General features: G+C 48.6%; 106 protein-coding genes, 3 tRNA genes, 3 rRNA genes, 2 pseudogenes and 2 riboswitches (2 of these 116 running past the window's edge). Of the genes and pseudogenes, 58 read left to right on the top strand and 56 right to left on the bottom strand.

The features are described 5' to 3' along the window. The 4 genes in view from ubiB to rmuC are tightly spaced (at most 44 nt apart) and all read right to left on the bottom strand, a layout consistent with a single transcriptional unit that may run on beyond the window. Positions 1-1,138 carry the 5' portion of a ubiquinone biosynthesis regulatory protein kinase UbiB gene (gene ubiB / locus CEQ48_RS19160; protein ID WP_000801146.1) on the bottom strand. 497 nt of this gene lie to the left of the window's left edge, so only the first 1,138 of its 1,635 coding nucleotides appear in the window; its start codon is at positions 1,136-1,138; the stop codon falls past the left edge of the window. After that, on the bottom strand, positions 1,135-1,740 hold the full coding sequence (locus CEQ48_RS19155) for a ubiquinone biosynthesis accessory factor UbiJ (protein ID WP_198301308.1): 606 nt from the start codon (positions 1,738-1,740) through the stop codon (positions 1,135-1,137). Before CEQ48_RS19155 ends, ubiB begins: the two co-directional genes overlap by 4 nt. A 26-nt stretch (positions 1,741-1,766) precedes the next feature. Beyond that, entirely contained in the window at positions 1,767-2,549 is a 783-nt protein-coding gene (gene ubiE, locus CEQ48_RS19150; RefSeq protein WP_000132703.1) for a bifunctional demethylmenaquinone methyltransferase/2-methoxy-6-polyprenyl-1,4-benzoquinol methylase UbiE, read from the bottom strand. Positions 2,550-2,593: 44 nt separating this feature from the next. Beyond that, entirely contained in the window at positions 2,594-4,126 is a 1,533-nt protein-coding gene (gene rmuC, locus CEQ48_RS19145; protein ID WP_089072283.1) for a DNA recombination protein RmuC, read from the bottom strand. A gap of 121 nt (positions 4,127-4,247) precedes the next feature. On the opposite strand from rmuC, the gene CEQ48_RS19140 reads away from it, so the two are divergent. The 3 genes from CEQ48_RS19140 (at position 4,248) to CEQ48_RS19130 (ending at position 7,262) form a co-directional block, all read left to right on the top strand. Then, positions 4,248-5,162 (top strand): DMT family transporter, encoded by a 915-nt coding sequence (locus tag CEQ48_RS19140; RefSeq protein WP_089072282.1) that lies wholly within the window; start codon positions 4,248-4,250, stop codon positions 5,160-5,162. 63 nt (positions 5,163-5,225) lie between these two features. Then, entirely contained in the window at positions 5,226-6,764 is a 1,539-nt protein-coding gene (locus CEQ48_RS19135) for a methyl-accepting chemotaxis protein (protein WP_089072281.1), read from the top strand. Between the two features lie 279 nt (positions 6,765-7,043). Continuing rightward, positions 7,044-7,262, top strand: a complete 219-nt coding sequence (locus CEQ48_RS19130; RefSeq protein ID WP_232477877.1) for a hypothetical protein — start codon at positions 7,044-7,046, stop codon at positions 7,260-7,262. 207 nt (positions 7,263-7,469) lie between these two features. Here CEQ48_RS19130 and CEQ48_RS19125 read toward each other — a convergent pair whose 3' ends face one another. The 6 genes from CEQ48_RS19125 to CEQ48_RS19100 all read right to left on the bottom strand — a co-directional run bounded on the left by CEQ48_RS19125 (position 7,470) and on the right by CEQ48_RS19100 (position 14,208). Beyond that, the gene (locus CEQ48_RS19125; protein WP_089072280.1) at positions 7,470-7,799 is read right to left on the bottom strand and encodes a hypothetical protein; all 330 of its coding nucleotides are present in this window, start codon (positions 7,797-7,799) and stop codon (positions 7,470-7,472) included. A 4-nt stretch (positions 7,800-7,803) separates the two neighbouring features. After that, complete coding sequence (locus CEQ48_RS19120; protein ID WP_232477875.1) at positions 7,804-8,718, bottom strand: hypothetical protein; 915 nt, start codon at positions 8,716-8,718, stop codon at positions 7,804-7,806. A gap of 62 nt (positions 8,719-8,780) precedes the next feature. Further along, positions 8,781-9,851: a DUF6765 family protein gene (locus CEQ48_RS19115; RefSeq protein WP_089072398.1), complete on the bottom strand. Its 1,071-nt coding sequence runs from the start codon at positions 9,849-9,851 to the stop codon at positions 8,781-8,783. A 667-nt stretch (positions 9,852-10,518) separates the two neighbouring features. Continuing rightward, a complete protein-coding gene (locus CEQ48_RS20125) occupies positions 10,519-10,887 on the bottom strand; it encodes a hypothetical protein (RefSeq protein ID WP_198301212.1) in 369 nt (122 codons plus the stop codon). A gap of 18 nt (positions 10,888-10,905) precedes the next feature. Then, positions 10,906-12,083, bottom strand: a protein-coding gene (locus tag CEQ48_RS19105; RefSeq protein ID WP_089071069.1) for an IS3-like element ISVch4 family transposase whose coding sequence is annotated in 2 segments (ribosomal slippage) — positions 10,906-11,825 and positions 11,825-12,083 — 1,179 coding nt in all. Because the reading frame shifts where the segments join, the coding sequence is not laid out codon by codon here. A gap of 67 nt (positions 12,084-12,150) precedes the next feature. After that, positions 12,151-14,208, bottom strand: coding sequence for a TnsB C-terminal domain-containing protein (locus tag CEQ48_RS19100; protein ID WP_232477874.1), 2,058 nt, complete (start codon positions 14,206-14,208; stop codon positions 12,151-12,153). 355 nt (positions 14,209-14,563) lie between these two features. On the opposite strand from CEQ48_RS19100, the gene CEQ48_RS19090 reads away from it, so the two are divergent. Continuing rightward, a protein-coding gene (locus tag CEQ48_RS19090) for an IS3-like element ISVch4 family transposase (RefSeq protein ID WP_089071069.1) occupies positions 14,564-15,741 on the top strand; the annotation gives its coding sequence in 2 pieces (ribosomal slippage) (positions 14,564-14,822 and positions 14,822-15,741; 1,179 coding nt in all). On the opposite strand, the gene CEQ48_RS19085 is transcribed toward CEQ48_RS19090, so the two are convergent. From CEQ48_RS19085 to ftnA, 4 genes are all read right to left on the bottom strand, one after another. Further along, a complete protein-coding gene (locus CEQ48_RS19085; protein ID WP_232477908.1) occupies positions 15,660-16,115 on the bottom strand; it encodes a TnsA endonuclease N-terminal domain-containing protein in 456 nt (151 codons plus the stop codon). The genes CEQ48_RS19090 and CEQ48_RS19085 overlap by 82 nt on opposite strands. A gap of 303 nt (positions 16,116-16,418) precedes the next feature. Beyond that, on the bottom strand, positions 16,419-17,606 hold the full coding sequence (locus CEQ48_RS19080) for a BaiN/RdsA family NAD(P)/FAD-dependent oxidoreductase (protein ID WP_198301211.1): 1,188 nt from the start codon (positions 17,604-17,606) through the stop codon (positions 16,419-16,421). A 142-nt stretch (positions 17,607-17,748) separates the two neighbouring features. Continuing rightward, positions 17,749-18,072, bottom strand: coding sequence for a universal stress protein UspB (uspB, locus tag CEQ48_RS19075; protein ID WP_089072278.1), 324 nt, complete (start codon positions 18,070-18,072; stop codon positions 17,749-17,751). A gap of 75 nt (positions 18,073-18,147) precedes the next feature. Then, positions 18,148-18,675, bottom strand: coding sequence for a non-heme ferritin (gene ftnA, locus CEQ48_RS19070; RefSeq protein WP_089072277.1), 528 nt, complete (start codon positions 18,673-18,675; stop codon positions 18,148-18,150). Between the two features lie 164 nt (positions 18,676-18,839). Here ftnA and uspA point away from each other — a divergent pair, with 164 nt between their 5' ends. Beyond that, positions 18,840-19,265, top strand: a complete 426-nt coding sequence (gene uspA, locus CEQ48_RS19060; protein WP_089072275.1) for a universal stress protein UspA — start codon at positions 18,840-18,842, stop codon at positions 19,263-19,265. Between the two features lie 56 nt (positions 19,266-19,321). After that, positions 19,322-20,209 (top strand): carboxylate/amino acid/amine transporter, encoded by an 888-nt coding sequence (locus CEQ48_RS19055; protein ID WP_089072274.1) that lies wholly within the window; start codon positions 19,322-19,324, stop codon positions 20,207-20,209. A 96-nt stretch (positions 20,210-20,305) separates the two neighbouring features. Here CEQ48_RS19055 and CEQ48_RS19050 read toward each other — a convergent pair whose 3' ends face one another. From CEQ48_RS19050 to CEQ48_RS19040, 3 genes are all read right to left on the bottom strand, one after another. Then, the gene (locus tag CEQ48_RS19050) at positions 20,306-20,689 is read right to left on the bottom strand and encodes a hypothetical protein (RefSeq protein ID WP_181713381.1); all 384 of its coding nucleotides are present in this window, start codon (positions 20,687-20,689) and stop codon (positions 20,306-20,308) included. 129 nt (positions 20,690-20,818) lie between these two features. Next, the gene (locus CEQ48_RS19045; protein WP_089072272.1) at positions 20,819-21,604 is read right to left on the bottom strand and encodes a class I SAM-dependent methyltransferase; all 786 of its coding nucleotides are present in this window, start codon (positions 21,602-21,604) and stop codon (positions 20,819-20,821) included. A 59-nt stretch (positions 21,605-21,663) separates the two neighbouring features. Further along, on the bottom strand, positions 21,664-23,958 hold the full coding sequence (locus CEQ48_RS19040) for a sensor domain-containing protein (protein ID WP_198301210.1): 2,295 nt from the start codon (positions 23,956-23,958) through the stop codon (positions 21,664-21,666). A gap of 86 nt (positions 23,959-24,044) precedes the next feature. Between CEQ48_RS19040 and asnC the strand changes: the two genes are divergently transcribed. Next, entirely contained in the window at positions 24,045-24,506 is a 462-nt protein-coding gene (gene asnC, locus CEQ48_RS19035; protein WP_001195187.1) for a transcriptional regulator AsnC, read from the top strand. 89 nt (positions 24,507-24,595) lie between these two features. Here asnC and tsrA read toward each other — a convergent pair whose 3' ends face one another. Together tsrA and CEQ48_RS19025 are read right to left on the bottom strand one after the other, a co-directional pair. Further along, on the bottom strand, positions 24,596-24,880 hold the full coding sequence (tsrA, locus tag CEQ48_RS19030; protein ID WP_089072397.1) for an H-NS-like global regulator TsrA: 285 nt from the start codon (positions 24,878-24,880) through the stop codon (positions 24,596-24,598). A 104-nt stretch (positions 24,881-24,984) separates the two neighbouring features. Next, entirely contained in the window at positions 24,985-26,175 is a 1,191-nt protein-coding gene (locus CEQ48_RS19025; RefSeq protein ID WP_181712656.1) for a multidrug effflux MFS transporter, read from the bottom strand. Positions 26,176-26,290: 115 nt separating this feature from the next. Between CEQ48_RS19025 and CEQ48_RS19020 the strand changes: the two genes are divergently transcribed. Beyond that, positions 26,291-27,232, top strand: coding sequence for a LysR substrate-binding domain-containing protein (locus tag CEQ48_RS19020; protein ID WP_001165357.1), 942 nt, complete (start codon positions 26,291-26,293; stop codon positions 27,230-27,232). A gap of 132 nt (positions 27,233-27,364) precedes the next feature. After that, complete coding sequence (locus CEQ48_RS19015) at positions 27,365-29,158, top strand: aminopeptidase P family protein (RefSeq protein WP_089072268.1); 1,794 nt, start codon at positions 27,365-27,367, stop codon at positions 29,156-29,158. 118 nt (positions 29,159-29,276) lie between these two features. Here CEQ48_RS19015 and thiH read toward each other — a convergent pair whose 3' ends face one another. The 13 genes from thiH to CEQ48_RS18950 form a co-directional block, all read right to left on the bottom strand. Then, the gene (gene thiH / locus CEQ48_RS19010) at positions 29,277-30,389 is read right to left on the bottom strand and encodes a 2-iminoacetate synthase ThiH (RefSeq protein ID WP_089072267.1); all 1,113 of its coding nucleotides are present in this window, start codon (positions 30,387-30,389) and stop codon (positions 29,277-29,279) included. Further along, positions 30,386-31,156, bottom strand: a complete 771-nt coding sequence (locus tag CEQ48_RS19005; protein ID WP_089072266.1) for a thiazole synthase — start codon at positions 31,154-31,156, stop codon at positions 30,386-30,388. Before CEQ48_RS19005 ends, thiH begins: the two co-directional genes overlap by 4 nt. A gap of 5 nt (positions 31,157-31,161) precedes the next feature. Beyond that, a complete protein-coding gene (gene thiS, locus CEQ48_RS19000; RefSeq protein WP_000158355.1) occupies positions 31,162-31,362 on the bottom strand; it encodes a sulfur carrier protein ThiS in 201 nt (66 codons plus the stop codon). Beyond that, positions 31,359-32,138, bottom strand: coding sequence for a thiazole biosynthesis adenylyltransferase ThiF (gene thiF / locus CEQ48_RS18995; protein WP_089072265.1), 780 nt, complete (start codon positions 32,136-32,138; stop codon positions 31,359-31,361). The genes thiS and thiF overlap by 4 nt, the downstream gene beginning before the upstream one ends. Then, positions 32,125-33,447, bottom strand: coding sequence for a thiamine phosphate synthase (locus CEQ48_RS18990; protein ID WP_089072264.1), 1,323 nt, complete (start codon positions 33,445-33,447; stop codon positions 32,125-32,127). The genes thiF and CEQ48_RS18990 overlap by 14 nt, the downstream gene beginning before the upstream one ends. A 3-nt stretch (positions 33,448-33,450) precedes the next feature. Beyond that, positions 33,451-35,388: a phosphomethylpyrimidine synthase ThiC gene (gene thiC / locus CEQ48_RS18985; protein WP_089072263.1), complete on the bottom strand. Its 1,938-nt coding sequence runs from the start codon at positions 35,386-35,388 to the stop codon at positions 33,451-33,453. Positions 35,389-35,485: 97 nt separating this feature from the next. Further along, positions 35,486-35,584: riboswitch (TPP riboswitch) on the bottom strand. A 52-nt stretch (positions 35,585-35,636) separates the two neighbouring features. Continuing rightward, positions 35,637-36,017 (bottom strand): fluoride efflux transporter CrcB, encoded by a 381-nt coding sequence (gene crcB / locus CEQ48_RS18980; RefSeq protein WP_089072262.1) that lies wholly within the window; start codon positions 36,015-36,017, stop codon positions 35,637-35,639. Between the two features lie 230 nt (positions 36,018-36,247). After that, positions 36,248-36,324: transfer RNA gene (locus CEQ48_RS18975), tRNA-Trp, on the bottom strand. Positions 36,325-36,352: 28 nt separating this feature from the next. Further along, positions 36,353-36,429, bottom strand: a tRNA-Asp gene (locus tag CEQ48_RS18970). A 75-nt stretch (positions 36,430-36,504) separates the two neighbouring features. Beyond that, a 5S ribosomal RNA gene (gene rrf / locus CEQ48_RS18965) occupies positions 36,505-36,620 on the bottom strand. A gap of 131 nt (positions 36,621-36,751) precedes the next feature. After that, positions 36,752-39,638 (bottom strand): 23S ribosomal RNA (locus CEQ48_RS18960). 288 nt (positions 39,639-39,926) lie between these two features. Then, positions 39,927-40,002: transfer RNA gene (locus CEQ48_RS18955), tRNA-Ala, on the bottom strand. A 62-nt stretch (positions 40,003-40,064) separates the two neighbouring features. Next, positions 40,065-41,607 (bottom strand): 16S ribosomal RNA (locus CEQ48_RS18950). The 16S, 23S and 5S rRNA genes sit together here with 3 tRNA genes alongside, the layout of an rRNA operon. A 508-nt stretch (positions 41,608-42,115) precedes the next feature. On the opposite strand from CEQ48_RS18950, the gene CEQ48_RS18935 reads away from it, so the two are divergent. Beyond that, positions 42,116-42,667, top strand: coding sequence for a gamma carbonic anhydrase family protein (locus tag CEQ48_RS18935; RefSeq protein ID WP_198301307.1), 552 nt, complete (start codon positions 42,116-42,118; stop codon positions 42,665-42,667). On the opposite strand, the gene CEQ48_RS18930 is transcribed toward CEQ48_RS18935, so the two are convergent. The 4 genes from CEQ48_RS18930 to tsaC all read right to left on the bottom strand — a co-directional run bounded on the left by CEQ48_RS18930 (position 42,648) and on the right by tsaC (position 45,311). Then, on the bottom strand, positions 42,648-42,923 hold the full coding sequence (locus tag CEQ48_RS18930) for a DUF1488 family protein (RefSeq protein ID WP_001076442.1): 276 nt from the start codon (positions 42,921-42,923) through the stop codon (positions 42,648-42,650). The genes CEQ48_RS18935 and CEQ48_RS18930 overlap by 20 nt on opposite strands. After that, the gene (aroE, locus tag CEQ48_RS18925) at positions 42,920-43,756 is read right to left on the bottom strand and encodes a shikimate dehydrogenase (protein ID WP_089072260.1); all 837 of its coding nucleotides are present in this window, start codon (positions 43,754-43,756) and stop codon (positions 42,920-42,922) included. The genes CEQ48_RS18930 and aroE overlap by 4 nt, the downstream gene beginning before the upstream one ends. A gap of 61 nt (positions 43,757-43,817) precedes the next feature. After that, positions 43,818-44,735 (bottom strand): oxygen-dependent coproporphyrinogen oxidase, encoded by a 918-nt coding sequence (gene hemF, locus CEQ48_RS18920; protein ID WP_000443983.1) that lies wholly within the window; start codon positions 44,733-44,735, stop codon positions 43,818-43,820. A gap of 18 nt (positions 44,736-44,753) precedes the next feature. Next, the gene (gene tsaC / locus CEQ48_RS18915; RefSeq protein ID WP_198301209.1) at positions 44,754-45,311 is read right to left on the bottom strand and encodes an L-threonylcarbamoyladenylate synthase type 1 TsaC; all 558 of its coding nucleotides are present in this window, start codon (positions 45,309-45,311) and stop codon (positions 44,754-44,756) included. Between the two features lie 166 nt (positions 45,312-45,477). Here tsaC and purE point away from each other — a divergent pair, with 166 nt between their 5' ends. Together purE and CEQ48_RS18905 are read left to right on the top strand one after the other, a co-directional pair. Continuing rightward, positions 45,478-45,963 (top strand): 5-(carboxyamino)imidazole ribonucleotide mutase, encoded by a 486-nt coding sequence (gene purE / locus CEQ48_RS18910; protein ID WP_000215765.1) that lies wholly within the window; start codon positions 45,478-45,480, stop codon positions 45,961-45,963. Between the two features lie 3 nt (positions 45,964-45,966). Then, a complete protein-coding gene (locus CEQ48_RS18905; protein ID WP_089072258.1) occupies positions 45,967-47,100 on the top strand; it encodes a 5-(carboxyamino)imidazole ribonucleotide synthase in 1,134 nt (377 codons plus the stop codon). Between the two features lie 72 nt (positions 47,101-47,172). Here CEQ48_RS18905 and CEQ48_RS18900 read toward each other — a convergent pair whose 3' ends face one another. From CEQ48_RS18900 to CEQ48_RS18885, 4 genes are read right to left on the bottom strand one after another with little or no spacing between them, the layout of a single operon-like run. Continuing rightward, positions 47,173-47,739, bottom strand: a complete 567-nt coding sequence (locus CEQ48_RS18900; protein ID WP_181714887.1) for a DNA topoisomerase family protein — start codon at positions 47,737-47,739, stop codon at positions 47,173-47,175. A gap of 15 nt (positions 47,740-47,754) precedes the next feature. Next, positions 47,755-48,231 carry a DUF494 family protein gene (locus CEQ48_RS18895; protein ID WP_089072256.1) on the bottom strand — a complete coding sequence of 159 codons (477 nt, stop codon included), beginning with the start codon at positions 48,229-48,231 and terminating at the stop codon, positions 47,755-47,757. Between the two features lie 2 nt (positions 48,232-48,233). After that, complete coding sequence (gene dprA / locus CEQ48_RS18890) at positions 48,234-49,349, bottom strand: DNA-processing protein DprA (protein WP_089072255.1); 1,116 nt, start codon at positions 49,347-49,349, stop codon at positions 48,234-48,236. Next, positions 49,349-50,476 carry a LysM peptidoglycan-binding domain-containing protein gene (locus tag CEQ48_RS18885; protein WP_198301208.1) on the bottom strand — a complete coding sequence of 376 codons (1,128 nt, stop codon included), beginning with the start codon at positions 50,474-50,476 and terminating at the stop codon, positions 49,349-49,351. Before CEQ48_RS18885 ends, dprA begins: the two co-directional genes overlap by 1 nt. Positions 50,477-50,615: 139 nt before the next feature. On the opposite strand from CEQ48_RS18885, the gene def reads away from it, so the two are divergent. The 6 genes from def to CEQ48_RS18855 all read left to right on the top strand — a co-directional run bounded on the left by def (position 50,616) and on the right by CEQ48_RS18855 (position 56,890). Then, positions 50,616-51,125 carry a peptide deformylase gene (gene def / locus CEQ48_RS18880; protein WP_089072253.1) on the top strand — a complete coding sequence of 170 codons (510 nt, stop codon included), beginning with the start codon at positions 50,616-50,618 and terminating at the stop codon, positions 51,123-51,125. A 17-nt stretch (positions 51,126-51,142) separates the two neighbouring features. Then, the gene (gene fmt / locus CEQ48_RS18875) at positions 51,143-52,090 is read left to right on the top strand and encodes a methionyl-tRNA formyltransferase (RefSeq protein ID WP_089072252.1); all 948 of its coding nucleotides are present in this window, start codon (positions 51,143-51,145) and stop codon (positions 52,088-52,090) included. Positions 52,091-52,145: 55 nt separating this feature from the next. Continuing rightward, entirely contained in the window at positions 52,146-53,426 is a 1,281-nt protein-coding gene (gene rsmB / locus CEQ48_RS18870) for a 16S rRNA (cytosine(967)-C(5))-methyltransferase RsmB (protein WP_089072251.1), read from the top strand. A 61-nt stretch (positions 53,427-53,487) separates the two neighbouring features. Then, positions 53,488-54,864: a Trk system potassium transporter TrkA gene (gene trkA / locus CEQ48_RS18865; RefSeq protein WP_000691366.1), complete on the top strand. Its 1,377-nt coding sequence runs from the start codon at positions 53,488-53,490 to the stop codon at positions 54,862-54,864. A gap of 11 nt (positions 54,865-54,875) precedes the next feature. Continuing rightward, positions 54,876-56,321 (top strand): TrkH family potassium uptake protein, encoded by a 1,446-nt coding sequence (locus CEQ48_RS18860; protein ID WP_089072250.1) that lies wholly within the window; start codon positions 54,876-54,878, stop codon positions 56,319-56,321. An 11-nt stretch (positions 56,322-56,332) separates the two neighbouring features. Continuing rightward, complete coding sequence (locus CEQ48_RS18855) at positions 56,333-56,890, top strand: DUF3157 family protein (protein ID WP_198301207.1); 558 nt, start codon at positions 56,333-56,335, stop codon at positions 56,888-56,890. Between the two features lie 38 nt (positions 56,891-56,928). Here the strand turns inward: CEQ48_RS18855 and trhA are convergent, their stop codons facing one another. Both trhA and CEQ48_RS18845 read right to left on the bottom strand, forming a co-directional pair. Next, the gene (trhA, locus tag CEQ48_RS18850; RefSeq protein ID WP_000072082.1) at positions 56,929-57,570 is read right to left on the bottom strand and encodes a PAQR family membrane homeostasis protein TrhA; all 642 of its coding nucleotides are present in this window, start codon (positions 57,568-57,570) and stop codon (positions 56,929-56,931) included. 83 nt (positions 57,571-57,653) lie between these two features. Next, complete coding sequence (locus CEQ48_RS18845) at positions 57,654-58,445, bottom strand: sporulation protein (protein WP_198301206.1); 792 nt, start codon at positions 58,443-58,445, stop codon at positions 57,654-57,656. Between the two features lie 699 nt (positions 58,446-59,144). On the opposite strand from CEQ48_RS18845, the gene CEQ48_RS18835 reads away from it, so the two are divergent. The 4 genes from CEQ48_RS18835 to CEQ48_RS18820 all read left to right on the top strand — a co-directional run bounded on the left by CEQ48_RS18835 (position 59,145) and on the right by CEQ48_RS18820 (position 62,902). After that, on the top strand, positions 59,145-59,411 hold the full coding sequence (locus tag CEQ48_RS18835) for a YihD family protein (protein ID WP_000649654.1): 267 nt from the start codon (positions 59,145-59,147) through the stop codon (positions 59,409-59,411). A gap of 399 nt (positions 59,412-59,810) precedes the next feature. Continuing rightward, on the top strand, positions 59,811-61,235 hold the full coding sequence (gene ccoG, locus CEQ48_RS18830) for a cytochrome c oxidase accessory protein CcoG (protein WP_089072247.1): 1,425 nt from the start codon (positions 59,811-59,813) through the stop codon (positions 61,233-61,235). Between the two features lie 47 nt (positions 61,236-61,282). Then, positions 61,283-62,269, top strand: coding sequence for a serine/threonine protein kinase (locus CEQ48_RS18825; RefSeq protein WP_089072246.1), 987 nt, complete (start codon positions 61,283-61,285; stop codon positions 62,267-62,269). Between the two features lie 30 nt (positions 62,270-62,299). Then, complete coding sequence (locus CEQ48_RS18820) at positions 62,300-62,902, top strand: thiol:disulfide interchange protein DsbA/DsbL (RefSeq protein ID WP_033933026.1); 603 nt, start codon at positions 62,300-62,302, stop codon at positions 62,900-62,902. A gap of 76 nt (positions 62,903-62,978) precedes the next feature. Here the strand turns inward: CEQ48_RS18820 and yihG are convergent, their stop codons facing one another. Together yihG and CEQ48_RS18810 are read right to left on the bottom strand one after the other, a co-directional pair. Further along, complete coding sequence (yihG, locus tag CEQ48_RS18815) at positions 62,979-63,863, bottom strand: 1-acylglycerol-3-phosphate O-acyltransferase, YihG family (RefSeq protein WP_089072245.1); 885 nt, start codon at positions 63,861-63,863, stop codon at positions 62,979-62,981. Positions 63,864-63,952: 89 nt separating this feature from the next. Beyond that, positions 63,953-65,476 carry a YifB family Mg chelatase-like AAA ATPase gene (locus CEQ48_RS18810; RefSeq protein ID WP_000521796.1) on the bottom strand — a complete coding sequence of 508 codons (1,524 nt, stop codon included), beginning with the start codon at positions 65,474-65,476 and terminating at the stop codon, positions 63,953-63,955. Positions 65,477-66,009: 533 nt separating this feature from the next. On the opposite strand from CEQ48_RS18810, the gene ilvG reads away from it, so the two are divergent. The 6 genes from ilvG (at position 66,010) to acuI (ending at position 73,518) form a co-directional block, all read left to right on the top strand. Next, complete coding sequence (ilvG, locus tag CEQ48_RS18805; RefSeq protein ID WP_089072244.1) at positions 66,010-67,656, top strand: acetolactate synthase 2 catalytic subunit; 1,647 nt, start codon at positions 66,010-66,012, stop codon at positions 67,654-67,656. Positions 67,657-67,667: 11 nt separating this feature from the next. Next, a complete protein-coding gene (gene ilvM / locus CEQ48_RS18800; protein ID WP_001190201.1) occupies positions 67,668-67,952 on the top strand; it encodes an acetolactate synthase 2 small subunit in 285 nt (94 codons plus the stop codon). An 11-nt stretch (positions 67,953-67,963) separates the two neighbouring features. After that, positions 67,964-68,902 carry a branched-chain-amino-acid transaminase gene (gene ilvE / locus CEQ48_RS18795; RefSeq protein WP_000201999.1) on the top strand — a complete coding sequence of 313 codons (939 nt, stop codon included), beginning with the start codon at positions 67,964-67,966 and terminating at the stop codon, positions 68,900-68,902. 9 nt (positions 68,903-68,911) lie between these two features. Next, positions 68,912-70,753, top strand: a complete 1,842-nt coding sequence (gene ilvD / locus CEQ48_RS18790) for a dihydroxy-acid dehydratase (RefSeq protein WP_089072243.1) — start codon at positions 68,912-68,914, stop codon at positions 70,751-70,753. 3 nt (positions 70,754-70,756) lie between these two features. Next, complete coding sequence (gene ilvA, locus CEQ48_RS18785; RefSeq protein ID WP_000524705.1) at positions 70,757-72,289, top strand: threonine ammonia-lyase, biosynthetic; 1,533 nt, start codon at positions 70,757-70,759, stop codon at positions 72,287-72,289. Positions 72,290-72,537: 248 nt separating this feature from the next. Continuing rightward, positions 72,538-73,518, top strand: coding sequence for an acrylyl-CoA reductase (NADPH) (acuI, locus tag CEQ48_RS18775; protein WP_089072242.1), 981 nt, complete (start codon positions 72,538-72,540; stop codon positions 73,516-73,518). 170 nt (positions 73,519-73,688) lie between these two features. On the opposite strand, the gene CEQ48_RS18770 is transcribed toward acuI, so the two are convergent. After that, complete coding sequence (locus CEQ48_RS18770; protein ID WP_000958278.1) at positions 73,689-73,874, bottom strand: hypothetical protein; 186 nt, start codon at positions 73,872-73,874, stop codon at positions 73,689-73,691. A gap of 135 nt (positions 73,875-74,009) precedes the next feature. On the opposite strand from CEQ48_RS18770, the gene tusA reads away from it, so the two are divergent. Continuing rightward, positions 74,010-74,258, top strand: coding sequence for a sulfurtransferase TusA (tusA, locus tag CEQ48_RS18765; RefSeq protein WP_000143765.1), 249 nt, complete (start codon positions 74,010-74,012; stop codon positions 74,256-74,258). Between the two features lie 86 nt (positions 74,259-74,344). On the opposite strand, the gene CEQ48_RS18760 is transcribed toward tusA, so the two are convergent. Together CEQ48_RS18760 and CEQ48_RS18755 are read right to left on the bottom strand one after the other, a co-directional pair. Further along, positions 74,345-74,602: a hypothetical protein gene (locus CEQ48_RS18760; protein ID WP_000958001.1), complete on the bottom strand. Its 258-nt coding sequence runs from the start codon at positions 74,600-74,602 to the stop codon at positions 74,345-74,347. A gap of 105 nt (positions 74,603-74,707) precedes the next feature. Continuing rightward, positions 74,708-75,262: a TMEM165/GDT1 family protein gene (locus CEQ48_RS18755; RefSeq protein WP_089072241.1), complete on the bottom strand. Its 555-nt coding sequence runs from the start codon at positions 75,260-75,262 to the stop codon at positions 74,708-74,710. Between the two features lie 91 nt (positions 75,263-75,353). Then, a riboswitch (yybP-ykoY riboswitch) is annotated at positions 75,354-75,464 on the bottom strand. A gap of 213 nt (positions 75,465-75,677) precedes the next feature. On the opposite strand from CEQ48_RS18755, the gene glyQ reads away from it, so the two are divergent. The 3 genes from glyQ to CEQ48_RS18740 all read left to right on the top strand — a co-directional run bounded on the left by glyQ (position 75,678) and on the right by CEQ48_RS18740 (position 80,301). Further along, positions 75,678-76,595, top strand: coding sequence for a glycine--tRNA ligase subunit alpha (gene glyQ, locus CEQ48_RS18750; RefSeq protein ID WP_001174901.1), 918 nt, complete (start codon positions 75,678-75,680; stop codon positions 76,593-76,595). Positions 76,596-76,609: 14 nt separating this feature from the next. Beyond that, complete coding sequence (glyS, locus tag CEQ48_RS18745) at positions 76,610-78,676, top strand: glycine--tRNA ligase subunit beta (RefSeq protein WP_089072240.1); 2,067 nt, start codon at positions 76,610-76,612, stop codon at positions 78,674-78,676. Between the two features lie 368 nt (positions 78,677-79,044). Further along, on the top strand, positions 79,045-80,301 hold the full coding sequence (locus tag CEQ48_RS18740) for a valine--pyruvate transaminase (RefSeq protein ID WP_089072239.1): 1,257 nt from the start codon (positions 79,045-79,047) through the stop codon (positions 80,299-80,301). An 87-nt stretch (positions 80,302-80,388) separates the two neighbouring features. Here CEQ48_RS18740 and CEQ48_RS18735 read toward each other — a convergent pair whose 3' ends face one another. The 6 genes and pseudogenes from CEQ48_RS18735 to dnaA all read right to left on the bottom strand — a co-directional run bounded on the left by CEQ48_RS18735 (position 80,389) and on the right by dnaA (position 88,176). Beyond that, entirely contained in the window at positions 80,389-80,826 is a 438-nt protein-coding gene (locus tag CEQ48_RS18735; protein ID WP_001261062.1) for an Hsp20 family protein, read from the bottom strand. A 400-nt stretch (positions 80,827-81,226) separates the two neighbouring features. Continuing rightward, positions 81,227-81,650: pseudogene (locus CEQ48_RS18725) on the bottom strand (GreA/GreB family elongation factor). A 417-nt stretch (positions 81,651-82,067) separates the two neighbouring features. Then, positions 82,068-84,485, bottom strand: coding sequence for a DNA topoisomerase (ATP-hydrolyzing) subunit B (gyrB, locus tag CEQ48_RS18720; RefSeq protein WP_089072238.1), 2,418 nt, complete (start codon positions 84,483-84,485; stop codon positions 82,068-82,070). Positions 84,486-84,505: 20 nt separating this feature from the next. Next, on the bottom strand, positions 84,506-85,597 hold the full coding sequence (recF, locus tag CEQ48_RS18715; protein ID WP_001884355.1) for a DNA replication/repair protein RecF: 1,092 nt from the start codon (positions 85,595-85,597) through the stop codon (positions 84,506-84,508). Between the two features lie 17 nt (positions 85,598-85,614). After that, a complete protein-coding gene (gene dnaN, locus CEQ48_RS18710) occupies positions 85,615-86,715 on the bottom strand; it encodes a DNA polymerase III subunit beta (RefSeq protein WP_089072237.1) in 1,101 nt (366 codons plus the stop codon). 57 nt (positions 86,716-86,772) lie between these two features. Next, positions 86,773-88,176, bottom strand: coding sequence for a chromosomal replication initiator protein DnaA (gene dnaA, locus CEQ48_RS18705; protein WP_089072236.1), 1,404 nt, complete (start codon positions 88,174-88,176; stop codon positions 86,773-86,775). Positions 88,177-88,487: 311 nt separating this feature from the next. Here dnaA and CEQ48_RS18700 point away from each other — a divergent pair, with 311 nt between their 5' ends. The 23 genes from CEQ48_RS18700 to glmU all read left to right on the top strand — a co-directional run bounded on the left by CEQ48_RS18700 (position 88,488) and on the right by glmU (position 108,655). Further along, a complete protein-coding gene (locus tag CEQ48_RS18700) occupies positions 88,488-89,234 on the top strand; it encodes an amino acid ABC transporter substrate-binding protein (RefSeq protein WP_089072235.1) in 747 nt (248 codons plus the stop codon). Between the two features lie 72 nt (positions 89,235-89,306). After that, positions 89,307-89,978 (top strand): amino acid ABC transporter permease, encoded by a 672-nt coding sequence (locus CEQ48_RS18695; protein WP_089072234.1) that lies wholly within the window; start codon positions 89,307-89,309, stop codon positions 89,976-89,978. Continuing rightward, positions 89,975-90,712, top strand: coding sequence for an amino acid ABC transporter ATP-binding protein (locus CEQ48_RS18690; protein WP_089072233.1), 738 nt, complete (start codon positions 89,975-89,977; stop codon positions 90,710-90,712). Before CEQ48_RS18695 ends, CEQ48_RS18690 begins: the two co-directional genes overlap by 4 nt. A 241-nt stretch (positions 90,713-90,953) precedes the next feature. After that, positions 90,954-91,091, top strand: coding sequence for a 50S ribosomal protein L34 (gene rpmH / locus CEQ48_RS18685; RefSeq protein WP_000044781.1), 138 nt, complete (start codon positions 90,954-90,956; stop codon positions 91,089-91,091). Between the two features lie 45 nt (positions 91,092-91,136). Next, positions 91,137-91,460, top strand: coding sequence for a ribonuclease P protein component (gene rnpA, locus CEQ48_RS18680; protein ID WP_232477872.1), 324 nt, complete (start codon positions 91,137-91,139; stop codon positions 91,458-91,460). Beyond that, the gene (yidD, locus tag CEQ48_RS18675; RefSeq protein ID WP_089072231.1) at positions 91,427-91,681 is read left to right on the top strand and encodes a membrane protein insertion efficiency factor YidD; all 255 of its coding nucleotides are present in this window, start codon (positions 91,427-91,429) and stop codon (positions 91,679-91,681) included. The genes rnpA and yidD overlap by 34 nt, the downstream gene beginning before the upstream one ends. Before the next feature lie 5 nt (positions 91,682-91,686). Then, a complete protein-coding gene (yidC, locus tag CEQ48_RS18670; protein ID WP_089072230.1) occupies positions 91,687-93,312 on the top strand; it encodes a membrane protein insertase YidC in 1,626 nt (541 codons plus the stop codon). Positions 93,313-93,405: 93 nt separating this feature from the next. Then, on the top strand, positions 93,406-94,767 hold the full coding sequence (gene mnmE / locus CEQ48_RS18665) for a tRNA uridine-5-carboxymethylaminomethyl(34) synthesis GTPase MnmE (RefSeq protein WP_089072229.1): 1,362 nt from the start codon (positions 93,406-93,408) through the stop codon (positions 94,765-94,767). A 9-nt stretch (positions 94,768-94,776) separates the two neighbouring features. Beyond that, a complete protein-coding gene (mioC, locus tag CEQ48_RS18660) occupies positions 94,777-95,211 on the top strand; it encodes an FMN-binding protein MioC (protein ID WP_089072228.1) in 435 nt (144 codons plus the stop codon). Between the two features lie 474 nt (positions 95,212-95,685). Then, positions 95,686-97,581 (top strand): tRNA uridine-5-carboxymethylaminomethyl(34) synthesis enzyme MnmG, encoded by a 1,896-nt coding sequence (mnmG, locus tag CEQ48_RS18650; protein WP_000965610.1) that lies wholly within the window; start codon positions 95,686-95,688, stop codon positions 97,579-97,581. Further along, positions 97,581-98,213: a 16S rRNA (guanine(527)-N(7))-methyltransferase RsmG gene (gene rsmG / locus CEQ48_RS18645; RefSeq protein WP_089072226.1), complete on the top strand. Its 633-nt coding sequence runs from the start codon at positions 97,581-97,583 to the stop codon at positions 98,211-98,213. The genes mnmG and rsmG overlap by 1 nt, the downstream gene beginning before the upstream one ends. Before the next feature lie 14 nt (positions 98,214-98,227). Beyond that, positions 98,228-99,001 (top strand): ParA family protein, encoded by a 774-nt coding sequence (locus CEQ48_RS18640; RefSeq protein ID WP_000516546.1) that lies wholly within the window; start codon positions 98,228-98,230, stop codon positions 98,999-99,001. Between the two features lie 26 nt (positions 99,002-99,027). After that, complete coding sequence (locus tag CEQ48_RS18635; RefSeq protein WP_000166627.1) at positions 99,028-99,909, top strand: ParB/RepB/Spo0J family partition protein; 882 nt, start codon at positions 99,028-99,030, stop codon at positions 99,907-99,909. Between the two features lie 189 nt (positions 99,910-100,098). Further along, positions 100,099-100,488: a F0F1 ATP synthase subunit I gene (locus tag CEQ48_RS18630; RefSeq protein WP_089072225.1), complete on the top strand. Its 390-nt coding sequence runs from the start codon at positions 100,099-100,101 to the stop codon at positions 100,486-100,488. Between the two features lie 8 nt (positions 100,489-100,496). Continuing rightward, complete coding sequence (gene atpB / locus CEQ48_RS18625; RefSeq protein WP_089072224.1) at positions 100,497-101,309, top strand: F0F1 ATP synthase subunit A; 813 nt, start codon at positions 100,497-100,499, stop codon at positions 101,307-101,309. A 43-nt stretch (positions 101,310-101,352) separates the two neighbouring features. After that, on the top strand, positions 101,353-101,610 hold the full coding sequence (atpE, locus tag CEQ48_RS18620; protein ID WP_000450922.1) for a F0F1 ATP synthase subunit C: 258 nt from the start codon (positions 101,353-101,355) through the stop codon (positions 101,608-101,610). Between the two features lie 73 nt (positions 101,611-101,683). Then, complete coding sequence (gene atpF, locus CEQ48_RS18615; protein ID WP_001886316.1) at positions 101,684-102,154, top strand: F0F1 ATP synthase subunit B; 471 nt, start codon at positions 101,684-101,686, stop codon at positions 102,152-102,154. A gap of 14 nt (positions 102,155-102,168) precedes the next feature. Further along, on the top strand, positions 102,169-102,702 hold the full coding sequence (gene atpH / locus CEQ48_RS18610) for a F0F1 ATP synthase subunit delta (protein WP_089072223.1): 534 nt from the start codon (positions 102,169-102,171) through the stop codon (positions 102,700-102,702). Positions 102,703-102,715: 13 nt separating this feature from the next. Continuing rightward, positions 102,716-104,257, top strand: coding sequence for a F0F1 ATP synthase subunit alpha (gene atpA / locus CEQ48_RS18605; protein ID WP_001176737.1), 1,542 nt, complete (start codon positions 102,716-102,718; stop codon positions 104,255-104,257). Positions 104,258-104,301: 44 nt separating this feature from the next. After that, positions 104,302-105,168, top strand: coding sequence for a F0F1 ATP synthase subunit gamma (gene atpG, locus CEQ48_RS18600; RefSeq protein WP_000896518.1), 867 nt, complete (start codon positions 104,302-104,304; stop codon positions 105,166-105,168). Between the two features lie 34 nt (positions 105,169-105,202). Continuing rightward, positions 105,203-106,606, top strand: a complete 1,404-nt coding sequence (gene atpD / locus CEQ48_RS18595; protein ID WP_000190492.1) for a F0F1 ATP synthase subunit beta — start codon at positions 105,203-105,205, stop codon at positions 106,604-106,606. A gap of 18 nt (positions 106,607-106,624) precedes the next feature. Beyond that, a complete protein-coding gene (locus tag CEQ48_RS18590) occupies positions 106,625-107,047 on the top strand; it encodes a F0F1 ATP synthase subunit epsilon (RefSeq protein WP_000719050.1) in 423 nt (140 codons plus the stop codon). A 246-nt stretch (positions 107,048-107,293) separates the two neighbouring features. Beyond that, positions 107,294-108,655 carry a bifunctional UDP-N-acetylglucosamine diphosphorylase/glucosamine-1-phosphate N-acetyltransferase GlmU gene (gene glmU, locus CEQ48_RS18585; RefSeq protein WP_089072222.1) on the top strand — a complete coding sequence of 454 codons (1,362 nt, stop codon included), beginning with the start codon at positions 107,294-107,296 and terminating at the stop codon, positions 108,653-108,655. Between the two features lie 58 nt (positions 108,656-108,713). Here glmU and punC read toward each other — a convergent pair whose 3' ends face one another. Next, a complete protein-coding gene (gene punC / locus CEQ48_RS18580) occupies positions 108,714-109,916 on the bottom strand; it encodes a purine nucleoside transporter PunC (protein ID WP_089072221.1) in 1,203 nt (400 codons plus the stop codon). A gap of 158 nt (positions 109,917-110,074) precedes the next feature. Between punC and punR the strand changes: the two genes are divergently transcribed. Beyond that, positions 110,075-110,980 carry a DNA-binding transcriptional activator PunR gene (gene punR, locus CEQ48_RS18575; protein WP_198301306.1) on the top strand — a complete coding sequence of 302 codons (906 nt, stop codon included), beginning with the start codon at positions 110,075-110,077 and terminating at the stop codon, positions 110,978-110,980. A gap of 66 nt (positions 110,981-111,046) precedes the next feature. On the opposite strand, the gene fadA is transcribed toward punR, so the two are convergent. Next, entirely contained in the window at positions 111,047-112,210 is a 1,164-nt protein-coding gene (gene fadA, locus CEQ48_RS18570) for an acetyl-CoA C-acyltransferase FadA (protein WP_089072219.1), read from the bottom strand. A 25-nt stretch (positions 112,211-112,235) separates the two neighbouring features. Then, on the bottom strand, positions 112,236-114,407 hold the full coding sequence (gene fadB, locus CEQ48_RS18565; RefSeq protein ID WP_089072218.1) for a fatty acid oxidation complex subunit alpha FadB: 2,172 nt from the start codon (positions 114,405-114,407) through the stop codon (positions 112,236-112,238). A gap of 210 nt (positions 114,408-114,617) precedes the next feature. Here fadB and CEQ48_RS18560 point away from each other — a divergent pair. After that, positions 114,618-115,251, top strand: a pseudogene (locus CEQ48_RS18560) (YigZ family protein). Positions 115,252-115,270: 19 nt separating this feature from the next. Next, on the top strand, positions 115,271-115,343 hold the start of the coding sequence (locus CEQ48_RS18555; protein ID WP_089072217.1) for a TrkH family potassium uptake protein. 1,385 nt of this gene lie beyond the right edge of the window; 73 of the gene's 1,458 nt are visible here — the first part of the coding sequence; it begins with the start codon at positions 115,271-115,273; its stop codon lies off the right edge, out of view.

Here is a 115,343-nt window from a genome sequence, read left to right as displayed (position 1 = left end):
CAAATGAAATCTCACACAGCGGTTTGGCGAAAATCGGCTCACACACCATGCGGATCGCCACTTCAAACTCATCGACATTGGTATCCAGTGGTACCCAACCGGAATCGACGTGCAGTTGCGCTACACGGCGATAGTCACGATTGAAGAAGGCGAGGAAGTTTTCGGCCAGATAGCGCTTATCTTCGCTATTCAGTGTCCCGACTATGCCGCAGTCCAAACCAATCCATTGCGGGTTTTCAGGATGGTTAGGATTGACGAACACATTACCCGGATGCATATCCGCATGGAAGAAACTGTCGCGAAACACTTGGGTGAAAAAAACACTCACGCCACGTTCAGCCAGTAACTTCATATTGGTGCCGTTGGCATGAAGTCCTGCCAAGTCAGAAACTTGGATGCCGTATATTCGCTCAGAAACCATGACAGTTTCATTACAGAAATCAGTTAACACCTCAGGGACATACAACTCTTCGCTGTTTTCGAAGTTGCGGCGCAGCTGAATCGCATTGGCCGCTTCACGGCGCAAGTCCAACTCATCGAGCAAGGTTTTCTCGTATTCGCGTACCACTTCCACCGGTTTTAAGCGGCGTGCTTCCGGCAGCGCTTTAGCCACAATGCGTGCCACGCGATACATCAGCTTAATGTCAGCATCAATCTGCGGACGAATATCCGGACGAATCACTTTCAGCACCACATCGCGACCATTACTCTTGAGCTTGGCGGTGTGTACTTGGGCAATCGAAGCGGAAGCTAACGGTTTGATATCGAAATCATCGAACCAAGTTTCCAGCGGTGCGCCGAGTTCTTTTTCAATCAATTGCTTGGCTTGTAGGCCATCAAACGGCGCAACTTTATCTTGCAACATGGCCAAAGGATCGGCGATGTGCGGCGGAAATAGGTCACGGCGAGTCGACATCATCTGCCCAAACTTGATCCACACCGGGCCAAGTTCTTGCAGTGCCAAACGTAAACGATCACCTAACGCTTTATCGGCGTGTTGATTGCGCAGCCAAAAAAGAGATTTACGCGCCAGTAGCGGCGCTCGGGTCAGATGATGCTCTGGCAACAGCTCATCTAAGCCATATTCGAGTTGAACTTTAACTATCCGGTATAAACGTTTCAGCTCTGCAGGTTTCATGCTTTTTCCAGTAACTGGTTCAAACGCGCTTCTAAACGCGCAGCGTGACTTTTCACCTCATCCACTTGATCGCAAAAATAGGCAATTTCCAACGGTGGCGGCGCAATCCGCCACTCTTCAGTGAGCACCTGTGCCAAGTGGTTTTGATGCTTATGCGCTTGCTGTTTTAGCGCGCCGGCGATGCTTTTCACACCATGCACGACACTGTGTGCCACCACATCACCCGTGATGCGCGATAACCACTCTTCCACATCCGGTTTGCAATCGGTCATCAGCTCGGAAAACTTCTGCGCCAGTTGGATATCGCCTTCCAGCTCTAGCTTATCTTGCTTGATCAACTGGGTAATATTGGCTTGCTCACGCAACTGAGGAAGAATCGAGAGGTTTAATGCCAGATAGCAATCCGGCTGGCCTTCAAAGCCGGTCATCACATCGATGCGCTGACTGAACACAAAGGTCAGGGATTGATTTAACTCTCGCAGATGCAGCGAAATCACTTTGCCTTTCAGGCGCAGCAGTTTGCGGCCTAACGCCGGATCATCATTGATGAGCGTGTTGAGCGTGGTTTCAATCACTGCGGTCAGCAAAGGAGACAGTGGCATGGTTGCAAGCAATGACATAGCAGCCCTTAAAATTTGTAACCACGATGCAGCGCCACAATGCCGCCGGTCAGGTTGTAATAGGTGGTTTGTTCAAAACCCGCCTCTTCCATCATGCCTTTTAGAGTCTCTTGGTCCGGATGCATGCGGATCGACTCAGCGAGATAGCGATAGCTGTCTGCATCATTGGCGATCAGCTGCCCCATCTTAGGCAAAATATGGAACGAGTAAGTGTCATAAAGCTTAGACAGCGGCTCAAGGATCGGCTTAGAAAACTCCAGCACCAACAGGCGGCCGCCGGGTTTCAATACACGGAACATCGAACGCAGCGCTTTATCTTTGTCGGTCACGTTACGCAGACAGAAACTGATGGTAATGCAGTCAAAATAGTTGTCTGGGAAAGGCAGTTCTTCGGCGTTGGCTTGCACGTAATGCACATTGCCTACCACGCCGCTGTCGCGCAGTTTATCGCGGCCAACATTGAGCATAGAGTTATTGATATCGGCCAAAATGACATGACCTTTCTCGCCCACAATACGCGAGAATTTCGCGGTTAAATCACCTGTACCGCCGCCCAAATCGAGAATGCGTTGTCCCGGACGTGCGCCTGAACAATCGATGGTAAAGCGCTTCCATAAACGGTGGATACCGCCCGACATCAGGTCATTCATGATGTCGTATTTGGCCGCAACCGAGTGAAACACTTGCGCGACTTTATGTACTTTTTCATCTTTACGTACGGTTTCAAACCCGAAGTGGGTCGTTTCCTGATTGTCTGTTGCAGAGTTTGCTAGCACGTTGGTGTCCGTCATTATTTTTCCTCTTTGGCCGTCATGACTGCGGCGACTGCGGGCGATTAGTTTACTTTATCCTCAATCGGATGTCTTTCTACTAAAGGGGCATTTTCCTGATCCGGCGCTTGTTGTGCGCGTTCAATCAATGGCTGAGGGATAGAACGTTTGATTTCTACCCCAAGCTGTTTGAAGCTTTCCGCCTGACGAATGGCGTTACCACGCCCAGTCACCAGCTTATTCATCGCCCCTTGGTAGCTCTGATTGGCTTTATCCAGCGCGCCGCCTAGCCCTTCCATATCTTCTACGAACAAACGCAGCTTATCGTACAACTTGCTAGCACGTTCGGCGATCAGCTGCGCATTTTGATTCTGCCGCTCGTTGCGCCATAAGTTATCTATGGTGCGCAGCGCCACCAGCAAAGTGGTGGCGCTCACCAAAATAATGTTCTGCTCCATCGCGTCTTTGACCAAGCTTGGGTCGGCTTGAATCGCGACTTGAAACGCGGGTTCAACCGGAATAAACATCAGCACGTAATCGAGGCTCTGAATGCCTTTGAGTTGATGGTAATCTTTCTGCCCTAGCCCACGAATATGGTTACGCAGCGCAAGTAAGTGCTCACGTAATGCGCTATCTCGCTCACTATCGGTTTCCGCATGGAAGTAACGCTCATACGCGACCAAAGCCATTTTCGAGTCGATCACTACCTGTTTGTTTTGCGGCAAATGGACAATCACATCTGGCTGATAACGCTTACCCGCTTCGTTTTGTAAGCTGACTTGAGTTTGGTATTCATGCCCTTCGCGCAGCCCAGATTCCGCCAGCACACGCGCCAACACCACTTCTCCCCAGTTGCCTTGCTGTTTGTTATCCCCTTTCAGTGCTTGGGTCAGGTTGACCGCTTCTTTGGCCATCTGCTCATTAAGGCGCTGCAAGTTACGCAGTTCATGTACTAAGGTGTGACGCTCTTTGGCTTCGTGGTTAAAGCTATCATTGACCTGCTTTTTAAAACCTTCGAGCTGCTCTTTAAGTGGTGTGAGCAAACCTTCCAAACTCTGGCGGTTTTGCACATCGACCGTGGCGGTTTTGTGCTCAAACACTTGATTGGCTAAATGCTCAAATTGCTGTTTCAGACGCTCTTCGGCTCGTTCAAGCAGCTGCAATTTTTCTTGGCTCGCCACCAACTGCTGCTGATGACGCGCTTCTTGCTCACGCAATTGGCTTTCTAACTCGGCTTTCGCGGCGCGCACTTGGTTTAGCTCATCGGCATACTGCTGGCGCTCTTGTTTCACCGCCTCAAAGTAACGCAGCTTTTCCAGCACTGCCATTAACTTGCCGTGTGATTGCTTGAGTTCAAATTCGTTTTTGTCACGTAACGCATCCAGCTCATCCAACTCTTGTTGCGCGGTGGTGAGCTGCTCATTAAGTTGCTGAATTTGCTGCGCATGCCAGTGGCTCTGCTGCTCAAGTTGTTGCTCAAGCAATTGGGTTTTCAGTTGGTAGCGCTGCTTGACCCACCAGCCAATCGCCACCCCAGTGGCGCCTGCGCTCACTAACGCCGACCACAATGCGCTTTGATTTTCAAAAATCCATTGCATGTTGAACACTTACTGTGATTTATCTCGATCAAAATGGTATTTCGGCACTGGATAAATGTCCAGTTTGTTGCGCGTTTATTCTCCCCTAGACTAGCGAAAACAAGGATAAGAGAGTTTCAGGATGAATGAAAAACGCGCGTTAGGTTTGGGCTTGGCTTCGGTGCTGTTGTGGTCAACGGTCGCGACTGCCTTTAAATTAACGCTGGCTGAGTTAAACCCGCTGCAAATGGTGACCATGGCGAGCATTGTCTCTGCACTCGCGTTACTGGTGATTTGCGCCGCAATGGGCAAGCTTAAGCTGATCGTCCCCACTTTACTGGCAAATCCGTTTTACTACTTGTTGCTTGGGCTGATTAACCCACTCGCCTATTACCTGATTTTGTTTAAAGCCTATTCGCTGCTGCCCGCGTCACAAGCACAAGCCATCAACTACAGTTGGGCGATCACCCTCACATTGATGGCGGCGCTGTTTCTCGGCCAACGCATTCGTAAACAAGATTGGATCGCTTGTGTCATGAGTTACCTTGGTGTGGTGGTGATTGCCACAAAAGGCGATCTGCTCGGTTTGCAATTTGAAAGCCCACTCGGGGTTGGGCTCGCACTACTGTCGACTCTGCTGTGGGCAGGATATTGGATTCTCAATACCAAAAATAAAGCTGACCCGATCGTTGGGGTGTTACTCGGCTTTCTGCTCGCCATCCCGTTTGCACTGGCGCTGTGTTGGTACGAAAACCTCAATTGGCAGGGCATCACCACCCAAGGTTGGTTAGCGGTTACTTACGTGGGACTGTTTGAAATGGGCATCACGTTTGTACTTTGGCTCAGCGCGCTGAAAAATACCCAGAACACCGCACGCATCAGTAACCTGATTTTTGCTTCGCCTTTTATTTCGTTGTTTCTGCTCGCGACCATCATTGGTGAAGCGATCCACCCAACCACCTTGATCGGTTTAGTGCTGATTATTGCCGGTTTGATCGTGCAGCAATGGAAAGGTAAAGCCAACGGTGCATCTGCCACACAAACCGAATCACTGTAAAACCTGCAGAACAATCAAAATTGATTACACTTTAAGCACAAGGCTAGTGTTTAGGAGGTGATGATGAATCGCCGTAATCAATCCGTGATCAACGAAGAAGTGACGTTTCCCAACGATGTCGAACTGGTCTCCACCACCGACACTCGTGGGATTATCACCTACGCCAATGAAGCATTCTGTCAGGTAGCGGGGTATACCGCTGAAGAGCTACAGCATAAAAATCACAACATTATTCGTCATCCTGATATGCCCAAGGCAGCCTTTCAAGATTTGTGGGATCACCTGAAACTCAAACACGCTTGGCGCGGCGCGGTGAAAAACCGCTGTAAAGATGGACGTTACTATTGGGTTGATGCGTTTGTTACACCAATCTATGAAAAAGGTCAGCTGATTGGCTACCAATCTGTACGTCGTCAATTAGACCCCAAGGTGCGAGAGCGTGCCGAAAAAGCTTATCGCGCGATTCAACATGGCCAACGCATTACGCCAAGGCTGCAATTCTCGGCAACCCATAAGCTACTTATTTCATTACTGGTTACTGGGGCTCTCGCGCTGGCTTCCATTTTCTATTCCCCATACTGGTGTTTATTGCTTCCCGCGTTTTACTTTCTGCTTTTTTATGGTGAGGTGATTAACCTACCTCATTTTAATGATCGACTGCGCCAACAATACGATAGTGTGTCACGTTGGGTTTATTGCAATACGCCCAGCAACCAAGCGGAGTTTCATCTGTTAATGGATGAAGGGCGCAACCGCACGATTTTAGGTCGAGTGCTGGATGCCAGCCGTGCACTGCGCGATAAAGTGAAAGAGCTAGAACAGATCTCACACAGCTCAAGCCAAAGTGTCGAAGTGCAAAATGGAGAACTTGAAACCATCTCCACCGCGGTGGAAGAAATGGTCGCCACCATCGCCGAAGTCGCACGCAACAGCAGCCACTCCTCAGAGCAAGTGCACCAAGCGACTCAGCTTTGCCACCATGCTGCCAAACAAATCGATAATACCGAACAGCAAGTGGCTCATTTGGTAAAAGAGGTTGAGACTTCCTCAGCCAATACTGAAGTGATGGCTGAGAAAATTGCCGCTATTGGGCAAGTGATGAACGAAATTCTGGGCGTTGCCGACCAAACCAACCTGTTGGCGCTCAACGCCGCAATTGAGGCCGCTCGCGCGGGAGAACAAGGCAGAGGGTTTGCCGTGGTCGCCGATGAAGTGCGCGCCTTAAGCCAGCGCACTCACAAAGCGACAGAAGGGATCCAAGTCTCGATGCAAGAAATTCTGGATGCGCTGCAACAACTCAAAAACACGATGAACAGCGGCACACAACTCGCTAATGCCTGCATTCATACTACGCAGGAAACCCGTTCAGAAATCCAAGCCCTGAATCAGGCGATCAGCAGCATTGATGATGCAGCAACCCAAATCTCCACCGCCGCAGAACAGCAAAGTATTGTCGCCAAAGAGATCAATCAGAACCTGCTCAACATTAAAGATGCTTCGATTCGTACACTGCAAGACGCTCAATCCGTTGCGGATTTGGCATTGGATGTGAAAAGTAAAGCCGATGCCATGTCAGCGCTCGGCTTGTCATTTAAATCTTAGGATTTGTGATGAGACAATAAAGTTTGCCCGTAAGCGCTGAATGTGACAATAAAGATTGTCCTATTTATAAATATCAAAATATAGATTATCGCGTGGAAGAATTGAAGATGGTACTGGTATACGGTCATCCCGAGTAAAAACAAATTAAATCAATAAGGTAATGGGCGATTTTAAAAATGATCCATTTAGCTCTAACATTTTTAAGATATTGTCTTTACTTAAACTTTTGTGATGCGATAAACCTAAAATATTCTTTAAATTGGTATGAGTGAACATGTAATGCGAGTAAAAATAAAACAAAATGAAAATGGTGAGCACTACTTCATAATTCCTGATGAGTTTCAAAAGGATTTGTCTTGGAATGAAGGAGATCTAATAGAATGGATTGATAATGGTGATAGCTGTTGGACTTTAAAGAAACTCTGTCAGCAGGATGCATTAGAACCTAAAGCAATTGAAAATTCTGGGTTGAAATCTGACTATAAGCAATCAGATTAAAAGATGATTATGAGTTTGCTCAATAGTCACAAACAAGACACTCTTCAATACTGCATATTACATACATGAGCAATGTGTAACCATTCACATTTTTCAGTGGAGGTTTACAATTAATGTCTCTTCCATCTGACTCCAAACTCAAAAAGTAACTAACCGAATATACGATAAATGACTGGCTCTTTGAACGAGATCCAGCCAACATAATCACTAAACAAACTTTCCTACTTTTTTCAATATCTTATCGACAACTTCAGCTAATTTGGCCAGATTCTTAACATGTCCTTCAGCTTCCTTCAGAACTTCTTTTGCTTCATTTGCATTACTAATTAGCTCCTCAAGTTCCTTTTGTGATGCCTTAAGCTTGCTGGAGTTAGACTCAATAATTGCGGTGTGATACTCATGAAGTTTATCACCAAGCTCTTCAAAGCTACGTAATAGCGACTCATCTTCAGGCCCAAGCATTGAGCGGTCCAGATACCCCTTGATTTGATCATATGAACTTTTCAGTTCTCTGTAAGTAGCATTGTTGTCGGCCATGTTGCTATTCTCCTAAGGTATCGCGAAAGTCTTTGATTGCGTCGATCTGAACTTTAGTAGACTGAAGTGCTTTTTTGGCAGCATTTTTAGTTAAGTCATCATCGCTTTTCAGGGACATAACAATAGACTGATTTAGATCCTGAATTGAACTCAATGCACGTTCTAATTTTGCGTATTGAGAATCTAAGTTATTTAAGCGAATTTTTATTTCATACGTCTTTTTATAGGCATCCACTCGTTCTTCTAATGAGTGATTGAAGGTTACGCAACGCTTATCTTCAATCACTTCACAGCGATTGGGGTTGTTGAGCAGATACAAGCGGATTTGTAGCTCTTTCTCTAAACTGATCTTAGTTACATGTTTCCATGAATCTAACTCGCTCTTTAAAGAGTCGAACGAACGTTGAATAATTGTTTCGGAATCGATCAAAATAGTCTTTAGGAGGTCGTAGCGTTTTTTCTCTGTATAAGTGCGAGCAATGGCGTTGATACTTACTGATAGTAGCTTTATATCATTGGCGTCAGTCGACCCAACTTGTGGTAACTCAGACAAAGACTCGATAGATGCGTTTAGCTTCTTAGAGTAATTATCTAGCTCTTCAGTTCGATCATCCGTTGCCAGTACGTAGATACTCTGAGAAAACGTCTTCAGATTATGTAACAGACGCTCTTGGCCAGAGCTGTCGATAGTTACTATATCTAATCCATTTACGGTGACCCCATCTCTCGTAGCTTTAACCAATTCCGCATTTACTCGAGCCTCATCAGCGGATTTATACACATCCATTAGGGTCTCTTGAACTTTTGTAGTTTGGTCTGCGTATTCGCTAACCAGCGTTATTGATTCATTTGATGCACACCCAACCAAGGCGAACACCGCAAATAAAGCAACAACATTAAGATGAACTTTGGGCAACATTATGTTCAACGTTCTTTGTATCATATATTTTTAAGCCTTCTACCCTTGTTTTATTTAGACAACTAAGCAACACAGATACCGTATCGAGGTAAGACATCTCGAATTACTTCTAGTCGGTACGTTTTCAGGGCATCATGAAACTGTTTCCAGTCTGACTGTAGAAAGGCAGTTGTGTAATGGTAAACAACTTTATCGTTTTGGCTCGAACTTGGCCCTCTTGCCAACTCTTTCCAACTTTCGCTACCGTCTTTGTTGAACGGTAAATCAACGGGAGCAAAACCAAAGAGTCCTTCCCGTAGTTTCTGAACCCACTTAGCGTGCCGAGCATCACCATCATCATCAACAATTTCTCTCAGAGTCTGTTCAATCATTGAGTATTGCTGAGTACTCAGTCCGGGCTTCGAATCAATGTTCATTAAAGAGTCAGAATCTTTCCAACATTGAAGCGCTTTGCACATAGCATTCGCAGCATCGAGGTAGATTGCCGTGTTATCTCTCTCAACGAAAGTTCCCTCTCCGTTAATATATGACCATTTAGCGTAGGGACGATCAGGGAAAGACAACACTGCTCCGTGGCCTAGTGGTGATGAACCCGATATACCCTGACTTAACAGCTTATATTTGATGCTTTCTAAAGCCGAAGTGGAAGAAGAATCAAGCCCGCTTACCCTGTTGTAATCATGGATTACACCTGCAAAGCCTTGATGAGCAAAGGTATCTGCATACACATGCATCGCAATTCCCATGAGATGAGCCGCAAATGGCTTGTCCCAATGTGTTGCTACCATTCTCAACATGTCTCTAGCCACATGACTGTCGGGTTTACAGATTAACCGATGGATGAATGAACCATCCGGCTCACAGCCTGAAGGAAGTCCTTGGTTACCAGGGAGAAAATGAAAAGGAATCCACACCAAATGATTCGCCAATTCTTGCATATTCCTATAATCTAGCATTTTGTGTGCCGAAGCTATACGGTCAAACATTGCGCCATTGTCGAAATAGATTGGCTTGTTATTTGTTGCTTCATCTACATATTGAGCTGAATATGCTACTTTTTCAGCATCAGTATGTGAAATACCTGCGAAGCGAGCTACTACATAGGTAAGGGTGTGGTGTCCATCTATTTGCATCAGTACCTCCAGCTCGTCAACGAACTGCTTGTTACACATCACTGCCAAAGGAAGACGCTTTTAAGTTGTTGATATGAAGTTTCTTAGCCCGACAGCGCATTGCTTACCTCACAACTGTACTGATTACTCAGTTGTGGATAATTTAAATATATCAATAAGTAAGATAGGCGGATAGTAAGGAGATACAGCCAAGATAAAGCAGTCACAGAAATATCTGAAATCATTTCTGTGCGTACTGAATAAAGTAGTAGTTGATCAAGCTAAATTATTGCCGTCGAGTAAAAAGGTGTAAACGCGCATGATAAGCAGCCTTGTTGCGTAAAAGCATTATTAACCACTCCTCATCTCTATCAACCAAATATAAGGCTGCTCCACTATTATCTGATAGTTTGAAACATTACATGGTGAAGAGGATAGTACTTGTTTGATAGCACAACTAAAACAGGTCACATTCACTATTTCGCAACAAAGACTAATTACTCAAGTAAAGCCTCACGAAGACGGTTAGTTAATACAACGTTGCTGCGAGTCTCACATCCAAATGCGAGACCACTTTCAGCATCACTACCAAAAATTTCATCCCAGCAAGTCGCCATCTCCGTATCACAATCAAGGCTCTCAAATATCACAATAGCTGGTTATTCAACTAAACCATCTTCTGTATATGTCATTCAATATCCTTTAAATGTCCTGATAAGTCTGAATGCTCAAAGTAATGTAGTAGGGCATGATTATTTAGCACCCCTCGATAAAAAATAGCTTCCCATCTGTTGTCCGATTGCTTTCTAGCCTTTGTTAAGAACCTACCTATAGTTTTCTGTACTGGCTCACGATTTTCATCTTTTTGATCTTCAGCAAGAGTGGAGAGTAAGTCTGAATACTCATTACAACAGAACTCTTCAAAGCGATTAACAAAGTCAATCTCTCTAATGTGCCGATTAGTCAAAGACTTCAACGGTTCCGGTGTAGCGCTAGGAACATGAGCTATGAATGCAGACGGATTTTCATATGGAGGTCTTATCTCCAGCTCTATCAACACCTGTTCTTGTAGTGGTCAACTAAAATTGGCCACGGTTTTAGAGTTTTCCCAATATAATCGTTCTGATTCATTGGGAGTTAGACCACCGTTATACTGATGTGGCCTGAGTTGGCAGTAATATCCGATAATGTAGCGGGTGATCTCTTGTTGAGCCTCAGCGAAGCTACGATAGCCCACAGTTGGCACCCATTCCGTCTTCAGACTTCTAAAGAAGCGCTCTATCGGCGCATTATCCCAACAGTTTCCTCGGCGAGATAAACTCTGTTTTATTTGAAAGCGCCACAGTAATTGACGGTATTTACGGCTAGTATAATGACTGCCTTGATCGCTATGGAACATGACACCTTTTGGCTTTCCGCGAGATTCATAGGCCATAGACAGCGCTTTACCTGTCAACCGACTATCAGGCGACAAAGACATTGACCAACCGATCACTTTTCGGGCAAAAAGATCGATAACGACCGCTAAATACATCCACCGATTACCTGTCCAAATATACGTAACATCGCCAGCCCAGACTTCATTTGGAGCCGTAACAGCAAATTGACGACTTAAGTGATTTGGAACGTCAATATGTTCTTGTGAAGCCTTTCTGTAACGATGCTTTGGTTCTTGGCAGCTCACTAAACCAAGAGTTCTCATTAGCTTTGTTGCTCGGTATCGGCTCAGCTTTACACCCTGATTTGTGACTATATCTGCAATGGTTCTCGCTCCCGCAGAGCCATTGCTTGCGGCGTGAGCCTCGCTAATCAAGCTGCGCAGTTTTATTGTTTCCGCATTAATTAACGCTGGGCGTTTAAGCCAATAGTTATAACTGCTTCGATGAACATTGAAGATTTCGCATAATATTTTTACGCTGTGGCTCTGCTTGAGTTTCTTGATTATCAAAAATTGTTCAGTGAGTCCGACATCAAGAGAGCCGTGGCTTTTTTTAGTATTTCATTATGCTCTTCAAGGCGAGCCAGCTTCTTTTTCAATTCCCTAATTTCTATTTGCTCAGGGGTCATAGGTGAAGCTTTCGGTGTTTTCCCTTGGCGTTCTTCTCTAAGCTGGCGAACCCATTTATCCATCGTGGACTTGCCCACATTCATGGCTTGGGCTGCTTCCGTCACTGAGTAATTTTGGTCTAAGACTAGCTGCGCTGCTTCTAACTTAAATTCTGCGCTAAATAGTCGTCTTGTACGTTTTGTCATAATGTCACCTGTTAACTTATGAGGTGATGATATCACCTCTAACTAAGTGACCAAATTCACTATGTCACTACAAACTTGACAATGGGCTAGAATACTCTTCAGATATAATATTCGTAGTAGCATAAAGCTCATCTCTACGACGTTGACGTACATTCCTCGTTCTTTCTATGAAAGTTGATTTGTTTGAGTTTTTACTGCGCTTTTTAGCTTCGATAGTAAGTCGGTTTTGAGCCTTGTGATCTTCAATAGAAGCAATACTTGTTGGAGATGTTTCTTTTTTAGAATCTAGCCAATCTTGGACAAAATCAGCCTCTACCATAAATTTATTAGCAAACATTCTACTTCTGGGTAAAAGTTCACATCTGGTAAACCCTTTATTCTTATCTAGTCTGACGTATATATAGTTTGTCGTATTTTCATCAACTCTAACTTCAAGACGCCACTGTCCTGACGTTCTTGCGATTGAAGCTAGATTCCTTTCTTCAACCTCAGGACAAGAATAATATAATCCATTGTAAAATATACCACTACGAGTCATGCTTGCTTCGGAAGGAGGCAGTAAACGCGCAATAATCTCATCGTGATTAGCTGTTCTTAAATCGTGCCGATGCTTAGTAATATGAATTTTCCAGTAGTTTAGAGGAGTCGGTGGAAGATCATGATTGATTAATAATGGGCTAGAAAATGCGAGATTACTCAATATAGTACGATTGTGAGCTAATACGGTTTTTATGATCTCAATTGTGACTTCTTTCAAAGTATAGATTGCATCTTTTCTCGGGTCTCTATGCCCCCGAACTACTTGCCCACCTTTAGTCGTACCCAATAAATTGTGTAAAACTTCATTATTAAGAATATTAAATCGTTGCTCGACAACACCTTTACAGTCAGGTCGATATGGCGGGGTAAAAGATAATTGTGTCATAGGAGATAAAGCCTCATTAGGTTTGATCCCTATCATTTCGCCATTATCACAAACTAATTCTTTAGGTATATGGGCACAAGGCCATTCTGAATCATCAATATCAATACCAAACTCTTTACAGTAATCAGATTTAGGCAGGAAACTATTAGTTAACGCTTGTCGCGCCGCTCTCCACGATGCATGGTAAAGAGAAACATGCATTCCTACGATCATGCGACTGGCTCGATCAACAACAATGTAAATCGTAGGTCGACCAAGCACAAATTGAGAACCCAATTCAGATACAATATGAATATCAGCTACTGTGGCATCAATTTCAAAGTAAGTACCGGGTAAGAAGCTATCTTGGGTAACCCCTTTAAGAGTTTGGCGCTTGTTTCTAAGATAATCGCCTTCTGAAGACCTTCTTCTAACAATCTCATCCTCAGTAAGCAATTTTTTACTCCAATACGAAAACTGCTTTTTTGACGGTAATATCGGTGCTCTAGCATTTGCTTCTGCCAAACGAATCTCATATTCATAACTATCTTTTAATAGATTTTTGTAAGTTTTTACTAAGGATATCCCAGACTCCTTAAGATAGTATTTTTTTAGTGCTTTCATGAAATTGCATTTATCAATGTCAGAAACAATAAATTTCTCAGCTCTTCCAAGAGCTAATGTTCTTGTTCTTTTTGGAGCTCCTAACGGCTTATCTGACGGTATACGATCAACTCCCAATCCACCACTATGCGCGAATGCAGGAAGAAGAGCCATTTTAGTTTGACCATAACGCCAGTATCGGGTCAGTAGACGCGCAATAGTTTTTCTATCAACATCAACCTTGTTAGCATATTCGGACAATTGAGGGACCCGCTTCTTCGTTGAATAATCGAATAGAAAAAGTTTATCGGAGATAAGTCCACTAACTAATTGATAATTTTTGTCTCGACGTACCGCATGCTCTTCTGAAACCGCATCTTCTGCTATCAGTAAGTAATCTGGTAACTGAAATCTCGAGGGTTTTAGCTTGTTTGCTTTAACTAGCTCTATAAAATTGTCTATTGATATCGCTAAAGGGCGAACAGTTGAAGAGTTGTTATCCAGAGTGAAAAGAATTACTGTCTCAGCATTAAGCAGCACATCTAAAATTCGATAGGCGCCAGCTAGTAGAGCTTCGCATCCTGCAGACTCCCATACACTGTTTCTAGGAAGCTCCATTTACTATACCTCGTTGTTGGGTTAGTTGGATTTCCTCAATCCCGAGTATCCCTGATTCAGCAATGTTGTAAGATAAATCAACTTCAATATATTTCTCAGCAATCAAAAAACGTATCAGCAGTGATGAATCATCGTGAGATGCAATGCCTGTAGCAATAAAGCTATTACAGACATCATCGATGAAACACTGGCCTCGTTTTAGTATTGAAAGCGCATATTGAATTTGCTCATTTGAGAAATGGTAAGAGATTTCCCTAAATGGTGCCGTAGCCCACGAGATGTTTGTAGTGACATAGTGAATTTGGTCACTTAGTTAGAGGTGATATCATCACCTCATAAGTTAACAGGTGACATTATGACAAAACGTACAAGACGACTATTTAGCGCAGAATTTAAGTTAGAAGCAGCGCAGCTAGTCTTAGACCAAAATTACTCAGTGACGGAAGCAGCCCAAGCCATGAATGTGGGCAAGTCCACGATGGATAAATGGGTTCGCCAGCTTAGAGAAGAACGCCAAGGGAAAACACCGAAAGCTTCACCTATGACCCCTGAGCAAATAGAAATTAGGGAATTGAAAAAGAAGCTGGCTCGCCTTGAAGAGCATAATGAAATACTAAAAAAAGCCACGGCTCTCTTGATGTCGGACTCACTGAACAATTTTTGATAATCAAGAAACTCAAGCAGAGCCACAGCGTAAAAATATTATGCGAAATCTTCAATGTTCATCGAAGCAGTTATAACTATTGGCTTAAACGCCCAGCGTTAATTAATGCGGAAACAATAAAACTGCGCAGCTTGATTAGCGAGGCTCACGCCGCAAGCAATGGCTCTGCGGGAGCGAGAACCATTGCAGATATAGTCACAAATCAGGGTGTAAAGCTGAGCCGATACCGAGCAACAAAGCTAATGAGAACTCTTGGTTTAGTGAGCTGCCAAGAACCAAAGCATCGTTACAGAAAGGCTTCACAAGAACATATTGACGTTCCAAATCACTTAAGTCGTCAATTTGCTGTTACGGCTCCAAATGAAGTCTGGGCTGGCGATGTTACGTATATTTGGACAGGTAATCGGTGGATGTATTTAGCGGTCGTTATCGATCTTTTTGCCCGAAAAGTGATCGGTTGGTCAATGTCTTTGTCGCCTGATAGTCGGTTGACAGGTAAAGCGCTGTCTATGGCCTATGAATCTCGCGGAAAGCCAAAAGGTGTCATGTTCCATAGCGATCAAGGCAGTCATTATACTAGCCGTAAATACCGTCAATTACTGTGGCGCTTTCAAATAAAACAGAGTTTATCTCGCCGAGGAAACTGTTGGGATAATGCGCCGATAGAGCGCTTCTTTAGAAGTCTGAAGACGGAATGGGTGCCAACTGTGGGCTATCGTAGCTTCGCTGAGGCTCAACAAGAGATCACCCGCTACATTATCGGATATTACTGCCAACTCAGGCCACATCAGTATAACGGTGGTCTAACTCCCAATGAATCAGAACGATTATATTGGGAAAACTCTAAAACCGTGGCCAATTTTAGTTGACCACTACAGTTACGACTCTGAGTTCGAGTTAAGTCATTGCCTACATAATAGCTAAATTTGACCCCCAATAATTCCCAACAAACTCTTTCGATATCTATTTTTTCTAAGACTCGTTGTTTGTCGGATTCGCTCTCCGGTTTGACAGATACAGCGTGATATGACAGGTTTTCTCGATTTTTAATTGTCAGTAACTGATCTGTCGTTATGATGATGGGCTCTCTTGATACTGGATGCGTAGGATGCTTTACACCAAGGGTTTTAGCTACTTTTTGTGTATAACCTAGAGGAAGGATAGGAAATTGTTCTCTTATGTCTGTTACTGAATCTGTAAACTCTGCTAAATAGAAAAAATCACTCTCAATAGAAGACAACATGTGGTGAATGCGTTGTGTTTTTATGCCTTGGATTAATGACCGAGTACCATTTGATTTGACGTCCTGAATCCTAAGCCAAGGCTTGTAGTCCCTCCCTGAACCAAGACCATATTTATTTTTAAGAGCACGTTGGTAATCTTGTAAAGAATCCAGCTTTCGTCCTCGCGCCATAGCATATCCAAGTAATTCATTATGAATATAACGTATCGTTGAAATGCCATATGGGCAAACTTTATTGTCTCAAAATTTCCTTACGGGCAATCTTTATTGCTTGTGGGCAAACTTTTTTGTCTCTGCACAGGATTAAACCCACTGGCCGGCGACGTAGCCACTCGACCAAGCCCATTGGAAGTTATAGCCGCCGAGCCAGCCAGTAACATCCATCACCTCTCCGACAAAGAACAAACCTGCTACAGTTTTGCACTCCATGGTTTTGGATGAGAGGCAATCGGTATCCACTCCGCCGAGCGTCACTTCAGCAGTGCGATAGCCTTCTGTGCCGTTTGGCACAATCGACCACTGCTCTAAACTGGTTTGCACCGCGTCGAGCTCTTTGGGGGAATACTGTTTCAGCGGTTTATCGGCAAACAATTGGCGCTCAATCAGCACTTCCACCAAACGCTTGGGCAACACTTTCGATAAAGTATTTTTCAAGCTCTGATTCGGGTGCGCTTCTTTTTCGCTATTCAGCAGCTCCGCCAAATCCACGTCGGGGACTAAATTGGTGGTGATGGTTTGTCCCGGAGTCCAATAAGAGGAAATTTGTAGTACTGCAGGGCCAGATAAGCCGCGGTGAGTAAACAGCAAGGCTTCTTTAAAAGTTTTACCGCACTCTGCGCGCATCTCAACGGGAATTGCCACACCCGATAACGGCGCGAAATCTTCCTTATCTTGCACATGCAACGTAAATGGCACTAGACCTGCGGTGGTACTGATCACGGGCAAGCCAAACTGCTCTGCGATTTTGTAGCCAAACGGCGTAGCGCCCAATTTCGGCATCGACAAACCGCCGGTAGCAACCACCAGCGACGCGCACTCAATCTCACCGATGGTGGTTTGCAGGGTAAAACCTTGTTCGGTGTGGGCTATCGTGCTGATTTCAACTTGATAACGCTGCTCGATAGTGGGTTGGTTACACTCACTAAGCAGCATATCCACAATCTCTTTGGCCGAATCAAGGCAAAACAGCTGGCCATGATCACGTTCTTCATAAGCAATGCCATATTTGCTGACCAGCGAGATGAAATCCCAGTTAGTGTATTGCGACAGTGCCGATTTCACAAAGTGGGGGTTTTGGCACAAGTAGTTCGCCGCCGAGACATCGTAATTGGTGAAATTACAGCGACCACCACCGGAGATCAGAATTTTTCGCCCCGGTTTTTTAGCATGTTCGAGCAGCAATACCTGACGGCCGCGTCGCGCCGCCTGTGCTGCGCACATTAATCCCGCTGCACCTGCGCCAATTATCACTACATCGACTGTTTTGCTCATCACTGCCACCTAATCGCATAAAAAAAGGATGTGCTGAGTGCACATCCTTACTCACTTGGGCGGCTATTCTAACGGCAAATCGATACTCTGCCAACGCAATGCGCCTGTTGGCAAACCGCATTAAAAAAACCTATCCAGCTCACTAGAGCATAAACGCGACGACTGTAGTCAAAACCAGCAATGAACCCGACAAAATGAACAGCTCGCGTACCCGATCGCACTTCCCCGTAAACACAGGATCATGATGGTGGTGATACTCACGACTTTTCAAGTAATGGTATAGGCGCACCTGCTTAGTCACATTGCCATGGGTGGTGAAAAAGCCGCGCCCATCAACTTGTTGATAAAGGAGCGGGTGAGCTTCACGCATGATGTAAATAAGCGAGCGCAGCGCTGTCACATAACGTGCCACATTAATCGCAGTCACGAACATAAGCGCAAATAGAATGGTATCTCCACTGATCATCTTTTCCTCCCTACACCTTGTGTTGAGAATGCCCAGAGAAAAAGACGATCGCTTCAGTTTGTCTTTTTGCTGATCTTACTCAGCAGAGGCATCCATGACAGAAGATGAGCTTTTTTTTGCCAATGCGGCTAGATCTTTATCGATAAAGAACAACGCCTTACCATCTTCACCGACCAACTCTAGCTTATCTAAAATCCCTTTAAACAACTTCTCTTCTTCGTGCTGTTCAGCCACGTACCACTGAAGGAAGTTAAATGTTGAGTAATCTTGGGAGGTGAACGCCACATGAGCCAGTTTATTAATCTGTTGCGTGATCTTCTGTTCATGTTGGTACGTCTCACGAAACACTTCACCCAGTGAAGCAAAATCGTGGCGTGGCGCAGCGATCGCACCAAGGATTGGCAATGCACCGGTTTCGCTCACATAAGTGAACAGACGCTGCATATGCTGCATTTCTTCTACCGCGTGAGCGCGTAAAAACTCTGCAGCTCCGTCAAATCCTTTGTCTTCACACCAAGCACTCATTTGTAAGTATAGATTGGATGAAAAAAATTCGAGGTTAATTTGCTCATTGAGATGTTCTACCATCGCTTGCGACAACATAAAAAGCTCCTAATTCACTCTAACTATTTGAACGCACTATAGCATGTTCGGTGGTTATTGTAGTCATCACCTAACCCATCGCCATCAAACTGAGATCGCTGCGACAAAAAAATCGCCACTCCAGTGCTACGCTGTGTTTAGTCACCCGAATAGGAGTCAGTACAATGAGTTATCAACATCTTTTGGTTGCGGTCGACCTGTCTGAAGACAGCAAACTGCTGGTTGAAAAAGCGGTGGCTCTGGCCAAACCTCTCAATGCGGAAGTCTCATTTATTCATATCGACGTGAACTACGCCGAGCTGTACACGGGCTTGATCGATATTAATTTGGCCGAAACGCAACATCACGCAATGGAAGCGTCACAAAAGCAACTGCAGGATTTGGCGCAGCATGCCAATTATCCCATCAAGCATACCTTGGTCGGTAGCGGCGATTTAACCAATGAGCTGTGCGAAACCATCAGCGAGTTTAACGTGGATTTACTGGTGTGTGGCCATCACCAAGATTTCTGGAGCAAACTGCTCTCTTCCACACGGCAACTGATCAACAGCTCGCCAGTGGATATGTTAGTCATTCCAATCAACGACTGACGAACAGAAAATACTCAGGTAGACTGCTGATTTCCATTCACTCATTCAATAGCGTTATGGTTTATCTTTCAGCAGTCACCCTGTTATGGGCATTTTCATTTAGCCTGATCGGCGTCTATCTCGCCGGTCAGGTTGATTCTTGGTTTGCAGTTTGGATGCGAGTGGCTCTCGCGAGTTTAGTCTTCATTCCCTTTCTGCGTTTCAAAGGTGTACCGCGCGCCCTGATTGCCAAATTAATGGCGATTGGCGGCGTTCAACTTGGCTTGATGTACTGTTTCTATTATCAGTCTTTCTTGCTGCTCTCGGTTCCCGAAGTCTTACTGTTTACCGTTTTTACCCCGATTTATGTCACGCTGATTTACGATTTTCTTAAAGGGCGTTTCTCACCTTGGTATTTAGTGACCGCTTTCATCGCTGTGCTCGGTGCCGTGTTCATTAAATTCGCTGGCATTAATGAACACTTCGTGACTGGATTTCTTGTCGTGCAGGGAGCCAACCTCTGCTTTGCCATTGGCCAAGTCGGCTACAAATATGTGATGGAACAAGAATCCACCGAATTACCCCAACACACGGTATTTGGCTATTTCTATCTTGGCGCTTTGGTTGTGGCCAGTGTGGCCTTCTTGTTGCTTGGTAACCCTCAAAAACTCCCGACTACGTCACTGCAATGGGGCATCTTGCTCTATTTGGGATTGATTGCTTCTGGGCTGGGTTATTTTGCTTGGAACAAAGGTGCCTGCATGGTCAACGCAGGAGCCTTAGCCATCATGAATAACGCTTTGGTACCCGCAGGCTTAGTGGTGAATATTCTGATTTGGAACCGCGAAGTCGATTTGGTTCGTTTATCGCTAGGTGGTGCGATTATTCTTGCCTCGCTGTGGATCAATGAAACTTGGATTAAACGCCGAGTAGAACGCGACTATCAACGTCAAAGTTTGCTCTAACCGAGATTTGCTACCTAATCACGATACGCAAAAGCCCATCTGAGATGGGCTTTTTGGGGCCTTGCGATAGATCAAGCTTCACGGCAATGATTCGGATCAATGCATACTCTGCGCTGTCGCTCTCTCTACCACTGGTGTTGGATGCCTTGGTCCAACCTTGCCTTCCAGCAGTTGCTGCTTCTTCATTAACTTACGCTGCTTTTTAAGCACTTTTTCCAGTTTTTTGTGGAATTTGCGCTGCTTTTTAAGGCTGGTTTTGGGAAGCAGGCTGACCACACCGCTTTCATGAGCAGGAAGTGCCACCACAGTCGCTACAGGTACCGGAAGACTCATGGCTTGCGGTTTACACAAGTTTTTTTTATCCACCGACACGCGCGCACAAGCACGGCACAAAAACTGTGGCTCAGCAACCAGACGCTCAATTTCACTTAGGGAAGTCGCAATCTCATGACGACTGAGTTTGCATAGACGTTTAGCCACAACCACTCCAGCTAAAATACGAATTATTCTCAGACGCAGATATTACGTCCTTCATCCGAAAACACAAGTCAGATTATGGTTGTGATATGAACTCTTTTAATGGGTGAAGACTTTGGGTTGGCTAACACACTATTCGTCACTCATCGCGGCAATCACATAGACATCAAACCGGTTTTTCTTGGTTTCCATCGCCATGCTCGGTTTTCGATTACCCAGCCACGGCGCGTAATCAGGCCGCTTAACCACAACCCGTTTTTGCGCCAGTTGCAGCGCAGGTTCAAGCAGAGCATCGGCATCATTATCCGCCCCCACCAGAGACTGAAATACACGCATCTCTTTTTTGACCAAGGCGGTTTTTTTCTTATTTTCGGGGTGTGGATACATGGGGTCGAGGTAGACCACATCGGGCGAAGTAAAATTCGGATCGGAGGCCAATTGCTGCAGTGCATCATGACTTGAGGCGTGCAGCAGACTGATGCGCTCACTGACCCAAGCACCGATTTCATCATCTTGTTTGGCGCGCTGTAAGCCATCTTCCAATAAGGCGGCAACCACAGGATGTCGTTCTACCATCTGTACCCGACAACCCAAGGACGCCAACACAAACGCGTCACGGCCTAAACCCGCCGTTGCATCCAAAACCACTGGCGTGACGCCTTTATTTAGCCCAGCCGCTTTGGCGATCGATTGCCCTTTACCACCACCAAATTTGCGGCGGTGGGCGACCGCACCTTCTACCCAATCGACGTAAATGGCCCCCAGTTTAGGTTCATCTAATTTGCGTAGCTCAAGGCGCTCTTCGCTGAGTACCAAAGCAAATGGGCTATCATCACTGGCTTGCAGTTGCCAACGCGCAGCAATCTGCTCCAACTCTTGCGCACGGTGAGGTGCTTGGCAAATCAGTTGAATCAACAAGGGAACTCCGAAAACCGAGATAAAACGGCGCCCAGTGTAGCGGATTTTATCGGCAAACCCTACGCTTTCTCTTTGAGTTGCTCGGCAACCCAATCGGCGATCGGTTGTGGGCGGCTGAATAGATAGCCTTGCGCGTAATCCACACCAATCTGCTGCAAAGCCTCAAGTATCTGCTGGTTTTCAACAAACTCCGCCACGGTGCTTTTGCCCATCTGCTTGGTCAATTCATGGATAGAGCGGACCATCAAGCGATCCATCTCATTTTTGTCCATATCACACACAAAAATGCCATCGATTTTGACGATATCGACCGGCAGTTTCTGCAGATAACCGAACGAGGAGAGCCCCGAGCCAAAATCATCCAGAGCCAACACGCAACCTAAGCTTTTGAGCCGAGATAAAACATTGATCGCTTGGTTGAGATTGCGCATCGCAGCCGTTTCGGTGATTTCAAAACAGACTTTACTGCATGGAATGCGGCTATCGCGCAATCTTTCGAGCAGGAAGGCCACAAAATCTGGATTACCGATTGAGTTGCCCGACAGGTTAATCGAGACTCGACCCAACTTATCCAACACTTGAGGACGCGCTTCCAGCCAGTTAAAGGTCTGTTCGACAATCTGCCGATCCAGACGATGCGCTAGGTTATAACGCTCAGAGGCGGGCACAAAAATTCCCGGAGAGACATACTCGCCTGCGGCGTTTTTAATTCGCACCAAGACTTCAAAATGGAGCTGCTCATCGGGTTGGTTGAGTGGCACAATTCGTTGAACAAACAGCTCAATACGCTCATTGGCTAAAGCATCATGCACCAGATTCACGCATTCCATTTCCAATTGGCGACGGCGCAAATCTTCATCATCCTGCCTGTAGAGGTTAAAGCGATTGCGTCCTTCCTCTTTCGCTGCGTGACACGCCGTATCCGCTTGCGCATGCACCATTTGTGGCGACGTCGCAGTATGGTCGATCATGCGAATCCCGATCGAACAAGTTAGATTGAAGCGAATGTGCTCCCAGACAAACGGCACTTCACTGAGCGCATGGATGATGCTTTGCGCCACCAACACTGCATCACGTTCCGTACAATCACGCAGTAATACGGAAAACTCATCGCCCCCCATACGTGCCAACGTGGCCTTAAACGGCAACACTTCTTCAAGCATGCTGGCACAAAACTGAATTGCACCATCCCCTGCATCATGTCCCGCCGTATCGTTAAGTACTTTAAGCTGATCGAGATCGAGATACAGCATGGCGTGGGTACGAAATTGGCTCTCGGTTTCTTTCAGCGCCTTGGCCAGTTCTAGCTCAAACTGGTTACGGTTTAAGGTGTGCGTCAATAAATCATAGCGAGCTTGATACGCCAGTTGTTCGGCGAGCTGGCGGGTTTCGGTAACGTCTTCCCCAACGATTAACAGCGTGCCCGTTTCCAGCAGCGGACGAATATTCTCCCGAACCCAAACCGTTTCACCAGAATGGTGGCGATAAGACACCTCTCGCCGCCAAACAGAAGAAGCATGACGGCTCGGTAGCAGTAACATCTGCCTTGGAGTCAGAACCTCGTCATCTTGATAAAAGTCGCGGATATGGTGTCCCAGCATTGCATCGGCAGGATAGCCCAGCAACTGTTCAACAAAATGATTCACTTGTTGAATGTGGTTACGCTCATCCAGCGTTAACATCATCACTGGCTGCTGATCGTAGTAATGACGAAGGCTGGCTTCACGCTGAAAGAGCTTGTCTTCAGTGATTTTTCGCCAAGTAATATCTTGTGCTTCTAGCAAGATTTGTGACACTTCGCGAGTCGGTAACGGTTTAAACTGGCACTCCAACACAATGGCACCAAAGTCAGGATGCCAAATTTCGGCATTAAACTGGCGAGTTTGCGGCACTGACTCAGAGAAATAGTTTTGAATGTGCTCTACCGCCGAATCCTCCCAGCCTTTGTGCTGCCAAATTGGTCTCAGCAAACTTTCACCATGCCGATACAGCAACTCCTGCAACTTACCATTGCAGGAAATAATCCGGCCTTCTAAATCAAAAATACCGATGTAGTGTGTGCTTTGGTCAAAAATCGACTCCAGTAATTTTTGGTTGGTGCGCAAGCGTTGAATATAGTGGTATTGACGCACCATCATGATGATCAACACCATAATGGCGGCGAATGCCACAATCCATAGCATAGCGTTTGCCGCGAGTTCACTGTCCCATGGCGCGCGGCCCGTCCCTTGATTTTCTGGCGGGTTGACCGATAACGTTTTTTCTTGCGCGACTATATTGATCGTCCAAAAACAACCCAACCCAACAGCAAGAGATGGTGCGTATTTTTTATACAAGGTTCGCAATCGGCTCAAGACAGACTCCAAGGTTAAACAATCGTTTTAATGGTGGTAAAGTAAGCACACTTTATTTCACGTCGGCATGACTGTCAGGAAAGACAATGCAAACCACCACCAAACTCGATGAATTGGATCGCGCCATCCTGAAAATTCTAATGGACGATGCTCGCACGCCTTACGCTGAAATGGCTAAGCAGTTTAATGTTAGTCCAGCTACGATTCACGTGCGAATAGAGAAGATGAAAGCGGCCGATATTATCCAAGGCACCGAAGTGGTCGTAAACACCAAAAAGCTCGGCTATGACGTCTGTTGTTTTATTGGGATTAACTTGAATGCCGCGCGGGATTACCATTCTGCGCTAGCCAAACTGAATGCACTGGATGAAGTAGTTGAGGCTTATTACACCACCGGGGCTTATAACATTTTCGTCAAGCTGATGTGCCGCTCGATTGAAGAACTGCAGCATGTATTGATCGACAAACTGCAAGCCATCGATGAAGTGCAATCCACCGAGACACTGATTTCCCTGCAAAACCCGATCAGCCGTAACGTTAATCCTTAATGATGTAACGACTCACGGAGTATTTCTTAGCCTTGTATTACACTTATCACGGTAAGACGTACAAGGCGATATTGGAAAATGCCGTTCGGTTAGCGTTTTTGTATGTAATTCAGTAACTCTTCCGCAGAGATGCCCTGTTTCGCAAGCTCTTTAGCCATAGTTTCTACTTGCTCGCCTTTGCGTGATTCGATCACTTGCTGAAACTGGTAAACCAGATCGCGCAGTACAGTCAGTGGCACTTGCTTGGCCGCACTGCGAATACGTTCGCTGCTTTGATTGCCTAATTCATTAAGCAATTTTCCATACATCACCTTTTCTGGAGATTCATCAAGTTGTTCCAGAATGCGAGCCATTTCATAGGTGGTTAGAGACATGGTGTTTTGGATTCCAAACGGTTTAATCAGTATTGAAGAGGCAAACAATATACACAGGATACACGCTGAGTAAAATAGCCTCAGCGTGAATTTATCTTGTTCCATCAACACTCAGAGACACTGGTATGCCAACGAAAACCAAGCGGTGAGAATAAAATAAGTAATGCTGGTGCCGTTAACCACATGGTCAAACCGATCAGCAGTTGCGGTTCTGGCATAATGCGTTGCAACGTACCGACTAACAGCCCTGAACCACTCATCTGGAATAGTCCCAGCAGTGCCGCCGCCGTACCGGCTTTATCACCAAACGGAGCTAATGCCTTGCCCGCTGCCGCACCCAGTATCCATGCAAAACCAATCGACGATAAAAACACAGGCAACATGAATGCCAATGCATTTGCCTGATTACGCAGCGCCAGCATTAGGCTTCCGGCAATCATTAAAGTGGCGATACCAATGATCAAAGACCAACGAGTGCCTAATTTATCCATCACTTTGGGGGCCGTCATGCAGGCAATGATATTAATCACCGCATTAACGCCAAACCAAAAAGTGAACTCACTCATGCTGAGCTGTAAACGCTCCATTAAAATCACTGGCGCAGAGGTGACGTAAGCGAGAATTACCGCCATCGCCAGTAAACATAATGACGCATGGAAGAGGAAGGTCGGTGCTCTTAATACTGCTGCATATCGAGAGAGCTTAAAGACAGCAGGTCGGCTACCCATATGCGGATTACTTTCCTGCAGACGCAAAGCCATGGCTAACCCCACCAGCAGTGCAAATCCGGTCATAAAGCTGAAGTTTGCTCGCCAACCGAATTGCTGAGTTAACCAACTGCCCAGAATCGGCGCGAGTGCCGGAATAAAACAGATCGCTCCATTGAGGTAACTGATCATCTTACCGCTGCGTTGCGGCCCAAATAAATCGCGAACTGTTGCAAAAGCTGCTACGGAGGTCGCACACGCTCCTAAGCCTTGTAGCAACCGAGCCATCAACATCCATTCAATACTTTGAGCACTCCACGCCAATAAAGCGCTCAAGGCATAAATGCTAATGCCCCCTAATGCAACAGTTCGTCGACCATACTTATCTGCCAGAGGGCCAGCAAATAGCTGCCCGACGCCCATAGCAAACAAAAACCAAGTAATCGTATCTTGTGCTAAAGCGTGTTCCACGTGAAACGCTTGTGATATTTGAGGCAATGCTGGTAGATAAATATCGATCGCCAATGGGCTAAATAGAACGAGTAGCGTCAGTAGCACCAGTTGCTGCCTACTGACCTGAGATGGCATTGCTTGTTTCACTTCACACTCCGACTTAATTTTAAGCTCAGTGCATGATACGTGGCTTAAGATATGCTAAACAGTGGCATATGGTCATTGCTGTTATTCTATTTTGGAAAAACTAATGCAAATTGAAAAACTGGCTCGTATCGATCTCAATCTGCTGGTCTGTTTAAAAGTATTGATTGAAGAGTTAAGTGTCACACGCGCGGCTGCACGTTTATGTCTGAGCCAATCGGCCGTGAGTAAATCCTTAGCCAAGCTACGCGAGCAGTTCGACGATCCGCTGTTTGTTCGCACTTCTTATGGACTGAATGCGACCCCGAAGGCGCTCTTCTTAAAACCCAAACTGGATGTGTTGGTGAATCAGCTTGAGCTACTCACTCAGCCTGCACATTTCTCCCCCCAATCCAGCGAATATCGCTTTCAGATCGCGGCGGTCGAAAGTGTTTATCCATTGATCATGCCCTACTTTTTACCGACGATTTTTCGCCACGGCCCTCATCTGAGCATCAGCACCCATGCATGGACTGAACAAACCTTCCGTAAATTGCAAGTTGGCGAACTGGATTTCGGTCTGACTGGTAAAGATATTGATATCAATGATGCGAAGTTGACCTTATTGCCTCCTGCTGACATTTGTGAACAAGAGATCTACCGCGATAATCAGCGCTGCGTGGTGCGCCGCGGCCACCCGGTACTTCAGTATGATTGGAATTTATCCAGCTATCTCAACCTCCGTCATGTACAAGTGCGCTGTGATGGAAATGATCGCTGGCTGCTGGATTATCGATTAGCCGATCTCGGCTATGAGCGCGACATCGCGATTACCGTACCAGACTTCAATAGCGCAGCCAGTTTGTGCACCTATACGGACTTTATTTTCACCGCACCGAGCCACTTTACTCACTGGGTCGCCAAGCAGATGGATCTGGTTGAACTACCGTTACCAATGGAATTTCCGCCTATGGCATACACACTATTTTGGCATCGTGAGAGAGAGAATGATCCTGCGCTGCGCTGGTTACGTGAATTGATACAAACCAATACACTTCATTTACGCTAAAAGCCTAGTTGGATATTTGCGCAGTGTAAGTAAAAGGAGTAGCTTATTCGCTCTCGTCCACTTGCTGTATGTGGTTCGTATAATCCATACACAAGAGATAACAAGGACTGTTTAGAAAAAGGATCACTTCAGATGTCAAACCTACACTCTCAACGCCTCGCGGATTTTCGCCACTGGCTACACACCCAGCAACTTGATGCCTTCATTGTTCCTCATGAAGATGAATATCTTGGGGAATACGTTCCTGAGCATAATGAGCGCTTACACTGGTTAACTGGGTTTACAGGTTCCGCGGGAGCCGCCATCGTTACCGTCTCCGGCGCAGCGATTTTTGTTGATGGCCGCTATACCGTTCAAGTCCGCAAACAAGTGTCTAGTGAGCTATTCGAATATTGCCACTTGATCGAGCAACCTTATTTAAACTGGCTCGTCACTCAACTGCCCGCAGGAGCGAAAGTGGGTTACGATCCTCGCATGCACCGCGGTAGCTGGCTAACACAGGCACAAAAACAGCTCACAGGAAAAATTAACTTGTGTGCAGTCAGCAGTAACCCGATTGATGTGCTTTGGCAGGATCGCCCTGTTCCCGCAGCCTCTGAAATGCGCTTAATGCCTCTTGATCGTGTTGGACAAAGCAGCCTTGAAAAGCGTCAATCGATCGCCAGCACTCTGCGCGACAAAAACGCCGATTGTGTCGTGTTGACCGAACTAGATTCTATCGCATGGCTACTCAATATCCGCGGTTTAGATGTATCTCGCTTACCCGTGTTGCTTTCTCACGCCATTGTCCATAACGATAGCAGTGTGGATTTCTTTTTCGATCCGTCGCGTTTGGCAACCGATTTTACCGCGCATGTCGCGGGCACGGTTCGCGTGCATCATCCGGCTAAGCTTGAAGCTCAACTGCGCCAGCTCTCTGGTCGCCGCGTCATGCTCGACTCGGCGACCAGTAATGCGTGGTTCACACTCACATTGCAAAATGCAGGCGCAGAACTGCACAACGAAGCGGATCCGTGCCTCCTGCCGAAAGCGGCCAAAAATAGCACGGAAATTGCGGGCATGCGTGCTTGCCACATCCGCGATGGTGCGGCTATGGTGCAATTTCTCGCCTGGCTGGACGATGAAGTGGCGAATGGTCGCCTGCATAATGAGGCCGAGCTGGCGGATCGACTGGAAGCCTTCCGTCGCCAAGACCCAACTTTGGTTGACTTGAGTTTTGATACGATTTCAGCAGCTGGTACAAACGCCGCTATGTGCCACTACAACCACCAAAATCAGCCTGAGCCGGGTCAGCTTTCGCTGAACAGCCTATATTTAGTCGATTCTGGTGGCCAGTACCTTGATGGCACCACAGACATTACTCGCACGGTGGCAATTGGTCAGGTCAGCACTGAGATGAAGCAACAATTCACCTTAGTACTCAAAGGTCACATTGCACTGGCTCGCGCTCGCTTCCCCAAAGGCACTACAGGTTCACAACTTGATGTGTTGGCCAGACAGCACTTATGGGCACAAGGTTACGACTACGATCATGGCACTGGCCATGGCGTCGGCCATTTCTTGAGTGTACATGAAGGGCCACAACGTATCTCTAAAGTTCACAATGCTGTAGCGTTGCGTCCCGGAATGGTGCTTTCCAATGAGCCAGGCTACTACCGTGCCGATGCGTTTGGTATTCGCATCGAGAACTTAGAACTGGTCACCGAGTTTGCAACTCAGGGCGATTTCTCTGTACTCGGTTTTGAATCATTGACTCGTTGCCCTATCGATAAACGTGCGATTGAGGTGAACTTGCTGACTAAGCCGGAACTCCATTGGCTCAATCAGTATCATCAAAAAGTGTGGGATGAAGTGAGTCCGCTTATCAAAGAGGATCACGTCCGTGAGTGGTTGCAACAAGCCACCTCACCCTTGAGTCATGTATAAACTGGCTGGTTATCCGCATAAAATAGAAAAGAAAACCGTCGTATGGCGGTTTTCTTTTTGTTGCTGCTATTCAAATTCAGCTTTGGGTTTCACGTGAAACACTACCTCGAGTGAAACATTAGCCTGAATAGGCTCGATGCCAGTCATGCCAGACCACTTGCAAACCTTGCGCCATTAACGCACCACTCACTTCGGCGGCGGAACGTTCATCACTTACCGCAAACTGCTCTAACTCAACCTTAGGGTCTGAATACCCACCCGGTTGAGTTTTGGAAGCCGCCGACATCGAGGTTACTCCGAGCTTAGCCACTTGATCACGAAAGCTTGGTGACTCTCGAGTAGACAGAGAAAGTTCAACCTCGCTATTGAACAGACGAAATGCACAAATCAACTGTACAAGTTGTCGATCCGTCATCACTGATTTAGGCTGTAAAGCCCCTTCACACGGACGTAAACGCGGAAATGAAATCGAGTACCGCGTCTTCCAGTATTGCCGCTCAAGATACTCCAGATGTGCTGCGACAAAAAAGCAGTCCGTCCGCCAGTCCTCAAGCCCAATCAGCGCACCAATACCAATTTTATCGATACCGGCTCTTGCCAACCTGTCGGGTGTTTCGAGTCGAAACAAAAAATCGGTTTTATTGCCTCGCAAATGATGCTGCGCATAAGTCGACGGATGATAGGTTTCTTGGTAAACCATCACCGCATCCAACCCGAGCCCAATTAACTCGGCATACTCTTCTTGCTGCAATGGCTGAACTTCCATCGCAACATAATGAAATGCTTGCTTGATGATAGGCAGTGTCCGACGGAAGTAGTCGATACCCACCTTGGTTTCGTGCTCCCCTGTCACCAGCAAAACGCTATCAAAACCCATGCTTTTAATCGCTGCTATCTCCCGTTCAATCTCAACTTCATTCAGTGTTTTACGCTTGATTCGGTTATCCATTGAAAAACCGCAATAGGTACAGGAATTCGAACAGAGATTAGAGAGATAGAGCGGAATGTACATCGACATAGTATTGCCAAAACGTTGACGAGTGGCCTGATAAGCCATTTGCGCCATTGTTTCCAGATAAGGCTCTGCTGAAGGTGAAATCAGCGCTTTGAAATCGTCTAACGTCCGTTTAGGTGAAGATAAAGCGCGTTCAACATCCCGCGCTGTCTTACCATAAATCGATAGCCGACTGTCATCCCAGCCTAATTGTTGGAAGTGGGTAATGAAGCTCATGATACAAAATCCAAAAATCCAGTTAATGGACTTGATGCCGCCGCCATTTTTACTCGTGATGGCAAGCCCGACTCATAAGCCATTCGCCCTGCTTCGACCGCTAACTTAAAGGCTTTCGCCATAGCAATGGGGTCATGCGCCGCGGCAATAGCGGTATTCACTAACACGGCATCGGCGCCAAGCTCCATCGCTCGCGCAGCATCGGATGGCGACCCAATCCCCGCATCCACAATGACTGGCACCTTGGCTTGGTCAATGATGATTTCAAGAAAGGTTTTCGACGCTAAGCCTTGATTGCTACCAATCGGTGAACCGAGCGGCATAACCGCAGCGCATCCAACCTCTTCCAATCTTTTGCACAAGACAGGGTCAGCATGGCAATACGGCAAAACAATAAAACCTTGCTTCACCAATTGTTCAGCCGCGAGAAGGGTTTCGATGGGATCGGGCATTAGATATTTGGGATCAGGATGAATCTCCAACTTAAGCCAGTTCGTGGCTAAGGCTTCTCGGGCTAGCTCGGCGGCATACACCGCATCAGCGGCATTTTTGGCTCCAGAAGTGTTGGGTAAAAGATTCATCTGCATACTGAGTAGCGGCGCAAGAATGTCATCGTCGCGCTGAGCCAAATCAATCCGTTTTAACGCCATGGTCACCAACTCTGAACCTGAGGCGGCCAATGCTTCAGCCATGACATGGCGATTAGAGAATTTTCCAGTCCCAGTAAACAGTCTGGATTGAAACGTTTTATCAGCAATCTTGAGCATCTGATTTAGCCTCCTGCTATCGCTTGGAAAAGGGAAATCTCATCCCCTGAATTAAGCTTGGTGTGTTGCCATTCACTTCTTGGGACAACCTGCCCATTGAGACTGAAGACGCAACCTTGGCTAGGCAGGCTGAGCTGCGCATGTAAATGGAATAATGAGCTAGAGATATCGGTCTGGATGGCTTGCTGATTCAAGTAGATAGTCATGAGCACGGTTGCGGCTCCTTCTGTTGTACAGGTGACGATGCGCTGCAAACTGGGCAAACCTTATCTTTATGAAGTTGTAGGCTCTGCCAGTTCATAGACTTACCGTCAAAGCGCAGTAATTGGTTAGCAGGAAAATGGGCGCTCCCCACCAGAGCATGCAGTGCGATTAAGGCTTGTCCGTTACCAATCATACCGACAACAGGGCCAACAACGCCTCGGTCACTGCAGCCTTGGCGCTCTGCCATATCCGGTACGATACACTGATAACAAGGTGCAGATTGACGATAGTCAAACGCCATTAGATGCCCTTCCCATCCAATGACGGCACCGCTGACGAGTGGCCGCTGCGCTGCATAACAGGCTCGATTAATTGCGTGGCGAGTTGGAAGGTTATCACTACAATCTAACACTAAATCCACTTGGTTGATTTCTAAGTTCAGGATCAGCTCGTCCAATTCGCGAGCAATCACCCGCACTCGTACGTCAGAGTTGAGTTCACGTAAGTGCCGAGCAAGAAGCTCGGCTTTATTGTGACCAATTTGTGCCTCGTGATAGCAAATCTGACGGTGTAAGTTGTGTAACTCAAGCCTATCACCATCCGCGATATTGACTTGCCCAACACCTGCACCCACCAAATAAGGGGCAACCACACTACCAAGTCCCCCGCAGCCAACTATCAACACTCGTGAATTAAGCAGTTTTTGCTGCCCTTCCTCTCCTAATTCAGCAAGGCTAATCTGTCTTTGATAGCGGAGGAACTGTTTATCTGTGAGCATCCGCCACCTCCCTGGCCGAGCAACTGAGTGGCTCGCATGACTCGCTGGCTGGCATCAGCTTGCGCTGTGCATCTATAAAATCTGCAAAAACAGAATTCAACGTTTGTACTGCAAGGCTAGGATCCGGTGACTCGGTGATCGCTCGCACCACTGCAACCGCCGTGACGCCACAATCGAGAACATCGCGAATGTTGCTGCAATCAATACCACCAATCGCCACCGTTGGAATGCCATGTTGTCCTTGGTAAGGCATTTGATTAACCAACCGCTGATAGGCGGCCAATCGCACCAGCCCTTGTGGTTTTGATGACATCTGTTTGGTGGTCGTGGGAAAAATGTGCCCAAGGGCGATGTAGCTCGGCTGTATTCCTGCGGCTATCAGTAACTCATAATAACCATGCGTCGAAAGCCCCAATCGAATACCTGCATCTAATAGCTCGGTTAAATTCGCACTCGTCAAATCCTCTTGACCAAGGTGCACACCATAAGCCTGATGCTTAATGGCTAATTGCCAATGATCATTGATGAAAACCTGTGCATCGTATTCACGACCTAATGCGATTGCTCGGACAATCTGTGCTTCCAAATCATGCTGCTTAGGATCTTTAATTCGCAGCTGAACCGTTCTAACCCCCATCTTCAGAAGATGTTCAATCCAATTCACATCATCAACTACGGGATAGAGATTAAATTTTGCCTTATCAAGCGTTGGAAATGCTCTGCTGGTTGGAAATACCTTGGTAGATAGCGAGTGAATGTTCGATTGCACCGCTGGGAAACGCTCGAATTGCGTTGGCCATGTTTCACGTGAAACGCTATCCCCTTGAGTGATTGTCGCTCTTGCAATGCACAAACCATCTTCAATCGGAAAATCTAAGGCCAGCGTAGCCAAGAACCAAGCAAGATACTGATTTAATTTACTATTTAGTCGATGGCTCTCTGATGAATAAATAATAAGTTGCTCTGCAGTATTCCCATACTGCCACTTATCCAGCGTAAAACCATGCTCATCACCAAGTCCTACCGTCACCGTGCAGCGAGCGTTAGACATGATTGCCTCGGGTAACACTCGGGTTTCAGACACATAGTCTAGATAGTAGTCACACGGTTCAGAGGTCTCCTCTTGAGAGCACAAACTACTGCCGATTCGCAAAGATTCGTCGCTCTTCTCTAAAATAAACTGAGCCTCAGAGCCCACGTCCAAACTGATGTGCTGAATAGTGAAACCTTGCTCCTGGGCTTGCAACAGTGCATGTTGTACGTGACCGATTAGAGCTGACAGGTGAGGTGGAAAAACCAAACGTACCATGGCTTACTCCTCAACCGCCTCTTTCACCAAAGGGTGATAGAGTTCCGCCCCTGAAGCTAAAAACTCTCGAGACTTATCATGCATCCCCAGCTGTATAGATTCCGCAGGCATAACCAAATCAATGACGGTGGTGTCCGATGCCTGGTTATTGGCGTAATCCCGGACCTCTTGCGAGATCTTCATCGAGCAGAATTTAGGTCCACACATAGAGCAGAAGTGCGCCACTTTTCCCGATTCTTGCGGTAGCGTCTCATCATGAAAAGCGCGCGCTGTGACGGGATCAAGCGCCAGATTGAACTGGTCTTCCCAACGAAACTCAAAACGTGCTTTTGATAATGCATTATCACGAATTTGCGCTCCCGGATGCCCTTTCGCCAAATCAGCTGCATGAGCCGCTAACTTATAAGTAATCAATCCTGTTTTGACATCTTCTTTGTTTGGCAACCCCAAATGTTCTTTAGGTGTGACATAGCAGAGCATGGCGCAGCCAAACCAGCCAATCATGGCCGCACCGATACCTGAGGTAATGTGATCATAACCCGGAGCAATATCGGTCGTTAATGGACCAAGGGTGTAGAATGGCGCCTCATGACAATGCTTGAGCTGCTCATCCATATTGGCTTTAATTAAGTGCATAGGTACATGCCCCGGCCCTTCAATCATGACCTGCACATCATATTCCCAAGCTATTTTGGTTAGCTCACCAAGGGTACGTAACTCAGCAAATTGTGCTTCATCGTTAGCATCAGCAATCGAGCCAGGACGAAGCCCATCCCCTAGAGACAGAGCCACATCATATTGCGCACAAATCTCACAGATTTCACGAAAATGGGTATAAAGGAAATTCTCCTGATGGTGAGAAAGACACCATTTCGCAATAATCGAGCCACCACGAGAAACGATGCCCGTTACGCGCTTCGCTGTCATCGGCACATAACGCAATAACAAGCCCGCATGAATTGTAAAATAGTCCACACCTTGCTCAGCTTGCTCTAGTAAGGTATCGCGCATCACTTCCCATGTGAGGTTTTCTGCTACACCATTCACTTTTTCCAGCGCCTGATACATAGGTACAGTACCAATTGGCACGGGACTATTACGTAAGATCCACTCTCGGGTTTCATGGATATTTCGCCCTGTAGACAGATCCATCACAGTATCGGCGCCCCAGCGTGTCGCCCAAACTAACTTCTCCACCTCTTCTTCAATGGAAGAGCTAACCGATGAGTTACCGATATTGGCATTGACCTTAACCAAGAAATTACGGCCAATAATCATAGGTTCAGATTCAGGATGATTAATATTGCATGGGATGATGGCGCGCCCCTCTGCAATCTCACGACGCACAAACTCAGGAGTAATCAGATCAGGTAAATGAGCACCAAAACTGTGCCCTGCATGCTGCTGAAGCAGATTTGGATCTTGATGAGCAAGACGACGAGAGTTTTCACGGATCGCCACAAACTCCATTTCCGGCGTAATAATTCCCTGCCGTGCGTAATGTAACTGGGTGACTCGATGCTGGTCTATCGCTCGGCGAATTCGCGGTAAATGGCCATAACGCAGTTCATCCAGAGTTTCATCCGCTAAGCGTTCACGCGCGAAATGAGAGCTCATACTAGGCAGGATGTGCGTATCTCGACGCTCTTCAATCCACGTCTCTCTGAGCTTAGGAAGTCCCTGGTAGAGATCAATATCATATGTGGGGTCGGTGTAGACACCTGACGTGTCATACACACAAATAGGCTCATTGGGCTCAAAAATGGGCGCCTCTTTACTGCCACCGACCAAAGTATCGCTGAGAGTAATTTCTCTGACAGGTACCCGAATATCAGGGCGAGAGCCTAACAGGTAAGATTTTTGAGAATTTGGATAGGGTTCAACAGAAAGGGTATCAATAAAGCGCTTAGCTTCCAGTCTTGCTTGTTTACGATTCGACATAGCATTTCCTTTTTAATAAGAGGGAGAAATGCTTGACGGAAAGATGCTATGAGAGGTGAGTCGACAGATAGGTGTACTATAAAAAATAGGTTACCTAAGAGAGTCTTCTCTTGTTCCCTTCGCAGGTATTAACCTGATCAGGTTCAACGGATCCCGAATAAACGGTCTCAGCCCAATGGCACTCCGACAAGTGGAAGCATTATAGATAAAGCGTATTAGTTAACCAAGTAAAATGGCTGTTTCATTGATCAACTTTTTATTAACCAGTGAAAACCAATCCAAGCAGCTGAAATACTTAAAATGACATTCAACAGTATATTCGCCCCCATTTTAAAAAATGCGCCCTGCTGCATTAAAAGCACGTTATCCATAGAAAACGTCGAGAAGGTCGTTAATGCTCCCAAAAAACCGAGCCCAATCACTTGTTTCCATGGGTAAGGGCTTAACCACTCATTTTCAACACAAGCGATCAAAACACCCATAATCAATGACCCAACCACATTAACGGTCAGCGTTCCAATCGGGAAACCACGCCCAAATAGAGTGATACATATTTCGGACACTAAGAAACGAGCGCAAGCACCAACCGCGCCGCCTAAAGCAATAAAACTCAATATCGCGAATGACATGCCTATTCCTTTATCTACCAACTAAGAGGGTATTCTAAACACTCCTCGGGATAAAGCGCAAAACTTCAACGAAATAATATATTGAGCAAAAACAATGTGGCGGATTGTGTTAACAATCAGGAGAAAATAGAAAAGTTACATGCGTCACTTAATCACAAAAACGCTCAGGACGAGATTAATTAAATGGCAGATAAAGAAAAACCTCAGCATTCCTGCTGAGGTTCAATATATGGCAGGGGTGGAGAGATTCGAACTCCCAACACGCGGATTTGGAATCCGCTGCTCTGCCAATTGGAGCTACACCCCTGTAATTTTTGAGCTTAAGCTCGAATAAGTGGCGGAGCGGACGGGACTCGAACCCGCGACCCCCGGCGTGACAGGCCGGTATTCTAACCGACTGAACTACCGCTCCGCTGTCTGGTTAGACGTTTCGTCTACTTTTTTTGCCTTTAGATTTTTCTTAAACATCTAAAAACAACAAGTTAAAGCCTGGCGATGTTCTACTCTCACATGGGGAGACCCCACACTACCATCGACGCTGTTTCGTTTCACTTCTGAGTTCGGGATGGGATCAGGTGGGTCCAAAACGCTATGGTCGCCAAGCAAAATTCTGTTTTTGATTTCACTTTTTCTTAAAAAGTGATAACCAACAATTCTGGAAAGCTGTCTTCGTTCTCTCAACACATTCTTATGCGCTTAACTTTGAGTCCACTACAAAACCCCTTGGGTGTTGTATGGTTAAGCCTCACGGGCAATTAGTACAGGTTAGCTCAACGCCTCACAACGCTTACACACCCTGCCTATCAACGTTCTAGTCTCGAACAACCCTTTAGGACAGTTAAACTGTCAGGGAAGACTCATCTCAGGGCTCGCTTCGCGCTTAGATGCTTTCAGCGCTTATCAATTCCGAACTTAGCTACCGGGCAATGCGTCTGGCGACACAACCCGAACACCAGAGGTTCGTCCACTCCGGTCCTCTCGTACTAGGAGCAGCCCCCTTCAATCTTCCAACGCCCACGGCAGATAGGGACCGAACTGTCTCACGACGTTCTAAACCCAGCTCGCGTACCACTTTAAATGGCGAACAGCCATACCCTTGGGACCGACTTCAGCCCCAGGATGTGATGAGCCGACATCGAGGTGCCAAACACCGCCGTCGATATGAACTCTTGGGCGGTATCAGCCTGTTATCCCCGGAGTACCTTTTATCCGTTGAGCGATGGCCCTTCCATACAGAACCACCGGATCACTATGACCTGCTTTCGCACCTGCTCGAACCGTCATTCTCGCAGTTAAGCGGGCTTATGCCATTGCACTAACCTCACGATGTCCAACCGTGATTAGCCCACCTTCGTGCTCCTCCGTTACTCTTTGGGAGGAGACCGCCCCAGTCAAACTACCCACCAGGCACTGTCCTCAACCCAGATAATGGGTCTAAGTTAGAACATCAAACATACAAGGGTGGTATTTCAAGGACGGCTCCAACGCAACTGGCGTCACGTCTTCATAGCCTCCCACCTATCCTACACATGTAGGTTCAATGTTCAGTGCCAAGCTGTAGTAAAGGTTCACGGGGTCTTTCCGTCTAGCCGCGGGTACACTGCATCTTCACAGCGATTTCAATTTCACTGAGTCTCGGGTGGAGACAGCGTGGCCATCATTACGCCATTCGTGCAGGTCGGAACTTACCCGACAAGGAATTTCGCTACCTTAGGACCGTTATAGTTACGGCCGCCGTTTACCGGGGCTTCGATCAAGAGCTTCGCTTACGCTAACCCCATCAATTAACCTTCCGGCACCGGGCAGGCGTCACACCGTATACGTCATCTTGCGATTTTGCACAGTGCTGTGTTTTTAATAAACAGTTGCAGCCACCTGGTATCTGCGACTCTCGTCAGCTCCATCCGCGAGGGACTTCACCATCAAGAGCGTACCTTCTCCCGAAGTTACGGTACCATTTTGCCTAGTTCCTTCACCCGAGTTCTCTCAAGCGCCTTGGTATTCTCTACCCGACCACCTGTGTCGGTTTGGGGTACGATTCCTGACTATCTGAAGCTTAGAGGCTTTTCCTGGAAGCATGGCATCAATGACTTCACTGCCGTAGCAGCTCGACGTCGTGTCTCAGCCTTAAAGAGAGCCGGATTTACCTAACTCTCAAGCCTACGCACTTGAACCAGGACAACCGTCGCCTGGCCCACCTAGCCTTCTCCGTCCCCCCATCGCAATAGTCAGAAGTACGGGAATATTAACCCGTTTCCCATCGATTACGCCTTTCGGCCTCACCTTAGGGGTCGACTCACCCTGCCCCGATTAACGTTGGACAGGAACCCTTGGTCTTCCGGCGGGGAGGTTTTTCACCCCCCTTGTCGTTACTCATGTCAGCATTCGCACTTCTGATACCTCCAGCAAACCTTACGATTCACCTTCAACGGCTTACAGAACGCTCCCCTACCCAATATCTAAAAGATATTGCCGCAGCTTCGGTGTATTGCTTAGCCCCGTTACATCTTCCGCGCAGGCCGACTCGACTAGTGAGCTATTACGCTTTCTTTAAATGATGGCTGCTTCTAAGCCAACATCCTAGCTGTCTGAGCCTTCCCACATCGTTTCCCACTTAGCAATACTTTGGGACCTTAGCTGGCGGTCTGGGTTGTTTCCCTCTCCACGACGGACGTTAGCACCCGCCGTGTGTCTCCCGGATAGTACTTACTGGTATTCGGAGTTTGCAAAGGGTTGGTAAGTCGGGATGACCCCCTAGCCTTAACAGTGCTCTACCCCCAGTAGTATTCGTCCGAGGCGCTACCTAAATAGCTTTCGGGGAGAACCAGCTATCTCCGAGTTTGATTGGCCTTTCACCCCTAGCCACAAGTCATCCGCTAATTTTTCAACATTAGTCGGTTCGGTCCTCCAGTTGATGTTACTCAACCTTCAACCTGCCCATGGCTAGATCACCCGGTTTCGGGTCTATATCCAGAGACTGAGCGCCCAGTTAAGACTCGCTTTCGCTACGGCTCCCCTATACGGTTAACCTTGCCACTGAATATAAGTCGCTGACCCATTATACAAAAGGTACGCAGTCACACCACGAAGGTGCTCCTACTGCTTGTACGTACACGGTTTCAGGTTCTATTTCACTCCCCTCACAGGGGTTCTTTTCGCCTTTCCCTCACGGTACTGGTTCACTATCGGTCAGTCAGGAGTATTTAGCCTTGGAGGATGGTCCCCCCATATTCAGACAGGATATCACGTGTCCCGCCCTACTCGATTTCACGCTCGATGAAGCGTCGGTTACGGGGCTATCACCCTGTATCGCCAAGCTTTCCAGCTTGTTCACCTACTTCACCGAGCGCTTAAGGGCTAATCCAGGTTCGCTCGCCGCTACTACCGGAATCTCGGTTGATTTCTTCTCCTCGGGGTACTTAGATGTTTCAGTTCCCCCGGTTTGCTCTGTTAACCTATGGATTCAGTTAACAGTAACTGCTTATGCAGTTGGGTTTCCCCATTCGGAAATCGCAGACTCAAACGGCTCTTACTGCCTTATCTGCGCTTATCGCAAGTTAGTACGTCCTTCATCGCCTCTGACTGCCCAGGCATCCACCGTGTACGCTTAGTCACTTAACCATACAACCCGAAGGAGTTTCGGGTTGTTGTTTAAACAACCTAAGTTGTCTCGCGTTTAATTTACATGAGTGCGAGACAGATTTTGCCGGACTCAAATTTTGAACAAGACCGAAGTCTTATTCGATACCAAGCACACTTGAATGTGTTGTTGGTGTTTATCTTTCGATAAACATTGAGAACTTTACAAACAACAATAATTTGTTGTTTTGTCAGCTTTCCAAATTGTTAAAGAGCAAGATTTTCTGATGAAAACCATTTTTAAACATTCTCAGCGAAAACGCTTAAAGATGGTGGAGCTATGCGGGATCGAACCGCAGACCTCTTGCATGCCATGCAAGCGCTCTCCCAGCTGAGCTATAGCCCCACTTAATGCTCAAATCTAAACCGAATCAATCTGTGTGGACACTCATCACGATAACCATCGTGTAAGGAGGTGATCCAGCGCCAGGTTCCCCTAGCGCTACCTTGTTACGACTTCACCCCAGTCATGAACCACAAAGTGGCAAGCGTCCTCCCGAAGGTTAAACTACCTGCTTCTTTTGCAGCCCACTCCCATGGTGTGACGGGCGGTGTGTACAAGGCCCGGGAACGTATTCACCGCAACATTCTGATTTGCGATTACTAGCGATTCCGACTTCATGGAGTCGAGTTGCAGACTCCAATCCGGACTACGACGTACTTTGTGAGATTCGCTCCACCTCGCGGTATCGCTGCCCTCTGTATACGCCATTGTAGCACGTGTGTAGCCCTACTCGTAAGGGCCATGATGACTTGACGTCGTCCCCACCTTCCTCCGGTTTATCACCGGCAGTCTCCCTGGAGTTCCCACCATTACGTGCTGGCAAACAAGGATAAGGGTTGCGCTCGTTGCGGGACTTAACCCAACATTTCACAACACGAGCTGACGACAGCCATGCAGCACCTGTCTCAGAGCTCCCGAAGGCACTCCAGCGTCTCCGCTAGATTCTCTGGATGTCAAGAGTAGGTAAGGTTCTTCGCGTTGCATCGAATTAAACCACATGCTCCACCGCTTGTGCGGGCCCCCGTCAATTCATTTGAGTTTTAATCTTGCGACCGTACTCCCCAGGCGGTCTACTTAACGCGTTAGCTCCGAAAGCCACGACTCTAGGTCACAACCTCCAAGTAGACATCGTTTACGGCGTGGACTACCAGGGTATCTAATCCTGTTTGCTCCCCACGCTTTCGCATCTGAGTGTCAGTATCTGTCCAGGGGGCCGCCTTCGCCACCGGTATTCCTTCAGATCTCTACGCATTTCACCGCTACACCTGAAATTCTACCCCCCTCTACAGTACTCTAGCTTGTCAGTTTCAAATGCGATTCCTAGGTTGAGCCCAGGGCTTTCACATCTGACTTAACAAACCACCTGCATGCGCTTTACGCCCAGTAATTCCGATTAACGCTTGCACCCTCCGTATTACCGCGGCTGCTGGCACGGAGTTAGCCGGTGCTTCTTCTGTAGGTAACGTCAAATGATTAAGGTATTAACTTAACCACCTTCCTCCCTACTGAAAGTACTTTACAACCCGAAGGCCTTCTTCATACACGCGGCATGGCTGCATCAGGCTTGCGCCCATTGTGCAATATTCCCCACTGCTGCCTCCCGTAGGAGTCTGGACCGTGTCTCAGTTCCAGTGTGGCTGATCATCCTCTCAGACCAGCTAGGGATCGTCGCCTTGGTGAGCCCTTACCTCACCAACTAGCTAATCCCACCTGGGCATATCCGGTAGCGCAAGGCCCGAAGGTCCCCTGCTTTGCTCTTGCGAGGTTATGCGGTATTAGCCATCGTTTCCAATGGTTATCCCCCTCTACCGGGCAATTTCCCAGGCATTACTCACCCGTCCGCCGCTCGCCACCCAAGGAACAAGTTCCTCTGTGCTGCCGCTCGACTTGCATGTGTTAGGCCTGCCGCCAGCGTTCAATCTGAGCCATGATCAAACTCTTCAATTAAAAGTTTTTTTGAAGCTTTCGCTTCGGCTCAATGAATACTGATTACATTCTTTGCTTAATAAAAAGCGAAGTAATGTTGAATTGACTGTGCTGAATGATTGCTCATTCAAATGGTCACTCAGTTCATTGATAAATCTTTTTTGATTATCATCAACGAGTGCCCACACAGATTGATTGGTTTATATTGTTAAAGAGCGCTCTTCTTAGCGGTCTGCTTCAGAAGAGGCGGCCATTTTAGCGAGATAAACTGTTGTGTCAAACACTTTTTTCAGTTTATTTTCGTTGGCGATTTCGCCACCTAAAACACCGAACTGAATCACTGCTAACGCTTACTGCGTCTGCCGTGTCAGTGAGGGCGGATTATAGAGAACCTAGTTATATTGGCAAGTACTTTTTAGAAGTTTTTTAAAGTTTTCGAGCACTTGGTGATGTTTTAGGCAGAACAGGCTATTTGTTAATGATTAAGCCATCTACTATACCTACCACTTGCTTATAAAAGGGTGAAATGATGAGTTCAATTCGTAGCTACAAAGGCATAGTGCCCAAGCTTGGTGAAGGGGTTTATATAGATAGCAGTGCTGTGCTTGTGGGTGATATAGAACTGGGCGACGATGCCAGTATTTGGCCTTTAGTGGCAGCACGGGGCGATGTTAACCATATTCGGATTGGTAAACGCACCAATATTCAAGATGGTTCGGTACTGCATGTCACTCACAAAAATGCCGAAAACCCGAATGGGTATCCGTTATGCATTGGGGATGATGTGACCATTGGCCATAAGGTTATGCTACACGGCTGCACCATTCATGATCGAGTTCTCGTCGGCATGGGGTCTATCGTGTTGGATGGTGCGGTGATTGAAAATGATATCATGATCGGTGCAGGAAGTTTAGTTCCGCCCGGGAAAAGGCTCGAAAGTGGCTTTCTGTACATGGGTAGCCCGGTCAAGCAAGCACGTCCTCTCAATGATAAGGAGCGTGCTTTTCTCGTTAAATCGTCCAGTAATTATGTTCAGAGTAAGAATGACTATCTGAATGACGTTAAAACCGTTCGCGAGTGATCTCAATTTGGCCTAGAGAGTTAAACATTTCGTTTTCAATCGCCTGTTCGGCGAGTTCCTCTAGGTCAAAACGCCACTCACTGAATGCCGTCATCACGTGTTGCGATTCTGCTAAAGCTTCACCTGAGAGCTCTTGTAGAACTTGTCGCGCCACAAGACATTCGATTAATGCTCCGTTTTGCTGAGCAAAAAATACAACGGCTTGTTTTGCCTCATCCCAATGCTGTAAATCGGGAAACAAGATGGATTGGTTCATAGCGCACCTTCTAGATTTTTACGCAGTTCACGCAAAATTTGTTTCGTGCCCGGACGTAAACCACGCCATAGCATAAAACTTTCAGCCGCTTGTCCCACTAACATGCCTAAGCCATCGATCACTTGCGCGCAGCCATGTTGTCGCGCCCATTGATTAAACACGGTATAGCCTTTGCCATACATCATGTCATAGCAGACGGAGCGAGATGAAAAGATCACCGGATCAATCACGGGCAATTCACCATCGAGACTGGCAGAGGTCGAGTTGATGATCACATCATAACTTTGTTTAAGCTGTTCGAACGCTTGCGCCTTTACCTCACCATAAGCGGCCACAAGCTCAGCCAACTGCTCCGCTTTCGCAAAGGTACGATTCGTGACGGTAATAGAGGCGGGCTGCTGATCTAATAACGGCTTGAGCACGCCACGCGCCGCACCACCGGCACCAATCAACAAAATCGTCGCGCCTTTCAGTAGCACTTGCTGCGCGAGTAGATCTTGCACTAAGCCTTCACCATCGGTGTTGTCTCCGAGTATTTCGCCATCATCCAGCTTTTTTAACGTGTTTACCGCACCGGCTAAACGCGCGCGTTCCGTTAAGCGATCGGCAAAGCGGTACGCCTCCTCTTTAAATGGCACGGTAACATTACAACCTCGTCCACCTTGCGCAAAAAAATGTTTCGCCGCCTCAGTAAACCCATCCACTGGCGTGCACTGTGCGGTATAGATCATGGACTGCTGGGTTTGTCGTGCAAACAGCGTATGAATAAAGGGGGATTTACTGTGATTAATGGGGTTACCAAAAACGGCATACTGATCGATTTGAGAAGCCATATCCTTGCCTAAACAATCAAAAGGGTCACTTGCGCGACCCTATCACTCAGAACGTTGCCTGTCACCATTCACGCGGAACTAAAAACTCGCTTAGCTTGGCTTCTGGTGTTCCAGCTTGCGGTTGATATGCGTATTCCCAACGCGCTAACGGAGGCATCGACATCAAGATTGATTCGGTACGCCCACCGGTTTGCAGGCCAAACAGCGTGCCGCGATCCAACACCAAGTTAAATTCAACGTATCGACCGCGACGATAGAGTTGAAATTGGCGCTCGCGCTCTGTAAAGGGCGTGTTTTTGCGTTTTTCGACAATCGGCACATAAGCTTGGGTATAACCTTCGCCGACCGCCTGCATATAAGCGAAACATTGCTCGAATGGCCATTCATTGAGATCATCAAAAAACAATCCACCGATGCCGCGTGTTTCATTGCGGTGTGGTAAATAGAAGTAGCGATCACACCATGCTTTATGCTCGTTATAGATTTCTGCCCCAAAAGGTGCGCAGAGCTGTTTGGCGGTTTGATGCCAGTGCTGCCCATCCTCAACAAAGGGATAAAACGGCGTAAGGTCAAAACCACCACCAAACCACCAGATCGGATCTTCGCCCTCTTTTTCAGCAATAAAAAAGCGCACATTGGCATGAGAGGTCGGGACATACGGATTTTTCGGGTGCATGACCAGAGAAACTCCCATAGCTTCAAAGCGGCGACCGGCCAATTCTGGACGATGGGCCGTCGCAGAGGCGGGCATCTGCTCACCAAATACATGGGAAAAGTTCACGCCACCTTGTTCGAAAACAGCGCCCTCACGCATGACTCGCGTACGACCACCACCACCCAGTTTCTCACCCGGTTCACGCTGCCACGCATCTTCGATAAATTGCGCTTGGCCATCTGTGGCTTCCAATTGTTGGCAAATCTTATCTTGTAGCTGCAGTAAAAAGTGCTTCACTGCTTGTTTATCGACTATCGACTCCACATTCTCTCCTGCGCAGGGTTATCCCTGTCTTAACACTTGTAAGCTGCGAGCATCACGAATTTCGCTCGGTCCATGACGGCCACTGGTCTTCCCTTCTACTACAACCGCAATCTGATTGCCTAGCTGAACCATGACTTCTTGTCGAGTTACGCACGCGGGCTGGCCACTTAGATTAGCACTGGTTGAAGTCAGTGGCTTCCCAAAGGCGAGACATAACTTCTGAACGATCGGATGATCCGAAACACGCACGGCAACGGTATCAAACTGACCACGAACCCAGCTTGGCGTATCACCGCTGGCTGGCATGACCCAAGTCAGTGGCGCGGGCCATGAAGCAAGCACTTGTGTCAGTTGATCTGCGGTTAATTGCGTTTCATCGACATAAGGGCGCAACTGCGCATAGCTAGCGGCAATTAAGATCACCCCTTTTTCCACGGGGCGCTGCTTGATCGCCAATAAGCGCAGCATAGCGGTTTGGTTATCCGGATCACACCCCAAACCAAACACTCCTTCGGTTGGATAGGCAATAACGCAACCTTTGCGCAGCGCATCCACCGCCTGTTGTAGATTCTCCACCAGAGCCACTCCTCTTTCATTTGTGCTCAGTGTACAAATCGTGGAGCAATTGACCAGTTCTTCTCATCAACCAGAAAAAGCAAACGTTTGCTTGAGAAAAAAATCCCCGTATAATGCGCCGCAAGCGGGCTTGCTTGCCCAATAAATAACACTGAAGGAGTTTGAGATGACAGTCGGTATTATCATGGGTTCCAAGTCAGACTGGCCAACCATGAAACACGCAGCAGAGATGCTTGACCAGTTTGGTGTGGCTTACGAGACCAAAGTGGTTTCTGCGCACCGTACTCCTCATCTTTTGGCCGACTACGCCTCTAGCGCCAAAGAACGCGGTTTACAAGTGATCATCGCTGGAGCGGGCGGTGCTGCGCATCTTCCCGGAATGACCGCCGCATTCACTAGCTTGCCAGTGTTAGGCGTGCCCGTTCAATCTCGCGCTCTGTCAGGGCTCGACTCGTTATACTCCATTGTGCAGATGCCAAAAGGCATTGCGGTGGGTACGCTCGCCATTGGTGAAGCTGGTGCCGCGAATGCAGGATTACTTGCCGCGCAAATCATCGGCATTCACAACCCAGCAGTGATGAGTAAAGTGGAAGCTTTCCGCGCTAAGCAGACTCAATCTGTGTTGGATAACCCAAACCCGGCTGAGGAGTAACAGATGCGTGTGTTGGTTCTCGGCGCTGGTCAGCTGGCGCGCATGATGTCGCTCGCCGGAGCACCGCTCAATATTGAAACGATCGCTTTTGATGTGGGTAGCGAAAACATTGTGCACCCCTTAACGCAAACTGTGCTTGGGCATGGCTTGGAGCAAGCGATTGAACAAGTCGATGTGATCACCGCTGAGTTTGAACACATTCCTCATCCGATCCTCGATCTCTGTGCACACAGTGGCAAACTTTACCCAAGTTCTGAAGCTATCAAAGCTGGCGGCGATCGTCGCTTAGAAAAAGCCTTGCTGGATCGCGCCCAAGTGGCGAATGCACGTTATGCGATGATCCGCAGCCGAGACGACCTAACCTCAGCCATCGCCGAGATTGGATTGCCTATGGTGCTGAAAAGTGCACTCGGAGGCTACGATGGAAAAGGCCAATGGCGCTTGAAAGAACCAACGCAGATCGAATCGGTTTGGCAAGAACTTGCGCAATATCTGGCAGCCAACCCTGAACAAGCAATTGTGGCAGAAGAATTTGTCGCTTTTGATCGCGAAGTGTCACTAGTCGGTGCACGTAACCTAGTCGGCGATGTTGTGGTGTATCCTTTAGCGGAGAACGTTCATACCCAAGGTGTGTTGAGCCTTTCTACCGCCATTGATGCTCCTGCGCTGCAAACTCAAGCGGAAGCCATGTTTAAAGCGGTGGCCGAGCAGCTCAATTATGTCGGTGTATTAGCGCTGGAGTTTTTTGAAGTACAAGGCCAATTACTGGTCAATGAAATCGCACCACGCGTACACAATTCTGGTCACTGGACTCAACAAGGCGCAGAAACCTGTCAGTTTGAAAACCACTTACGCGCAGTGTGCGGCTTGCCGCTGGGTAGCACCAAACTGGTTCGTGAAACCGCGATGATCAATATTCTCGGTGAAGACCAACTGCCCGCAGAAGTATTGGCGATGGAAGGCTGCCACGTACATTGGTACGGCAAAGCCAAACGCCCAGGACGCAAAATGGGGCATATCAATGTGACCGCTGATTACAGTGGTGAGTTACAGCGCAAACTGTGCCAATTAGCGGCCGTGTTAGATGAGAAGGCTTTTCCTGCCGTACACGCAGTAGCAAAGGAAATTCTGCCTTAATCCATACCTCACTAATGCAATAAAGCCGCGTCTAACGCGGCTTTAACTCTTTATGCGATGAGCATGATGAAGCTAGCATTCCTGAATATGCCCACATTGACGATTAGCACATTGATAGCGCATGCCTGCTGCACTTTTCTTTTCCATCATCACCGTAAAGCCACACTGAGCACAAGCCTGAGCAATCGGTTTACTATTTAAAGCAAATTTACATTTAGGATACGCATCACACGCATAAAACAGTTTACCGAAGCGAGATTTGCGTTCGATAAGGTGGCCTTTACCGCATTCCGGGCAAAGGATATCTGGCGATGTTTCCTCTTGCGAAGGGAAATCCATCGACTCGATATGATGGCACTGCGGGTAGTGGCTACAGCCAATAAACATCCCGTAACGACCTTGGCGCAGCACCAGTTCATGTCCACATTCAGGGCAAGGCACACCGAGTTCTTTGATGATATGCCCATCATTTTGATGCAGAGGTTTGATGTAGTCACACTCTGGATACGCGGTGCAACCTAAAAAAGGGCCATGTTTGCCGTGGCGCAGTTGTAATGCTGCGCCACATTGCGGACAAGGGGAAGATTGCAGCGCATGCTCATGAGCGGCAAACAGTTGCGGGTCAATTTTACGACTCATAGACACATCACACGCTTAATGCAAAATGCCTTGTTCTTTGCTGTACAGCAGCTCTTCCATCAATGTGTAAGCATTTTCATTACCCGGGACATTGAACAGCACCATCAGGATGATCCATTTCAGGTCATCAAGCTCAAACTCATCGGTTTCTAATCCCATGACACGGTCAATCACCATTTCACGCGTTTCTGGGGTCAGCACATTGATGTGTTCAAGAAACAGCAGGAAACCACGCGATTCGAGATCCAGTCGTTCAATCTCTTCCGGCGCGTAAATACGCATTGAAGTGGGTGCACTTTTCGCAATGGCGGTTTGTGCATCGGTTTGTTGCAAAGCCGCCAGCTCTTCCAACCAGTGGAGGGCCTTGTAGATGTCTTTTTGGTGAAACCCAGCACGCAGCAGTTCATCTTCCAACTGGTCCTGATCCACTTGCAAATCTGCATCGCTATGGACGTAGGTTTCGAACAGATACATCAAAATATCCATCATCATAGCTAGCCTCTCCCCTTTCTAATATAGCCACCAGGTACTGCAACCACATGCCCAAGGAGCTCAAGCTCCAAGAGCTGCATCATGATATCTTGCACCGGTATCTGGGTCCGGCTTGCGAGAATATCAATAGGTGTAGCTTCTATTCCTACGTTAGCTAACAGCTCGGGAAATGGCAATTCTTCATCGCCCTGTACAGCAGAAAAAAGTGTTGCTTGATAAGGAGCTTGTTCAGAGAGTGACCAAGTCAGCGCATTTTTGAGCTCTTGATGAATTTGTTGCACACTTTGCACCAAACAAGCGCCTTGGCGAATCAATTGATTGCTACCTTGGCTGGCGGCATTAAAAATTGATCCGGGAACCACAAAGACCTCACGCCCTTGCTCAGCCGCGTAGCGTGCGGTGATGAGTGAACCGCTTTTCTCCGCCGCTTCTACCACTACAACGCCCAGCGATAAGCCGCTGATAATCCGGTTACGGCGCGGGAAATGATCAGCTTTAGGAGGCGTGTGAGGAGCAAACTCAGAAACCAAGGCCCCTTGGGCGATGATCCGCTCCGCTAACCCTTGATGCTGCTTTGGGTAAACCTTTGCCAGTCCTGAGCCTAATACTGCCACGGTTTGCCCTTGTGCTTGCAAAGCGCCATCGTGCGCATAGCCATCAATACCAAGCGCTAAACCACTGGCGACCACTAAACCCGACTGCGCGAGCTCAGAGGCAAATTGGCGAGCGATCTGCCGCCCATCAACACTGGCATTGCGGCTACCCACGATAGCTACCGCGGGGTCATGCACCGATTCCCATATTCCTTCAATAAACAGGACGGGAGGCGATGAGCTAATCTCTTTCAATAAACGGGGATAAAGCGGGCAATGAGGAGTGACGATATAGCGGTTATTGGCTGCCGAGCGCCATTGCAAACACTGCTCGGCTTGCTTAGCCGCTTGAGTGGTTAAAAACACCAGTTGTTCGGGCTTAAGCCCGTTGGCCAACCATTGCTTAGGCGTAAAACTTTGCAACTGGGCTGGCAAACGGGTCGCAAGCAGGTGAGAAATGGTTTTGCTGCCCAGCTTAGGGGTAAAACAGAGCGCCAACCATGTCGCCAAATCCTGCTCTTTCATTAACTGGCATCATCAGCCAAATCAGTTTGTTCTGCAGATTGTGCCACATCCGGCTGCTCAGCTTGACTCTCCTCTTGTGGAGACAGTGCCAGCACCTCAATACTGATCGGTGCCGAACTGTTGGTAATGAGTGCCAAACTGAAACGCTCGTAAGGGCGGATCACCATTAAAGTGCCAACTTTAGTGCTCGGTAGTTGCACATCCGCATCTGATCCTTCGGCTTGGTAAGTAAACTGACCTTGTTTACCGTTGACTTTCACGCCAGCTTGATAGAGTTCAAACATACTGCCTTGCGCAACGCCATCACTACTCCCCTGATCAATCACCACCACTTGATTCTGCCCGGCATACTGGCTGCCTTCTAGCGAACCAAGAATGTGCGCTTCACTCCCAGTAGGTGCAGGTTGAGGATAGAACGTTGTTGAAAGCTGGAGTTCTTCGAGATCCACTTCTGGTAAAGCAATATCATTGGCTAAAATCTCTTGATTTTGCTCTTGCAAGCTTAGGCCACTAAAGTTCCCCCCCGTCATCGCCAACTCGCCCACCGCCACTAAACGCAGCGCAACCATGACTTCATCATCACGTTGATATTGAGCGACTTCGCGATAAATGCCCCATTTTTTCTCAGTTTGCACTCCTGAGATATAGAGCTGCTCTTGCTTGGTGAGATATTGACGGCCATCATTGGAACCAATCACACGCACACTATCTTGTAAGGCGGTTTTGGCCATCAAACGGTCAGATTGCAAATAAGGCAACACCAAGCCTTCCTGCACCGTTGGGACGGCTTGTTTTTCTAGCACTCGTACTTGCGGGCTCAGTTTACGCATCGGTTTTAAACTGAGTACAGGTTGCCCATCACGCCAAAACAGCGTCAGCTTATCACCGGGGTAGATCAAATGTGGGTTATCAATTTCTGGGTTCACCTGCCAAAGCCTTGGCCACAGCCATGGGCTATCGAGATACAGAGCGGAAATATCCCACAAGGTATCCCCTTTCACTACGGTATAGGTGGTCGGTGCATTGGGTTTGAGAGCCAATGGAGTTTGCTCATCCGCGGTCACCTGTCCACTGAGTAAAGTGAAAGGCAATAAAGCGTAGGCAATATAATGGGTTAATCGTGCCATGACCTTGCATCCTTGGTCGAAAAAATGACTGGGGTTCGGAGAAATCACGTTCGGATGCTGTCATTTGGGTCATAAAATGTCTAGAATTGAGCCAACACGCATTAAGCTGTTTCGGCACAGTTCAACATTTCGAGTGTATATGTCTGTATTGCAAGTATTAACATTCCCAGATGATCGACTGCGTACCGTTGCGAAACCGGTCGAAAAAGTCACCCCAGAAATCCAACAAATCGTCGATGATATGTTGGAAACCATGTATGCCGAAGAAGGCATCGGTTTAGCGGCGACCCAAGTCGATATTCACCAACGCATCGTGGTGATCGATATTTCTGAAACTCGCGATCAGCCTATGGTGTTGATTAACCCAGAGATCATCGAAAAGCGCGGTGAAGATGGCATTGAAGAAGGCTGTTTGTCCGTCCCAGGTGCGCGAGCTTTAGTGCCTCGCGCCGCAGAAGTGACCGTAAAAGCGCTGGATCGCAATGGTCAAGAGTACCAGTTTGATGCAGATGACCTGCTGGCTATCTGTGTACAGCACGAACTCGATCACCTCGCGGGCAAACTGTTTGTTGACTATCTGTCACCACTCAAACGCAACCGCATCAAAGAGAAGCTAGAGAAAATCAAACGCTTCAATGAGAAAAAATAAATTACTGTGAGGTAACCTTGAGCCAATCACTACGTATTGTCTTTGCAGGTACTCCGGATTTCGCCGCCCGTCACTTGGCGGCGTTATTGTCTTCGGAGCATGAGATTATTGCGGTCTACACCCAACCGGATCGCCCAGCGGGGCGCGGCAAAAAACTCACCGCCAGCCCAGTCAAAACCCTTGCACTTGAGCACAACGTTCCGGTTTATCAGCCAGAGAACTTTAAATCAGACGAGTCTAAACAACAGCTTGCCGCACTCAACGCCGATTTAATGGTGGTCGTGGCTTACGGCTTGCTACTGCCTAAAGTAGTTTTGGATACACCTAAACTTGGCTGTATTAATGTGCACGGTTCGATTCTGCCGCGTTGGCGGGGTGCGGCGCCGATCCAGCGCTCCATTTGGGCGGGTGATAGCGAAACTGGCGTAACCATCATGCGGATGGATGTCGGCCTTGATACCGGCGATATGCTGAAAATCGCGACTCTGCCGATTGAAGCGAGCGACACCAGTGCCTCGATGTACGACAAACTGGCAGAACTTGGTCCACAAGCGCTGCTCGAGTGCTTACAAGATATCGCTCAAGGCACAGCGGTTGCGGTCAAACAAGATGATGGATTGGCGAACTACGCGCATAAACTCAGCAAAGAAGAAGCGCGTATTAACTGGAGTGATGCAGCGACACATATTGAGCGCTGTATTCGTGCCTTTAATCCATGGCCGATGAGCCATTTTGAGGTGGCGGAAAACAGCATCAAAGTCTGGCAGGCCCGAGTGGAAACCCAAGCGGTGACTGAAGCTCCGGGCACCATTGTCCAAGCCGATAAAAGCGGCATTTACGTCGCAACCGGACAAGGCGTGTTGGTGCTCGAAAGCCTACAAATTCCGGGCAAAAAAGCCTTACCGGTACAAGATATTCTCAATGCGCGCGCCGACTGGTTTAGCGTCGGCTCACAACTCAATTAACTCTAAACCCTAGCCGATGGATGGCTAGGGTTTGGCTTTTTGTTTAGGTTTTATTATGAATGTTCGCGCCGCTGCTGCGTCGGCTCTTTACCAAGTGGTTGATTTAGGGCACTCCCTGTCCAATGCTTTGCCTGCGGCTCAGCAGCAAATTCGCCCACGCGATCACGCCCTGCTGCAAGAGATCTGCTACGGCGTTTTGCGCCAATTGCCACGTTTGGAATCCATCAGCCAAGCTCTGATGGAAAAACCGTTGAAAGGCAAACAACGCGTATTCCACTTCCTGATCCTCGTCGGATTATACCAACTGAGCTTTATGCGTATTCCCGCCCATGCTGCGGTAGGGGAAACCGTTGAAGGCGCGCAAGATTTGAAAGGCCCTCGTCTGCGTGGTTTGATCAATGCGGTGCTGCGTAACTATCAGCGTGACCAAGAAGGCTTAGATGCCCAAGCCACCAGCCATGATGCTGGGCGCTACGGTCATCCTAGCTGGTTACTCAAGCTCCTAAAAGAGAGCTATCCAGAGCAGTGGCAACAAATTGTTGAAGCCAACAACAGCAAAGCGCCGATGTGGCTACGCGTCAATCATCAACACCATACTCGTGCTGAGTATCAAACCCTGCTCGAACAAGCTGGCATCGTCACTACGCCTCATGCGCAAGCCGAAGATGCGCTGTGCTTGGAAACGCCTTGTGATGTGCACCAACTGCCCGGTTTCGCCGAAGGTTGGGTTTCAGTACAAGATGCAGCTGCGCAGTTAGCACTGACTTACCTTGCACCGCAAGCAGGAGAGCTGATTTTAGATTGCTGCGCGGCCCCCGGTGGCAAAACTGCGCACATCTTGGAGCGCACACCAGCGAGCCAAGTCGTCGCGATTGATTGTGATGAAACTCGCCTCAAACGCGTGCGAGAAAACCTGCAGCGTTTACAGCTCACTGCGCAAGTGATTTGTGGCGATGCGCGTTACCCGCAACAGTGGTGGCAAGGCGAACAGTTTGACCGCATCTTGTTGGATGCGCCTTGTTCGGCGACCGGCGTGATTCGCCGCCATCCCGACATCAAATGGCTGCGCCGCGCAGACGATATCGCGGCATTAGCCGAGCTACAGCGCGAAATTTTGGATGCGATGTGGCAACAACTCAAACCCGGTGGTAGTTTGGTGTACGCAACGTGCTCGATCACACCACAAGAAAACCGCCTACAGGTCAAAGCGTTCCTTGAACGCACGCCAGATGCGCGCTTAGTGGGTTCCGATCCCGCGCAGCCCGGCCGCCAAATCCTTCCCGGAGAGGAAGCAATGGACGGTTTCTATTACGCCGTATTAAGCAAACAACACTGATTCGGTCAACCAAGGTGAGCCACAACTCACCTTGGGCGTGAGCAAACAAAGAGAACAAGTTATGAAAATCATCATTCTTGGTGCAGGACAAGTCGGCGGCACGCTCGCTGAAAACTTGGTAGGCGAAAACAACGACATTACTGTGGTCGATAAAAACGCTGACCGACTGCGCGATTTACAAGATAAATATGATTTGCGTGTAGTCAATGGCCACGCCAGCCACCCTGATGTGCTGCGCGAAGCTGGCGCACAAGATGCTGACATGCTGGTCGCGGTCACCAATACCGATGAAACCAACATGGCCGCTTGTCAGGTCGCCTTTACTCTGTTTAACACGCCCAACCGGATTGCGCGTATCCGCTCTCCGCAATATCTCGCTGAAAAAGAAGCGCTGTTTCAATCTGGCGCGGTCCCCGTCGATCACCTGATTGCACCGGAAGAACTGGTCACCAGCTATATCGAGCGCTTGATCCAGTATCCGGGCGCGCTGCAAGTGGTGAGCTTCGCCGAAGAAAAAGTCAGCTTGGTGGCCGTTAAAGCGTATTACGGTGGTCCACTGGTTGGTAACGCCCTTTCTGCCCTACGCGATCACATGCCGCACATCGATACTCGCGTGGCGGCGATTTTCCGTCAGGGACGCCCAATTCGTCCGCAAGGCACCACCATTATTGAAGCGGATGATGAAGTGTTTTTCGTCGCCGCGAGTAACCATATTCGCTCGGTGATGAGTGAGTTGCAGCGCCTTGAAAAACCGTATCGTCGGATCATGATTGTCGGCGGCGGTAACATAGGTGCCAGCCTCGCTAAACGCCTAGAGCAAACTTACAGCGTTAAGCTGATTGAACATAATTACCAACGTGCGGAACAGTTATCTGAACAGTTGGAAAATACCATCGTCTTTTGTGGAGATGCCGCGGACCAAGAGCTGCTGTCGGAAGAGAATATCGATCAGGTCGATGTGTTTATCGCCCTCACCAATGAAGATGAAACCAACATTATGTCGGCCATGCTTGCCAAACGCATGGGAGCCAAGAAAGCCATGGTGCTTATCCAACGCAGCGGCTATGTCGATTTAGTCCAAGGCGGTGTGATTGATGTAGCGATCTCCCCGCAGCAAGCGACCATTTCTGCGCTACTCACTCACGTGCGCCGCGCCGATATTGTCAACGTCTCTTCATTACGCCGTGGAGCGGCAGAAGCAATTGAAGCGATCGCCCACGGCGATGAATCAACCTCTAAGGTAGTAGGACGAGCGGTGGGCGATATTAAACTGCCTCCGGGCACGACAATTGGCGCTATTGTGCGGGGCGAAGAAGTGCTGATTGCCCATGACCGCACTGTCATCGAGCAAGACGATCACGTCGTCATGTTCTTGGTCGATAAAAAATATGTGCCCGACGTGGAAACGCTATTCCAGCCGAGCCCATTCTTCTTGTAAAGGTTGGCGCTATGCTCAACTTACGCCCAATTACGTTTATCATCGGGCTAGTGCTGTCTAAGCTAGCCCTATTCATGTACGTGCCGACTCTGGTGGCATTTTTTACTGGCAGCGGCGGTTTTCTCGATTTCGCGCAAGCCGTCATCATTACCCATCTGGTGGCTTTTCTCTGCTTAAGTATCGGTCGCACTGAACATTTTCGGCTCAACGTACGTGATATGTTCCTGATCACCAGCTTGGTATGGACGATTGCCAGCGCATTTGCCGCTCTGCCTTTTGTGTTTATCAACCACATCAGCTTTACCGATGCCTATTTTGAAACCATGTCCGGCCTTACCACCACAGGCTCCACGGTACTCAGTGGCTTAGATGATATGCCGCCCAGTATTTTGCTGTGGCGCTCCATTTTGCAATGGTTAGGTGGGGTTGGCTTTATCGTGATGGCGGTAGCGGTATTGCCGATGCTCAATGTTGGGGGGATGAAGCTGTTCCAAACCGAATCGTCTGATTGGTCGGATAAAAGCAGCCCGCGCGCGAAAACCGTCGCGAAAAACATTGTGGCGGTGTATCTGGTTTTGACTGGGCTCTGTTTTTTGAGCTATATCGCCACAGGTATGACGCCGTTTGAAGCGATTAATCACGCCTTTACCACGCTTTCCACCGGCGGCTACTCGACCAGTGATAGCTCGATGAACCGCTTCTCACACGGCGCGCACTGGGTTGGCACACTCTTTATGTTTCTTGGCGGCCTGCCATTTTTACTGTTTGTGCAGGCCCTGCGCAAACAGAGTGCACGAGCCTTACTCAAAGATGAGCAGGTACGCGGCTTCTTCTGGCTCTTTATGATCTCCAGTTTACTGGTCGCAGGTTGGTTGTGGCTCAAAAACGATTACGCGATATTGGATGCGCTGCGAGTTTCGATGTTTAACATTGTCTCCGTCGTCACAACCACAGGCTATGGCCTGGATGATTTCACCGCGTGGGGCGCGCTCCCCTCAACCATTTTTGCCTTCCTATTGATGGTCGGCGCTTGCTCGGGCTCTACCTCTGGCGGCATTAAGGTCTTTCGTTTCCAAATAGCGATGGCACTGCTCAAAAAGCAACTGCTGAATCTCATCCACCCTTCTGGCATTTTTATCCAGCGCTATAACAAGCGCCCGGTTAATGAAGAGATCATCCGCTCCGTTGTCGCCTTTGGCTTGACGTTTTTCATCACTATCGTGGTACTGGCTGGCGCGTTATCGGCAATGGGATTGGATTCTGTGACCAGTATCTCTGGCGCGGTCACTGCCGTCGCTAACGTGGGTCCAGGTATGGGCAGCATCATTGGCCCAACGGGTAACTTTGCCCCTCTACCGGATGCCGCCAAATGGCTCTTGAGCTTTGGAATGTTGATGGGACGTTTAGAAATTCTGACGATTTTGGTGCTCTTTTTCCCGGCATTCTGGCGTCACTAAAAGGAAACGTAATGAAAAAACTCATATTGGCAGCCAGCCTAGTGAGCTTATCCACTTGGGCCGGTGAAACTGTACAGCTCAAGGATGGCCGCTATATTCAGCTCAACGATGACTTTACTTGGCAGTATGTGCCACAAGAGACTCAGCCCCAGCAGACAAGCGAGCTGACTCCTCTCCCGCTCGCTGCACCGGTGATCTCTCAACCGACATTGAGTGGTGTGGCAATCACTGTGGGTGATCATCGCTCTGTTTTGCAACTCAGTGATTCAGGCGTCGATGTGGTACTGAGCGCTCCGCGCTATGAGCATGGTCAGCTCAAGCTGAGCAGTGCAATCACTAACCAGAGTAGTCAGTCAGTGATTGCGGTTCGTCTCGCGATTCGAGTGCAGGATGCACAAGGCGTGTGGAGTGAAGAGCAGGAAGTGACGATTTGGCAGTCGATCAAACGAATGGCGGAAACCTATTTGCGCCCGCGCACTTCAATGGAAGGCAAACCACTGGAGTTAAACCTCGCAGAGCAGAGTCAGTACACACTGCACGCTACCATCAAACAGATTGAAACGCGCTAAATGCGCGTTTCCTCTTTTACCTATCTTATCCGTCAAAGCTAAATCGGCTCGACATACAGATAAATGGCCAAGAAATGGCATGCGCATCCCGCCAGCACAAAAGCGTGCCAAATGGCGTGGTTGTATGGGATCCGTTTGGCGACGTAGAAAATCACCCCGAGTGAATAGATAAGTCCACCCGCCGCCAGCAGAGTGAGCCCACCCACCTCAAGATGAATGGCAAGCTGGTAAATCACGATCAGCGAAAGCCAGCCCATGGTCAGATACGTCACCAAAGAGAGCTTTTTGAAGCGGTAGACAAAAGCAATTTTCATCAGAATGCCAATAAGCGCGAGCGACCAGATCACAATCATCAAACCAACCGCCAGTGGTGTGCGCAAACTGACCAGTAAAAATGGCGTATAACTGCCCGCAATCAGTAGATAAATAGCACAGTGATCAAAGGTTTTTAGCCAACGTTTTGCACGCTGATAAGGGATAGCGTGGTACAGCGTAGAAGCCAAAAATAGCGCAATCATACTGCCGCCATAAATGCTCATGCTGGTAATGGTCAATGCATCGGCTTGCTGATCCACCGCTTTGACCAACAGCAGCACTAAACCGACTATCCCTAAGATAAGGCCAACGCCATGACTTATCGCATTGGCCACTTCTTCTTTAAAGCCATAACTGTTCGACATACTCACTCAATCCGAGTCTGAAACTTGGCTTTAGTATCGCACATTGAGCTTACATGTGTTAGCTAAAATTTCAGGCCGCGAGATCAGCAGCTGCGATCAAGAAACGCCAACACTTGCTCCCCGGCTTCCTGTGGTGATGTGTGCGCAGGTAAAGTGAGATGTCGCTTGAGCTCACCGCGCCCTAGCAAGCTGGCCAACATGCCGGATGCGCCTCGTTGATAACGATCGACCTCAAACCAGAGCTGTAAGGCTTCAGGATCACGATAAGCCACGATTTCAACTTCACGCCAGCGGCCTTGAAATGGCCCCGTGGTGGGAACAAATTCGAACTCTTGCACAAAAGGCAGTGCGAAGCCTTTGGCTTGCTCACACTCAACCTGACGTAAACGTAAACCTTGTGCTTCCAGCGCACTAAAAATACCATCCATCATCGGCTCAGGGCGCACGGTGAGAATGTCCTTATCGGTAGGATCCAGCGCCAGCGCAATATCTAATCCGGTCTCTAACCAAACTTTGGCATCCCCTATCGTCACTGGGGTATTCCAAGGGATGCTGAGTTCGATATCAAAATTACGCGTTTCACCCGCCTCAATCGTAAAGGCGTACGGTAAAGACCAGTTGGCTAAGGTGTAGGTATGAGGAACTCGGCGCATTGGCTGGCCTTGTTGCTGACCGCGCTCATCCGCCACTTCCGCAATATAACGGCAACAAAGCTTGAGCTCGATATTATCAATGACTTGCGCTGTTGTGCCGCCATAAACATGGATGATGACCTTAACGGATTGGCCGGGATAGAGCACTTCCTGCTGCAACACCGAATCGACTTTCGCAGAGCCAATCCCAAAACTGGCGAGGGTTTTCTTGATAAACGACATAGACACCTCCTGTTGTGAGAATTGCATAGTAAGGGCTAACCCTTGTCTCACTCAATCCACGCAGTTGAAAATAAATGTTACGCAAAATTGGTCAACTATCGATCATTTTAGTAACTGGTGCTACTCTATTTGCGATATGAACGCATATCATTATTCCTGTCTCATTGTTCGGATCGGCAATCGCCAAAAGAGTGAATCTCGGTTACGTCCTGTACTCAAGAGCCACTCATAATGAGCCAGGGTGTAGCATCGGCAATGGATATGCCTGACAGTTAGGTTATGTCATGCGCCCAACAACCGTCAGGTTTTCAAATACAAACCGTAGTGCAATGCGTCGCCGCAGTGGTTTTGCAGTGGCTCCCGTTGCGAAAAAAACAGCAACAGCCCCCACGCTGGTTGAAAGAAATGCGTTGACCGCATCCCCCGAAACCAAAGTGGTTCAGGCAGCTTAATTGAAAAGCGCAGTAAAACCTGCGCTTTTTTCTTGCCTGCGAATTGGTATTGCTCAGCGCTTTTGGTACCTTTAGCCACAAATCACTATACCCAAACAACTTGGAGTTGCAGGTAGGCGGCAAGTGAGTGAGTCCCCATGAGCATAGCCCATGAGCATAGATAGACTATGTGATTGGGGTGAACGAACGTAGACAACACCGCAGCAGCTTCAAGTAGGAAGGGTATATAAAAATTGTGGAGAAAGTCATGAAATGTCATCGCGTAGAAGAACTACTGCAACTGCTTGAGCCTGAATGGCACAAAGATTCCGAGCTCAACTTGATTCAATTCTTACTTAAACTGGCTCAAGAAGCGGGTTACCAAGGTGCTCTCGAAGATCTGACCGATGATGTGCTGATTTACCATCTCAAGATGCGTAACAGCGCAAAAGATGCGGTGATCCCAGGACTTAAAAAAGATTATGAAGATGATTTCAAAACCGCCATTTTACGTGCACGAGGCATCATCAAATAATTCTGTTGATATACCCAAACAACTTGGAGTTGCAGGTAGGCGGCAAGTAAGTGAATCCCCATGAGCATAGGCAAACTATGTGATTGGGGTGAACGAGCGTAGCCAACACCGCTGCAGCTTCAAGTAGGAAGGGGATAACGCTCGGCAGTCCACATCCAAACCAAAATGAGCAAGCGGCGAAAGCCGCTTTTTTTATCAAGTGGTTAATAGGGTGAAGAATTGTAAGGGAATTTGTTGTTAAAGGTTGATTGCCTTAAAGAAATAAACGTTTGATTGACGCTATACTTACGGCCTAAAAAACCATCAGTCCCCTCTTACATCAGCCTTTAAGAGGGAATGAGCAATGTATTTGAGTGTGAGCAAAAGAAATCACACCGAATGCCTGAAAAGGATAGTGTCATGAGTCAGGATAAAATCGATGTTAAAGATGTGACTCCCAAAGTGTTCAACCCCAAGACCCACAAAGGGCAAGGAGGGGATCGCTTTAACCCAAGTAATCACATCTATGTTCGTGAAAGTAAAGGTACCTTCCAGAAACTGCGCCGTTATGGTGGCTGGTTTCTGCTGCTGTTGTTTGGGTTGGTTCCTTGGATTTCTTACGGCGATCGGCAAGCTATCTTGCTTGATATTGGCAACCAACAATTTAACTTCTTCGGAACCACGCTCTACCCACAAGATCTGACCTTACTAGCGCTGCTGTTTATGATCGCCGCCTTCGGCCTGTTCTTTATCACTACCTTCTTAGGCCGTGTCTGGTGTGGTTATCTCTGCCCGCAAACCGTGTGGACGTTTATGTACATCTGGTTTGAAGAAAAACTCGAAGGCAATGCCAACAAAAGACGTAAGCAAGACAACAGTCCGATGACGGCAGAACTCGTGGCGCGTAAAACCTTAAAGCACATCGCTTGGTTGGCGATTGCCTTAGTCACAGGCTTCACTTTTGTCGGCTACTTTGTGCCCATTCGCGCACTGGTGATCGACTTCTTTACTTTAAGTGCCGCATTCTGGCCAGTGTTTTGGGTACTGTTTTTTGCCCTTTGTACTTACGGCAACGCAGGCTGGATGCGCTCAATCATGTGTATCCACATGTGCCCATATGCGCGCTTCCAATCCGCCATGTTCGATAAAGATACCTTTATTGTCGGCTACGATGTCGCGCGCGGCGAACAACGTGGGCCACGCTCTCGCAAAGCGGATCCCAAAGCGCTCGGTTTAGGCGACTGTATTGATTGCGATCTCTGCGTGCAAGTCTGCCCAACCGGTATCGATATTCGTGACGGCTTGCAGTATGAGTGTATCAACTGCGGTGCGTGTATTGATGCTTGTGACAACACCATGGAACGCATGGGCTACGCGAAAGGGCTGATCAGCTACACCACAGAACATCGCCTATCTGGCAAACACACTAAAGTGATGCGCCCCAAACTGCTCGGTTATGGAGCGGTGTTCTTAGTCATGATTGGCTTGTTCTTTGCTCAAGTGGCCGCCGTGGATCCCGCGGGGTTAACCGTTCTTCGCGATCGCACTCAACTGTTTAGAACCAACGGCTCGGGCGAAATTGAAAACACTTACAACCTCAAGGTGATCAACAAAACCCAGCAGCCACAGACCTATCAGCTGTCAGTTAAAGGATTGGATCCGGTCTCTTGGTACGGCAAACAAAGTGTGGTTGTGCAACCGGGTGAAGTACTCAATCTACCCATGACGCTCGGAGCCAAACCAGAAAATCTCAGCTCTGCGGTCACGACAATTCAGTTTATACTGCACGACGAAAGCCACCAATTTACCCTTGAAGTCGAGAGCCGATTTATTCAAAAGCTCTGACACTCACCAGTATGGTAAAGGGCTCAGTAATGAGCCCTTTTTATTCAATGACCCAAGCCACGTTTCATTTTGATGCTTTAACTCCCGATCTGATTTGGTACGCACTGGAAAGTATCGGCATTCGTGCTGAGTCAGGCTTTTTGCCACTCAACAGCTATGAAAACCGCGTCTACCAGTTTACCGATGAAGAGCGTCGCCGCTTTGTGGTGAAATTTTATCGCCCACAACGTTGGACCGATGAGCAGATCCAAGAAGAGCATGATTTCGCGCTCGAACTGGAACAAGAAGAGATCCCGATCGTCCCGCCGCTGAGACTCAATGGCGCGACGCTACACCACTATCAAGGCTACCGTTTTGCCCTGTTTACCAGCATGGGCGGTCGCCAATACGAAGTGGATAATGAGGAACACTTAGAGTGGGTTGGCCGCTTTCTGGGGCGCATTCACAAAGTCGGAGCAAGTAAACCCTTTCTCCACCGCCCAACTTTGTCGCTGGATGAATACTTACACCAACCCAGACATACCTTGGAGTACAGTCACTGCATTCCTGCTCATTTACAGCGGGTGTTTTTTCATGATCTCGATGTCTTAATCGCTGAAATCAAGCAGCATTGGGTACCCACCCAGCCGCAAATCCGTCTGCACGGAGACTGCCACCCCGGCAACATTTTATGGCGCGATGGCCCGATGTTTGTCGATCTGGATGACGCGCGCAATGGCCCTGCCGTTCAAGATCTCTGGATGCTGTTGCATGGTGATCGCCAAGACAAACTGATCCAATTAGATATCGTTTTGGAAGGCTACCAAGAGTTTTGCGATTTTAATCCTCAACAATTGAAACTAATCGAGCCTTTACGTGGTCTACGCATGGTGCACTACATGGCATGGCTCGCCAAACGCTGGCAAGATCCGGCTTTTCCAATCGCATTTCCGTGGTTTAATGACGCGAAATACTGGGAGAATCAGATCCTCGCTTTTAAAGAGCAGATTGCCACTTTACAAGAACCCCCGTTATCATTGCAGCCGCAGTGGTAAGCCAACACAATAAATCCAATGGAGAAAGTCATGAAAAAGCTGTTTGCACTGGTTGCAACTCTGATGTTAAGCGTGTCAGCCTATGCGGCTCAATTTAAAGAAGGTGAACACTACCAAGTGTTAAAAACACCCGCCTCTTCTTCACCAGTCGTCAGTGAGTTTTTCTCATTTTACTGCCCGCACTGTAACACTTTCGAACCCATCATTGCTCAGTTGAAGCAGCAGTTGCCAGAAGGGGCAAAACTGCAGAAAAACCACGTCTCTTTCATGGGTGGCAACATGGGTCCAGCGATGAGCAAAGCGTACGCAACCATGATTGCACTCGAAGTGGAAGATAAAATGGTGCCCGTGATGTTTAACCGCATTCACACTCTGCGTAAGCCACCGAAAGATGAACAAGAACTGCGCCAAATTTTCCTAGATGAAGGGATTGATGCCGCGAAATTTGATGCGACTTACAACGGCTTTGCCGTGGATTCTATGGTGCGCCGTTTTGATAAACAGTTCCAAGATAGCGGCCTAACGGGTGTGCCTGCCGTTGTTGTGAACAACCGTTATTTGGTACAAGGTCAGTCCGTCAAATCCCTCGACGAATATTTTGACCTAGTGAACTACCTGCTGACGCTGAAGTAATCTCAACCCATGATTCGGTATTGAGAAAAAGACAAAGGGAGCCCATGGCTCCCTTCGCTTTATCAGCCTCTCAGTGCTAATCGGCTTTGTAAATCTGCTCTAATCGCTGATCTTTACGCTGCCACACCTCGCTCAGCCAGAGCTGAAACTGACGCTTAAACTGCTTATCGTTGAAGTAATCACCTTGTACCTGTTTATCCACCGGTAGCAAATCAATGTGCACCACAATGCGCTGCATACGGCCCATCAATAAATCACGAAACGGTTGTTGACGGTTATCCGGATAGGCCAAAGTCACATCAATAATATGCTCGAACTGCTCACCCATGGCGGCTAACGTGTAGGCAATACCACCGGTTTTCGGCTGCAATACATGCTGATAACCCAAGCCACTGCGTTGCTGTTTCTGAGCATGAAAACGTGTCCCTTCCACATAGTTTACAACTGTGGTCGGCACCGAACGGAATTTCTCACACGAACGGCGCGTCGTCGCTAAATCTTGGCCGCGTTTGTGCGGATGGCGCAGCAGATACTCACGCGAATAGCGGCGCATAAACGGCATATCCAGCGCCCAACACGCCATACCAATGAAAGGCACATACAGCAGTTGCTGCTTGAGGAAAAATTTCGGCATTGGGATGCGGTCTTTAAACACGCAGCACAGCACCACAATATCCGTCCAACTCAAGTGATTGGAAATCAGCAGATACCATCCCTGCTTAGTCAGGGTTTCACCGCCTTGAATATCCCATTCCACGCGGTTGGAAAGCTGCAAAACCCAGGCGTTCACACTCGCCCATGACCACATCACCCAATTCGCCGCTTGCGTGGCCTGCGCTTTCCATGCGGCTGACGGCAGCAACAGTTTAATCAAAGCAATCAAGCAGATCAGCAGCGAATGAAAGGCCGAATTTAACACCACCACGGTCACATTCAGCGCAAGGAGCAAGTAAGCCAACATAGTTCTCAGTTCAAAGATGAGTAAAAAAACAGCGTGTGATTATACAAACTTGTCATCGTAATGAAACATGAACTCTGCAGGTCAGAGTACTAGACGTTCTGCGCACTGAGCTGTTTAAGTAAGCGATCCATCGCTCGATAGCCCAACGCCTCGGCCAAATGTGGACGAGCGATCTGCGCTTCACCTTGCAAATCCGCTATGGTTCGCGCCACTTTAATGATGCGATGGTAAGCCCGAATAGATAAACCCAAGCGATGCAGCGCGCTTTCTAGAAATTCCGCATCCGCTTTAAGCAAAGGGCAATACTGTTCAATTTCTCGACTTTGCAGCAAAGCATTCACTTTGCCCGATCGCGCCAACATACGCTCACGCGCTACCCACACTCGCTGGCGCACAGCCGCCGTCGATTCACCACGATCGCCCCCATTGGCGAGCGTACCTTTGGGTAACGCTGGGATCTCAATCGACATATCAAAGCGATCCAACAAAGGGCCTGAAAGCCGGCTCAAATAACGCAAAATACTCTGCGGATTGGCTCTGGCCTGACTGCCTTCGTAGTAGCCCGTAGGGCTTGGATTTAACGCGCCGACCAATTGAAAGCGTGCTGGAAAACGGGTTTTCCCCTGCGCGCGAGAAATCACGATCTCACCCGATTCCAGCGGTTCACGCAGTGAATCAAGCACTTTACGCTCAAACTCCGGCATTTCGTCCAAAAACAGTAGTCCATTATGGGCGAGAGAAATTTCACCGGGGCGCGGAATGGTGCCGCCCCCAACCAAAGCCGCCATTGAACTTGAATGGTGCGGTGCACGAAAAGGGCGCAATTTCCAGTTGTGTTGGTTTATCTCTTGCTGCGTGAGAGAGGCAATCGAGGCTGTTTCCATCGCCTCTTCATCACTCATTTCTGGCAGTAAATCGCACAGCCGTGAAGCGAGCATGGTTTTACCCGTCCCCGGAGGGCCGAGAAACAGCAGGTTGTGATTGCCAGCCGCAGCGATTTCCAAAGCTCGTTTTCCCTGCTGCTGACCTATGATGTCTTGCAGATCGCGCGTCTGACTCACTTGTTGCACACTGGGCGAACTTTGAAACAAAGATAGAGTTTGCTGACCACACAAGTCCGCGCACACTTCGAGTAAGCTTTGCGCCGACTTATGCCGCTCAACCCCGACCAAAGCCGCCTGATCGCCATTACTATGCGGCACCACCAAACAGCGCTCCACTTGGTTAGCCGCGAGCGCGGCCGGTAACACCCCTTTCACGCCACGAATTTCGCCCGATAGCGCCAATTCGCCGATAAATTCGTAACTTTCGAGCTTAGTTCGCGCAATTTGATCCGAGGCCGCCAAAATGCCAAGTGCAATCGGTAAATCAAAACGTCCCCCCTCTTTGGGTAAATCGGCTGGGGCTAAATTGACCGTAATGCGCTTCGCTGGAAACTCAAAGCGAGAATTGATGATCGCGCTGCGCACCCGATCGCGCGACTCTTTTACTGTGGTTTCTGGCAATCCTACCAAGGTAAACCCCGGCATCCCGTTACTGATGTGAACCTCAACCGTGACCGGAGGTGCCTGCACGCCAATACTGGCGCGGCTATGAATGATCGCAAGTCCCATTGCATCCCTTAGTATTTGATCAAAAAGCCTTCAGCGCCTGAATAAGTGGCGATAAAAAGCACAGAATGGGTTATATAGCGTGGTGAGATAAAACGGGAATGTGAAAAAAGAATGAGTTTTTGCTTGTCATGTAACGAAGATGTGTGTTAACACTAGAAGCGCAAATACATTGGTAAGATATTAGTTCAACCCTAACAAACGACTTTACTATGAACTTGAACGCTCGCATCAACGCTCTAATTAACCTAATTATCGTGGTCATTCTAGTGACGACGCGGGGGCGAGTGGGCGAAAAATAAGTAACCAAATCCAAAAAAACCCCCGCACTGAAAAGTCCGGGGGTTTTTTTACAACTCAGACAGACTAAAAAAAGCACATTCTGAACAGGTTATACCCTAGCTCGGATAGATACAGGTCAGTACTTATCCGTTGGAATAACCCCAGAATACGCAGGAAGAATGGGAGCGGCACATGAAGTGCAAACACAACACACAGGAAGGCAGCGACACGTATTGTTGCCATAAGGAGGCACGATGACCGGAGCACAGTTAGTCGTTGCCGCATTGAAGCAACAGGGCATCAAAACCGTTTTTGGTTACCCTGGCGGCGCTATCATGCCGATTTATGATGCGCTGTATGACGGAGGCGTTGAGCACATCCTCTGCCGCCATGAACAAGGTGCGGCCATGGCCGCGATTGGTATGGCGCGCTCAACGCAGAAAGTGGCGGTGTGCATGGCCACATCTGGCCCCGGCGCCACCAACTTGGTGACAGGCTTGGCGGATGCCTTTCTTGATTCGGTTCCGCTGGTCGCCATCACTGGCCAAGTGGCCAGCTCACACATAGGCACCGATGCGTTTCAAGAGATGGATGTGATCGGCATGTCGCTCTCTTGTACCAAGCACAGCTACTTAGTCACCGACATCAACGAGCTAGCACCCACCTTAGCCGAAGCGTTTGAGGTTGCGCAGACCGGTCGTCCCGGCCCAGTGTTGGTGGATATCGCCAAAGACGTACAGCTCGGCAAAGCGCCGGTCTCCGCTTTGCCAAGCTTTACCCCACCCGCTATGCCACAGGTGGATGCAACGCAGCTAGCCAACGCACAAGCGCTGCTCACGCAATGTAAGCGCCCAGTATTGTATGTCGGTGGTGGAGTGCAACTGGCGAATGCCACAAACACAGTGCGTGAGTTTTTACGCCTCAATCCTATGCCTTCAGTCAGCACACTCAAAGGCTTGGGCACCATTGAGCGTCACGACCCACACTATCTTGGCATGCTGGGCATGCACGGCACCAAAGCGGCAAACTTGATCGTACAAGAGTGTGATTTGCTGATCGCGGTTGGCGCGCGTTTCGATGACCGCGTGACAGGCAAGCTTGATACCTTTGCACCTCACGCCAAAGTGATCCATGTCGATATTGATGCCGCCGAGTTCAACAAACTGCGTCATGCGCACGCGGCACTGCGCGGTGATATCAACCTCATCCTGCCGCAGTTGGAACTGAGCCACGACATATCCCCTTGGGTACATCATAGTGAGAGCCTGCGTAGCGGGTTCAAATGGCGCTACGATCATCCGGGCGACAACATCTTCGCACCACTGCTGCTCAAGCAACTGTCGGACATGATGCCGGACTCTTCGATTGTCTCGACCGACGTTGGCCAACACCAAATGTGGGCCGCGCAGCACATTCAACCGCGCGCACCACAAAACTTCATCTCGTCCGCAGGCCTTGGCACCATGGGCTTTGGTTTACCGGCGGCAATGGGGGCTGCGGTCGCGCGTCCTGACGATCAATCGATCCTGATCAGCGGTGATGGTTCTTTCATGATGAACGTGCAAGAGCTTGGCACGCTGAAGCGTCGCCAGATCCCCGTCAAAATGGTGCTGCTGGATAACCAACGTTTGGGCATGGTGCGCCAATGGCAATCACTGTTCTTTGATGGTCGCCACAGCGAAACCATTTTGGATGACAACCCAGACTTCGTGATGCTGGCCAAAGCCTTCAACATCCCCGGCAAAACCATCAGCCGCAAAGAAGAAGTCGAGCCTGCACTGCGTGAAATGCTCGCCAGCAAAACCGCTTATCTACTGCACGTGCTGATTGATGAAGAAGAGAACGTGTGGCCACTGGTGCCACCGGGCGCATCCAACACTGACATGCTTGAGAACACCTAGGGAGAGGCCACATGCAACGTTATCTACTCGATATTAAAGCGGACGATAAACCGGTTTTATTAGAGCGCGTTTTGCGCGTGACGCGTCATCGTGGTTTTGTCATCAAGCAAGTCGCGGCAACCCAAAATCATGAAAGCAAAATCGCCAGCGTTGAGATCATTGTCGACAGTGACAGACCGATCACGACCCTGACCAATCAAATTGAAAAACTGTGGGATGTGCGTACTGTGGAAGTCACAGCGATCAGAAATGACGAGCTGCCCAATAACAACTTACAACAAAAGATTTGCGCATAAGGAAGGCAATCATGGCAACAAAAACTGCTGATTACATTTGGTTCAATGGCGAGATGATCCCATGGGCGAATGCGACCGTTCACGTACTCACCCATGCAATGCACTACGGCACTTCGGTGTTTGAAGGCGTTCGCTGCTACAACACCCCAAAAGGCCCTATCATCTTCCGCCATCGCGAACACGCGCAGCGCCTGCTTGATTCAGCCAAAATCTACCGCTTCCCAATCCCTTATTCGATTGAGACCATCATGGAAGCGACGCGCGAAACCTTACGCGTCAACAAACTCGATAACGCTTACATTCGCCCACTGGCGTATGTGGGTAACGTGGGTCTTGGCGTGTGTCCACCAGTCGGCACCGAAATGGATCTGATGATTGCCGCTTTCCCTTGGGGTGCTTACCTCGGTGAAGAAGCGCTAGAAAATGGCGTGGATGCCATGGTTTCAAGCTGGCATCGTGCGGCACCGAACACCATTCCAACCGCGGCAAAAGCGGGCGGTAACTACCTATCTTCTCTACTGGTTGGTGGCGAAGCACGTCGCCACGGTTACGCGGAAGGCATCGCGCTGAGTGTCGATGGTTATCTTTCTGAAGGTGCGGGCGAAAACATTTTCGTAGTGAAAAACGGCGTGATCCTGACCCCACCGACCACCAGCTCCATCCTGCCGGGCATTACTCGTGATTCGATCATGACGCTGGCACGCGACATGGGTTATGAAGTGCGCGAAGCTAACATCTCCCGTGAAGCGCTCTATCTGGCTGATGAGATTTTCATGACCGGTACCGCAGCCGAAGTGGTTCCGGTGCGTAGTGTGGATAAGATCACCGTGGGTGCAGGCAAACGCGGCCCCATCACCAAGGTAGTACAAGATGCTTACTTTGGTCTGTTCAAAGGCACCACAGAAGATAAGTGGGGCTGGTTGGATTACGTTTACCCAGCAGCGAAGTAAGGAGTTTCCATGCCTAAGTACCGTTCCGCTACCACCACACACGGACGTAACATGGCGGGTGCGCGCGCATTATGGCGCGCCACCGGCGTCAAAGAGGAAGATTTTGGTAAACCGATCATTGCGGTGGTCAACTCCTTCACTCAATTTGTTCCCGGCCATGTGCATTTAAAAGATCTCGGCCAACTGGTTGCGCGTGAAATTGAAGCCGCTGGCGGCATTGCCAAAGAGTTCAACACCATTGCGGTCGATGACGGTATCGCTATGGGTCACGGCGGCATGCTCTACTCGCTGCCATCGCGTGAACTGATCGCCGATTCCGTCGAATACATGGTCAACGCGCACTGCGCCGATGCCATGGTGTGTATCTCCAACTGTGACAAAATCACTCCGGGAATGCTGATGGCGGCGATGCGCCTCAATATCCCGGCGATTTTCGTCTCTGGTGGCCCGATGGAAGCGGGAAAAACCAAGCTTTCTGACCAAATCATCAAGCTCGACTTGGTCGATGCCATGATCCAAGGCGCTGACCCCAAAGTATCGGATGCCCAAAGTGAGCAGATTGAACGCTCGGCGTGCCCAACGTGTGGCTCTTGCTCGGGGATGTTTACCGCCAACTCGATGAACTGTTTGACTGAAGCGCTGGGCCTCTCTCAGCCGGGTAACGGCTCACTACTCGCCACGCATGCCGATCGCAAACAGCTATTTTTGAGCGCAGGGCAACGCATTGTTGAGCTCACTAAACGTTACTACGAGCAAGATGATGCTTCGGCTCTGCCACGCAATATTGCCAACAAAGCGGCGTTTGAAAACGCGATGGCGCTAGACATTGCGATGGGTGGTTCCACCAACACGGTATTGCACCTGTTGGCAGCAGCGCAGGAAGGCGATGTGGCGTTTGATATGACCGATATCGATCGTATGTCTCGCCAAGTGCCGCACTTATGTAAAGTCGCGCCTTCCACTCAGAAATACCATATGGAAGATGTGCACCGCGCGGGCGGTGTGATGGGGATTTTGGGTGAGCTGCAACGTGCAGGCTTACTCAACGATCAAACCCGCACCGTACTGGGCATGTCACTGCAAGAACAGCTTGCACAATACGATGTGAAGCAAAGCGAAGACCAAGCCGTACGTACTATGTTCCGCGCAGGTCCTGCCGGTATTCGCACCACCCAAGCGTTCTCGCAAGATTGTCGCTGGGATACGCTCGATGACGATCGCCAAGAGGGCTGTATCCGCGATAAAGCGCATGCTTACAGTCAAGATGGCGGTCTTGCCGTGCTGAAAGGCAACTTGGCGCTGGATGGCTGTATCGTAAAAACCGCTGGCGTAGATGAAAGTATCCTCAAATTCCGTGGCCCTGCCGTGGTGTATGAAAGTCAGGAAGATGCGGTCAACGGCATTCTTGGCGGCCAAGTCAAAGCCGGCGATGTCGTGGTCATTCGTTATGAAGGTCCAAAAGGTGGTCCGGGCATGCAAGAGATGCTCTATCCAACCACGTACCTCAAATCGATGGGACTGGGTAAACAGTGCGCGCTACTGACCGATGGCCGCTTCTCCGGTGGCACGTCCGGCTTGTCGATTGGTCACGCCTCTCCGGAAGCAGCCAATGGCGGTACGATTGGCTTGGTACGCAGTGGCGATAGCATCGCGATTGATATTCCCAACCGTTCGATCACGCTCGAAGTCAGCGAATCTGAGCTAGCAGCTCGCCGTGCTGAACAAGATAAACTCGGCTGGAAACCAGTGGATCGCCAGCGTACCGTTTCTTTGGCGCTGAAAGCTTATGCCAGCATGGCAACCAGCGCCGACAAAGGTGCAGTGCGCGATAAGTCCAAACTTGAGGGCTAAGCCATGGGGTTAACCAATCAAACTGGCGCAGAGTATCTGCGCCAGATCTTGCGCTCTCCGGTGTATGAGGTAGCCAACGTCACGCCATTGCAAACCATGCCGCGTCTTTCGGCGCGAATTGGTAACCAAGTGCAGATCAAACGTGAAGATCGCCAGCCAGTACACTCGTTTAAGCTGCGCGGTGCTTACAACATGGTGTCGCACCTCAGCGAAGCACAAAAAGCCGCGGGCGTAATTGCCGCTTCTGCTGGTAATCATGCTCAAGGCATGGCGCTGTCTGGAACTAAACTTGGCATCAAAACCACCATCGTCATGCCACGCACCACGCCAGACATTAAAGTTGAAGCGGTACGCGGATTTGGCGGCGAAGTGCTGCTGCACGGCAGCAATTTCGATGAAGCCAAAGCTGAAGCAGAACGTTTATCCAAAGAACAAGGCTACACCTTTGTACCGCCATTCGATCACCCTTTGGTGATCGCAGGCCAAGGCACGATCGGCATGGAAATGCTGCAGCAAAACGGTCACTTGGATTACATTTTTGTGCCGGTCGGTGGCGGCGGTTTAGCGGCGGGAGTGGCGGTTCTGGTCAAACAGTTGATGCCGGAGATCCAAGTCATCGCGGTTGAACCGGAAGACTCTGCCTGTCTCAAAGCCGCTTTGGATGCGGGTAAACCCGTGGTGCTGGATCAAGTCAGCATGTTTGCTGATGGTGTGGCAGTAAAACGAATTGGCGATGAAACCTTTCGCCTTTGCCAGCAATACATTGATGGGCACGTGACGGTTTCCAGTGATGAAATCTGCGCGGCGGTGAAAGACATCTTTGAAGATACTCGTGCGATCGCTGAACCTTCTGGCGCATTGGCGCTGGCGGGACTAAAGAAATTTGCCGAACAGCAGCAGCTCAAAGGCAAACAGTTGGGGACGGTACTTTCTGGCGCCAACACCAACTTCCACGGTTTGCGCTACGTGTCGGAGCGCTGCGAACTGGGTGAAAAACGCGAAGGCTTACTCGCGGTGACCATTCCAGAGCGCAAAGGGGCGTTTTTCGACTTCTGCCAAATTATTGGTAACCGTGCCGTCACCGAATTTAACTACCGTTACAGTGACGACCAACTGGCCAATATTTTTGTCGGTGTGCGCTTAGTTGGCGGTCCAGAAGAGCTGAAATCGATCATTCACGAGCTGCGCCAATCCGGCTATCCGGTGCAAGATCTCTCCGATGATGAAATGGCTAAGCTGCACATTCGTTACATGATTGGCGGTCGCCCTTCCAAACCACTGACCGAGCGTTTGTACAGCTTTGAGTTTCCTGAATACCCCGGTGCACTGCTCAAATTCTTGAGTATGCTCGGCACCCACTGGAACATCAGCTTGTTCAACTACCGCAACCACGGCGCAGACTACGGCCGCGTACTGTGTGGTTTTGAACTCGATACACCAGATCTGGTGCGCTTTTCAGAGCATTTAGTTGAACTCGGTTATCGCTATAAAGATGAAACCGATAACCCAGCGTATCGTTTCTTCCTAGCTAAATAATCTTCGCCCCGCCTTGTGTGGGGCTCTTTCTCTTTACCGGCGAGCCATCAGCATCGAGCGAAGTGGCCAAGGTCAAGTGTTGAAAAATCAACCATTTCATTCCTGAACAATTCTTGCTAAAACTTGTTCTATATCCAGTCCGCTCCATAGATAGGCTGGCATACTCCTCGCTTTCGCTTGGCTTTACCATCCATACCCGACTACTTGTCCATTCAGGTAGAAAAGGCATAAATAGAGGGAAATCCCATATGTTCAACGCGTTGCTGCTTACTCAACAAGACAAAACTACTCACGCGACGGTCACTCAAATTAACGATGATCAGCTGCCCGCAGGCAATGTGACAGTAGCGGTCAACTACTCTTCGCTCAATTACAAAGATGGTCTCGCCATTACTGGCAAAGGCAAAATTATCCGTGAATTTCCTATGGTTCCGGGGATTGATTTTGCAGGCACAGTATTGGAATCAGCCGATGCACGTTATCAAGTCGGTGATGCCGTGGTTCTGACCGGATGGGGTGTAGGGGAAAATCATTGGGGGGGCATGGCGCAAAAAGCGCGATTAAATGCCGATTGGCTGGTGAAACTGCCACAAGGCTTAACCAGCCAGCAAGCCATGATGATTGGTACTGCAGGCTTTACCGCCATGTTGTGTGTACAGGCTCTGATTGACGGTGGCATCAAACCGCAAGATGGCGAAATCTTAGTCACCGGAGCCAGTGGCGGTGTAGGCTCTGTCGCCGTCACTTTACTTGCTCAGCTTGGCTATAAGGTCGTGGCGGTGACAGGACGCGTAGCACAAAATGGCCCTCTTTTAGAACAACTCGGTGCCTCGCGCGTTATCGATCGCCAAGAATTTAGTGAAGCCTCCAGACCGCTCGAAAAGCAGCTCTGGGTTGGTGCGGTCGATACCGTAGGCAGTAAAGTGTTAGCAAAAGTGCTGGCACAAATGCACTACAACGGGGTCGTTGCCGCTTGTGGTCTGGCGGGTGGTTTTGATCTGCCGACCACAGTCATGCCATTTATCCTGCGCAATGTGCGTTTACAGGGCGTTGACTCCGTCTCTTGCCCTGTCGAGAAACGCCTTGCTGCATGGAAGAAGCTGGCGGAGTTGTTGCCTGCAAGCTACTACGCTCAAGCATGCTACGAAATCAGCTTGTCACAAGTGCCAGAATACGCTGAAGCGATTACCAATGGCCAAGTGACAGGCCGCGTGGTCGTTAAACTCTAAGCCAAAACGTATTGATTCAAATGGAAAGAAACCCGCGCTGTTGGCGGGTTTCTCATGGTGAACGTATCTGGTTATAAATAGCAGGCAAAAAAATCCCGCCTTTCAGCGGGGAAGCCCAAGAAAAATGGGGATAGTGTCGGAATGTAATTGAGCGTAGTCAGTCACGTTGGTTAACGATGTGGTTGCTGAGTGGTGTCTTGTTCGCTGCGCATCTCTAGCCAAATACCAAAGATGGAGGCAGCGGTACCTAACACTGGCATCAACTGAGCTTGTGTGGTCTCTCCCAAGCCCAAAGCACACAAGGAAATAAAACACAAAACGGCATAGATGGTCAGTCTATCGAGTGTGGTTAACATTATTCCCTCGCTTAACTTGTTACTAACTTGTTAAAGAAGTTATAACAAAATGATCCTTTTGCCAAGCGATTATTGAATAATTTTTCTCCACCAGTATCATCTACGCCTTAATTGTGACACCCAACAGGTTTTAGCATGACTTTCAATCCGAACATTGCCACGCATACTTTAGAAGCAGAAGGATTACGCTGCCCAGAGCCAGTGATGATGGTCAGGAAAACCATTCGTACGATGCAAGACGGCGAAGTGTTATTGGTTACGGCCGATGACCCCTCCACCACGCGTGATATTCCGAGTTTTTGCCGCTTTATGGATCACCAATTACTCGGTGCGCAGATCGACCAACTGCCCTATCAGTACTTGATTAAAAAAGGGTTGGCCTAACAAACAATCACCACCGCTAAAAGCGGTGGTTTAGGGATGACAATAAAAAAGACTGCCGAGGCAGTCTTTTTTGATAGCAATCTGATTTACTCTTCTTCGAGGTTACGCAGCTCTGCTTGCAATCTATTGAGTTGTTTTTGCAGCGCTCGCACTTCATCGTGCAGCGGAATAATATGGGCAACGCGAATCCAAGATTCGACCGCTAACGCCGTCATCACAATCGCGCCCACCACCATCGGCATCCATAAATCGGTTAACGACATACCGAGTAATGTTAACACTAAGCCAAAACTGAATAAGTAACTCTGGCTTTTTGGTGTCATCCCCATGTAACGAGTCAGCATAATGGTGTCCTCTTACTCTTGAACCCTGCTCATACCCTAGCATGATAATCCACATCAGGATGGGTGATAGGTCACGCTGCAAAGCCTAAATCAAGCGCTCACCGCTCAGTAAAATGCCGTTGCCAGAGCCATCGCCAAAAACAAACCGGCGGTCACTTTACGGATCAACCCAAGCGGCATTTTGTCGGCCGACAGTTTACCAATCAGCACCACTGGAACATTCGCAAGCAACATACCTAAGGTCGTCCCAACAATCACCCAGCTGAGGGCATCGGCATACTGCGCCCCTAAAATCGAGGTGGCAATTTGGGTTTTATCGCCAATTTCAGCCATAAAGAAGGCAATAAAACTGGCCACAAAAGGACCGCGAGTAGAGATAGACTCTTCTCCATCCAATTTATCTGGGATGAGAACCCAACCCGCCATCGCAAGGAAACTGACCACCAACACCCATTTTAAAATGTCGGGAGAAAGATAATCTGCGACCACCACACCTAGCCAAGCGGCCAGTGCATGATTGGCTAACGTCGCAAGAAAAATGGCGGCAATAATCGGTATGGGTTTACGGTAACGGCTGGCGAGTAACAAGGATAACAGTTGAGTTTTATCCCCAATCTCAGCCAAAGCCACCGTAGTAATTGAAATCGCTAAAACGCTCATGACATGCTCTGTGGGACAGGGGTTTATTATCGAACCGTAGACAAACAATCACGCCCTATCCCAGTTCGCGTTGTTTGTCTAAGGTCTTGCTAAACCTGAAGGCTCAGGTCTCACACACCATGGTAATTGAGTACCAAATATGTTGATGTGTGAATCACCAAGTTGAAAACTTAGCGACCAGCTACTCCCCAAAGACGGAGCGAATTCTAACCACCGAAATCCGGAATCGCAACCCTCGTTACCCACTTTTCCATGACTCAGAGAGAAATTGGCACAAAAGTCGGGAAAAATGAGCGTAAAAGAAATTATTGTCGATTAATTCAGCAAGATTTCCGCTACTTTGTCAGGGAATATCTGGGTATACTTCAGTGTTATTTTTTATCAATTCAGACAGAAGAATCGCGCGAACCTGACTATGCAAAAATACGACATCAAAACCTTTCAGGGTATGATCCTCGCGCTGCAGGATTATTGGGCCCAACAAGGCTGTACTATTGTGCAACCTCTCGACATGGAAGTGGGTGCAGGTACTTCTCACCCGATGACTTGCTTACGAGCATTAGGTCCTGAACCTATCGCAACCGCGTACGTTCAACCCTCACGCCGCCCTACTGACGGCCGCTACGGTGAAAACCCAAACCGTCTGCAGCACTACTACCAGTTCCAGGTGATCATTAAACCATCACCAGACAACATCCAAGAGCTGTACTTAGGTTCACTGCGCGTACTGGGCGTTGACCCTTGTGTGCATGACATCCGTTTTGTGGAAGACAACTGGGAAAACCCAACCTTAGGTGCTTGGGGTCTTGGCTGGGAAGTGTGGCTAAACGGCATGGAAGTGACTCAGTTTACTTACTTCCAGCAAGTGGGTGGTCTTGAGTGTAAGCCTGTGACCGGCGAAATCACTTACGGTATTGAGCGTCTAGCCATGTACATTCAGGGCGTGGATTCCGTTTACGATCTGGTCTGGACCGATGGTCCACTCGGCAAAGTGACTTACGGCGACATCTTCCACCAAAACGAAGTTGAGCAATCCACTTACAACTTTGAACACGCGGATGTGGATTTCCTCTTCACTTACTTCGACCAGTGCGAAAAAGAGTGTAAATACCTGCTAGAGCTTGAAAAGCCACTGCCTCTGCCAGCCTACGAGCGTATTTTGAAAGCGGCACACGCCTTCAACTTGCTCGATGCACGCAAAGCGATCTCAGTGACTGAGCGTCAGCGCTACATTCTGCGCATTCGCAACCTAACCAAATCGGTCGCCGAAGCTTATTACGCATCCCGTGAAGCTCTGGGCTTCCCTATGTGTAAGAAGTCAGAACAGAAGTAAGGGGAAGACGTCACATGGCAAAAGAATTTTTAATTGAGCTAGGCACAGAAGAGCTGCCACCAAAGCAACTGCGCACGCTGGCTGAAGCCTTCGCAGCGAATTTTGCGGCAGAACTGGCAACAGCTGACATCGCCCATGAAGGCGTAACTTGGTTTGCCACGCCACGCCGTTTGGCTCTGAAAGTCGCCAATTTGGCAGAAAGCCAACCGGATCGCGTCGTTGAAAAACGTGGCCCAGCCGTCAACGTTGCGTTTGATGCCGATGGCAAGCCAACCAAAGCCGCTGAAGGCTGGGCGCGTGGCAATGGCATCACGGTAGAGCAAGCAGAACGTCTCGTCACAGACAAAGGCGAATGGCTGCTGTTCAAAGAACAAGTGCAAGGCCAACAAACCGCTTCTGTGGTCGTGGACATGGCTGCCAAAGCGCTGGCTAACCTGCCAATTGCGAAACCAATGCGTTGGGGCGATAAAGAAACCCAATTTATCCGTCCAGTAAAAACTCTGACTATCCTGTTTGGTAGCGAACTGATCCAAGGCGAAATTTTGGGTGTTGCTTCTGCACGCACCCTCCGTGGTCACCGCTTTATGGGTGAAGCGGAATTCACCATCGAATCGGCTGAGCAGTACCCTGCGATTCTTGAAGAGCGCGGCAAAGTCATCGCTGACTACGCGACTCGTAAAGCGATGATCATCGAAGGCTCACAACAAGCGGCTCAGGAGCTCGGCGGTATCGCGGATCTGGAAGATGCGCTGGTAGAAGAAGTGACCTCGCTGGTGGAATGGCCAGTGGTGATGACGGCGAAATTTGAAGAAAAATTCCTCAAAGTTCCGGCAGAAGCTTTGGTGTACACCATGAAAGGTGACCAAAAATACTTCCCAGTCTATGACGCAAGCAAAAAACTGCTGCCTAACTTCATCTTCGTTTCGAACATCGAATCGAAAGAGCCTCGCCACATTGTGGAAGGTAACGAGAAGGTAGTTCGTCCACGTCTGGCGGATGCAGAATTCTTCTTTAATACAGACCGCAAGCGCCCATTGGTGGATCGCTTACCTCTGCTAGAAAACGCGATTTTCCAACAGCAACTCGGCACGATTAAAGACAAAACCGACCGCATTACTGAACTGGCTGGCTACATCGCAGAGCAGATCGGTGCTGACGTAGAGAAATCCAAGCGCGCTGGCCTACTGGCCAAATGTGATCTCATGACCTCGATGGTGTTTGAATTTACCGACACCCAAGGCGTGATGGGTATGCACTATGCGCGTCACGATGGTGAAGCAGAAGAAGTGGCTGTTGCGCTGAACGAGCAGTACATGCCACGTTTTGCGGGTGATGAACTGCCAAGCCGTGGGGTTTCTGCTGCGGTCGCGATGGCTGACAAACTCGATACTATCGTCGGTATCTTTGGTATTGGCCAAGCGCCGAAAGGCAGTGACCCATTCGCTCTGCGTCGTGCTTCACTGGGTGTGCTGCGTATTCTGGTTGAGTACGGCTACCAATTGGATCTGGTGGATTTGATTGCCAAAGCCAAATCCCTGTTTGGTGACCGCCTGACGAATGCCAACGTTGAGCAGGAAGTGATCGAGTTTATGCTTGGCCGTTTCCCAACCTGGTACCAAGATGCCGGCTTTAGCATCGACATCATCCAAGCGGTACTGGCGCGTAACCCAACCAAACCCGCTGACTTTGATCAGCGTGTGAAAGCGGTATCGCACTTCCGCGCTCTTGAAGAAGCCGAAGCACTGGCCGCTGCCAACAAGCGTGTAGGTAACATTCTGGCTAAGTACGATGGCGAATTGGGTGAAGAAATCGATCTCGCTCTGCTGCAAGAAGATGCGGAAAAAGCCTTAGCCGAAGCCGTCGAAATCATGGCAGAAGCGTTAGAACCTGCGTTTGCAACTGGCAACTACCAAGAAGCTCTGAGCAAACTGGCTGGCCTGCGCGCGCCTGTCGATGCCTTCTTCGACAACGTGATGGTGATGGCTGACGATGAAGCACTGAAGAAGAACCGTCTCACGCTGCTCAACAAGCTACGTAACCTGTTCCTACAAATTGCCGACATTTCGCTGCTGCAAAAATAATCTGCAGCACGATAATTTCGTCATGTAGGCCAGTCACGCAAAGCGGCGAGCAAACCTACGCCGCTTTGAGTAATCAAACGTTAAGCCCAGCTCTTTTGAGTTGGGCTTTGTTTTTGCTCGCGCTCCCCAAACGACTTGGAGTTGCAGGTAGGCGGCAAGTGAGTTCATCCCCATGAGCATAGATAAACTATGTGATTGGGGTGAACGAACGCAGCCAACACCGCTGCAGCTTCAAGTAGGAAGGGGACACAAAAATATTGCTTTGCCTCGCAAATACATTGCGGTATGTTCAAGAACTATTCTAAACGGCGGAGATTCCACCGGTATATCGTTTCGCAAACACACAGCAATCATTAGGTAGTCGAGCAATGCAGTATTCCTCTTTTGGCGAAAAGTTTAATCGCTACTCCGGTATTACCCAGTTAATGGATGATTTAAACGATGGTCTGCGCACTCCAGGCGCGATCATGCTTGGTGGCGGTAATCCTGCTGCCATTCCTGCCATGCTCGATTATTTCCACAAGACCAGCGCCGAAATGCTGGCCGATGGTTCTCTGCTCAATGCCATGACCAATTACGATGGTCCACAGGGCAAAGATGTGTTTGTAAAATCGCTCGCCACACTGCTGCGTGAGACGTATGGCTGGAATATCAGCGAAAAGAACATCACTTTAACCAACGGCAGCCAGAGTGGCTTTTTCTATCTGTTTAACTTGTTTGCCGGTAAACAGCCCGATGGTTCACACAAAAAAATCCTCCTGCCCCTCGCGCCAGAATACATTGGCTACGGTGATGCAGGCATTGATGACGATATTTTTGTCTCCTACCGTCCGGAGATTGAGCTGCTCGATCAAGGACTGTTCAAATACCATGTGGACTTTTCTGAGCTGAAAGTTGATGAGTCGGTGGCTGCGATCTGTGTGTCTCGCCCCACCAACCCAACCGGTAACGTGTTAACCGAAGAGGAAATCCACAAACTCGACCAACTGGCGCGTGATAACGGCATACCGTTAATCATCGACAATGCTTACGGCGTACCCTTCCCGAATATCATTTTTGAAGACGTTGAACCGTTTTGGAATGACAACACCATCTTGTGCATGAGTCTGTCCAAACTGGGTCTACCCGGTCTGCGCTGCGGCATTGTGATCGCCAATGAAGCGGTAACTCAAGCGCTGACCAACATGAATGGCATCATCAGCTTAGCGCCCGGCAGTATGGGGCCAGCGTTGGTGCAACGCATGATAGAAAAAGGCGATCTGCTGAGACTTAGCGAGCAGGTGATCAAGCCGTTTTATCGCCAAAAAGCGCAACATGCGGTAAAGCTGCTGCAAAGTGCGATTACTGATCCGCGTTTTCGCATCCATAAACCAGAAGGGGCGATCTTCCTCTGGCTGTGGTTTGATGAACTGCCGATCACCACAATCGAGCTTTACCAACGTTTGAAAGCGCGTGGCGTATTGATTGTACCGGGCGAATATTTCTTTATCGGCCAGCCGCAAGAATGGCCACATGCCCATGAATGCTTGCGTATGAACTATGTGCAGAATGAGCAAGCGATGGAACAAGGCATTGCCATCATCGCCGAAGAAGTACAAAAAGCGTATCAACAAGCCAACGCCTAAACACCTAAACTAAGCAATGCAAAAAGCCCGCGAAATTCGCGGGCTTCGTTTTATCTCGCGTTCAGTGCGTTAAAACGCTGCGCAGAGTTATTTGTTTTCCAGTAGGTGCTTGCCGTTAATCGCAATTTTGCGTGGCTGCATCGCTTCTGGAATTTCGCGCTCTAAATCAATGTGCAGCAGACCATGTTCCATAGTCGCGCCAGTCACTTTCACGTAATCCGCTAATTGGAATTTACGTTCAAAATCGCGCTCGGCAATGCCCTGATAGATGTAGTTTTTGCTCTCTTCAGGTTTACGCTCACCGCGCACAATCAAAGTATTCTCTTGTTGAGTAATATCGATCTCTTCATCGCCAAAACCCGCTACCGCCATGGTAATGCGATATTGGTTGTCTTCTTTTTGCTCGATATTGTATGGAGGGTATCCGCCTTGGGCGTTTTTCGCCGCGCTGTTTTCCATCATGTTCAGTAGACGGTCAAAGCCAATCGCGTTGCGGTACAGTGGAGTAAAATCGACAGTTCTCATATTCCTATCCTCTTTGATTAAGCAATAGTCTTAACAATGACTTGTTAAGTCGCCCGATCCATTCTTATGACCTGAATCGGCGTGATTTCAGTTAGGTAACACACTCCTCAATTGAGCAAGGGTGTTAGTCTCATTCAGAGGCCCTAGCGGCATCCTCTTCACTTCTAGATATAAGGTCGCTCAAAACCATTTCAAGTTTTTTCCCAAAAAAAATTTTGAAAAAAGCCCGACATTGAGTCGGGCTAGTCATTTGGATAATGCACTTTATCCTTAATTAACGGCCTTTGCTTTTGCGTGGCTTAATCACTGAGCTCTCTTGCGCTTTTTCTTGCTTCAGCTTGCGCTTCTCTTTGAGGCTGAGTTGTGGTTTTTTCATCTCTTGTTTACTCATGACAAACTCCTAATTACTGACATAACAAGCATGGGCAGAGCTTGGTTGGCTTACCCTGTATTGAGTGCTGAACGTGAGTAATGGCAAAGCAGTGGTGTTGACCCCAAATAGGCAAGGTAAACACTTCATGCTGACGGCGACCAAGTAGGGCGGCACCAAGCAGGGAATCACATGTCACGCCACCGTGTACTTCGTCCTGATTTCCAGACGTGACTAAGGTGACTTGGAATGACAATTTACGCTGAGCATCAACAAGGCTCACCGTGTCCCCAAGCTTAATGCGCTGTGGCGCTCGTTCAATGGGCGAGCGAGGATGCTCCAGCTTCTCGAACAATTCGAGCAGCAACAGCGGAGATTGATAGGTCAAAAAGCGGCTACGTAGCCACCAACCGGCGAGAAAACGCCGAATATTCAAAGATAACCGGTTCAGCATGATACTTCCTTTGCTCATTCCATTACCAACAGTGACAAATCGATGAGTATGCCCGGGAGTGAAATACACTCCCGGTTCAATTCACAAAGGCGACCATCCTGACCTCCAGTCAAAAAGTGAGGGATAACAATAGGGTTCACAGACCACTATAGACACTAAAAAAACGAATGCAACCTCATGAAATTTAGAGAAAAAAGGAAAGTCTAATAAAGCCGTTTTCAGGATAGAAAAGTCTTAGTTAACCTCTGATTTTGGTGCTTTAGCCCAACAACCTGGGATATTCGACACAAAATTTTTATTGTGTCTTTTGTACTTGCGCGAGGTTGCAGACCTCCAGCATTTGGAAAGTACAAATTGCAGAGATAAAAAAAGCAGCGCCACAGCGCTGCTTTTTATCACAATGAATCAACCAATCCCTTATACGTCGAGGTTGGCCACTTTCAGTGCGTTGGTTTCGATAAATGCACGACGTGGTTCAACTTGATCACCCATGAGCGTCGTGAACAGCTCATCCGCGCCTACCGCATCTTCGATGGTCACTTGCATCATACGACGAGTGTCTGGATCCATGGTGGTTTCCCACAACTGATCTGGGTTCATCTCACCCAGACCTTTATAGCGCTGGATAGACAGACCGCGACGCGATTCTTTGATTAACCACTCAAGTGCAGCGGCAAAGCTACTGATTGGCTGAACACGTTCACCACGTTTGATAAACGCACCCGCTTCAATCAAACCGTCCAGCGCTTCCGACAGATCGGCTAACTTAGCGTACTCTTTCGAGTTAATCAGATCCGCGCTCAGTAAGTATTCATGGGTCACACCGTGAGTACGCACCTGAATTTTTGGCAGATACACATTCAGCTCCGAATTATGTTCAACCAGAACGCTGTATTGGCTCGCGCCCACTTCTTTCGCATTCAGCTGTTCCACTAAACGCTGAGTCCAAGCTTCAACCGCGGCTTTATCGGCACACAGCTCAGCATTGATGCGTGGTACGTAAATCAGCTCATGCAGCATCGCGTAAGGATAGCGACGGCTCATGCGCTCAACCAGCTTGATCGCGGCGTTATATTGCTGAACCAGCTTCTCCAGCGGTTCACCCGCCAATGCAGGAGCATCGGCGTTCACGTGCAGCTCTGCGCCATCCATCGCCAGTGCCACTTGGTACTGGTTCATCGCCTCTTCATCTTTGATGTACTGCTCTTGTTTGCCTTTTTTCACTTTGTAAAGTGGTGGCTGAGCAATGTAGATGTAACCACGCTCAATCAACTCCGGCATTTGGCGGTAGAAGAAGGTCAACAGCAGAGTACGAATGTGCGAGCCGTCGACGTCCGCATCGGTCATGATGATGATGTTGTGATAACGCAGTTTATCTGGGTTGTACTCATCACGGCCGATACCACAGCCTAATGCAGTGATGAGGGTCGCGACTTCTTGTGAAGACAACATCTTGTCAAAACGCGCTTTTTCTACGTTGAGGATTTTACCTTTCAGCGGCAGAATCGCTTGATTCTTACGGTTACGGCCTTGTTTGGCTGAACCGCCCGCAGAGTCACCCTCCACTATGTAGAGTTCAGACAATGCTGGGTCTTTTTCCTGACAGTCCGCCAGTTTGCCGGGTAAGCCTGCAAGATCCAGTGCACCTTTACGGCGAGTCATTTCACGAGCTTTACGCGCTGCTTCACGCGCACGCGCCGCATCAATAATCTTCGAACAAACGTTTTTCGCTTCGCTTGGGTTTTCCGCTAGGAAATCCGCCAGCTTCTCATTCATGGCTGACTCAACCGCGGATTTTACTTCCGAAGAAACCAGCTTATCTTTGGTTTGGCTTGAGAATTTAGGATCCGGCACTTTCACCGATACCACAGCCGTTAAGCCTTCACGCGCATCATCACCCGAGGTTGCCGCTTGGGCTTTCTTCGAGAAGCCTTCTTTGTCCATGTAGTTGTTCAAAGTACGGGTCAACGCACCACGGAAACCGGCTAAGTGGGTACCACCATCACGCTGTGGGATGTTGTTGGTAAAGCAGTAGATGTTTTCTTGGAAACCATCGTTCCACTGCATTGCCACTTCCACGCTGATGCCATCTTCACGCTCTTGGTTAAAGTGGAAGACTTTCTCATGGATTGGCGTTTTGTTACGGTTCAAGTGGGTCACAAACGCTTGAATACCCCCTTCATACATGAAGTGGTCTTTTTTATCTTCTTCACGTTCATCGGTCAGCTTGATCGACACGCCAGAGTTCAGGAATGACAGCTCACGCAGGCGTTTAGCCAAAATGTCGTAATGGAATTCGATATTGGTAAAGGTTTGTGCGCTTGGCCAGAAACGTACGGTAGTACCGGTACGCTCAGTATCACCCACTACAGCCAACGGTGCTTGTGGCACACCATGATGGTAAGTTTGGGTGTGGACTTTGCCGCCGCGATAGATGGTGAGTAGCACTTTTTCAGAGAGCGCGTTAACCACCGACACACCTACCCCGTGCAGACCGCCGGAGACTTTATAGGAGTTGTCGTCAAATTTACCGCCGGCGTGCAGTACAGTCATGATGACTTCTGCCGCAGACACTTTCTCTTCAGGATGCATTTCGGTCGGGATACCACGACCGTCATCGCTGACTGACACTGAGTTGTCTTCGTGGATGGTGACCACGATGTCTTTACAGTAACCTGCCAACGCTTCATCAATTGAGTTATCCACCACCTCAAAAACCATGTGGTGCAGACCGGTGCCATCATCAGTGTCGCCGATGTACATACCCGGACGCTTACGTACCGCATCCAGACCCTTCAGTACCTTAATACTCGATGAATCGTAATTGTTCGACATGAGTTACTCTCTCACTCTGTTTATCCTTGCTCTATTACACCGTGGGCAACATGAAATGTTTTACTGGACTCATCCAACATGTCCGCCACTTGGCTTTCGGTAATAGAACTTACAAAAACCTGCGCCCCCGTCCCTTTTAGGCTATCTGCCAAACGTTGGCGACGTAGGCTATCCAATTCGGAAGCAAAATCATCGATAAGATAAATGCATTGCTTTCCCGTCAACTCGGTCAGGTGCTGCCCTTGCGCCACGCGCAACGCACACACCATCAACTTCAGTTGTCCCCGCGACAACACATCTTCCACCGGGGTTGCGTTCACTTTAATCCGCAAATCCGCTTTGTTAGGCCCGCTAAAGGTATAGCCCAACTGCTGATCCCGTTCGAAGTTTTTTTCCAGAATCGATTGATAAGGCTGATCTTTTTCCCAACCTCGATAATACTTTAAGTCGATATCGAATTCTGGCAAAAATGTGCGACATAACTGCTCTGCCACATTTTTCAATTGATTGACGTAACTTTCACGCCACTGGTCAATCTGCTCAGCCAAACGGGCTAGTTCTTGATCCCAATAACTGAGTTCACGATAGCTTTGCGCGCTTTTGAGCAGTGCATTACGCTGCTTGCTGAGCCGCTTAAACCGCCCCCATGCATCGAAAAAAGCGGGCTCAGTATGAAACACACCCCAATCGATAAAAGCCCGACGCTGTTTAGGTCCATCGGTCAGCAGTTCAAAGCCTTCCGGATGAATCAATTGCAGTGGCAAAATCTGCGCTAACTGCGCCAACTTTTGCCCCGTTTGGCCGCCTATTTTAACCTCAGTTGAGCCGTCACGCTGCTTATTAATGCCAACGGGTAGCTCAAATTGATCAGAGCTCAAAGAATGCTCACAAATCCGGCCATGCACAAACAGTTCTGAGCACTCATTTTGAATGATCCGTCCGGTCAGCGAGCTTTTAAATGAACGGCCATGGCCGAGCAGATAAATCGCTTCAAGCACGCTGGTTTTACCGCTGCCATTCGGCCCGATAAGAAAGTTAAAGCCTGCTGATAGGCGAATATCACAGGCTTTAATATTACGAAACTGTTGGATCATTAACCGGGAAAGCGGCATGGTAACTCGGTTATACCTTACAGACGAATTGGCATGACCACGTACATGGCGCTGTCATCATCGACATTCTCCACCAAGGCACTGGCGTTAGCATCCGACATCGAAACGCGCACATTGTCGCAGCGCAGGGTGTTAAGCACATCCAAGATGTAGCTGACGTTAAAGCCAATCTCAATCGGCTCGCCTTCAAAGCTCACATCCAGTAGCTCTTCCGCTTCTTCTTGTTCTGGGTTATTGGCAGTAATGCGCATTTCGTTGTCAGCCAAATTAACTCGCACACCACGGAATTTTTCATTCGACAGAATCGCGGCACGCGAAAATGCCTGGCGTAACTCTTCGCAGCCCGTTTGTAGTGTTTTGCTGGTATGTTGCGGCAATACGCGGCGATAATCAGGGAAACGACCATCAACCAGCTTCGAAGTAAACACGAAGTGATTCACTTCAGCACGCAAGTTAGAGTGGCCGATTTGCAGCACCACAGGCTGCTCTGGCGCATCGAGCAGTTTCACCAGCTCAAGTACCCCTTTACGCGGTACGATGATCTGCTTTTGCGCGAAATCCGCCCCCAACTGAGCTTGCGCCACCGCCATACGGTGACCATCAGTCGCCACAGAACGCAAGGTGGTGCCATCAATTTCAAACAGCATGCCGTTTAAGTAGTAGCGTACATCTTGGTTGGCCATGGAAAACTGGGTTTTTTCAATCAGACCACGCAGTTCCGCTTGAGTGAGCGAAACTTGCACTTCACTTTGCCAATCTTCAATGTTCGGAAAATCACTGGCAGGCAAGGTGGCGAGGGAAAAACGACTACGACCAGAACGCACATGGATGCGATCGCCTTCAAGCAGCACAGTGATCACGGCACTATCGGGCAAACCACGGCAAATATCTAAAAACTTACGCGCAGGAACAGTAATGCTGCCTGCTTCAAATTCACCTTCTAACGTCACGCGGCTGATCAGTTCCACTTCCAAATCAGTGGCGGTCATCGACAGTTGATTCTCTTCCACCTTAAGCAATAAATTGCCCAAGATCGGCAAGCTGGCGCGGCCACCTAAAGTGCCGGACACCTGTTGCAAGGGTTTAATCAAGTGGCTACGTTCAATGGTAAATTTCATAGTCTTCTCTTAAACGGGTGAAAGCGAAATACGCAAGTGCGCTAACCATAGCGCAAATTAAGAGGAAAGCGTACGAATCAGGTTCGAATAATCTTCTTTGATATCGTGACTCTCTTCGCGCAACTGCTCAATTTTACGGCAGGCGTGTAACACAGTCGTGTGGTCACGGCCGCCAAACGCATCGCCAATTTCAGGCAAGCTGTGGTTGGTCAGCTCTTTAGCCAGTGCCATCGCCAATTGACGAGGACGAGCGACTGAGCGCGAACGGCGTTTTGAGAGCAGATCCGCCACTTTAATTTTGTAGTATTCGGCAACAGTTTTCTGAATGTTATCAATCGTGACCAGCTTTTCTTGCAGGGCTAATAAATCACGCAGCGCTTCGCGCACAAAATCAATCGTGATCGGGCGACCGGTAAAGTTGGCGTTGGCAATCACGCGGTTGAGTGCGCCTTCCAACTCACGCACGTTAGAGCGCAGGCGTTTCGCAATAAAGAAAGCCACTTCATCCGGCAGATGAATCTGGTGATCTTCGGCTTTTTTCATCAAGATCGCGACGCGGGTTTCCAATTCCGGCGGCTCGATCGCCACGGTTAAGCCCCAGCCAAAACGCGATTTGAGACGATCTTCCACCCCATTGATCTCTTTAGGATAACGGTCAGAAGTCAAAATAATTTGTTGGTTGCCTTCCAGCAGCGCGTTAAAGGTATGGAAGAACTCTTCTTGCGAACGCTCTTTGTTGGCAAAGAATTGAATATCGTCGATCAGCAGAGCATCCACACTGCGATAGTAGCGCTTGAACTCTTCAATCGCGTTGTTTTGCAAGGCTTTGACCATGTCTTGCACGAAACGCTCAGAGTGCATGTACACCACTTTAGCGTTCGGGTTGTTATCGACAATCGCGTTACCTACCGCATGCAGCAAGTGCGTTTTACCTAGACCAGTGCCGCCATACAAAAAGAGCGGGTTATACGCCGCGCCCGGGTTATCGGAAACTTGGCGAGCCGCGGCTAAACCTAACTGGTTAGATTTACCTTCCACGAAGTTGTTGAACTTGTGTTTCGGGTTCACATTTGAGCGGTGAGTAATATCGGCCGCTGCGCTGTCATCATCCCACGTTTTATGGATAGGTTTACGCTGCGCCAATTGCGCCGGAGCCGACGATTCAGCCGCGACATCCGCAGCCGTACGCACCGGGGCAGGTTTTGGCGCTACCACACGGCGACTCCCCACTTCAAAGCGCAAGTTGGGTACATCATTGCCACTGAATTCCATCAGCAGACGATTGATGTTGTTGAGGTACTTATCGCGTACCCAATCCAACACAAAGCGGTTCGGGGCGAATAAAGTGAGAGTATTGTCATTGAGCTCCGCTTGAAGCGGACGCACCCACATACTGAATTCTGCGGCAGGTAGCTCTTCCTGAAGCCGTTGCAAACATTGCAACCATAGCGAAGATGACACGATTCCCTCACTCAAAAATCAACGATCGGTAAAGAGGGGCAATTCTACCTGTTGATAACTCAGATCGCCAGCGCTGGATCGTCGATCCAGTGAATAAGATCTAAGTTATTCACATTGTTTTTCGACCAATAGCTAAGATCTTCACACATTTTGCCCGTGCTACCCACATAAAGATCCACATATATAAAGATCTTTAGCAGTTATCCCCACCTTTTTGATTTTGATCAGTTATTGTTAATAACTACTGGTTATTTCTTTTAATGATTTAATTACCAGTAGTATACAAACATAAATGATACAGGAGTCACAAAATGAAACACTGGTTTAACATCGCTCTGGCTGCCCTAGCCCTTTCTTCTGCCACCGTTCAAGCAGCTACCGAGGTGAAAGTCGGTATGTCAGGTCGTTATTTCCCCTTCACTTTCGTTAAGCAAGATGAACTACAAGGCTTTGAAGTGGATGTGTGGAATGAAATTGGCAAACGTAACGATTATAAAGTGGAGTTTGTGACCGCAAACTTCTCCGGTCTGTTTGGTTTGCTTGAAACAGGTCGTATCGACACCATTTCTAACCAAATCACCATTACGGATGCACGCAAAGCCAAATATCTGTTCTCTGATCCGTATGTGATTGATGGTGCGCAAATTACGGTGCGCAAAGGTAATGATGCGATCAAAGGGATTGATGATCTGGCGGGTAAAACCGTTGCCGTCAACCTAGGTTCTAATTTTGAGCAACTGCTACGCAGCCGTGATAAAGATGGCAAAATCAACATCAAAACCTACGATACTGGGATTGAGCACGATGTGGCTTTAGGCCGTGCTGATGCGTTTGTTATGGATCGTCTATCCGCACTTGAGCTGATTGAAAAAACCGGCCTACCACTACAATTGGCAGGCTCACCATTTGAGACCATCGAAAACGCTTGGCCATTTGTGAACAACGAAAAAGGCCAGCAACTGCAAGGTGAAGTCAATCAAGCCCTTGCCGCCATGCGCACTGACGGCACATTAAGCCAGATCGCAATCAAATGGTTTGGTACCGATATATCGCAATAATTCTGCTTCACCAAGCTAGACTCTATAAAGGTGGGACTTTCCCACCTTTGATTATTTTAGGAAGGAAAGTAGATGAGTTTTGACTTTCACTACATGCTTGAGCTGCTGCCAATCTTGCTCAAATATCTGGGTACTACATTGGAAATGGCGAGTTGGGGGCTGGTTTTCGCGCTGATTCTGGCGCTGATTTTAGCCAATATTCGGGTGTTCAAAGTGCCGGTGTTGGATCCCCTTAGCCAGCTCTACATCAGTTTTTTCCGCGGAACACCGCTACTCGTGCAGCTATTTTTGCTCTACTACGGCTTACCGCAAGTCTTCCCACTCTTAGTTGGACTTGATGCGTTCAGCGCCGCGGTGATCGGTTTAACTCTGCATTTTGCCGCTTACATGGCGGAAAGCATTCGCGCTGCGATCATCGGTATTGATCGCAGCCAAATGGAAGCCAGCTTGTCGGTCGGCATGACCACTGCACAGGCGATGCGTCGGATCATTTTGCCGCAAGCGACAAGGGTCGCTCTGCCTTCACTGATGAATTACTTCATTGATATGATCAAGTCCACCTCCCTCGCCTTTACCCTTGGCGTGGCAGAGATCATGGCCAAAGCGCAGATGGAAGCCTCATCCAGTTTCCGTTTCTTCGAAGCCTTCTTGGCGGTAGCCCTCATCTATTGGGTGGTCGTTTTGGTGCTCACTCGCCTGCAATCTTGGGCAGAGCAGAAACTCAATAAGGCGTACGCACGATGATTAAACTGCATAATATCCATAAACAATTTGGCGCTAGTAAGGTGCTGAAGGGTATTGATCTTGAAATCCAGCGCGGAGAAATTGTGGTCATCATTGGCTCCAGTGGCACCGGTAAATCCACTCTACTGCGCTGTGTGAACTTCCTTGAGCAAGCGGATCAAGGCACCATCAGTATTGATGAACTCACTGTCGATACCCAAAAACATACCAAAGCCGATGTGCTAGCACTGCGCCGTAAAACCGGCTTTGTATTTCAAAACTATGCGCTATTCGCTCATTTAACCGCGCGGCAAAATATTGCAGAAGCCTTGATCACGGTACGCGGCTGGAAAAAAGATCAAGCACACCAACGAGCGCAGCAAATTCTCGATGATATCGGCCTTGGCGATAAAGGTGAAAGCTATCCCGCAGCACTCTCTGGCGGCCAGCAGCAACGGGTTGGGATTGGCCGCGCGATGGCGCTGCAACCTGAACTGCTGCTGTTTGATGAACCGACCTCCGCCCTCGATCCTGAATGGGTGGGTGAAGTGCTGGCTCTGATGAAAAAATTGGCGACTCAACATCAAACCATGTTGGTGGTCACCCATGAGATGCAGTTTGCCAAAGAAGTCGCCGATCGAGTGATCTTTATGGCCGAAGGAAACATTGTCGAACAAGGTTCTCCACAGGATATCTTTGACCATCCACAGGATCCGCGTTTAAGAAAATTCCTCAATCAAGTCGGGATCCGTTAAGGATCCTTGAGATTTTGCGGTTTGTCCGTATAATCGGCCGACCGGAAATAAAGCGGCAACCAGAATGAGCCAACTCATTGAGTGAGTTCAGACTGGGGAAAACCCAATCATTGACACCTTTTGTGACAGTGATTACAATTCCGCCTCTTTGTTGAGAGGCGTCGGCGTCTTCAGTGAAGACCTTAATGCCCACGCCGGGTTAACCAAGAACCTAAAACTACTGATCAGTAAAGGTAACATCATGTCTAAACGCACTTTTCAACCTTCAGTTCTGAAGCGCAAGCGTACTCACGGTTTCCGTGCTCGCATGGCGACTGCGAACGGTCGTAAAGTTCTGAATGCACGTCGTGCAAAAGGCCGTAAGCGCCTTTCAAAATAATCTCGAATTATTTTGAGTACGTACGCATTCAATCGGGAGTTACGTTTGTTAACTCCCGAACATTATCAAAAAGTCTTCCAGCAAGCTCACAGTGCTGGTTCTCCTCATCTTACAATCATCGCTCGCGCAAACCATCTTTCTCATCCTCGTTTGGGACTTGCTGTTCCTAAAAAGCAGATCAAAACGGCCGTCGGTCGTAATCGCTTCAAACGTCTCTGCCGGGAAAGCTTTCGTTTACATCAAAATCAGTTAGCTGATAAAGATTTTGTTGTCATCGCCAAAAAGAGCGCGCAAGATTTGAGCAATGAAGAACTGTTTAACTTGCTTGGCAAACTATGGCAACGCCTCTCTCGCCCTTCTCGTGGTTAGCCATTGGTATTGTAAAACTTTACCAGTGGTTCATTAGTCCACTCATCGGCCCACGCTGTCGATTCACTCCAACTTGTTCCACGTATGCGATAGAAGCGCTGCGAGCTCACGGTTTTATAAAAGGATGTTGGTTATCCACCAAACGTCTATTAAAATGCCACCCTTTGAACGAAGGGGGCTTTGACCCCGTTCCACCAGCCCAAAAACAAGACAGAGATTAATAACGATGGATTCTCAACGTAATATCTTGTTAATCGCTCTGGCGCTGGTTTCTTTCCTACTGTTCCAACAATGGCAAGTAGCAAAGAACCCTGCACCGCAAGCGACACAACAGGCCCAATCCACAGGCGCAGCTCCTGCTCCTTCATTTTCCGATGAGTTAGATCCAACGCCTGCACCCAATGCAGCAGCGCAGGCCAAGACCATCACCGTGACTAGCGATGTATTGACTCTGTCTATTGATACGCTCGGTGGCGATATCGTCAGCGCAAAACTGAATCAATATGCTGAAGAACTCGATTCAACTGAGTCTTTTGTCTTGTTACAAAACACCCAAGGTCATCAGTTTATTGCCCAAAGTGGTTTAGTCGGCCCGCAAGGCATTGATGTTACCAGCAATAACCGCCCAGCTTATCAAGTGAATACCGATAGTTTCACTCTGGCCGAAGGCCAAGATGAACTGCGCATTCCTATGACCTATCAAGCCAACGGCATTGATTACACTAAAACCTTCATTCTTAAGCGTGGTAGCTATGCGGTGGATGTGGTGTTTGATGTAGCCAACAACTCAGGTAGCGAAGCCACGTTAGGTATGTATGCTCACCTGCGCCAAAATCTGCTCGATTCTGGTGGTAACTTAGCTATGCCAACTTACCGTGGTGGTGCGTACTCAACCAGCGATGTGCGTTACAAGAAGTACAGCTTCGACGACATGAAAGATCGCAACCTGAGCGCACCCAATGATGTGACGGTGAACTGGGTCGCGATGATCCAGCACTATTTCGCTTCAGCATGGATCCCACGTGATGAGCCACAAGTACAGCTTTACTCACGGGTTATCAATAATTTAGGTGATATGGGTATCCGTACACCAAACAAAACCGTTGCCAACGGTGATAAAGCAGAGTTTGAAGCGACCTTATGGGTAGGCCCAAAACTGCAAGACCAAATGGCCGCAGTCGCACCTAACCTTGACCTTGTGGTCGATTACGGTTGGTTGTGGTTTATTGCTAAACCACTACACTGGTTGCTGTCTGTAATTCAGACCTTTGTTGGCAACTGGGGGGTGGCCATCATCTGCTTAACCTTCATTGTGCGTGGCGCGATGTACCCACTGACCAAAGCACAATACACCTCAATGGCAAAAATGCGTATGCTGCAACCTAAACTGCAAGCTATGCGTGAGCGGATTGGTGATGACCGCCAGCGCATGAGCCAAGAGATGATGGAGCTGTATAAAAAAGAGAAAGTAAACCCACTGGGGGGCTGTTTACCGATCGTACTGCAAATGCCTATTTTCATTGCGCTGTACTGGGCGCTGATGGAGTCGGTAGAGCTGCGTCACTCACCATTCTTTGGTTGGATTCATGACTTATCCGCGCAAGATCCTTACTACATCTTGCCACTGCTGATGGGTGCGAGCATGTTCGTCATCCAGAAGATGAGCCCGACCACGATCACCGATCCAATGCAGCAGAAGATCATGACCTTCATGCCAGTGATGTTCACTTTCTTCTTCCTGTGGTTCCCATCAGGTCTGGTTCTGTACTGGTTGGTGTCGAACATCGTCACGCTAATCCAGCAAACGCTTATCTACAAAGCGCTCGAGAAAAAAGGCTTACACTCCAAGTAAGTTTGATTGAGTAATAAAGAGGCGGCCAAAAGGTCGCCTTTTTGTTGGCTGCTGATTACAATGGCGCTAATTCAATCCTGTTCAGGTAACACTATGACAACAGATACCATTGTCGCGCAGGCTACGGCACCCGGCCGTGGTGGTGTCGGCATTATTCGTGTATCAGGCCCACTGGCTGCCCACGTCGCGCAGACAGTCACTGGACGCACGCTCAGACCCCGCTATGCCGAATACTTGCCTTTCACCGATGAAGATGGCCAGCAGCTCGATCAAGGCATTGCGCTGTTTTTCCCCAATCCTCATTCATTTACCGGTGAAGATGTGCTTGAGCTGCAAGGTCACGGTGGCCCGGTCGTCATGGATATGCTGATCCGACGTATTTTGCAGATTAAAGGGGTGCGCCCAGCCCGTCCTGGTGAATTCTCAGAACGCGCTTTCCTCAATGACAAGATGGATTTAACCCAAGCAGAAGCCATCGCAGACCTGATTGATGCCAGCTCTGAGCAAGCCGCAAAATCCGCGCTGCAATCGCTGCAAGGCGAGTTTTCTAAACGCATCCATACCTTGGTGGAATCGCTGATTCACCTGCGCATCTATGTTGAAGCCGCGATTGATTTCCCAGAAGAAGAGATCGATTTTCTGGCCGATGGTAAGGTTTCCGCTGATCTGCAAACCATCATCGATAATCTTGCCGCAGTGCGCCGTGAAGCTAACCAAGGCGCCATTATGCGCGAAGGGATGAAGGTGGTGATTGCTGGGCGTCCTAATGCGGGTAAATCGAGCCTACTCAATGCGCTTTCGGGTAAAGAGTCTGCCATCGTCACCGACATTGCCGGTACCACCCGTGATGTTCTGCGTGAGCATATCCATATTGATGGGATGCCGCTGCACATCATCGATACCGCGGGACTACGAGACGCTTCTGATGCGGTAGAAAAAATTGGTATTGAGCGCGCGTGGGAAGAGATCCGCCAAGCCGATCGCGTACTGTTTATGGTCGATGGCACCACCACAGAGGCCACCGATCCACAGGACATCTGGCCTGATTTTGTTGACAGACTACCAGAGAATATTGGGATCACTGTGATCCGTAATAAAGCCGATCAAACCGGTGAGCCACTTGGGATCTGCCATGTTAATCAAACCACCTTGATCCGCCTATCAGCCAAAACAGGCCAAGGGGTCGATGCCTTGCGTCAGCACCTCAAAGAGTGCATGGGTTTTTCAGGCAATCAGGAAGGTGGCTTTATGGCACGCCGCCGTCATCTCGATGCCCTAGAGCGAGCCGCAGAGCACTTAGCGATTGGTCAGCAACAACTTGAAGGCTATATGGCTGGAGAAATTCTCGCCGAAGAGCTGCGTATAGCCCAGCAACACCTTAACGAAATTACGGGCGAGTTCAGCTCCGATGATCTGCTTGGCCGCATTTTTTCATCATTCTGTATTGGGAAATAGAGTAACGCTATGATTCATATCATTACTGGCAGCACCCTAGGCGGTGCGGAATATGTGGGTGACCACCTGAGTGATTTACTGCTAGAACAAGGCTTTGACACCAAAATTTACAACCAGCCAAACATTAGTGAGATCCCTGCTAAAGGGACTTGGCTGATCATCACCTCAACCCACGGGGCTGGTGAGTACCCGGATAATATCCAACCCTTTATTCAAGCTCTGCAGAATACACCACCGAATACCTCTGCACTACGTTATGCCGTGGTCGCGATTGGTGATTCAAGCTACGATACTTTCTGCGCGGCAGGTAAACATGCCTATCAGCTGCTGGGGGATATTGGTGCTAAACCTCTGGCCAACTGCTTTACCATCGATGTACAAGAGCACCCAGTGCCTGAAGATGCCGCTGAAGCTTGGCTCAAACGCGTCATCAATCGCTTCTAAATAATGACCTATTCCATGCAGAGCGGCCTAATGCCGCTCTTTTTTTTGGATTGTGGATAAATTTAACGGTAGTGAAAAAATTGATTGATGCTTTTTCAATCGAATCTCATGTGGATAACTACACTATTATCCGGTGATCTTCCTATAGTTATCCATATAACAAGTTTTAGATCCCAAGGTGGCTGTGTATAACATAGGTTTTTGATCCCAGCTAATCCTTGATCAGATCAGTGGTTGATCACACGATCTGATCCTTCCGAATTTCATGATCTTGTTGATCATTTTTTACTTATCCACAAAGATCCTGCTCCTTAATAGTAGATCTAATAAAAAGATCTCTATATAGATCTTTATATATATTTAATGACCCTCCTTGATCGAAAAAACAGGAAAGCGATTTTCTAGCCAACCGAAAGAGGTTAGAATACGCCTCTTTTGTTAACCCATAGTCTCGATGAATACCTGAGGTCGTTCATGCTTTATCACGAAACATTTGACGTCATTGTGGTTGGTGGCGGTCACGCAGGAACAGAAGCCGCTCTCGCTGCAGCACGTACAGGACAGCGTACGTTACTTCTTACCCACAATATTGACACCCTAGGCCAAATGTCCTGTAACCCTGCCATTGGTGGGATCGGTAAAGGTCATTTAGTCAAAGAAGTGGATGCAATGGGCGGTTTGATGGCGCAAGCTATCGATCACGCAGGTATTCAATTTCGTACACTGAACGCTTCAAAAGGGCCAGCCGTGCGTGCAACTCGTGCACAAGCCGATCGTGCTCTGTACAAAGCCTATGTGCGTAATGTGTTAGAAAACACCCCGAATCTCACCCTGTTCCAACAAGCGGTAGATGATGTGATCGTCGAGCATGATCATATTCGTGGTGTTGTGACTCAAATGGGCCTGAAATTTCAGGCCAAAGCGGTAGTGTTAACCGTCGGGACTTTCCTTGGCGGTAAGATCCATATCGGCCTTGAAAACTATGCTGGAGGTCGTGCTGGGGATCCACCATCTATCGCTTTGGCGCACCGACTGCGTGAACTGCCATTTCGTGTTGATCGCTTAAAAACCGGCACACCACCACGTATCGATGCCAATAGCGTTGATTTCTCGGTATTGGAAGCGCAGCACGGTGATAATCCGACCCCAGTTTTTTCCTTCATGGGCAAGCGTGAGCACCATCCACGCCAAATTCCGTGTTACATCACGCACACCAATGAGCGCACCCATGATGTGATCCGCGCTAACCTTGATCGCAGCCCTATGTATGCCGGGATCATCGAAGGGATCGGCCCGCGTTACTGTCCATCGATCGAAGATAAGGTGATGCGTTTTGCCGATAAAGACAGTCACCAAATTTTTATTGAGCCAGAGGGTTTAACCACCACGGAACTCTATCCGAACGGCATTTCCACCAGCTTGCCATTTGACGTGCAAGTGCAGATCGTACGTTCAATGAAAGGTTTTGAGAACGCACATATCGTTCGTCCGGGTTACGCGATTGAATACGATTTCTTCGATCCACGTGATTTGAAGCAAACGTATGAAACCAAATTTATCCATGGTTTGTTCTTTGCAGGACAAATCAACGGCACTACTGGTTACGAAGAAGCCGCTGCGCAAGGCTTGATGGCGGGTCTGAACGCCAGCTTGTACAGCCAAGACAAAGAAGGTTGGAGTCCACGTCGCGATCAGGCGTACATGGGCGTGTTGATCGACGATCTCTCGACCATGGGCACGAAAGAGCCTTACCGTATGTTCACTTCGCGTGCGGAATATCGTCTGCTGCTGCGTGAAGACAACGCCGATCTGCGTTTGACCGAAAAAGCGCGTGAGCTTGGCCTTGTGGATGATGCGCGTTGGGCGCGTTTCAACCAAAAAATCGATAACATGGCCAAAGAGCGTCAACGCTTGCAAGAAACTTGGATGAATCCAAACTCGGTTGGCGTCGAACAGCTTAATACTCTGCTGAAAACGCCGATGTCGCGTGAAGCCAGTGGTGAAGACTTACTGCGTCGCCCTGAAATGACCTATGAGCTGCTGACCACTTTGCCGGCTTTTGCCCCTGCTTTGGAAGATGCCGAAGCTGCCGAACAGGTAGAGATTCAAGTTAAATACGATGGCTACATTCAGCGTCAGCAAGATGAAATTGAAAAATCGCTGCGCCATGAACATACCAAGCTGCCAGCAGAGCTTGATTATAAGCAAGTCAAAGGTCTTTCAAACGAGGTGGTATTGAAGCTCAATGCGGCTAAACCAGAAACCATTGGAATTGCATCACGTATTTCAGGTATCACACCTGCGGCGATTTCGATTTTGCTGGTTCACCTGAAAAAACACGGCATGCTGAAAAAGGGAGAAGCGGCGTAATGAATCCGTTACGAGTCAAACTCGACGCCTTGATCAGCAAAACCAGCTTAACGGTGACAGAGCAGCAACATGAGCAGCTCGTTGGGTATGTGCAGCTGCTCGACAAATGGAACAAAGCTTATAACCTCACTTCCGTGCGGGATCCGATGGAAATGTTGGTGAAACATATTCTCGATAGTTTGGTGGTCAGTCCGCATCTCGTCGGTGAGCGCTTTATTGATGTGGGTACTGGGCCTGGATTGCCAGGGATCCCGCTTGCGATCATGCACCCAGATAAAGAGTTTGTGCTGCTCGATAGCCTTGGTAAACGGATCCGTTTTCTAAAACAGGTGATCCACGATCTCAAGATCAACAATGTGTTACCCGTGCAGAGTCGAGTGGAAGAGTTTGATCCTGAATCTGGTTTTGATGGCGTATTAAGCCGCGCTTTTGCGTCGATGACCGACATGGTCAACTGGTGTCAGCATCTACCAAAACCGAATGGTGGGGTATTTTTAGCCCTCAAAGGAGTACGGCCTGATGATGAAATCACCCTACTCCCTGAGTGGTGTTCTGTGACCGATATCAAAGCTTTGCAAGTTCCTGAGTTGGAAGGTGAGCGTCATCTTGTAATCTTATCGCGCAAGGGATAACAGCGAGGCATACCGTGGGTAAAATCGTAGCAATCGCCAATCAGAAAGGCGGAGTTGGGAAAACAACAACTTGTATCAATCTGGCCGCCTCAATGGCCGCCACCAAACGTAAAGTACTGGTGGTCGATCTTGACCCTCAAGGTAATGCCACTATGGCAAGTGGCGTCGATAAATATCAGGTTGACTCCACAGCTTATGAGCTTTTGGTTGAGGATGCACCGTTTGACCAAGTGGTATGCCGCAAAACCACCGGGCACTATGACTTGATTGCCGCCAATGGAGATGTCACTGCGGCTGAAATCAAACTGATGGAAGTATTTGCCCGAGAAGTGCGCCTGAAAAACGCACTCGCGTCAGTGCGTGATAACTATGATTTCATCTTTATTGATTGTCCGCCTTCTTTAAACCTTCTTACAATCAACGCCATGGCAGCCGCCGATTCGGTGCTGGTTCCTATGCAATGTGAGTATTTTGCGTTGGAAGGCTTAACCGCGTTAATGGATACGATCAGCAAACTGGCCGCCGTGGTTAACGATAACCTTAAAATTGAAGGTATCTTGCGTACCATGTACGACCCACGTAACCGCTTGGCCAATGAAGTGTCTGATCAATTGAAAAAGCACTTTGGTAGTAAAGTGTATCGTACGGTTATTCCACGTAATGTCCGACTGGCCGAAGCGCCAAGTCATGGTAAACCAGCGATGTATTACGATAAGCAATCGGCTGGGGCTAAGGCCTATTTAGCGTTAGCTGGTGAGATGTTACGTCGCGAAGAGATTCCCGCATAAAACAACAACTATAGGAATTCGTTTACATGACTAAACGTGGTTTAGGAAAAGGGCTGGATGCACTACTCGCGACCAGTTCATTGGCTCGCGAAAAGCAGCAAGTTGCTTCACTCAGTCAGTCGATGTCGGCGGAAGGTGAGTTGGCGGATCTTTCCATCTCTAATCTCAAACCCGGTATCTATCAGCCACGTAAAGATCTTTCCCCAGAAGCTCTGGAAGAGTTGGCGGCATCCATTCAGTCTCAAGGTATTATCCAGCCGATTGTCGTGCGTCATCTGCCCACCGGGGGATATGAGATCATTGCGGGTGAACGTCGTTGGCGTGCCGCCAAACAAGCGGGGTTAAAGCAAGTGCCCTGTTTGATCAAGCAAGTGGAAGATCGCGGTGCGATCGCTATGGCATTGATCGAGAACATTCAGCGCGAAGATCTGAATGCGATGGAAGAGGCACAAGCGCTAGAGCGTTTACAAAACGAATTTAATCTTACCCATCAGCAGGTTGCGGAAGTGATCGGCAAGTCGCGCACGACCGTGACCAATCTGCTGCGTTTGAACCAATTGAGCGATGACGTAAAGCGCTTATTGGAGACCAAACAGTTGGAAATGGGCCATGCACGTGCTCTTCTGATGTTAGAAGGTGAACAGCAAGTGGAAATTGCGCAGCAAGTGGCGAAGAAGCAACTGACCGTTCGTCAAACTGAGCAACTTGTAAAAAAATGTTTATCTGACCCATCTGACGCAAAAAACGTGTCAGAAGACTTAGAAATACAACAATTGTCACAAAATTTAAGTGAGAAATTAGCAGCAAAAGTCTCTATAGTGAGAACCCCAAACGGTAAATCGAAAGTGACGATTAGTCTTGATGAGCCTCACAAATTAGAGCTACTGATTGCCAAGCTGCAAAACTAAGTGAGATAATTGATTTAAATCAATTGTGGTAAATCACATTGTTTATGCGAAAGTTGTCGGATTGTATGCAAAATTGTAACTTTTTGCGGTGTTTTCATTGCAATCAGTTGATGCCACCGTATAATTTTCGCCAATTTCCCAGTCCGAAAAAGCGGTTCGAGCTGTGGTGATTACTAGAGGTAAGAATACATGGTAGCTGTGCTAGCGAGGCAAGGACGAGAGCTTGCAAAGCGATTGTTATTGATCCAGTTCAGTGCAGTTATGGTTGCGGCAGCTGTGTTTGCAGTGGCGGTAAATGGTGATTGGGGGCTTTCAGCCTTAGTCGGTGGTGGCATTTTTGTCATTGCTAACGCTGTTTTTGCGGGTTGTGCTTTCCTGTTTGCAGGGGCGCGCGCGTTAAAAATGGTCGCAATCTCGTTTTATACGGGTGAAGCGCTGAAAATTCTCATCACTATCGTCCTGTTTTCCGTTGTCTACATGTATATGCAGTTGGAACTTGTTCCACTGAAGCTAACCTATTTGCTGGCTCTAGGTATCAATATCTGTGCGCCAGTGCTATTCATTAACAACAAAAAATAGGATGAGTTATGGCTGCGCCAGGTGAAGCGCTCACACCTTCCAGTTATATCACTCACCACCTTACTAACCTTTCAACCCACAAGTTGGGGTTAGTGGCGGAAGAGTCGAGTTTCTGGAATGTACACATCGATAGCCTGTTCTTCTCTGTTTTAACTGGACTGATATTCCTTGGAGTATTCCGTGCAGTAGCCAGAAAAGCGACAGCGGGTGTTCCGGGTAAGCTGCAGTGTGCTGTTGAGATGGTGGTAGAGTTCGTTGACAAAAACGTCAAAGACACTTTCCATGGTCGCAATCCACTAATTGCTCCTTTAGCACTCACTATCTTTTGTTGGGTATTTTTAATGAACTTGATGGACCTTGTGCCTATCGATTTCTTACCTTACCCAGCACAGCATTGGCTTGGTATCCCTTATTTAAAGGTGGTGCCGTCTGCTGATGTGAATATCACCATGGCTATGGCTCTAGGCGTATTTGCTCTGATGATTTACTACAGCATCAAAGTGAAAGGTCTGGGCGGGTTTGCAAAAGAGTTGGCACTACACCCGTTTAATCACTGGATCATGATTCCGTTCAACCTATTGATTGAAGTTGTTTCGCTGCTGGCGAAACCGCTATCACTCGGTATGCGTCTGTTTGGTAACATGTTTGCAGGTGAAGTAGTGTTTATTCTTTGTGCGGCTATGCTGCCATGGTACCTGCAATGGATGGGATCCCTACCTTGGGCTATCTTCCATATCTTGGTTATTTTGATCCAATCGTTTGTATTTATGATGTTGACCATTGTGTATATGTCAATGGCTCATGAAGATAACGATCATTAATAAATTGAATTTTTAATACCCATTGAATCTTTGGAGAAATTAGATGGAAACTGTATTGAGCTTCTCTGCAATCGCTGTAGCTATTATTGTTGGTCTATGTGCGGTTGGTACTGCGATTGGCTTCGCTGTATTAGGCGGAAAGTTTTTGGAAGGCGCTGCTCGTCAACCTGAAATGGCTCCTATGCTGCAAGTTAAGATGTTCATCATCGCAGGTCTGCTGGACGCGGTTCCAATGATCGGTATCGTAATCGCTCTGCTATTCACATTCGCAAACCCATTCGTTGGTCAGCTAGCTGGTTAATCAAGCTTTGTCCTGACAAATCGATAAGATTTGTCGTTGATTAACACTAAGTCCACTTTAGGGGGTAGCTGTTGTGAATATGAACGCAACTCTGCTAGGTCAAGCAATTGCCTTTGGTATGTTTGTGTGGTTCTGCATGAAATATGTGTGGCCGCCGATTATCAAAGCGATTGAAGATCGTCAGAAGAAAATTGCTGATGGTTTGCAAGCCGCTGAGCGTGCAAAGAAAGATCTAGATCTGGCACAAGCTAATGCTTCGGATCAATTGAAAGAAGCAAAACGCACAGCAACTGAGCTCATTGAGCAAGCGAATAAACGTAAAGCACAAATCATCGACGAAGCACGTGAGGAAGCTCAGGCAGAACGCCAGAAAATCCTGACTCAAGCCGAAGCGGAGATTGAAGCAGAACGTAACCGTGCTCGCGATGAGCTGCGTAAACAGGTTGCAACTCTGGCAATTGCTGGTGCTGAGAAAATTCTTGAGCGTTCAATCGATAAAGATACGCACAAAGATATTCTCGACAACATTACTGCAAAACTTTAACGGAGGGGGCGCATATGTCGGATCTGACTACAATCGCACGCCCCTACGCTAAAGCAGCCTTTGATTTTGCGGTAGAAAAACAGCAACTTGGCCATTGGAGCCAGATGCTTGCTTTCACCGCTGAAGTCGCAAAAAACGAACAAATGCACGAGCTGTTAACCAGCTCGGGCTCAGCTAATAAATTGGCTGAGATTTTTATTGCAGTTTGTGGCGAACAGCTTGATGGTCATGGTCAAAACCTGATTAAGGTAATGGCAGAAAATGGTCGTCTGTTGGCGATTCCTGCGCTTTATGAGCACTTTGCTGTGCTAAAGCAGGAATATGAGAAGAAAGTAGATGTGGAAGTGATTTCCGCTACTGAACTCAGCGATCAACAGCGTTCAGAAATTGGCAGCAAGCTTGAGCAGCGTTTAGAGCGCAAAGTTCAGCTGAATTGCAGTGTAGATGAGACTCTGCTTGGCGGAGTTATTATTCGAGCCGGAGACTTAGTCATCGATAACTCAGCACGCGGACGTTTGAAGCGTCTGAGCGATGCATTGCAGTCTTGATGGGGATTGGAGCATGCAACTTAATTCCACGGAAATTAGCGATCTGATCAAACAACGTATTGAATCTTTCAACGTTGTTAGTGAAGCTCGCAACGAAGGTACTATCGTATCGGTAAGTGACGGTATCATTCGTATTCACGGCCTTGCAGATGTTATGCAAGGTGAAATGATTGAATTACCGGGCAACCGTTATGCACTGGCACTGAACCTTGAGCGTGACTCGGTCGGTGCGGTAGTAATGGGTCCATACGCGGATCTGCGTGAAGGCATGAAAGTAACAGGTACTGGCCGTATTTTGGAAGTTCCTGTTGGTCCTGAGCTGCTAGGTCGTGTAGTTAACACTCTGGGTGAGCCTATTGATGGTAAAGGCCCAATCGGTGCAAAACTGACTTCACCTGTTGAAGTCATCGCACCGGGTGTTATCGATCGTAAATCGGTTGATCAACCGGTTCAAACTGGTTACAAATCAGTTGACTCGATGATCCCAATCGGCCGTGGCCAGCGTGAGCTGATCATCGGTGACCGTCAAACAGGTAAAACTGCATTGGCGATTGATGCGATCATCAACCAGAAAAACTCTGGTATTTACTCTATCTATGTTGCTATCGGCCAGAAAGCGTCAACCATTGCGAACGTTGTTCGTAAACTGGAAGAGCACGGCGCACTGAAAAACACCATTGTTGTGGTGGCTTCAGCGTCTGAATCTGCTGCACTGCAATACCTCGCGCCTTACTCAGGTTGTGCGATGGGTGAATACTTCCGCGATCGCGGTGAAGATGCTCTGATTGTATACGATGACCTGTCAAAACAGGCTGTTGCTTACCGTCAAATCTCACTGCTTCTGCGTCGTCCACCAGGTCGTGAAGCTTTCCCTGGCGACGTATTCTACCTCCACTCTCGTCTACTAGAGCGTGCAGCTCGTGTAAACGAAGAGTACGTAGAGCGTTTCACTAAGGGTGAAGTGAAAGGTAAGACCGGTTCTCTAACCGCTCTGCCAATCATCGAGACTCAAGCTGGTGACGTATCGGCATTCGTACCGACCAACGTAATCTCGATCACTGATGGTCAGATCTTCCTACAAACTGAACTGTTCAACGCGGGCGTACGTCCAGCGGTTGACCCAGGTATCTCAGTTTCTCGTGTAGGTGGTGCAGCGCAAACCAAGATCGTTAAGAAGCTCTCTGGCGGTATCCGTACTGCTCTGGCTGCTTACCGTGAACTGGCGGCGTTTGCTCAGTTCTCTTCAGATCTGGATGAGGCGACCAAGCGTCAGCTGACTCACGGTCAGAAAGTGACTGAACTGATGAAACAGAAACAGTATGCACCAATGTCTGTCTTTGATCAGGCTCTGGTGATCTTTGCTGCGGAACGTGGCTATCTGACAGACGTAGAACTGAACAAGGTTCTCGACTTCGAAGCTGCTCTACTATCGTATGCTCGTGCTCATTACGCTGAATTGGCAGCGCAAATTGACAAGACCGGTGCTTACAACGATGAGATCGAAGCTCAGCTGAAGAAGCTGGTTGACGATTTCAAAGCAACCCAAACTTGGTAATGAGGTCGGTGGCAGTTTCTGCCACCAACTAACGGAGAGTAACGATGGCCGGCGCAAAAGAGATACGTACTAAGATCGGGAGTGTGAAAAGCACTCAGAAGATTACGAAAGCGATGGAAATGGTGGCTGCTTCTAAAATGCGTCGTTCACAGGACGCTATGGAGTCATCACGCCCTTACGCACAAACAATACGTAAAGTGATCGGTCATGTCGCCAACGCAAGTCTAGAGTATCGTCATCCGTATCTAGAAGAGCGTGAAGCGAAGCGTGTTGGTTACATCATTATTTCTACAGACCGCGGTTTGTGTGGTGGTTTGAACATTAACCTGTTCAAAAAAGCCATCACTGATATGCAAACTTGGAAAGAAAAAGGCGCGCAAATTGAGCTGGCAATTATCGGTTCAAAAGCCACCTCCTTTTTCAACAACAGCGGCGCGAAAGTAGCGGCTCAGGTTTCTGGTTTAGGCGATAGCCCAAGCTTAGAAGATCTGATCGGTTCGGTCGGCGTCATGCTGAAGAAATACGATAAAGGCGAGTTAGACCGCCTCTATCTGGTGTTCAACCAGTTTGTGAACACCATGGTGCAAAAACCAAAGATCGATCAATTGCTACCTTTGCCAAAATCGGACAGCGAAGATATGCAGCGTGGTCACATGTGGGATTACATCTACGAACCAGAACCGAAGCCTCTGTTGGATGCGCTTTTACTGCGCTTCATCGAGTCACAGGTTTACCAAGGTGTTGTAGAGAACCTAGCGTGTGAGCAAGCAGCCCGAATGGTTGCGATGAAAGCTGCTACCGATAACGCGAGCAACCTGATTGATGATTTACAGCTTGTGTACAACAAAGCCCGTCAGGCAGCGATTACACAAGAATTGTCGGAAATCGTAGGCGGCGCGGCTGCGGTTTAAGCTTAGGTAAAACAAACAGTTTAGAGGATTAACGATGGCTACAGGTAAGATCGTACAGATCATCGGTGCGGTAGTCGACGTAGAGTTCCCACAGAGCGAAGTACCAAGTGTTTACGATGCTCTGAATGTTGTGGATTCCAAAGAACGTCTGGTTCTGGAAGTTCAACAGCAGCTAGGCGGTGGCGTGATTCGCGCTATCGTTATGGGTAGCTCGGATGGTTTACGTCGTGGAATGACAGTACAAAACACTGGCGCTCCAATTTCAGTACCAGTAGGTACTAAAACCCTAGGTCGTATCATGAACGTGCTTGGTGATGCGATTGACGAACGTGGCGACATTGGCGCAGAAGAGGTGTATTCAATCCACCGCCCTGCACCAAGCTACGAAGAACAGTCTAGTGCAACTGAACTTTTGGAAACGGGTGTTAAGGTTATTGACCTGATCTGTCCGTTTGCGAAAGGCGGTAAAATTGGTCTGTTCGGTGGTGCGGGTGTAGGTAAGACCGTTAACATGATGGAACTTATCAACAACATCGCGCTGCAACACTCAGGTTTGTCAGTATTTGCAGGGGTTGGTGAGCGTACTCGTGAGGGTAACGACTTCTACCACGAAATGCAGGAAGCGGGCGTTGTAAACGTTGAGCAACCAGAACTGTCGAAAGTAGCGATGGTTTACGGTCAGATGAACGAGCCACCAGGCAACCGTCTGCGTGTAGCACTGACCGGTCTGACCATGGCGGAACGATTCCGTGATGAAGGCCGTGACGTACTGCTGTTTATCGACAACATCTACCGTTACACCCTAGCGGGAACGGAAGTATCTGCTCTGCTTGGCCGTATGCCTTCAGCGGTAGGTTACCAGCCAACATTGGCTGAGGAGATGGGTGTTCTGCAAGAACGTATCACGTCAACCAAGAAAGGTTCTATCACCTCTGTTCAAGCGGTATACGTACCTGCGGATGACTTGACTGACCCGTCACCAGCAACCACGTTTGCTCACTTGGATGCAACCGTTGTTCTGAACCGTAACATCGCCGCTATGGGTCTATACCCAGCGATCGACCCACTGGATTCGACTTCACGTCAATTGGATCCATTGGTTGTTGGTCAAGAGCACTACGATGTGGCACGTGGCGTGCAAGCAACGCTACAACGCTATAAAGAGCTGAAAGACATCATCGCGATTCTAGGTATGGACGAACTGTCTGAAGCGGACAAGCAAGTGGTTGCTCGTGCGCGTAAGATCGAACGTTTCCTGACTCAGCCTTACCACGTAGCGGAAGTCTTTACTGGCGATCCAGGGGTATACGTATCTCTGAAAGAAACCCTGCGTGGTTTCAAAGGTCTGCTGGCAGGTGACTACGATGACATTCCAGAGCAAGCGTTTATGTACTGCGGTACGATTGACGATGCTATCGAGAATGCGAAGAAGCTATAAGGCTGACTAGGAGGCGATATGGCAGCAATAACCTTTCATCTGGACGTAGTGAGCGCAGAGAAAAAACTGTTCTCTGGCTTGGTTGAAACGTTTCAGGTGACCGGTAGCGAAGGTGAGCTGGGTATTTTCCACGGCCATACACCGCTGCTGACCGCTATTAAGCCTGGTATGGTGCGTATTGTGAAACTGCACGGCCACGAAGAGTACATTTATGTCTCAGGTGGTATTGTTGAGGTTCAGCCGGGCACAGCGACTGTGTTGGCTGATACCGCAATCCGTGGAGAAGATCTGGACGCAGCTAAGGCAGAAGAAGCCAAACGCCGTGCGGAAGAGCGTATTCTCAACCAGCATGGCGATATGGACTTTGCACAAGCGGCCAGTGAACTGGCTAAAGCCATCGCGCAGCTTCGCGTGATTGAATTGACCAAAAAGCGTCGTTAATCATGCTTACAAGCTGATAAAAAGCCTGACCTATGTCAGGCTTTTTTGTCTCTTGTGCACCGCTTATCGGTAAGAGTGTGTGATGTTATGGGATGTTTTTTGTCCCGTTATTGACTGATTACCAATAAATAAAGGTTATTTTCTATGAAAATAATCGCTCTTCTTATTTTCGAGATAATCGGCAATTAACTATTTTCAGTTTGCTGTTTAGAATACGACGCAGAAAAATGACTAGGTAGATAACAAATGAAATTCAGTACGGTAATTCTCGCAGCAGGGAAAGGAACTCGTATGCACTCCAATATGCCGAAGGTGCTGCATACATTGGCGGGTAAGCCTATGGTCAAACACGTCATTGATACGTGTAATAACCTAGGCGCGCAAAATATCCATCTGGTTTATGGCCATGGTGGCGACCAGATGCAGCAAGCTCTGGTGAACGAAAACGTCAACTGGGTTTTGCAAGCGCAGCAACTGGGAACAGGGCACGCCGTAGATCAGGCCTCTCCCCATTTCCAAGATGATGAAAAAATCTTGGTGTTGTACGGGGATGTACCGCTGATTTCTGAAGACACTATTGAAAGTTTACTTGAAGCACAGCCCACCGATGGCATTGCACTACTGACTGTTGTTCTGGAAGACCCAACGGGGTACGGCCGTATCGTACGTAAACGTGGCCCTGTGGTGGCGATCGTTGAGCAGAAAGATGCCAGCGAAGAGCAAAAGCTGATCAAAGAAGTCAACACTGGGGTGCTGGTGGCGACTGGTCGTGACCTTAAGCGTTGGTTGGCAGGGCTAAACAACAATAACGCGCAAGGCGAATACTACCTGACTGACGTGATTGCGGCAGCGCATGATGAAGGCCGTGCCGTCGAAGCGGTACATCCTTCACACTCAATCGAAGTGGAAGGGGTAAACGATCGCATTCAATTGGCGCGTCTTGAGCGTGCTTTCCAAGCGGGGCAGGCAAAGAAGCTGCTTGAGCAAGGTGTGATGCTGCGCGATCCTGCACGTTTTGACCTGCGCGGAACACTGCAGTGCGGTTCGGATGTGGAAATCGATGTTAACGTGATTATTGAAGGCAATGTATCGATCGGTAATAACGTAGTGATTGGCGCGGGCTCGATTCTCAAAGATTGTGAGATTGATGACAACACGGTGATCCGCCCATACAGCGTAATTGAAGGGGCGACGGTCGGTGAAAACTGTACAGTTGGACCGTTTACTCGTCTACGTCCCGGAGCAGAGCTACGCGATGATGCGCATGTCGGCAACTTTGTGGAGATGAAAAATGCTCGTCTTGGTGAAGGTTCAAAAGCCAATCACCTGACTTATCTTGGCGATGCTGAGATTGGCAAAGGCGTGAATGTGGGCGCTGGGGTGATCACCTGTAACTACGACGGTGCCAATAAGCACAAAACCGTGATTGGTGATGATGTGTTTGTGGGTTCTGATTGCCAGCTCGTAGCGCCTGTAACCATTGGTAACGGTGCGACCATTGGTGCCGGTACAACCCTGACGAAGAATGTCGCTGAAGGTGAGTTAGTCATCACTCGCGCGCCAGAGCGCAAAATTGCTGGCTGGCAGCGTCCGGCGAAAAAGAAATAATTGAAGAGATTGAAAAAGAGCCGCATTCGCGGCTCTTTTTGTATTACTCAAGTACAGTTTATTCGTCACTGACCACGCGAGCATTGTCGGGGGTGGTGAACTGTTCACGTAACTGACGGTTAGAGAGTATGTACCCTATCCACAACCCGCCTGTACACAACACAATCGCAATGCCTGTCACTGGCTGAGCTTGGCTGGCAAGCGCAGCCACTAGGGCGCTGGATAAACTGCTGACACTGATCTGTAAGCTATTTTGTAATCCGGCAGCGGTTGCTGGGCTTTGCTTAGCACTGGATAAGGCACGGTTGACCACTATCGGGTACATGGCACCATTAGCCACTGCAATTAAGCAGAACGGAGCCAAGATTGGCCAAATTGAGCTGAGCGTCCATTGTGAGGCGATAAAAATCATCGCTGCTGATAGGGTAAACAGCGTAATCAACTGTTTGAGCACCAGTTCATCACCGTATTTCTGAACCGCTTTCTTACCTAGGTAGCCACCCACCATAAATGCAATGGTTTGTGGAATAAAGCTCAGGCCAATGTCCCGTGCTTGATAACCAAGCTGCGCCATGATTTCCGGCATCCCAGTCAGGTAGGCAAAAAATGCCGCCGATGCACAAGCAAACATCATCACATTGCCGAGATAGGTTTTGCTTTTCAGTAAACCTTTAATATCTTGCGCGATAGAAGTGGTTTTTGGCTCAGCAATTTCATTGGTTTGTAAGCCCGTACTTACCACCAACACAATACCCATCAAGGTTAAAGTCAAAAAAATGCTGTGCCAGCCAAAGTGATCCGCCAGCAGCACACCCAGTTGCGGTGCCAGTGCTGGAGAGAGCGCTACTAGTGGCATGATGGTCGCAAACAGCTGTTGGCTGACTGAGCTTGGGTAACGTTTGATCACCATTGCCTGCCAAATCACCGCTGGCGCGCACACCCCAATCGCTTGGATAAAACGCAGCAGTAGCAGTTGCCATACCGTTGAGCTAAACGCGAGTCCGGCAGAGGCGAGGGTAAAAACGAGTAAGCCAGCAATCAGCGTATTACGATGGCCAAATTTGTCGGAAGCTAAGCCCCACAGTAACTGGCCAAGCGCCATCCCCACTAAGAACACCGTCAGTGATAGAGCGATTTGTTCAGGGCCGGTCGCAAAAGCGGTTTCCATCATTTTAAACGCAGGCAAATACATGTCGGTGGCAATAAAACCGAGCATGGAGAGTGCCGAAAGGTAAACCAACTGGAAGAAAGATACTTTCATTTTTTCATGTCCATCAAAATTATTCACACATGTTTTTTTCAGTATCCGTTGGCGCCAACCAGGATTTTTCTGTAGTTACATTCTAGTTTTGTCTTGTGATGAAGAGAAACGGCAAATTTTTCGGTTATCATGCAAAAAAATTGATAGGTAGGTGAGTGATGTTTTCCAAATCCTCTTTGGAGATGTTGGATGCCGTAGCGCGTTTAGGCAGTTTTACTGCGGCAGCAGAGGTGCTGCACAAAGTGCCTTCGGCGATCAGCTACAGTGTGCGCCAAATAGAGAGTGAACTGGGTGTGGTGCTGTTTCGCCGTTTACCGCGTAAGGTCGAGCTAACCCCTGCTGGTGAGCTGTTTATGCTTGAGGCAAGGCAGTTACTGCGCCAGATGGAGGAGATCCGCGCGCAAACCAAACGCGCTGCGCATGGTTGGCGTAAAACCTTGAAAGTGACACTCGATAACGTAGTCAAGCTGGACAAGATGAAGCCGATGGTGGAAGCCTTCTACCAAACCTTTGATTTCGCGGAGCTACAGATCAACATGGAAGTGTTCAACGGCTCGTGGGAAGCGATTGCACAAGGCCGCGCCGATATCGTGATTGGCGCAACGGCAGCAGTACCAGTGGGCGGCGATTTTGAAGTGCGCGATATGGGCATTCTTGACTGGGCATTTGTGATGTCACCCAATCATCCCTGCGTGCGCGAGCAGAATTTGAGTGAAGAGTTTATCAGCCAGTTTTTAGCCATCTGTTTGGACGATACCTCAAGCGTATTGCCCAAACGCCATACCGAACACTACCCTAAACAGCGTCGTTTGCTACTGCCAAACTGGTACAGCGCGATTGAAAGTTTAAAAAATGGACTCGGGGTCGGCTATATGCCAAGGCATATGGCGCAGCCGCTACTGGCCAGCGGTCAGTTGGTGGAGAAGGTTCTGCCCGATGAAAAACTGCTTAGCCACTGCTGCCTAGTGTGGCGCAAAGACGATAATCATAAATTGATTGAGTGGATGGTGAATTATCTGGGCAGTAGCGATCAACTTTACAGTGATTGGCTACAAGCTAAATAACCTAATAACAAGAGCCAGCGCTGCTGGCTCTTAAAATACTCTTCGAGAGAGGTAACTGAATGGTGGTTATGGGCGCTCAAAAATGGTCGCGATACCCTGACCTAAGCCGATACACATTGTAGCAAGGCCATATTTCGCATCTTTGGCTTCCATTAAGTTGATCAGCGTGGTTGAGATACGTATACCCGAGCAACCCAGTGGATGACCTAGCGCTATCGCGCCGCCATTGAGGTTGACCTTGTCATCCATCATCTCCAGTAAGCCCAAGTCTTTTGCGCAAGGTAGAGATTGCGCGGCAAACGCTTCGTTCAGTTCCACCACATCCATATCCTGCATGGTTAAGCCAGCACGTTGCAGCGCTTTATGGGTCGCAGGTACTGGGCCGTAACCCATGATCGAAGGATCGCAACCGGCCACGGCCATCGCTTTAATGCGGGCGCGAATGGTTAAACCGAGTGCTTTGGCTTTCTGTTCACTCATCACCAACATCGCTGAAGCACCATCCGAAAGTGCCGAAGAGGTTCCTGCAGTCACAGTTCCGTTGGCCGGATCGAACACGGGACGCAGTTCAGCTAATCCCGCCACAGTGGTTTCCGGGCGGATCACTTCATCATAATCGAGAGTGAACAGCGTACCATCGGCAGCATGGCCCTCGGTGGGCAGAATCTCGTTTTTAAAGCGACCTTCTAATGTTGCTGCATGAGCACGCGCATGAGAGCGCGCAGCGAACTCATCTTGCTGCTGACGGCTAATGCCATGCAGTTTGCCGAGCATCTCTGCGGTCAATCCCATCATTCCCGCTGCTTTGGCCACGTTCTTAGACAGGCCCGGATGGAAGTCAACGCCGTGAGTCATTGGTACGTGGCCCATGTGCTCAACGCCGCCCACTAAACAGATCTCTGCATCGCCAACCATGATTGCGCGCGCCGCATCATGCAGTGCTTGCATGGACGATCCACACAAACGGTTGACGGTGACCGCGCCAATCTCAATTGGCAGACCCGCAAGCAACGCTGCGTTACGCGCAACGTTAAAGCCTTGTTCAAGGGTTTGCTGCACACAGCCCCAATAAATGTCTTCAATCTCTTTTGGATTGACCTGTGGGTTGCGCGCCAGAATGCCTTTCATCAAATGTGCTGAAAGATCTTCCGCACGTTGGTGGCGAAACGCACCGCCTTTGGAGCGTCCCATCGGAGTACGTAGGCAATCAACAATCACTACTGTATTCATTTTGTTATTCCTTTTCTAAACCGATTTACAGGGCACTGGCTTGCTGAGCGCTGTAGAAAGATGTTCCTTGTTGCGCCATGTTCTTCAGCAGTTGCGGTACTTGATAGAGCGCGCCGAGGTCAGCGTATTTTTCCGCCATAGCCACATAGTTGGCGATGCCGATGGTATCTAGGTAACGGAATACACCACCACGGAACGGAGGGAAGCCAAGACCGTACACCAACGCCATGTCAGCTTCTTGCGCGGAGGCGATGATCCCTTCTTCAAGACAGAGCACCACTTCATTAATCATCGGAATCATGGTTCGTTCGATAATGGTTTGTGGGTCAAAGCTTTGTGGTGCGCCGCATACAGGCGCAAGAATGGCGAGCACGTCATCGCTGAAGGCTTTCTTCGGTTTGCCTTTTTTATCTACTGTGTACTGATAGAAGCCGCTGCCATTTTTCTGGCCAAATTTTTTCGCTTCGTACAGGGCATCAATCGCTTCTCGGCCGCTTTTCGCCATGCGAGTTGGGAAGCCTTCCGCCATCACTGCCTGAGCATGGTGTGCAGTATCAATACCGACCACATCAAGCAAATACGCCGGGCCCATTGGCCAGCCGAATTGACGCTCCATCACTTTGTCGATTTCGGTGAAGTTCGCGCCATCACGCATCAGCAGACTAAAGCCTGCAAAGTAAGGGAAGAGTACGCGGTTAACGAAGAATCCTGGGCAGTCATTGACCACAATCGGTGATTTGCCCATTTTCGCCGCATAAGCAACCACTCGGTTGATGGTGTCTTCTGAGGAGTGTTCACCACGGATGATTTCCACCAAAGGCATGCGATGCACTGGGTTAAAGAAGTGCATACCGCAGAAGTTCTGTGGACGCTTGAGTGATTTGGCGAGCAGGTTAATGGGAATGGTCGAGGTGTTGGAGGTCAGAATCGTTTCTGCATCGACCAATCCTTCCAATTCGCTCAGTACCGCGGCTTTTACTTTCGGATTTTCCACCACGGCCTCAACAATCACATCCGCCTGATCAATCCCTGCGTAATGCAGAGAAGGGGTGATGGAAGCCAGAATGCCGGCCATTTTGAAACCATCGATCTTGCCGCGCTCTAACTGTTTGTTGAGGAGCTTGGCCGCTTCGGTCATGCCCAGTTCTAAAGAGTGCGGTGTGATGTCTTTCATCAGCACAGGTACGCCTTTGAGAGCCGATTGATAGGCGATGCCGCCACCCATAATGCCCGCGCCGAGCACGGCGGCGTGTTGGGTGTCTTGGCTCGCCGCTTTCGCGGATTGTTTGGCTAGGCCTTTGATGTATTGATCATTGAGGAAAATACCAACCAGTGCTTGCGCCTCGGTGGATTTTGCGAGCTTGATGAAGTGTTTGCGCTCGATATCCAGCGCAGCATCGCGTGGTAAACGCGCCGCTTCTTCAATGGTCACGACAGAGGTCATCGGTGCTGGATAGTGTTTGCCTGCCACTTGCGCCACCATGCCTTTTGCCATGGTAAAGCTCATCATGGCTTCCAGCTTGCTTAAAGTCAGCGCTGAGGTTTTCTGCTGACGGCGTTTTTGCCAATCCAGTTTTTCTTCAATCGCTTGAGTCAACGTGGTGATTGCGGAATCGATCAGTTTGTCGCTATCGACAATCGCATCCAGTAATCCCACTTTTAACGCTTCTTCCGCGCGGCACGCTTTACCTTGGGTGATGATTTCCATCGCGCTATCAGCACCAATCAAACGTGGCAGACGCACGGTGCCGCCAAATCCCGGCATGATGCCGAGTTTGGTTTCAGGTAAACCAATGCTGGTGGTGGCATCACCAATCCGAAAATCGGTGGCGAGTACACATTCACAGCCGCCGCCAAGTGTGTAGCCTTTCAACGCTGACAAGGTGGGGAAAGGTAAATCTTCCAACTTGTTAAAAATGCGATTAGCAAACTGCAACCACTCATCCAATTCTGCTTCCGGTTTGGCAAATAGCCCGAGAAATTCGGTGATATCAGCGCCGACGATAAAAGCCTCTTTATCTGAGCTGAGTAGGAGGCCTTTGACACTGGAATCGGCAGCGAGCGCATCTAACGCTTTATCGAGGGATTCCAGTGTGTGTAAATCCAGTTTGTTAACGGAAGCAGGAGCACAGAAAGAGAGCTCGGCAATTCCATTAGCGAGTTGCTTTACCTGTAGGGTTTTGGCTTGGTAAATCATTGTCTATCTCCGTGACATACAATCAGTGATTGTGTGAGAGAGCGGTTGTCATTTTTATGTTCTGGTTTGACCAGTTGCCTAAGTTTGAACCTGAGATTAGCTAATTTCAATACATTTTTTAAACAAGTGTTTAACATTGTGCGTTAAGTCGAGTCGAGCTTATGGTGAGGCCGTGTTACACTGGGCGCCTTTTTTATTGAGACCTGAGTTATGAATCTTCATCCCTACCTCATTCCCATGGCTTCTGTTCGGTTTGAAGAAGAGATTAAAAAGAGTCTGTTTATTACCTATTTGGCACATACGCCAGATCTTGCCAGTGCCAAAGCGTTTGTTGATGAGATTAAGCAGCGTCATGCGGATGCGAGACACAACTGCTGGGCGTTTGTGGCTGGGCGACCTGAAAACTCCATGCTGTGGGGATTGAGTGATGATGGTGAGCCATCCGGTACTGCGGGAAAACCCATCTTGGCTCAGCTCACAGGGTCTCATATCGGCGAAATTACGGCGGTAGTGACCCGTTATTATGGCGGTGTTCTATTGGGAACCGGTGGCTTAGTGAAAGCGTATGGTGGCGGTGTGCAACAAGCGCTCAAGCGACTTCAAACTATTGAGAAAAAAAATCACCACATCTGTGCACCTGACGCTAGACTACGCCATGATTCCATTACTCCATTCCATAATGGCGCAATTTTCTGCGACGGAAATGGAGGCTCACTATAATGAACAAGTCGAAATGGTGGTGGAATTAGAGGCATTGCAATCAGATGCTTTCACACAAGCCTTGATCAATAAAAGTGGCGCGAAAATACAGGTGAGTCGCTCACCACAACATAGTCAGAATTAGCGAGTCAGCTCAAACCATAATGCAATTTCGTTCAATTATCCGTATTGTCGGGCTTTTGCTCGCTCTATTTAGCGTTTCTATGCTTGCGCCTG

The organism is Vibrio tarriae, assembly GCF_002216685.1.
GTDB classification, from domain to species: domain Bacteria; phylum Pseudomonadota; class Gammaproteobacteria; order Enterobacterales; family Vibrionaceae; genus Vibrio; species Vibrio tarriae.
The sequence above is the reverse complement of the archived record's forward strand: the minus strand, read 5'-3'. Positions and strand labels throughout refer to the sequence as shown.

Coding starts and splice junctions, on each gene's coding strand:
- CEQ48_RS19155 (WP_198301308.1), bottom strand. CDS start 1,740: ATGCCACTGTCTCCTTTGCTGACCGCAGTGATTGAAACCACGCTCAAC.
- ubiE (WP_000132703.1), bottom strand. CDS start 2,549: ATGACGGACACCAACGTGCTAGCAAACTCTGCAACAGACAATCAGGAA.
- rmuC (WP_089072283.1), bottom strand. CDS start 4,126: ATGCAATGGATTTTTGAAAATCAAAGCGCATTGTGGTCGGCGTTAGTG.
- CEQ48_RS19140 (WP_089072282.1), top strand. CDS start 4,248: ATGAATGAAAAACGCGCGTTAGGTTTGGGCTTGGCTTCGGTGCTGTTG.
- CEQ48_RS19135 (WP_089072281.1), top strand. CDS start 5,226: ATGAATCGCCGTAATCAATCCGTGATCAACGAAGAAGTGACGTTTCCC.
- CEQ48_RS19130 (WP_232477877.1), top strand. CDS start 7,044: ATGCGAGTAAAAATAAAACAAAATGAAAATGGTGAGCACTACTTCATA.
- CEQ48_RS19125 (WP_089072280.1), bottom strand. CDS start 7,799: ATGGCCGACAACAATGCTACTTACAGAGAACTGAAAAGTTCATATGAT.
- CEQ48_RS19120 (WP_232477875.1), bottom strand. CDS start 8,718: ATGTTGCCCAAAGTTCATCTTAATGTTGTTGCTTTATTTGCGGTGTTC.
- CEQ48_RS19115 (WP_089072398.1), bottom strand. CDS start 9,851: ATGCAAATAGATGGACACCACACCCTTACCTATGTAGTAGCTCGCTTC.
- CEQ48_RS19100 (WP_232477874.1), bottom strand. CDS start 14,208: ATGGAGCTTCCTAGAAACAGTGTATGGGAGTCTGCAGGATGCGAAGCT.
- CEQ48_RS19085 (WP_232477908.1), bottom strand. CDS start 16,115: ATGTTGTCTTCTATTGAGAGTGATTTTTTCTATTTAGCAGAGTTTACA.
- CEQ48_RS19080 (WP_198301211.1), bottom strand. CDS start 17,606: ATGAGCAAAACAGTCGATGTAGTGATAATTGGCGCAGGTGCAGCGGGA.
- uspB (WP_089072278.1), bottom strand. CDS start 18,072: ATGATCAGTGGAGATACCATTCTATTTGCGCTTATGTTCGTGACTGCG.
- ftnA (WP_089072277.1), bottom strand. CDS start 18,675: ATGTTGTCGCAAGCGATGGTAGAACATCTCAATGAGCAAATTAACCTC.
- uspA (WP_089072275.1), top strand. CDS start 18,840: ATGAGTTATCAACATCTTTTGGTTGCGGTCGACCTGTCTGAAGACAGC.
- CEQ48_RS19055 (WP_089072274.1), top strand. CDS start 19,322: ATGGTTTATCTTTCAGCAGTCACCCTGTTATGGGCATTTTCATTTAGC.
- asnC (WP_001195187.1), top strand. CDS start 24,045: ATGCAAACCACCACCAAACTCGATGAATTGGATCGCGCCATCCTGAAA.
- tsrA (WP_089072397.1), bottom strand. CDS start 24,880: ATGTCTCTAACCACCTATGAAATGGCTCGCATTCTGGAACAACTTGAT.
- CEQ48_RS19025 (WP_181712656.1), bottom strand. CDS start 26,175: ATGCCATCTCAGGTCAGTAGGCAGCAACTGGTGCTACTGACGCTACTC.
- CEQ48_RS19020 (WP_001165357.1), top strand. CDS start 26,291: ATGCAAATTGAAAAACTGGCTCGTATCGATCTCAATCTGCTGGTCTGT.
- CEQ48_RS19015 (WP_089072268.1), top strand. CDS start 27,365: ATGTCAAACCTACACTCTCAACGCCTCGCGGATTTTCGCCACTGGCTA.
- thiH (WP_089072267.1), bottom strand. CDS start 30,389: ATGAGCTTCATTACCCACTTCCAACAATTAGGCTGGGATGACAGTCGG.
- CEQ48_RS19005 (WP_089072266.1), bottom strand. CDS start 31,156: ATGCTCAAGATTGCTGATAAAACGTTTCAATCCAGACTGTTTACTGGG.
- thiS (WP_000158355.1), bottom strand. CDS start 31,362: ATGACTATCTACTTGAATCAGCAAGCCATCCAGACCGATATCTCTAGC.
- thiF (WP_089072265.1), bottom strand. CDS start 32,138: ATGCTCACAGATAAACAGTTCCTCCGCTATCAAAGACAGATTAGCCTT.
- CEQ48_RS18990 (WP_089072264.1), bottom strand. CDS start 33,447: ATGGTACGTTTGGTTTTTCCACCTCACCTGTCAGCTCTAATCGGTCAC.
- thiC (WP_089072263.1), bottom strand. CDS start 35,388: ATGTCGAATCGTAAACAAGCAAGACTGGAAGCTAAGCGCTTTATTGAT.
- crcB (WP_089072262.1), bottom strand. CDS start 36,017: ATGTCATTCGCGATATTGAGTTTTATTGCTTTAGGCGGCGCGGTTGGT.
- CEQ48_RS18935 (WP_198301307.1), top strand. CDS start 42,116: ATGAGTTCAATTCGTAGCTACAAAGGCATAGTGCCCAAGCTTGGTGAA.
- CEQ48_RS18930 (WP_001076442.1), bottom strand. CDS start 42,923: ATGAACCAATCCATCTTGTTTCCCGATTTACAGCATTGGGATGAGGCA.
- aroE (WP_089072260.1), bottom strand. CDS start 43,756: ATGGCTTCTCAAATCGATCAGTATGCCGTTTTTGGTAACCCCATTAAT.
- purE (WP_000215765.1), top strand. CDS start 45,478: ATGACAGTCGGTATTATCATGGGTTCCAAGTCAGACTGGCCAACCATG.
- CEQ48_RS18905 (WP_089072258.1), top strand. CDS start 45,967: ATGCGTGTGTTGGTTCTCGGCGCTGGTCAGCTGGCGCGCATGATGTCG.
- CEQ48_RS18900 (WP_181714887.1), bottom strand. CDS start 47,739: ATGAGTCGTAAAATTGACCCGCAACTGTTTGCCGCTCATGAGCATGCG.
- CEQ48_RS18895 (WP_089072256.1), bottom strand. CDS start 48,231: ATGATGATGGATATTTTGATGTATCTGTTCGAAACCTACGTCCATAGC.
- dprA (WP_089072255.1), bottom strand. CDS start 49,349: ATGAAAGAGCAGGATTTGGCGACATGGTTGGCGCTCTGTTTTACCCCT.
- CEQ48_RS18885 (WP_198301208.1), bottom strand. CDS start 50,476: ATGGCACGATTAACCCATTATATTGCCTACGCTTTATTGCCTTTCACT.
- def (WP_089072253.1), top strand. CDS start 50,616: ATGTCTGTATTGCAAGTATTAACATTCCCAGATGATCGACTGCGTACC.
- rsmB (WP_089072251.1), top strand. CDS start 52,146: ATGAATGTTCGCGCCGCTGCTGCGTCGGCTCTTTACCAAGTGGTTGAT.
- trkA (WP_000691366.1), top strand. CDS start 53,488: ATGAAAATCATCATTCTTGGTGCAGGACAAGTCGGCGGCACGCTCGCT.
- CEQ48_RS18860 (WP_089072250.1), top strand. CDS start 54,876: ATGCTCAACTTACGCCCAATTACGTTTATCATCGGGCTAGTGCTGTCT.
- CEQ48_RS18855 (WP_198301207.1), top strand. CDS start 56,333: ATGAAAAAACTCATATTGGCAGCCAGCCTAGTGAGCTTATCCACTTGG.
- trhA (WP_000072082.1), bottom strand. CDS start 57,570: ATGTCGAACAGTTATGGCTTTAAAGAAGAAGTGGCCAATGCGATAAGT.
- CEQ48_RS18845 (WP_198301206.1), bottom strand. CDS start 58,445: ATGTCGTTTATCAAGAAAACCCTCGCCAGTTTTGGGATTGGCTCTGCG.
- CEQ48_RS18835 (WP_000649654.1), top strand. CDS start 59,145: ATGAAATGTCATCGCGTAGAAGAACTACTGCAACTGCTTGAGCCTGAA.
- ccoG (WP_089072247.1), top strand. CDS start 59,811: ATGAGTCAGGATAAAATCGATGTTAAAGATGTGACTCCCAAAGTGTTC.
- CEQ48_RS18825 (WP_089072246.1), top strand. CDS start 61,283: ATGACCCAAGCCACGTTTCATTTTGATGCTTTAACTCCCGATCTGATT.
- CEQ48_RS18820 (WP_033933026.1), top strand. CDS start 62,300: ATGAAAAAGCTGTTTGCACTGGTTGCAACTCTGATGTTAAGCGTGTCA.
- yihG (WP_089072245.1), bottom strand. CDS start 63,863: ATGTTGGCTTACTTGCTCCTTGCGCTGAATGTGACCGTGGTGGTGTTA.
- CEQ48_RS18810 (WP_000521796.1), bottom strand. CDS start 65,476: ATGGGACTTGCGATCATTCATAGCCGCGCCAGTATTGGCGTGCAGGCA.
- ilvG (WP_089072244.1), top strand. CDS start 66,010: ATGACCGGAGCACAGTTAGTCGTTGCCGCATTGAAGCAACAGGGCATC.
- ilvM (WP_001190201.1), top strand. CDS start 67,668: ATGCAACGTTATCTACTCGATATTAAAGCGGACGATAAACCGGTTTTA.
- ilvE (WP_000201999.1), top strand. CDS start 67,964: ATGGCAACAAAAACTGCTGATTACATTTGGTTCAATGGCGAGATGATC.
- ilvD (WP_089072243.1), top strand. CDS start 68,912: ATGCCTAAGTACCGTTCCGCTACCACCACACACGGACGTAACATGGCG.
- ilvA (WP_000524705.1), top strand. CDS start 70,757: ATGGGGTTAACCAATCAAACTGGCGCAGAGTATCTGCGCCAGATCTTG.
- acuI (WP_089072242.1), top strand. CDS start 72,538: ATGTTCAACGCGTTGCTGCTTACTCAACAAGACAAAACTACTCACGCG.
- CEQ48_RS18770 (WP_000958278.1), bottom strand. CDS start 73,874: ATGTTAACCACACTCGATAGACTGACCATCTATGCCGTTTTGTGTTTT.
- tusA (WP_000143765.1), top strand. CDS start 74,010: ATGACTTTCAATCCGAACATTGCCACGCATACTTTAGAAGCAGAAGGA.
- CEQ48_RS18760 (WP_000958001.1), bottom strand. CDS start 74,602: ATGCTGACTCGTTACATGGGGATGACACCAAAAAGCCAGAGTTACTTA.
- CEQ48_RS18755 (WP_089072241.1), bottom strand. CDS start 75,262: ATGAGCGTTTTAGCGATTTCAATTACTACGGTGGCTTTGGCTGAGATT.
- glyQ (WP_001174901.1), top strand. CDS start 75,678: ATGCAAAAATACGACATCAAAACCTTTCAGGGTATGATCCTCGCGCTG.
- glyS (WP_089072240.1), top strand. CDS start 76,610: ATGGCAAAAGAATTTTTAATTGAGCTAGGCACAGAAGAGCTGCCACCA.
- CEQ48_RS18740 (WP_089072239.1), top strand. CDS start 79,045: ATGCAGTATTCCTCTTTTGGCGAAAAGTTTAATCGCTACTCCGGTATT.
- CEQ48_RS18735 (WP_001261062.1), bottom strand. CDS start 80,826: ATGAGAACTGTCGATTTTACTCCACTGTACCGCAACGCGATTGGCTTT.
- gyrB (WP_089072238.1), bottom strand. CDS start 84,485: ATGTCGAACAATTACGATTCATCGAGTATTAAGGTACTGAAGGGTCTG.
- recF (WP_001884355.1), bottom strand. CDS start 85,597: ATGCCGCTTTCCCGGTTAATGATCCAACAGTTTCGTAATATTAAAGCC.
- dnaN (WP_089072237.1), bottom strand. CDS start 86,715: ATGAAATTTACCATTGAACGTAGCCACTTGATTAAACCCTTGCAACAG.
- CEQ48_RS18700 (WP_089072235.1), top strand. CDS start 88,488: ATGAAACACTGGTTTAACATCGCTCTGGCTGCCCTAGCCCTTTCTTCT.
- CEQ48_RS18695 (WP_089072234.1), top strand. CDS start 89,307: ATGAGTTTTGACTTTCACTACATGCTTGAGCTGCTGCCAATCTTGCTC.
- CEQ48_RS18690 (WP_089072233.1), top strand. CDS start 89,975: ATGATTAAACTGCATAATATCCATAAACAATTTGGCGCTAGTAAGGTG.
- rpmH (WP_000044781.1), top strand. CDS start 90,954: ATGTCTAAACGCACTTTTCAACCTTCAGTTCTGAAGCGCAAGCGTACT.
- yidD (WP_089072231.1), top strand. CDS start 91,427: ATGGCAACGCCTCTCTCGCCCTTCTCGTGGTTAGCCATTGGTATTGTA.
- yidC (WP_089072230.1), top strand. CDS start 91,687: ATGGATTCTCAACGTAATATCTTGTTAATCGCTCTGGCGCTGGTTTCT.
- mnmE (WP_089072229.1), top strand. CDS start 93,406: ATGACAACAGATACCATTGTCGCGCAGGCTACGGCACCCGGCCGTGGT.
- mioC (WP_089072228.1), top strand. CDS start 94,777: ATGATTCATATCATTACTGGCAGCACCCTAGGCGGTGCGGAATATGTG.
- mnmG (WP_000965610.1), top strand. CDS start 95,686: ATGCTTTATCACGAAACATTTGACGTCATTGTGGTTGGTGGCGGTCAC.
- rsmG (WP_089072226.1), top strand. CDS start 97,581: ATGAATCCGTTACGAGTCAAACTCGACGCCTTGATCAGCAAAACCAGC.
- CEQ48_RS18635 (WP_000166627.1), top strand. CDS start 99,028: ATGACTAAACGTGGTTTAGGAAAAGGGCTGGATGCACTACTCGCGACC.
- CEQ48_RS18630 (WP_089072225.1), top strand. CDS start 100,099: ATGGTAGCTGTGCTAGCGAGGCAAGGACGAGAGCTTGCAAAGCGATTG.
- atpB (WP_089072224.1), top strand. CDS start 100,497: ATGGCTGCGCCAGGTGAAGCGCTCACACCTTCCAGTTATATCACTCAC.
- atpE (WP_000450922.1), top strand. CDS start 101,353: ATGGAAACTGTATTGAGCTTCTCTGCAATCGCTGTAGCTATTATTGTT.
- atpH (WP_089072223.1), top strand. CDS start 102,169: ATGTCGGATCTGACTACAATCGCACGCCCCTACGCTAAAGCAGCCTTT.
- atpA (WP_001176737.1), top strand. CDS start 102,716: ATGCAACTTAATTCCACGGAAATTAGCGATCTGATCAAACAACGTATT.
- atpG (WP_000896518.1), top strand. CDS start 104,302: ATGGCCGGCGCAAAAGAGATACGTACTAAGATCGGGAGTGTGAAAAGC.
- atpD (WP_000190492.1), top strand. CDS start 105,203: ATGGCTACAGGTAAGATCGTACAGATCATCGGTGCGGTAGTCGACGTA.
- CEQ48_RS18590 (WP_000719050.1), top strand. CDS start 106,625: ATGGCAGCAATAACCTTTCATCTGGACGTAGTGAGCGCAGAGAAAAAA.
- glmU (WP_089072222.1), top strand. CDS start 107,294: ATGAAATTCAGTACGGTAATTCTCGCAGCAGGGAAAGGAACTCGTATG.
- punC (WP_089072221.1), bottom strand. CDS start 109,916: ATGAAAGTATCTTTCTTCCAGTTGGTTTACCTTTCGGCACTCTCCATG.
- punR (WP_198301306.1), top strand. CDS start 110,075: ATGTTTTCCAAATCCTCTTTGGAGATGTTGGATGCCGTAGCGCGTTTA.
- fadA (WP_089072219.1), bottom strand. CDS start 112,210: ATGAATACAGTAGTGATTGTTGATTGCCTACGTACTCCGATGGGACGC.
- fadB (WP_089072218.1), bottom strand. CDS start 114,407: ATGATTTACCAAGCCAAAACCCTACAGGTAAAGCAACTCGCTAATGGA.